102 protein-coding genes, 1 pseudogene and 1 riboswitch (2 of these 104 running past the window's edge) are annotated in these 110,985 nt (G+C 60.5%); of the genes and pseudogenes, 54 read left to right on the top strand and 49 right to left on the bottom strand.

Annotated elements, in window-relative coordinates:
• Positions 1-1,596, top strand: partial view of a cation-translocating P-type ATPase gene (locus B9Z52_RS09005; RefSeq protein ID WP_108413506.1) — the 3' portion only. The gene continues 612 nt to the left of window position 1, outside the view; only the last 1,596 of its 2,208 coding nucleotides appear in the window; its start codon lies off the left edge, out of view; the stop codon is at positions 1,594-1,596.
• A 168-nt stretch (positions 1,597-1,764) separates the two neighbouring features.
• On the opposite strand, the gene B9Z52_RS09000 is transcribed toward B9Z52_RS09005, so the two are convergent.
• Genes B9Z52_RS09000 through B9Z52_RS08990 form a run of 3 tightly spaced genes read right to left on the bottom strand, consistent with a single transcriptional unit; the run spans position 1,765 to position 7,350 of the window.
• Entirely contained in the window at positions 1,765-4,839 is a 3,075-nt protein-coding gene (locus B9Z52_RS09000) for an efflux RND transporter permease subunit (RefSeq protein WP_108413505.1), read from the bottom strand.
• Positions 4,836-5,999 carry an efflux RND transporter periplasmic adaptor subunit gene (locus B9Z52_RS08995; protein WP_233251902.1) on the bottom strand — a complete coding sequence of 388 codons (1,164 nt, stop codon included), beginning with the start codon at positions 5,997-5,999 and terminating at the stop codon, positions 4,836-4,838. Before B9Z52_RS08995 ends, B9Z52_RS09000 begins: the two co-directional genes overlap by 4 nt.
• 31 nt (positions 6,000-6,030) lie before the next feature.
• Complete coding sequence (locus B9Z52_RS08990) at positions 6,031-7,350, bottom strand: TolC family protein (protein WP_233251901.1); 1,320 nt, start codon at positions 7,348-7,350, stop codon at positions 6,031-6,033.
• Positions 7,351-7,421: 71 nt separating this feature from the next.
• Between B9Z52_RS08990 and B9Z52_RS08985 the strand changes: the two genes are divergently transcribed.
• The gene (locus B9Z52_RS08985; RefSeq protein ID WP_108413504.1) at positions 7,422-8,114 is read left to right on the top strand and encodes a response regulator transcription factor; all 693 of its coding nucleotides are present in this window, start codon (positions 7,422-7,424) and stop codon (positions 8,112-8,114) included.
• Positions 8,111-9,526 (top strand): sensor histidine kinase, encoded by a 1,416-nt coding sequence (locus B9Z52_RS08980; RefSeq protein ID WP_108413503.1) that lies wholly within the window; start codon positions 8,111-8,113, stop codon positions 9,524-9,526. The genes B9Z52_RS08985 and B9Z52_RS08980 overlap by 4 nt, the downstream gene beginning before the upstream one ends.
• Here B9Z52_RS08980 and B9Z52_RS08975 read toward each other — a convergent pair.
• The 4 genes from B9Z52_RS08975 to B9Z52_RS08960 all read right to left on the bottom strand — a co-directional run bounded on the left by B9Z52_RS08975 (position 9,508) and on the right by B9Z52_RS08960 (position 13,035).
• Positions 9,508-10,626, bottom strand: a complete 1,119-nt coding sequence (locus tag B9Z52_RS08975) for an alkene reductase (RefSeq protein WP_108413597.1) — start codon at positions 10,624-10,626, stop codon at positions 9,508-9,510. The two genes, B9Z52_RS08980 and B9Z52_RS08975, sit on opposite strands and share 19 nt — an antisense overlap.
• 96 nt (positions 10,627-10,722) lie before the next feature.
• Positions 10,723-11,508, bottom strand: a complete 786-nt coding sequence (locus tag B9Z52_RS08970) for a class II aldolase/adducin family protein (RefSeq protein WP_108413502.1) — start codon at positions 11,506-11,508, stop codon at positions 10,723-10,725.
• A gap of 92 nt (positions 11,509-11,600) precedes the next feature.
• On the bottom strand, positions 11,601-11,876 hold the full coding sequence (locus tag B9Z52_RS08965; protein WP_108413501.1) for a YkgJ family cysteine cluster protein: 276 nt from the start codon (positions 11,874-11,876) through the stop codon (positions 11,601-11,603).
• A 10-nt stretch (positions 11,877-11,886) separates the two neighbouring features.
• Entirely contained in the window at positions 11,887-13,035 is a 1,149-nt protein-coding gene (locus tag B9Z52_RS08960) for a murein transglycosylase A (RefSeq protein WP_233251900.1), read from the bottom strand.
• Here B9Z52_RS08960 and B9Z52_RS18215 point away from each other — a divergent pair.
• Positions 13,034-13,168, top strand: coding sequence for a hypothetical protein (locus B9Z52_RS18215; RefSeq protein WP_255417801.1), 135 nt, complete (start codon positions 13,034-13,036; stop codon positions 13,166-13,168). The genes B9Z52_RS08960 and B9Z52_RS18215 overlap by 2 nt on opposite strands.
• Before the next feature lie 19 nt (positions 13,169-13,187).
• On the opposite strand, the gene B9Z52_RS08955 is transcribed toward B9Z52_RS18215, so the two are convergent.
• Genes B9Z52_RS08955 through B9Z52_RS08940 form a run of 4 tightly spaced genes read right to left on the bottom strand, consistent with a single transcriptional unit; the run spans position 13,188 to position 20,560 of the window.
• Complete coding sequence (locus tag B9Z52_RS08955) at positions 13,188-13,727, bottom strand: C40 family peptidase (RefSeq protein WP_108413500.1); 540 nt, start codon at positions 13,725-13,727, stop codon at positions 13,188-13,190.
• On the bottom strand, positions 13,724-14,368 hold the full coding sequence (locus tag B9Z52_RS08950) for a response regulator transcription factor (protein WP_108413499.1): 645 nt from the start codon (positions 14,366-14,368) through the stop codon (positions 13,724-13,726). Before B9Z52_RS08950 ends, B9Z52_RS08955 begins: the two co-directional genes overlap by 4 nt.
• Before the next feature lie 9 nt (positions 14,369-14,377).
• On the bottom strand, positions 14,378-16,468 hold the full coding sequence (locus tag B9Z52_RS08945) for a nitrogen regulation protein NR(II) (protein ID WP_108413498.1): 2,091 nt from the start codon (positions 16,466-16,468) through the stop codon (positions 14,378-14,380).
• Positions 16,469-16,477: 9 nt separating this feature from the next.
• On the bottom strand, positions 16,478-20,560 hold the full coding sequence (locus B9Z52_RS08940; RefSeq protein WP_233251899.1) for a YhdP family protein: 4,083 nt from the start codon (positions 20,558-20,560) through the stop codon (positions 16,478-16,480).
• Positions 20,561-20,591: 31 nt separating this feature from the next.
• Here B9Z52_RS08940 and glnE point away from each other — a divergent pair, with 31 nt between their 5' ends.
• From glnE to B9Z52_RS08890, 10 genes are all read left to right on the top strand, one after another.
• Positions 20,592-23,342 carry a bifunctional [glutamate--ammonia ligase]-adenylyl-L-tyrosine phosphorylase/[glutamate--ammonia-ligase] adenylyltransferase gene (glnE, locus tag B9Z52_RS08935; RefSeq protein WP_108413594.1) on the top strand — a complete coding sequence of 917 codons (2,751 nt, stop codon included), beginning with the start codon at positions 20,592-20,594 and terminating at the stop codon, positions 23,340-23,342.
• Positions 23,343-23,521: 179 nt separating this feature from the next.
• On the top strand, positions 23,522-26,293 hold the full coding sequence (locus tag B9Z52_RS08930; protein ID WP_108413497.1) for a TonB-dependent receptor domain-containing protein: 2,772 nt from the start codon (positions 23,522-23,524) through the stop codon (positions 26,291-26,293).
• A 352-nt stretch (positions 26,294-26,645) separates the two neighbouring features.
• Positions 26,646-27,203, top strand: a complete 558-nt coding sequence (locus B9Z52_RS08925) for a glutathione peroxidase (protein WP_233251898.1) — start codon at positions 26,646-26,648, stop codon at positions 27,201-27,203.
• Positions 27,204-27,214: 11 nt separating this feature from the next.
• Entirely contained in the window at positions 27,215-28,510 is a 1,296-nt protein-coding gene (locus B9Z52_RS08920; RefSeq protein ID WP_108413593.1) for an NAD(P)/FAD-dependent oxidoreductase, read from the top strand.
• On the top strand, positions 28,507-29,283 hold the full coding sequence (locus B9Z52_RS08915) for a DUF1365 domain-containing protein (RefSeq protein ID WP_108413495.1): 777 nt from the start codon (positions 28,507-28,509) through the stop codon (positions 29,281-29,283). Before B9Z52_RS08920 ends, B9Z52_RS08915 begins: the two co-directional genes overlap by 4 nt.
• A complete protein-coding gene (locus B9Z52_RS08910) occupies positions 29,280-30,560 on the top strand; it encodes a class I SAM-dependent methyltransferase (protein ID WP_369907873.1) in 1,281 nt (426 codons plus the stop codon). Before B9Z52_RS08915 ends, B9Z52_RS08910 begins: the two co-directional genes overlap by 4 nt.
• Before the next feature lie 5 nt (positions 30,561-30,565).
• On the top strand, positions 30,566-31,180 hold the full coding sequence (locus B9Z52_RS08905; protein ID WP_108413591.1) for a chalcone isomerase family protein: 615 nt from the start codon (positions 30,566-30,568) through the stop codon (positions 31,178-31,180).
• Positions 31,181-31,415: 235 nt separating this feature from the next.
• Complete coding sequence (locus B9Z52_RS08900) at positions 31,416-32,009, top strand: DUF3833 domain-containing protein (RefSeq protein ID WP_108413590.1); 594 nt, start codon at positions 31,416-31,418, stop codon at positions 32,007-32,009.
• 5 nt (positions 32,010-32,014) lie between these two features.
• The gene (locus B9Z52_RS08895; RefSeq protein ID WP_108413494.1) at positions 32,015-32,785 is read left to right on the top strand and encodes an SDR family oxidoreductase; all 771 of its coding nucleotides are present in this window, start codon (positions 32,015-32,017) and stop codon (positions 32,783-32,785) included.
• Between the two features lie 2 nt (positions 32,786-32,787).
• Positions 32,788-33,222 (top strand): nuclear transport factor 2 family protein, encoded by a 435-nt coding sequence (locus B9Z52_RS08890; protein ID WP_108413493.1) that lies wholly within the window; start codon positions 32,788-32,790, stop codon positions 33,220-33,222.
• A gap of 46 nt (positions 33,223-33,268) precedes the next feature.
• Here B9Z52_RS08890 and B9Z52_RS08885 read toward each other — a convergent pair whose 3' ends face one another.
• Entirely contained in the window at positions 33,269-33,883 is a 615-nt protein-coding gene (locus B9Z52_RS08885) for a glutathione S-transferase N-terminal domain-containing protein (RefSeq protein WP_108413492.1), read from the bottom strand.
• Positions 33,884-34,003: 120 nt separating this feature from the next.
• Here B9Z52_RS08885 and purB point away from each other — a divergent pair, with 120 nt between their 5' ends.
• From purB to B9Z52_RS08870, 3 genes are all read left to right on the top strand, one after another.
• Positions 34,004-35,404, top strand: coding sequence for an adenylosuccinate lyase (gene purB / locus B9Z52_RS08880; protein ID WP_108413491.1), 1,401 nt, complete (start codon positions 34,004-34,006; stop codon positions 35,402-35,404).
• Between the two features lie 97 nt (positions 35,405-35,501).
• A complete protein-coding gene (locus B9Z52_RS08875; protein ID WP_108413490.1) occupies positions 35,502-36,668 on the top strand; it encodes an ATP-binding protein in 1,167 nt (388 codons plus the stop codon).
• A gap of 5 nt (positions 36,669-36,673) precedes the next feature.
• The gene (locus B9Z52_RS08870) at positions 36,674-37,234 is read left to right on the top strand and encodes a YaeQ family protein (RefSeq protein ID WP_108413489.1); all 561 of its coding nucleotides are present in this window, start codon (positions 36,674-36,676) and stop codon (positions 37,232-37,234) included.
• A gap of 33 nt (positions 37,235-37,267) precedes the next feature.
• Here the strand turns inward: B9Z52_RS08870 and B9Z52_RS08865 are convergent, their stop codons facing one another.
• A complete protein-coding gene (locus B9Z52_RS08865) occupies positions 37,268-37,723 on the bottom strand; it encodes a DUF3717 domain-containing protein (RefSeq protein ID WP_108413488.1) in 456 nt (151 codons plus the stop codon).
• Between the two features lie 360 nt (positions 37,724-38,083).
• Here B9Z52_RS08865 and B9Z52_RS08860 point away from each other — a divergent pair, with 360 nt between their 5' ends.
• Positions 38,084-38,773, top strand: a complete 690-nt coding sequence (locus B9Z52_RS08860) for a TerC family protein (protein ID WP_108413487.1) — start codon at positions 38,084-38,086, stop codon at positions 38,771-38,773.
• A 5-nt stretch (positions 38,774-38,778) separates the two neighbouring features.
• On the opposite strand, the gene B9Z52_RS08855 is transcribed toward B9Z52_RS08860, so the two are convergent.
• Positions 38,779-40,308, bottom strand: a complete 1,530-nt coding sequence (locus B9Z52_RS08855; RefSeq protein ID WP_233251897.1) for a M48 family metalloprotease — start codon at positions 40,306-40,308, stop codon at positions 38,779-38,781.
• An 81-nt stretch (positions 40,309-40,389) separates the two neighbouring features.
• On the opposite strand from B9Z52_RS08855, the gene moaC reads away from it, so the two are divergent.
• Positions 40,390-40,878, top strand: coding sequence for a cyclic pyranopterin monophosphate synthase MoaC (gene moaC, locus B9Z52_RS08850; protein ID WP_108413486.1), 489 nt, complete (start codon positions 40,390-40,392; stop codon positions 40,876-40,878).
• A 67-nt stretch (positions 40,879-40,945) separates the two neighbouring features.
• Here the strand turns inward: moaC and B9Z52_RS08845 are convergent, their stop codons facing one another.
• Complete coding sequence (locus tag B9Z52_RS08845; RefSeq protein ID WP_108413485.1) at positions 40,946-41,752, bottom strand: substrate-binding domain-containing protein; 807 nt, start codon at positions 41,750-41,752, stop codon at positions 40,946-40,948.
• Positions 41,753-41,913: 161 nt separating this feature from the next.
• Here B9Z52_RS08845 and B9Z52_RS08840 point away from each other — a divergent pair, with 161 nt between their 5' ends.
• From B9Z52_RS08840 to B9Z52_RS08825, 4 genes are all read left to right on the top strand, one after another.
• The gene (locus B9Z52_RS08840; protein WP_108413484.1) at positions 41,914-42,558 is read left to right on the top strand and encodes a carboxymuconolactone decarboxylase family protein; all 645 of its coding nucleotides are present in this window, start codon (positions 41,914-41,916) and stop codon (positions 42,556-42,558) included.
• A gap of 27 nt (positions 42,559-42,585) precedes the next feature.
• Positions 42,586-43,437, top strand: coding sequence for a metal-dependent hydrolase (locus B9Z52_RS08835; RefSeq protein ID WP_233251896.1), 852 nt, complete (start codon positions 42,586-42,588; stop codon positions 43,435-43,437).
• Positions 43,438-43,485: 48 nt separating this feature from the next.
• The gene (locus tag B9Z52_RS08830) at positions 43,486-44,241 is read left to right on the top strand and encodes a transporter substrate-binding domain-containing protein (protein WP_108413482.1); all 756 of its coding nucleotides are present in this window, start codon (positions 43,486-43,488) and stop codon (positions 44,239-44,241) included.
• Between the two features lie 147 nt (positions 44,242-44,388).
• Positions 44,389-44,925, top strand: coding sequence for a DUF2878 domain-containing protein (locus B9Z52_RS08825; protein ID WP_108413481.1), 537 nt, complete (start codon positions 44,389-44,391; stop codon positions 44,923-44,925).
• A 63-nt stretch (positions 44,926-44,988) separates the two neighbouring features.
• On the opposite strand, the gene B9Z52_RS08820 is transcribed toward B9Z52_RS08825, so the two are convergent.
• From B9Z52_RS08820 to sucC, 5 genes are all read right to left on the bottom strand, one after another.
• Positions 44,989-46,458 (bottom strand): PglL family O-oligosaccharyltransferase, encoded by a 1,470-nt coding sequence (locus B9Z52_RS08820; protein ID WP_108413480.1) that lies wholly within the window; start codon positions 46,456-46,458, stop codon positions 44,989-44,991.
• Between the two features lie 57 nt (positions 46,459-46,515).
• The gene (locus B9Z52_RS08815; RefSeq protein ID WP_108413479.1) at positions 46,516-46,998 is read right to left on the bottom strand and encodes a pilin; all 483 of its coding nucleotides are present in this window, start codon (positions 46,996-46,998) and stop codon (positions 46,516-46,518) included.
• Positions 46,999-47,067: 69 nt separating this feature from the next.
• Complete coding sequence (locus B9Z52_RS08810) at positions 47,068-47,742, bottom strand: TerC family protein (protein WP_108413478.1); 675 nt, start codon at positions 47,740-47,742, stop codon at positions 47,068-47,070.
• 122 nt (positions 47,743-47,864) lie between these two features.
• Positions 47,865-48,761 (bottom strand): succinate--CoA ligase subunit alpha, encoded by an 897-nt coding sequence (sucD, locus tag B9Z52_RS08805; RefSeq protein ID WP_108413477.1) that lies wholly within the window; start codon positions 48,759-48,761, stop codon positions 47,865-47,867.
• Between the two features lie 78 nt (positions 48,762-48,839).
• A complete protein-coding gene (gene sucC, locus B9Z52_RS08800) occupies positions 48,840-50,000 on the bottom strand; it encodes an ADP-forming succinate--CoA ligase subunit beta (RefSeq protein ID WP_108413476.1) in 1,161 nt (386 codons plus the stop codon).
• A gap of 189 nt (positions 50,001-50,189) precedes the next feature.
• Between sucC and argC the strand changes: the two genes are divergently transcribed.
• Positions 50,190-51,113 carry an N-acetyl-gamma-glutamyl-phosphate reductase gene (argC, locus tag B9Z52_RS08795; RefSeq protein WP_108413475.1) on the top strand — a complete coding sequence of 308 codons (924 nt, stop codon included), beginning with the start codon at positions 50,190-50,192 and terminating at the stop codon, positions 51,111-51,113.
• Between the two features lie 3 nt (positions 51,114-51,116).
• Here the strand turns inward: argC and recX are convergent, their stop codons facing one another.
• Both recX and recA read right to left on the bottom strand, forming a co-directional pair.
• Positions 51,117-51,602: a recombination regulator RecX gene (recX, locus tag B9Z52_RS08790; RefSeq protein WP_108413474.1), complete on the bottom strand. Its 486-nt coding sequence runs from the start codon at positions 51,600-51,602 to the stop codon at positions 51,117-51,119.
• Positions 51,603-51,616: 14 nt separating this feature from the next.
• Entirely contained in the window at positions 51,617-52,708 is a 1,092-nt protein-coding gene (recA, locus tag B9Z52_RS08785) for a recombinase RecA (RefSeq protein WP_233251895.1), read from the bottom strand.
• Between the two features lie 169 nt (positions 52,709-52,877).
• Between recA and B9Z52_RS08780 the strand changes: the two genes are divergently transcribed.
• The 3 genes from B9Z52_RS08780 to B9Z52_RS08770 all read left to right on the top strand — a co-directional run bounded on the left by B9Z52_RS08780 (position 52,878) and on the right by B9Z52_RS08770 (position 55,711).
• Positions 52,878-53,354 carry a MarR family winged helix-turn-helix transcriptional regulator gene (locus B9Z52_RS08780; RefSeq protein ID WP_108413588.1) on the top strand — a complete coding sequence of 159 codons (477 nt, stop codon included), beginning with the start codon at positions 52,878-52,880 and terminating at the stop codon, positions 53,352-53,354.
• A gap of 175 nt (positions 53,355-53,529) precedes the next feature.
• Complete coding sequence (locus tag B9Z52_RS08775; protein ID WP_108413473.1) at positions 53,530-54,204, top strand: response regulator transcription factor; 675 nt, start codon at positions 53,530-53,532, stop codon at positions 54,202-54,204.
• A 49-nt stretch (positions 54,205-54,253) separates the two neighbouring features.
• Positions 54,254-55,711 (top strand): sensor histidine kinase, encoded by a 1,458-nt coding sequence (locus B9Z52_RS08770; protein ID WP_108413472.1) that lies wholly within the window; start codon positions 54,254-54,256, stop codon positions 55,709-55,711.
• 93 nt (positions 55,712-55,804) lie between these two features.
• Here B9Z52_RS08770 and B9Z52_RS08765 read toward each other — a convergent pair whose 3' ends face one another.
• Genes B9Z52_RS08765 through B9Z52_RS08750 form a run of 4 tightly spaced genes read right to left on the bottom strand, consistent with a single transcriptional unit; the run spans position 55,805 to position 58,250 of the window.
• Positions 55,805-56,464, bottom strand: a complete 660-nt coding sequence (locus B9Z52_RS08765) for a glutathione S-transferase family protein (protein WP_108413471.1) — start codon at positions 56,462-56,464, stop codon at positions 55,805-55,807.
• Positions 56,465-56,482: 18 nt separating this feature from the next.
• A complete protein-coding gene (locus tag B9Z52_RS08760; protein WP_108413470.1) occupies positions 56,483-56,788 on the bottom strand; it encodes a hypothetical protein in 306 nt (101 codons plus the stop codon).
• Positions 56,785-57,558, bottom strand: coding sequence for a biotin--[acetyl-CoA-carboxylase] ligase (locus tag B9Z52_RS08755; RefSeq protein ID WP_108413469.1), 774 nt, complete (start codon positions 57,556-57,558; stop codon positions 56,785-56,787). Before B9Z52_RS08755 ends, B9Z52_RS08760 begins: the two co-directional genes overlap by 4 nt.
• A 17-nt stretch (positions 57,559-57,575) precedes the next feature.
• Entirely contained in the window at positions 57,576-58,250 is a 675-nt protein-coding gene (locus B9Z52_RS08750) for an SET domain-containing protein (protein ID WP_108413468.1), read from the bottom strand.
• Positions 58,251-58,346: 96 nt separating this feature from the next.
• Here B9Z52_RS08750 and B9Z52_RS08745 point away from each other — a divergent pair, with 96 nt between their 5' ends.
• Positions 58,347-61,268 (top strand): DNA topoisomerase III, encoded by a 2,922-nt coding sequence (locus B9Z52_RS08745; RefSeq protein ID WP_108413467.1) that lies wholly within the window; start codon positions 58,347-58,349, stop codon positions 61,266-61,268.
• A 44-nt stretch (positions 61,269-61,312) separates the two neighbouring features.
• Here the strand turns inward: B9Z52_RS08745 and B9Z52_RS08740 are convergent, their stop codons facing one another.
• Positions 61,313-62,242: an SMP-30/gluconolactonase/LRE family protein gene (locus B9Z52_RS08740; protein ID WP_108413466.1), complete on the bottom strand. Its 930-nt coding sequence runs from the start codon at positions 62,240-62,242 to the stop codon at positions 61,313-61,315.
• A gap of 99 nt (positions 62,243-62,341) precedes the next feature.
• Complete coding sequence (locus tag B9Z52_RS08735) at positions 62,342-64,237, bottom strand: acyl-CoA synthetase (RefSeq protein ID WP_108413465.1); 1,896 nt, start codon at positions 64,235-64,237, stop codon at positions 62,342-62,344.
• A gap of 157 nt (positions 64,238-64,394) precedes the next feature.
• Between B9Z52_RS08735 and B9Z52_RS08730 the strand changes: the two genes are divergently transcribed.
• Together B9Z52_RS08730 and B9Z52_RS08725 are read left to right on the top strand one after the other, a co-directional pair.
• Positions 64,395-65,297 carry an NAD(P)-dependent oxidoreductase gene (locus tag B9Z52_RS08730; protein ID WP_108413464.1) on the top strand — a complete coding sequence of 301 codons (903 nt, stop codon included), beginning with the start codon at positions 64,395-64,397 and terminating at the stop codon, positions 65,295-65,297.
• Positions 65,298-65,332: 35 nt separating this feature from the next.
• Entirely contained in the window at positions 65,333-66,283 is a 951-nt protein-coding gene (locus tag B9Z52_RS08725; protein WP_108413463.1) for a delta(1)-pyrroline-2-carboxylate reductase family protein, read from the top strand.
• Here the strand turns inward: B9Z52_RS08725 and B9Z52_RS08720 are convergent.
• Both B9Z52_RS08720 and gap read right to left on the bottom strand, forming a co-directional pair.
• On the bottom strand, positions 66,272-66,994 hold the full coding sequence (locus B9Z52_RS08720) for a bifunctional 2-polyprenyl-6-hydroxyphenol methylase/3-demethylubiquinol 3-O-methyltransferase UbiG (protein ID WP_108413462.1): 723 nt from the start codon (positions 66,992-66,994) through the stop codon (positions 66,272-66,274). The two genes, B9Z52_RS08725 and B9Z52_RS08720, sit on opposite strands and share 12 nt — an antisense overlap.
• Positions 66,995-67,072: 78 nt before the next feature.
• Complete coding sequence (gene gap / locus B9Z52_RS08715; protein ID WP_108413461.1) at positions 67,073-68,083, bottom strand: type I glyceraldehyde-3-phosphate dehydrogenase; 1,011 nt, start codon at positions 68,081-68,083, stop codon at positions 67,073-67,075.
• Between the two features lie 264 nt (positions 68,084-68,347).
• Between gap and B9Z52_RS08710 the strand changes: the two genes are divergently transcribed.
• Entirely contained in the window at positions 68,348-68,485 is a 138-nt protein-coding gene (locus B9Z52_RS08710; protein ID WP_199222063.1) for a hypothetical protein, read from the top strand.
• A gap of 110 nt (positions 68,486-68,595) precedes the next feature.
• Here the strand turns inward: B9Z52_RS08710 and B9Z52_RS08705 are convergent, their stop codons facing one another.
• Positions 68,596-69,336, bottom strand: coding sequence for a tyrosine-protein phosphatase (locus tag B9Z52_RS08705; protein ID WP_108413460.1), 741 nt, complete (start codon positions 69,334-69,336; stop codon positions 68,596-68,598).
• 145 nt (positions 69,337-69,481) lie between these two features.
• Between B9Z52_RS08705 and B9Z52_RS08700 the strand changes: the two are divergent.
• From B9Z52_RS08700 to B9Z52_RS08660, 9 genes and pseudogenes are all read left to right on the top strand, one after another.
• A pseudogene (locus B9Z52_RS08700) lies at positions 69,482-70,690 on the top strand (PAS domain S-box protein).
• Positions 70,687-71,343 (top strand): response regulator transcription factor, encoded by a 657-nt coding sequence (locus B9Z52_RS08695; RefSeq protein ID WP_108413459.1) that lies wholly within the window; start codon positions 70,687-70,689, stop codon positions 71,341-71,343. The pseudogene B9Z52_RS08700 and the gene B9Z52_RS08695 overlap by 4 nt, the downstream one beginning before the upstream one ends.
• 339 nt (positions 71,344-71,682) lie before the next feature.
• Positions 71,683-73,089: a CmpA/NrtA family ABC transporter substrate-binding protein gene (locus B9Z52_RS08690; protein ID WP_108413587.1), complete on the top strand. Its 1,407-nt coding sequence runs from the start codon at positions 71,683-71,685 to the stop codon at positions 73,087-73,089.
• Positions 73,090-73,095: 6 nt separating this feature from the next.
• Positions 73,096-73,962 (top strand): nitrate ABC transporter permease, encoded by an 867-nt coding sequence (gene ntrB / locus B9Z52_RS08685; protein WP_108413586.1) that lies wholly within the window; start codon positions 73,096-73,098, stop codon positions 73,960-73,962.
• Positions 73,952-74,827, top strand: a complete 876-nt coding sequence (locus tag B9Z52_RS08680) for an ABC transporter ATP-binding protein (protein ID WP_108413458.1) — start codon at positions 73,952-73,954, stop codon at positions 74,825-74,827. Before ntrB ends, B9Z52_RS08680 begins: the two co-directional genes overlap by 11 nt.
• Positions 74,828-74,872: 45 nt before the next feature.
• Positions 74,873-75,316, top strand: coding sequence for a cyanase (gene cynS / locus B9Z52_RS08675; protein WP_108413457.1), 444 nt, complete (start codon positions 74,873-74,875; stop codon positions 75,314-75,316).
• 95 nt (positions 75,317-75,411) lie between these two features.
• Complete coding sequence (locus tag B9Z52_RS08670) at positions 75,412-76,164, top strand: glycosyl hydrolase (protein ID WP_108413456.1); 753 nt, start codon at positions 75,412-75,414, stop codon at positions 76,162-76,164.
• A gap of 43 nt (positions 76,165-76,207) precedes the next feature.
• Positions 76,208-76,306: riboswitch (S-adenosyl-L-homocysteine riboswitch) on the top strand.
• Between the two features lie 55 nt (positions 76,307-76,361).
• Positions 76,362-79,073, top strand: a complete 2,712-nt coding sequence (gene metH, locus B9Z52_RS08665) for a methionine synthase (RefSeq protein WP_108413455.1) — start codon at positions 76,362-76,364, stop codon at positions 79,071-79,073.
• Between the two features lie 6 nt (positions 79,074-79,079).
• Complete coding sequence (locus B9Z52_RS08660; protein WP_108413454.1) at positions 79,080-80,150, top strand: DUF6352 family protein; 1,071 nt, start codon at positions 79,080-79,082, stop codon at positions 80,148-80,150.
• Between the two features lie 162 nt (positions 80,151-80,312).
• Here B9Z52_RS08660 and B9Z52_RS08655 read toward each other — a convergent pair whose 3' ends face one another.
• From B9Z52_RS08655 to B9Z52_RS08645, 3 genes are all read right to left on the bottom strand, one after another.
• Positions 80,313-80,672: a thioredoxin family protein gene (locus tag B9Z52_RS08655; RefSeq protein ID WP_108413453.1), complete on the bottom strand. Its 360-nt coding sequence runs from the start codon at positions 80,670-80,672 to the stop codon at positions 80,313-80,315.
• Between the two features lie 200 nt (positions 80,673-80,872).
• A complete protein-coding gene (locus tag B9Z52_RS08650; protein WP_108413452.1) occupies positions 80,873-82,087 on the bottom strand; it encodes an MFS transporter in 1,215 nt (404 codons plus the stop codon).
• 46 nt (positions 82,088-82,133) lie between these two features.
• Positions 82,134-83,666 (bottom strand): YifB family Mg chelatase-like AAA ATPase, encoded by a 1,533-nt coding sequence (locus B9Z52_RS08645; RefSeq protein ID WP_108413451.1) that lies wholly within the window; start codon positions 83,664-83,666, stop codon positions 82,134-82,136.
• 197 nt (positions 83,667-83,863) lie between these two features.
• Between B9Z52_RS08645 and B9Z52_RS08640 the strand changes: the two genes are divergently transcribed.
• The 6 genes from B9Z52_RS08640 to B9Z52_RS08615 all read left to right on the top strand — a co-directional run bounded on the left by B9Z52_RS08640 (position 83,864) and on the right by B9Z52_RS08615 (position 89,595).
• Entirely contained in the window at positions 83,864-84,613 is a 750-nt protein-coding gene (locus B9Z52_RS08640; protein WP_108413450.1) for a TorF family putative porin, read from the top strand.
• Positions 84,614-84,641: 28 nt separating this feature from the next.
• On the top strand, positions 84,642-84,980 hold the full coding sequence (gene glnK, locus B9Z52_RS08635) for a P-II family nitrogen regulator (protein WP_108285680.1): 339 nt from the start codon (positions 84,642-84,644) through the stop codon (positions 84,978-84,980).
• Positions 84,981-85,003: 23 nt separating this feature from the next.
• Positions 85,004-86,530, top strand: a complete 1,527-nt coding sequence (locus tag B9Z52_RS08630) for an ammonium transporter (protein WP_108413449.1) — start codon at positions 85,004-85,006, stop codon at positions 86,528-86,530.
• Positions 86,531-86,699: 169 nt separating this feature from the next.
• Entirely contained in the window at positions 86,700-87,227 is a 528-nt protein-coding gene (locus tag B9Z52_RS08625) for a TRAP transporter small permease (RefSeq protein ID WP_199222062.1), read from the top strand.
• Positions 87,224-88,522 carry a TRAP transporter large permease gene (locus B9Z52_RS08620; protein WP_108413447.1) on the top strand — a complete coding sequence of 433 codons (1,299 nt, stop codon included), beginning with the start codon at positions 87,224-87,226 and terminating at the stop codon, positions 88,520-88,522. Before B9Z52_RS08625 ends, B9Z52_RS08620 begins: the two co-directional genes overlap by 4 nt.
• A 38-nt stretch (positions 88,523-88,560) precedes the next feature.
• Positions 88,561-89,595: a DctP family TRAP transporter solute-binding subunit gene (locus B9Z52_RS08615; RefSeq protein ID WP_108413446.1), complete on the top strand. Its 1,035-nt coding sequence runs from the start codon at positions 88,561-88,563 to the stop codon at positions 89,593-89,595.
• A gap of 224 nt (positions 89,596-89,819) precedes the next feature.
• Here the strand turns inward: B9Z52_RS08615 and B9Z52_RS08610 are convergent, their stop codons facing one another.
• The 3 genes from B9Z52_RS08610 to B9Z52_RS08600 are packed head-to-tail and all read right to left on the bottom strand — an operon-like array spanning position 89,820 to position 93,485.
• The gene (locus B9Z52_RS08610) at positions 89,820-90,845 is read right to left on the bottom strand and encodes an XdhC family protein (RefSeq protein ID WP_108413445.1); all 1,026 of its coding nucleotides are present in this window, start codon (positions 90,843-90,845) and stop codon (positions 89,820-89,822) included.
• Between the two features lie 16 nt (positions 90,846-90,861).
• The gene (locus B9Z52_RS08605) at positions 90,862-93,003 is read right to left on the bottom strand and encodes a molybdopterin cofactor-binding domain-containing protein (protein WP_108413444.1); all 2,142 of its coding nucleotides are present in this window, start codon (positions 93,001-93,003) and stop codon (positions 90,862-90,864) included.
• A gap of 17 nt (positions 93,004-93,020) precedes the next feature.
• Positions 93,021-93,485, bottom strand: coding sequence for a (2Fe-2S)-binding protein (locus B9Z52_RS08600; RefSeq protein WP_108413443.1), 465 nt, complete (start codon positions 93,483-93,485; stop codon positions 93,021-93,023).
• A 276-nt stretch (positions 93,486-93,761) separates the two neighbouring features.
• On the opposite strand from B9Z52_RS08600, the gene B9Z52_RS08595 reads away from it, so the two are divergent.
• The gene (locus B9Z52_RS08595) at positions 93,762-94,712 is read left to right on the top strand and encodes an SMP-30/gluconolactonase/LRE family protein (RefSeq protein ID WP_108413442.1); all 951 of its coding nucleotides are present in this window, start codon (positions 93,762-93,764) and stop codon (positions 94,710-94,712) included.
• A 408-nt stretch (positions 94,713-95,120) separates the two neighbouring features.
• On the opposite strand, the gene B9Z52_RS08590 is transcribed toward B9Z52_RS08595, so the two are convergent.
• Both B9Z52_RS08590 and B9Z52_RS08585 read right to left on the bottom strand, forming a co-directional pair.
• Positions 95,121-95,438, bottom strand: a complete 318-nt coding sequence (locus B9Z52_RS08590) for an NIPSNAP family protein (RefSeq protein WP_108413441.1) — start codon at positions 95,436-95,438, stop codon at positions 95,121-95,123.
• A gap of 78 nt (positions 95,439-95,516) precedes the next feature.
• Positions 95,517-96,500, bottom strand: coding sequence for a tripartite tricarboxylate transporter substrate binding protein (locus tag B9Z52_RS08585; protein ID WP_108413440.1), 984 nt, complete (start codon positions 96,498-96,500; stop codon positions 95,517-95,519).
• 96 nt (positions 96,501-96,596) lie between these two features.
• Here B9Z52_RS08585 and B9Z52_RS08580 point away from each other — a divergent pair, with 96 nt between their 5' ends.
• Positions 96,597-97,019, top strand: a complete 423-nt coding sequence (locus tag B9Z52_RS08580; RefSeq protein ID WP_108413439.1) for a hypothetical protein — start codon at positions 96,597-96,599, stop codon at positions 97,017-97,019.
• A gap of 50 nt (positions 97,020-97,069) precedes the next feature.
• Here B9Z52_RS08580 and B9Z52_RS08575 read toward each other — a convergent pair whose 3' ends face one another.
• The 4 genes from B9Z52_RS08575 to B9Z52_RS08560 are packed head-to-tail and all read right to left on the bottom strand — an operon-like array spanning position 97,070 to position 99,582.
• Positions 97,070-97,642, bottom strand: coding sequence for a YceI family protein (locus B9Z52_RS08575; protein WP_199222071.1), 573 nt, complete (start codon positions 97,640-97,642; stop codon positions 97,070-97,072).
• 34 nt (positions 97,643-97,676) lie between these two features.
• The gene (locus tag B9Z52_RS08570) at positions 97,677-98,237 is read right to left on the bottom strand and encodes a YceI family protein (protein ID WP_108413437.1); all 561 of its coding nucleotides are present in this window, start codon (positions 98,235-98,237) and stop codon (positions 97,677-97,679) included.
• 7 nt (positions 98,238-98,244) lie between these two features.
• Positions 98,245-98,784: a cytochrome b gene (locus tag B9Z52_RS08565; RefSeq protein WP_108413436.1), complete on the bottom strand. Its 540-nt coding sequence runs from the start codon at positions 98,782-98,784 to the stop codon at positions 98,245-98,247.
• 12 nt (positions 98,785-98,796) lie between these two features.
• On the bottom strand, positions 98,797-99,582 hold the full coding sequence (locus B9Z52_RS08560) for a class III extradiol ring-cleavage dioxygenase (RefSeq protein WP_108413435.1): 786 nt from the start codon (positions 99,580-99,582) through the stop codon (positions 98,797-98,799).
• A 93-nt stretch (positions 99,583-99,675) separates the two neighbouring features.
• Here B9Z52_RS08560 and B9Z52_RS08555 point away from each other — a divergent pair, with 93 nt between their 5' ends.
• Positions 99,676-100,560 (top strand): LysR family transcriptional regulator, encoded by an 885-nt coding sequence (locus B9Z52_RS08555; protein WP_108413434.1) that lies wholly within the window; start codon positions 99,676-99,678, stop codon positions 100,558-100,560.
• A gap of 84 nt (positions 100,561-100,644) precedes the next feature.
• A complete protein-coding gene (locus tag B9Z52_RS08550; protein WP_108413433.1) occupies positions 100,645-102,081 on the top strand; it encodes an NAD-dependent succinate-semialdehyde dehydrogenase in 1,437 nt (478 codons plus the stop codon).
• Between the two features lie 26 nt (positions 102,082-102,107).
• Here B9Z52_RS08550 and B9Z52_RS08545 read toward each other — a convergent pair whose 3' ends face one another.
• On the bottom strand, positions 102,108-104,018 hold the full coding sequence (locus B9Z52_RS08545) for a PhoX family phosphatase (RefSeq protein WP_108413432.1): 1,911 nt from the start codon (positions 104,016-104,018) through the stop codon (positions 102,108-102,110).
• A gap of 141 nt (positions 104,019-104,159) precedes the next feature.
• Between B9Z52_RS08545 and B9Z52_RS08540 the strand changes: the two genes are divergently transcribed.
• Positions 104,160-104,582, top strand: coding sequence for a cytochrome c (locus B9Z52_RS08540; protein ID WP_108413431.1), 423 nt, complete (start codon positions 104,160-104,162; stop codon positions 104,580-104,582).
• Positions 104,583-104,587: 5 nt separating this feature from the next.
• On the opposite strand, the gene B9Z52_RS08535 is transcribed toward B9Z52_RS08540, so the two are convergent.
• From B9Z52_RS08535 to B9Z52_RS08525, 3 genes are read right to left on the bottom strand one after another with little or no spacing between them, the layout of a single operon-like run.
• The gene (locus tag B9Z52_RS08535; RefSeq protein WP_108413430.1) at positions 104,588-105,139 is read right to left on the bottom strand and encodes a lipocalin family protein; all 552 of its coding nucleotides are present in this window, start codon (positions 105,137-105,139) and stop codon (positions 104,588-104,590) included.
• Positions 105,139-105,933 carry an SDR family oxidoreductase gene (locus B9Z52_RS08530; protein WP_108413429.1) on the bottom strand — a complete coding sequence of 265 codons (795 nt, stop codon included), beginning with the start codon at positions 105,931-105,933 and terminating at the stop codon, positions 105,139-105,141. Before B9Z52_RS08530 ends, B9Z52_RS08535 begins: the two co-directional genes overlap by 1 nt.
• A 25-nt stretch (positions 105,934-105,958) precedes the next feature.
• Positions 105,959-106,738 carry a FadR/GntR family transcriptional regulator gene (locus B9Z52_RS08525; protein WP_108413428.1) on the bottom strand — a complete coding sequence of 260 codons (780 nt, stop codon included), beginning with the start codon at positions 106,736-106,738 and terminating at the stop codon, positions 105,959-105,961.
• A 191-nt stretch (positions 106,739-106,929) separates the two neighbouring features.
• On the opposite strand from B9Z52_RS08525, the gene B9Z52_RS08520 reads away from it, so the two are divergent.
• The 3 genes from B9Z52_RS08520 to B9Z52_RS08510 are packed head-to-tail and all read left to right on the top strand — an operon-like array spanning position 106,930 to position 109,389.
• Positions 106,930-108,585 carry an FAD-dependent oxidoreductase gene (locus B9Z52_RS08520; RefSeq protein ID WP_108413427.1) on the top strand — a complete coding sequence of 552 codons (1,656 nt, stop codon included), beginning with the start codon at positions 106,930-106,932 and terminating at the stop codon, positions 108,583-108,585.
• An 11-nt stretch (positions 108,586-108,596) separates the two neighbouring features.
• Entirely contained in the window at positions 108,597-108,830 is a 234-nt protein-coding gene (locus tag B9Z52_RS08515; protein WP_108413585.1) for a DUF2783 domain-containing protein, read from the top strand.
• A gap of 22 nt (positions 108,831-108,852) precedes the next feature.
• Positions 108,853-109,389 (top strand): VOC family protein, encoded by a 537-nt coding sequence (locus B9Z52_RS08510; RefSeq protein WP_108413426.1) that lies wholly within the window; start codon positions 108,853-108,855, stop codon positions 109,387-109,389.
• A gap of 35 nt (positions 109,390-109,424) precedes the next feature.
• Here B9Z52_RS08510 and metW read toward each other — a convergent pair whose 3' ends face one another.
• Together metW and B9Z52_RS08500 are read right to left on the bottom strand one after the other, a co-directional pair.
• Entirely contained in the window at positions 109,425-110,009 is a 585-nt protein-coding gene (metW, locus tag B9Z52_RS08505) for a methionine biosynthesis protein MetW (RefSeq protein ID WP_108413425.1), read from the bottom strand.
• Positions 110,006-110,985, bottom strand: the 3' portion of a protein-coding gene (locus B9Z52_RS08500) for a homoserine O-acetyltransferase (protein WP_108413424.1). 181 nt of this gene lie beyond the right edge of the window; 980 of the gene's 1,161 nt are visible here — the last part of the coding sequence; the start codon falls outside the window, past its right edge; it ends in the stop codon at positions 110,006-110,008. Before B9Z52_RS08500 ends, metW begins: the two co-directional genes overlap by 4 nt.

Raw genomic sequence — 110,985 nt, 5'->3', positions numbered from 1 at the left:
GCCAGGGCCAAGCGGCAAACCACCGAAGCCATCCGTGCGCTGCATGCTTTGCGCCCAGACAAGGCCCACTGGATCAGCGACGAAGGCGAGGTCGATGTGCCGGTGGCCGAAATTTTGGTGGCTGATCTGGTGGCGGTGCGACCGGGTGAACGCTTTCCATTGGACGGCGAGCTCATTGAGGGGCAGACCCAGGTGGATGAATCCATGCTGACGGGTGAGCCCTTGCCCGTCAGCAAAACCATGGGCGCACAGCTGACCGGCGGCTCGATCAACGGCGATGGCCGCGTCCTGATGCGGGTCACCGCCGTGGGCCATGAAACCGTGCTTTCGCGCATCATCCGCTTGGTCGAAGACGCGCAAGCGGCCAAGGCGCCCATCCAACGGCTGGTGGACAAGGTGGCCGAGATTTTTGTGCCGGTGGTGTTGGTGGTGGCCTTGTTGACTCTTGCGGTATGGATGTTCATGGGCGCCAGTTTTGAGTCCGCCCTCATCCATGCCGTGGCGGTGCTGGTCATCGCCTGCCCTTGTGCTTTGGGGCTGGCCACACCCGTGGCCATCATGGCAGGCACCGGCGTGGCGGCCAAACACGGCATCCTGATCAAGGATGCGCAGGCACTGGAAATGGCGCACCGCGTGCAGACCGTGGCTTTTGACAAAACCGGCACGCTCACCGTGGGTCAACCGCGCCTGATTGCGCATCTGCCAGCCCCCGGAATGGATGCAGCCTTGGCCCTGGGCTGGGCGGCCAGTGTGCAAAGCGGCAGCGAGCACCCCTTGGCGCATGCCGTGCTCAAAGCGGCACAAGCACATGGCTTGGTCACCACCGCGCCGCAAGAGCTGGCCGCCGTGCCCGGACGCGGTGTGCAGGCGCAAGTCGATGGCCGTCAGCTGTTGCTGGGCAGTTTGCGCTGGCTCCAGCAAGAAGGCATGGACCCGCATTTGTGGGCCGACGACGTGAAAGCGTTGTATGCGCAAGGCGCTACTTTGTCCGCATTGGCAGAGCGGGGCCCGAGCGGCGTGCAAGGCGTTTTGCTCATGGCCTTTGGTGACGAACCCAAGGTGGGCGCTCTAGAGGCTTTGGCCGCTTTGCGTGCGCGCGGCCTGAAGCTGGTGATGATCTCGGGCGACAACCAGGCCGCCGCCGAAGCCATGGCACGCCGCTTGGGCCTGCGCCCTGAAGACGGCGAAGTGTTGGCCGATGTGTTGCCTGGCGACAAAGCCGCGCAAGTGCAAAAGCTGCGCGAAGGCGGCCGCATCGTGGCCATGGTGGGCGATGGGGTGAACGACGCGCCCGCGCTGGCTGCAGCCGATGTGGGCATGGCCATGGGCAACGGCACCGATGTGGCCATGCACGCGGCAGGCATCACGCTCATGCGCGGCGATGTGGCTCTGGTCGGCGCGGCGCTCGATATCTCGGCGCGCACGGTGGCCAAGATTCGGCAGAACCTGTTTTGGGCCTTTGCCTACAACGTGGCCGGGATTCCGCTGGCCGCGATGGGTTTCCTCAACCCGGTGATCGCGGGTGGGGCGATGGCGCTCAGTTCGGTCAGCGTGATGAGCAATGCTTTGCTGCTCAAGCGTTGGAAGCCGGATTGAAGACCTGGCCTCCGGGTTTGGGCTCGGGGTGACCGATTCCATGCGTGCGGCGCACGCAGGTCAGCCGCGCACCAGCGCCGGTAGGTTTGGGCTGAACAGACAAAAAATGCCCCCTGCGCGAAAGCGTCAGGGGGCATGTTTGTCAGATCAAGTCAGACGCAATCCAGCTCAGTCTGCAGCCTTGGGTTTTTCTTTCGAGAACCAGGCCACATACAGCACCGGCAGCACCACCAGCGTCAGCAAGGTCGCGGTGATCAGGCCGCCAATGACCACGATGGCCAATGGGCGTTGCGTCTCAGAGCCGATGTCGTGGCTGAGGGCCATGGGCAAGAGGCCCAGTGCGGCCAGCATGGCCGTCATCAACACGGTTCGCAAGCGCTGCATGGCGCCTTCTTTGACCGCATCAACAACCTTCAGACCCGCGTTGCGCAGCTGCTGGAAGACCGACAGCATCACCACCCCGTTCAGCACGGCCTGCCCCGAAAGCGCAATGAAGCCGATGGCCGCTGACACCGATAAAGGGATGCTGAAAATCCACAGCGCCACAAAACCGCCAATCAGCGCCAAAGGCACGTTGAGCAAAATCAGCGCCGCGGTTTTGAAAGACCCAAAGGCGTCGAACAGCAGCACGAAAATCAAGAGCAGTGAAATGGGCACGACCACGCTCAAGCGTTGCATAGCGCGCTCTTGGTTTTCAAACTCGCCTGACCAGTTGACCGCATAGTTTTCGGGAATCTTCACGTTCTTTTCAACGCGTGCCTTCATGTCGGCCACCACCGAGCCCATGTCGCGTCCTTTGATGAAGATGCCAATGGCCATGGTCCGGCGACCGGCTTCGCGGGCGATGTTCATGGCCCCACTGGCTTGCCGAATGTCACTGACGGCACCCAGCGTGGTGTAGCCCCCATTGGGAATCGCAATGGGCGTGCTGGACAACTGCGCGATCGAGCGGCGGTCTTCGGGCAGACGCACGGCCACGGCGAACTTGCGCTCCCCTTCCCAGATCTGGGTGGACGATTTGCCGGCCAATGCCGCTTCGATCACATCCTGGATGTCGCTGACATTCAAGCCATAGCGGGCAGCGCGTTCGCGGTCGATGTCGATCACCAGTTGCGGCAACTCGCCCAGACGGTCCACCTCGGCGCGCTGGATGCCTTTGACCTGCTTGAACTCGCGCTGCATGGCTTCCACCAAGTGGCGCAGCTCGGTCAAGTCGTCGCCAGCGACCTTGACCACGATTTGCCCTTTGATCTGCGAAATCGATTCGAGCACGTTGTCACGGATGGGTTGAGAGAAGGCCGGGTCCACGCCCGGGATGACCGACAGGCTGCGGTCCATCTCTTCAATCAATTGGTCATGGGTCAAACCTTTGCGCCATTCTTCGGCAGGTTTCACGTCCACAAACACTTCGGCCATGCTCAGGGTTTTGGGGTCGGTGCCATCTTCGGGTTGACCGGATTTGGACACCACCGTGCGCACTTCCGGAATCGTCAGCAAGGCTTTGCGGGCCAACTTCAGCACGTTCTTGGCTTCGTCTTGAGACACGCTGGCGGGCAAGTCCCAATTGACCCAGAAGGTGCCTTCGTTGAGTTCGGGCAGGAATTCCGATCCCAAGCGTGAAGCAGCGCCGATCGACAGGGCAAAAGCCGACAAAGCAATCACCACCACTTTGCGGCGGTTGAGCAAAGCCCAATCCAGCGTGGGCGCATAAAAACCCTTGAGCGAAGCCACCAAGCGGTTGTCGCCGTGTGGCAAACCTTTGCGCAGCATCCAATACGCCAGCAGGGGCACCAGCGTCAACGAAAACACCAAGGCACCGATCAAGGCCGCCGTGACCGACAAGGCCATGGGCTGGAAAATTCGGCCTTCATGCCGTTGCAGCGCAAAGATCGGGATGTGCGCCGCGATGATGATGAGCATGGAGAACAAGGTGGGACGACCCACCTCGTTGGCCGCTTCGGTGATCAGGGTTTTGCGCTCCTTCTCGTTCATGCCCTCGCCCCGCTCGGCCAGTCTGTGCATGATGTTTTCAATCACGATCACCGCGCCGTCCACGATGATGCCGAAGTCCATCGCGCCCAAGCTGAGCAAGTTGGCCGGAACCCCCATGATTTTCAAGCCCATGAAGGTGGACAGCAAAGCCAGTGGAATGATCAACACCACCGCCAGCGTGCCGCGCAAATTGGACAGGAACATGTACAGGACCAGCGCCACCAGCACAGCGCCTTCCACCATGTTCTTGAACACGGTGGACAGGGTTTTGTTCATCAGCCATGTGCGGTCATAAAAAGGCATGATCTGCACGCCCGGTGGCAAACCGCGTTCGTTCAGTTGCGCCAGTTTGTCCTTGACGGCTTTGAGCACCACGCTGGGGTTTTCGCCTTTGCGCATGATGACGATGCCGATCACGGCGTCATCGTCATCGTCCTGGCCGGTGGTGCCCAGACGCGGTACAGCACCGAGCCTGATCTGCGCCACATCGCGGATCAGGATGGGGGTGCCATTGCGCGAACCCAACACAATCTGGCCAATTTCTTCGGGTGAGCGCAAGAGGCCAATGCCGCGGATTGCAAATTGCTGCGCGCCTTGCGCCACGTAACTGCCGCCCGCGTTCGAGTTACCACGGCCCAAGGCGTCCAGCAAATTCTGAAAGGTCAGTTTGTAGGCGCGCAGTTTGTCCAGATCGGGCTGGACTTCGTATTGCTTGATGAAGCCCCCCATGGCGACCACGTCAGCAATGCCGGGGACCTGACGCAAGGCACGTTCAATGGTCCAGTCTTCGATGGTGCGCAGATCGGTCGTCGACATGCCGTCGCCGCGCACGCGGTAACGCATGATTTCGCCCACTGGCGTGGCGTTGGGGGCGATGTTGACCTGAGCGCCATCGGGCAGATCGACCGCACTCAAGCGTTCATTGACTTGTTGTCTGGCCAGGTTCACCTCGGCTTTTTCGTCGAAAGTGATCACGGTGAAAGACAAGCCAAACTGCGTGTGTGAGAACACGCGGATTGAATTGGGTAAACCCGACAAGCCTGCCTCAAGAGGCAAGGTGACTTGTTTTTCAACCTCTTCGGCCGCGCGACCGGGGTACAGCGCAATCACCGTCACTTGTGTGTCGGTCACGTCCGGAAAGGCTTCCACCGACAGGTTCTTGAAGGCGATGACGCCAGCCATCACAAACAGCAGTGTGCCCAGCACAATGAACAGCGGCTGGTTCAGGGCATAGTGGATGAGCTTTTTCATGGTTTGGCAGGCTCATTGCTGTGTGCGGCGTCTTGGGCAATCCGCAGTTCCCGAGCCAGCAGCAGGCCGTTTTGCACCACAACCTGCTCGCCCGGCTTCAGGCCTTCACCCAGCAAGACGAGTTTGGCACCTTCATAAGAGACCTTCACATCGCGCGGTTCAAACACGCCGGGCTGGCTTTGCACAAACACATAGTGCTGATTGCCACGCAGGAACACCGCCGTCGCTGGCACCTGAACACTGTGGCCCACATGGCGTTCGTAGCGCACAGTGGCCAGCATCTCGCTTTTGAGCAAACGCTTGGGGTTGGCCACGGTGGCGCGAACCTTGATCGTGCGGGTGGTCGGATCGATCTGATCGGTCACTGCGCTGATGACGGCTTCCAGCTTCTGGTCGGGCAAGGTGGGCACTTGCAGCACCACACGGGCACCTGGGCGCAGGTCGAGCACATCGGCTTCGTGTGCATCGATGGAGACCCACAAGGTGCTCGGGTCAGACACCACAAACAGCGGCGAACCCGCACTGTCTGTGCGCACTTCTTGGCCTGGGTTGAGGTTGCGCTCCACCACCACGCCGGCCATGTCGCTGCGCAGGCCCAATTGTTGGTTCACGCTGGTACCACCGCCATAAAGGCTGGTGCGTGCTTGTGCGCGAGCCACTTCGGCTTGTGCACGGGCCGCCTCGGCCTCGGCTTGTTCCAGATCCTTGCGGGCCACCACGCCCGCCTCGAACAAGTCGCGTTGACGTTGCAAGGCCAGTTTCGCCAAAGTGGCCTCGGCTTGCGCGCGCGAGGTGTCGGCTTGCGCCGCACCAAACTCTGGCGAGGCCAACTCGGCCAGCACCTGACCGGCTTTGACCGACTGGCCCACATCGGCGCTGATGCGTGTCACGCGGCCGGTGAAAGCCGGAAACACGCGTTGCGTTTTCTCTTCGTTCCAGACCAGTTTGGCGGGCAATTCAATGTTGACGCTTTCGGCCTGTGCCGCAGGCACGCTCACCAGCAGTGGCAGCTGGGGGTGCCCTGCGGGGTAGCGCAACTGGTTGTTCTGGATGATGGGCATGGGCGCCGTGGCCACGGGCTCGTGCTTGTCTTGGCAGGCGGCCAGCAAAGTGAGTGCGGCGATGCTCAAGAGGGTGATCGGGGTGCGTAAAGTTTTCACAGAGGGGTCTCGCTCAGGAATTCAAAGGGGTTCAACGGGCGCCCGGTGCGGCCGAGCGCAACTGCCAGGTGCCCAGCGCCTTGGCGTGCGCGTTGCGCACGGCCAGGGCATCGAGTTGGGTGGTTTTGAGGGTGCGGCGTGCATCCAGCAAGTCGGTCAGCGTCAAACCGCCTTTGCTGTAGGCCGTTTCTGCTTGCGCGGCCACCTGGGTGGCTTGCGGCAGGATGTTGTCTTCAAAAATCTTCAGGCGCTGTGCGCTGGCTTGCCAAGCTTGTACCAGCGCGCCCAGGTCAGCACGCGCTTGCAGCAGTGTTTTTTGCAGCAGGTCCCGGCTTTGTTCTTCTTGCGCCAGTGCGCGGGCAATTTCGCCGTCAAAGCGGTCCCAGCCGTTCAAAGGCACCGAGATGCGCAAAGCCAGCAAGCGGGTGGAGGTGCCTGGGAAATGGTCAAAGCTGGTGCCCACGCTGGGGTCGGCCTGGCGCATGGCCTGGGCCGATTGCAAGGCCGCTTGGGCGGCCGCCACGCGTTCGCGGGCGGCGATCACGTCAGGGCGTTGCTCGACCAGCGTCTCCAGCAGCGCATCGGCTTGTGCGGTGTCGGCGGTGCTGGCAGGCCACTCGCCTTGCACTTGCCAGCCACCGGCCGGCACGGGCAAGCCGGTCCACTGCGACAGGCTCCAGGCCGCTTGTTGGCGGTCCAGCATGGCGCTTTGCTCGTCAGCGCGGGCGCGTTCGGCTTCAATCTGGGTGCGCGCGGCGTCTTGGGCCGACAGGTCGCCGGCCTTCAGGCGCAGTTGGGCGCTGCGGGCCAGCTGGGCGGCGCTTTGGCCGATGGCTTGTACGGCTTGCAGGCGTTGCTGCGCGGCCAGAAGGTCATAAAAAGCGGCCTGGGCCCCGATTTGCTGCATCAGCAAAGCGTCCTGGCTGTCGGCCTGGGCGGCCTTGGCGCTGCGCTCGGCGGTTTCGGTGCGCAAAGCGCGTTTGTTGCCGCGCTCCCAGGTCCAGTCCAGCCCCAGCGATTTGTCGATGCGCTTTTCCGACCAGAAAGAGCCGCTGCCGTTGCCGTTTTGCAGGTCAATCGAGGAGATGCCGGCCGACAAGGTGGGCGCGGGGGCGCGGTTGGCGCTCAGCACATCAGCCCGCGCCGCATTCAGGGCGCGTTGTGCGGCCAGCACATCGGGGCTTTGCCGGGCCGCTTGCAGCACCTGCTGCAGGCTCAGGACCGAAGATGCGGGCGCTGTCATGCTTAAAGGGGGTGCCGCCGGTGCGGTGACCGCGTCAGCCGCCATGGCCCAGGGGCTGGTGCCCCAGGCCACCAGGCCGCTCAAAAGAAACAAGTGTCGTATGCTCATCCCTCCTTTATCGGTCAACTGGCCTGACCAATACCTGACTTCAGGGGCTGTTTTTTGGAGATTTCGGGTTCATGCGTATCTTGTTGGTGGAAGACGATCCGGTGCTGCAAGCCGTCATGCTGCGCAGCCTGGCCGATGCTGGGCACCGCGTGGATGCCGCGGGCGACTTCTCGAAGGCCCAGCACCTGTGGCATGTGCAGGCCTATGACGCGGTGTTGTTGGACTTGAATTTGCCCCAGACTGCGCGCCGCGATGCCGAGATGGTCAGCGGCTTGACCTTGCTGCGCGAGCGCCGCGCCAAAGGCGACAAGACCCCTGTGCTGGTGCTGACGGCCCGCAACCGCACCGATGAACGCATTGCCGGCCTGGACGCCGGGGCAGATGACTATTTGGGCAAGCCCTTTGAGTTGGCCGAAGTCGAAGCCCGCTTGCGGGCCTTGGTGCGTCGCAGCCACGGGGCCGATGACCAGACCCAAGTAGGGCAGCTGGTGTTGGACCGCAAGGCGCGGCGCATCCTGATCGAGGGTCAGGAGTTGACCTTGCCTGCACGCGAGCTGGAGGTGTTGTGGGAGTTGATGAGCCCGCCCGGACGCACCGTGAGCAAGAAAGACCTGTCCAACAAACTCTCGGACTTTGAAGAAGCGCTGGCCGACAACGCGCTGGAAGCCTTCATTTCGCGCCTGCGCAAAAAGCTGGCGCAATCGGGTGCATCGATTCGCACCTTGCGCGGCCTGGGCTACTTGATGGAAGAAGCGCAGTCATGAAGCCTGCATTCACCACCTTGCGCGCCCGTTTGTTGCGCCACGTGATCTTGCCGTTGGCCCTGACGTGGCTGGTGGGTGCCTTGCTGGCCTTGGCGGTGGCACGCTATTTCACGCAACAGGCGTTTGACCGCGCCTTGTTGGACGACGCTTATGCGGTGGCCAGCCATGTGCGACATGCCGAAGACGGCGGCTTGACGCTGGGCCTGAGTTCGGTCGAGATGGGCAATTTGCTGTTTGACCAGAACGAGAACCTGTACTTTGCGGTTTATCTGGACGAAGGCCAGTTGCTGGCGGGCCACGCGGGCTTGCCGCTGCCGGTGGTTGCCCGTTCGGCGATGACGCCGTTTTTCACCGAAATCCCGTTTCAGAACCGCAGCTTGCGTGCGGTCGTGCTGGAGCGCAGTAAGCCCGCCAACTTCACCGTGGTGGTGGCGCAAACCACACGTGTGCAGGACCGTTTGTTTCAGCGCTTGCTGTTCATTTCGCTGGTGCCGCAGTTGTTGCTGTTGACCTGGCTGGCCTGGTGGCTGCGCCGCGCCATTCAAAAAGATGTGCAACCCCTGATGGATCTGGAGCAAGCGGTGGCCCAGCGTGATGTGCGTGATCTGACACCGCTCATGATTTCCAGCCGCACGCTGGATGTGCAAAAACTTGGCGAGTCCATCAACGCGCTGCTCACCCGCATCGAGCAAAGCGTGCGCGGGCAAAAAGAGTTTGCGGGCAATGTGGCGCACGAGCTGCGCACGCCCTTGGCGGGTATCCGGGCTTTGGCCGAATATGGCCTGACCCAATCCGACCCGCAGGTCTGGCGCGAGCAATTGCGCAGCATCGCGCAAAGCCAGGAGCGGGCCAGCCACTTGATCGACCAGTTGCTGGCCTTGGCCTTGGCGCAAGAAGCGCAGCAAGTCTTGCAGCCGCAGCCGCTGGCTTTGGACGAGGTGGTGCGCGACAGCCTGATGCGCCATTTGCACCGCGCCGATGCGCTGAGGGTGGACCTGGGCGTGGACTTTGAGGAAGGCTTGGATTTTCCGCTGTTCATCTCGGCCCAACGCGCCTTGCTGGAAGGTGTTTTGAACAACTTGATCGACAACGCCCTGCGTTACGGCGTGCCCGCCGATGGCGGTCCTCGCCATGTGACGGTGGCTATCCATCGGCCAGAGCCGGGGGCGGTGTGTTTGTCGGTCATCGACAACGGCCCGGGCATCACGGACGCGCAACGCGAACGCCTCTTGGGCCGTTGGGCCCAAGGCAGCGCGGGCGAAGCGCTCAAGCAAGGCTCCGGTCTGGGCCTGGCCATCGTGGCCGAGTACGCCCGCATCATGGGCGCGCAGCTGTCGATGGTCAGCCCCGCCAGCGCTGGCGATGGGCTGAAAGTCAGCCTGCGCTTTGCGCTTCAGCCCAGCGTCGGGTAGTCCAGGTAACCGGCATCACCGCCGCCGTACAAGGTGGCGCGGTCCAGCGTGTTGAAGGGGCCGCCTTGTTTCAGGCGCGCGCCCAAGTCGGGGTTGGCGATGAAGGGGCGACCAAAAGCGATCAGGTCCGCGCCTTCGCGCAAGGACTGTTCGGCCAGTGGCAGGTCGTAACCGTTGTTGACCATCCAGGCGCCCTGCCCGCCGCTTTGGCGGTAAGCGGTTTTCAGCGCCGCGTAGTCAAACGCCGCAGGGCCTTGCTGGTGGTCACGCGGGCCTCCGGTCGAGCCTTCGATGATGTGCACATAGGCCAGGCCCAGCGGGGCCAGTTGCCGGGCCACATGCTCAAACAATGGCTGTGGCAAGTCGTCGCTCGCGTCGTTGGCAGGGGTCACAGGTGAGAGGCGAATGCCGGTGCGGCCGCCGCCGACTTCGGCCACCACGGCGTGCATCACTTCTTGCAAAAAGCGGGCACGGTTTTCGATGGAGCCGCCATACGCGTCGCTGCGCTGGTTGCTGCCCGAACGCAGGAACTGGTCGATCAGGTAACCGTTGGCTGCATGCACCTCGACGCCATCAAAACCCGCAGCCACCGCGTTGGCGGCGGCGCGGCGGTAGTCTTCCACAATGCCCGGCAACTCGGCGGCATCGAGCGCACGGGGTGCCGATACATCCACAAACTGCGCTTGGCCGTCGACCAGCAAAACGGTTTTGCCTTTGGCGGTCACGGCCGACGGGGCCACGGGCGCTTGGCCATTGGGCTGCAAGCTGGTGTGCGAGATGCGGCCCACGTGCCACAGCTGCATCACGATCTTGCCGCCTTCGGCATGCACAGCGTCGGTCACCTGCTTCCACGAGGCGACTTGTTCGGCGCTCCAGATGCCGGGCACATCGGCGTAGCCCTGGCCTTGGTGGCTGATGCCGGTGGCCTCGGTGATGATCAGGCCCGCGCCAGTGGCGGGGTTGGCGCGTTGGCGGTAATAAGTGGCCATGCGGGCATTGGCCAAGCCGCCCGGCGCACGGTTGCGCGTGAGCGGCGCCATCACGATGCGGGTGGACAGGGCCAGGGTGCCGACTTGGCAGGGTTCAAACAGGGAGGTCATGGTGTGAGATGGTTTTGTGTAGGAGCCGTACCCCATGCGCGATGGCTCATGGGCCATCTGGATGTCATTCGCGCACGGGAGCTGCTCTCAAGGAAATCAAACGTCAAAGCCGGGATTTTCGCGGGCCAGTTTGCGCAGCAGCGAAGGCCAAACAAAAGCGCCGCCCAAACCCCCGGTTTGCACACGCATGGCGTGAGAGATGCCGTCCAAAATTTGCGGGTTCACGGCTGTCAGGTCCTTCGGGCCCGATTGCCCGGCGAGCGCATCGACCTGAATGCGGCAGGTGTTCTCAAACGTGTACATCGACAAGAAAGCATCGGCGATCGATTTGCCCACGGTGAGCAGGCCGTGGTTGCGCAGCATCAAATAATTGGCTTCCCCTAGGTCGGCTTGCAGGCGGGTCTTCTCCTCGTCGCGGATGGCCACGCCTTCGTAGCCGTGGTAGGCCAGCGAGGCCAGCACAAAAGTGCTTTGCTGGCTGATGGGCAGCACGCCGTGCGACTGAGCGCTCACGGCCACGCCCGCACGGGTGTGGGTGTGCAACACGCAACCGGCATCGTGCCGCGCCTCGTGCACCGCGCTGTGGATCACAAAGCCCGCCGGGTTGACCGGGAAGGGGCTGTCGTGCAGTTTGTTGCACTGCATGTCCACCTTGACCAAGCTCGATGCCGTGATCTCGTCGAACATCAGGCCATAGGGGTTGATCAGGAACTGTTCCTGTCCGCCGGTGACCGACTCGGGCAACTTGGCGCTGATGTGGGTGAACACCAGATCGCTCCAGCCGTACAGCGCCACCAATCGGTAGCAAGCGGCCAGATCGACACGCAACTGCCACTCGTCGGGGTGAACGCTGTCTTTCAGTGAAGGGATCTCAAACGCCATGGCTGTGCTCCTGCGGGGTTGAATCAAAACAAGGCGTTCAGCTTAACCACAAGCCTGTGCGCGGTCAGACCTCTTGGTGACTTGGCGCACCTTCAGCCGGGGCGGGTTTGTGCTTCCAGTTGCGTCAGATAAATGCGCGCATATTGCCCGCCATCGTCGGTGGGGCCGCACATCTCAAGAGACGCTTGCAGCTGACCACACACGGCAGGACGGCCGGGTTGGCCAAAGATCTTGCAGCGCAGCTGCTCGTCGAGCTGCACGCAGGGCACGCCCGCAGGTTTGCCGTGGGGCATGCCGGGGATGGCCGAGGAGATGGAGGGCGCAATGCAGCAGGCGGCGCAGCCAGCCCGGCAGGACACGGTTTTCATGAGCAGGCCCTCATTTGGGCCACAAGACCCACAGTTGCAAAGGCTGCTTCATGCGTCCGGCCAACTCGCCAGCGGCGCTGCCCGAGCCCGCGTAATAGTCGGCCCGCACCGCACCCACGATGGCGGTGCCGGTGTCTTGCGCCAGCACCAGTTTGTCCAGCGATGTCACCGGCCCTGGCGAGCGCAGCCAGACCGGCGTGCCGTAGGGGATGCTGCCCTGGTCCACCGCGATGGAGCGGCCAGCGGTCAGTGGCACGCCTTGTGCGCCTTTGGGCCCAGGCGGTGTGCTGCCCGGCGGCAAGGCTTCTTCTTTGAAGAACACCACGCGTGGGTTTTGCCACAGCAACTCGTTCACGCGTGAGGGGTTGCGTGCGATCCAGTCCTTGATGCCGGGCCAAGAGGCGTCGCGGATCAGGCCTTGGTCGAGCAGCCAGCGGCCAATGCTTTTGTAGGGTTGCTCGTTGGTGCCCGCAAAGGCCATGCGCACCAGGCGCTGTTGACCATCGGGCTCGCTCAGGTTGACGAGGCCCGAGCCCTGGATGTGCAGCACCATGGCGTCGACCGGGTCGGCCAGATACACCAGTTCCTTACCGCGCAGGGCGTTGCGGGCGGCGGATGTGGTTTCCATCTCTTGGCGGGTGTACCAGGGCTTGCGCTGGGCCAAGTTTGCAGGCGGCGCATACAAGGGCACGTTGTAGCCCGCACGCGGCATGCGCGAGGCGCTCAGCACAGGTTCGTAATACGAGGTGAGCAGTCCTTCGCTGCGTTGGTCGAGCGACTCCACGCGGTAGGGCTGCAAATTCTGGCGCATCCATTGGCGCTGTGCGGCGGCGGAGGCATTGGCCAGCTGGCTCACCTCGGGGCACAGGGTTTTCCAGGCGGGAGTGGGGCGCAGGCAGCTCTGCTGCCAAGCCGGCCAGGCTTCCTGAAGATCGTCGCTGTCCAGCCCGGTGATGTGGGACCAGGGCACGGGCACCCAGCGGCTTTGGGCTTGCGTGATTGAGGCCGGTAGCGACCCGTTTGGCGCGGTGCTTCGGGCTTCGGGCCACGAGGGCTGGCGGTTGGGGGCCACGGCGCAACCGGCCAGACTGCCTACAATCGCGGCCAATAACCATGCGGCCCGGGCCGATGGCCATCGCATCAAAAGGAACGTGTTCATGGGTTTGATTTTGCTGGAAGCTTTGTTGGCCTTGGTCGTCTTGATCGCGATCGTCTGGTGGACCATGTTTGCCGGGCGCTCCAAAGGTGAATTGTCTGCTTCCAAAGACGATGCCGACCAGGACAAACCGTGATGGACTGCGGCAAACGGCATCAGTCGAGCAGGGTCTGGCCACCTTCAAAACGCTTGGCGTAGTAGCGGTTGCTCAGGTGGTCTATGCGCACACCCGTGCGCTCGTTGCTGGCGTGCACAAAGCGGCCGTCGCCCACATACACGCCCACATGCGAGTGATGTGCGCCGAGCGTGTTGAAAAAAACCAAATCGCCTGGCTGCAAATAGGCGGTGTCCACAGGGCGCGACAGGCGGCCCAGATCGGCCGATGTGCCGCGCAGCTTCATCCCTGCAGCTTCTTTGTAAACATGCGTGACCAAGCCCGAGCAGTCAAAGCCCATGGCGGGACCTTGCCCGCCCCAGGCGTAGCGCGTGTCGAGCAAGGACATGGCATACAAGGCCAGGTTGTTGCGTTTGTCGTTGTGGGCAGACGGGCTGGGGCTGGTCGCCGCCGGTGGCGTAGAGGCCGGTGCCTTGTACGTCGCAGGGGTTGAGCACCCCGCCAGCAGCGCTGCCACGAGCCAGGCCCCTGCCCAAACCCACAAGCCCCGGTGCCTCAGGTCTGTGCGGGAAAGGGTCATGACAGCACTCGCAGCAAATTGGCCAGCTCGACCGCTGACTTGACCTGCATCTTGTCGAACACCCGGGCGCGGTGCACTTCCACCGTGCGAACGCTGATGTCCAGCTGGTCCGCGATCAGTTTGTTGGGCAAGCCTTCGACCACCAGGCGCATGACGTCGCGTTCGCGCTCGGTCAACTCGCCCAATTGCGATTGCAGCAAGCCCGCTTGGCGGCGGGCGGCCAGCCGTTCGTGAGACAAGTGCAAGGCTTGCTCAATGCGATCAACCAGCGCGTTGTCGGAAAACGGCTTCTCGCAAAAATCAAAGGCACCCCGTTTGACGCTGTCGACCGCGGTGGGCACATCGGCGTGACCGGTCAGGAAAATCACAGGCCAAGTCTGTGCAATGCCATTGGCCAGTAGCAGCTCAAACAATGCCAGCCCGCTCATGCCGGGCATGCGAACGTCCAGCAAGATGCAGCCCGATTGCTGGGTAGTGTGGGCACCTGCGTTGGTGTTTATTTCGAGCATGTCCAAGAAGGCTTCAGCACTGTCAAAAGACGTACTCAACAAACGCCGCGTGCGCAGCAGCCAGGCCATGCCTTCGCGCACGCTGATGTCGTCGTCCACGATGTAAACCGTGCTGTCTTGGGGTGAATACATGGCCGGATTTTAGGCTTTGCCCGCTGAGGTGCTGGGCTGATCAAGAGGGGCGGCAGGCAAGGTGAAGCGAAACACCGTGCCTTTGCTGGCTTGCGCTTCGAACTCCAGATGGCCGCCGTGTTGCTCGACCACAGTGCGGCACAGGCTCAAGCCCAGCCCCATGCCTTCGGCTTTGGTGGTGAAAAACGGGGTGAAGAGCTGTTCGGCCACCTCTGGGGCGATGCCGGTGCCCACATCGGTCACGCTCAGCTCCACCCAGCTTTGCTCGGGGTTGGAGGCGGCCCGTTTGGCCTGCAGCACCAGCACACGCCCGGTGCACTCAGGCCGGTCCATGGCCTGCATGCCATTGCGTGCCAGGTTCAGCAGCACTTGCTCGACCATGGTGCGGTCGCACCACACGGCAGGCAGGCGCGGCTCGATGCGGGTCACCACGTTCACCTGCAGTTTGCGGGCCTGGAGATTGACCAAAGGCAAGATGGCGTCGATCAGCGCATGTGGGGCCACCGCCTCTCGGGTTTGGTCGCGCCGCCGCACAAAGTCGTGCACGCTGTTGATCACGCGGCCCGCGCGCCCAGCCTGTTCGGCAATGCGGCGCAGCGCCATGTGCACATCGTCTTGCGATTGCGCCAAGGCATCGGGGTCTTTGAGCAAATTGAGTGAGCCGTTGGCATAACTGGCAATGGCGGCCAGCGGTTGGTTCAGCTCGTGGCTGAGCAGCGAGGCCATCTCGCCCACCGTGGCCAGACGGGCGGTGGCTTGCAAACGCTCCTGGCCGGCCCGAGAGACTTCTTCAATGCGGCGCTGCTCGCTGATGTCGATGACGGCCCCCATCCAGCCGCTTTGTTGGCCTTGGGTGTTGATCAGTGGTGCCTCGATGATCAGCACCGGAAAGCGCGAGCCGTCGGCGCGCATGAAGACCGACTCGAAACCTTCGCGTGGCGGCACATTGCCGGCCAGCCGAATGGCCTGGCGTTGTTTGTATTCGTCCACCATCTCGGGTGGCCAATACGGCATGGGGGCGTTGCGCCCGATCAGTGCGTGCGCTGGCAGCCCGACCATGTCGCAAAACGCCGGGTTCACATAGGTGATGCGCCCTTGCAGGTCGCGCGCCCGCAAGCCGGTGACCAGGGAGTCTTCCATGGCCTTGCGAAAGGCCAGCGCATCGGCCAGATCACGCTCGGCCTTGAGGCGTCTGCGCGAGTCTTTGACCAGCAGCACCATCACCGTGATCAACGCGATCGACATGGCCGTGACCAAGGCGGTGAGCACATTGGGGAACAAGTTGGGCTCGCCCCGTCGGCTGTCCATGCGCAGCACCAGGGTGTTGCCCGGCAAGTCCACCAACTGCTGTGCGGTGAACAGCCGCAGCCCACGGCGGTGGGTGCCCGCGATGGCCAGGCGTGTGCCATCGGCTTCGGTGAAAGACACCTCGTTGCGCCGGCCAAAACTGTTGCCCAGGCGCTCGGCCAGCAGTGGCTGCAGGCCATACGTCACGATGGTGTAGCCCACCAGCTCACCCTCTTGGGTTTGCGGCAAGCACAGCTCCATGACCTCCATGCCCAAGCCGTCGGTTTGCGGCAGGTAGTAGCTGGTGGAATAAGCCGGTCCATTGAAGCGGCGGGCTCGCTGGCAAGACTGGCTGGTTTCGGTGAGTGCGTCTGTGCGCGGGGTGCGCTCGAACACCGGCTTGCGCAGCGGTGAATCGACAAACGCTTTGATGTTCATTTGTGGATCGCGCCATTCCAGCCTGAGCCAGTCACGGTTGTCCCGCAACAAGCCCAGAGCCTGGGCAGACCAGGTCTTGAGGCTGGTGTGTTGGGCCTGCAAGGCTTGCAAGGTCTGGACATCCCGTGACAGGCTGATGCGGATGTCGCTGACCGCATCGGCCGTGTCGCGCTCAAGCGTCGCTTGCAGTTGGCTGATTTCGTAACGCCCGGCCAGCCACACCAGCGTGACCAGTACGGCCACCACCAAGGCCATGAGGGCGGCCCACAAGGAGCGTCTGCCAGACATCTGGATACGTTCATCTTGAGCAGCCCACCAAGCGCGCAGACGCTGCACAGCGGCTCGAAAAATGGGCGGTTTGCTCAATGTGTTCATGTCCTGCGCTTATTTGCTGGGTGCGGCTGGTTGGGCGGCATCGCGCTCCATGCGCTTGACGCGCGGCGTTGTCCAACTGCCGTCGATCAGGAACTCCTGTGTCGAGGCCCGGCTCAAGGGCGATTGCAAATACAGCTGGGCCAAAAATGTGGTCAGTCCGACCAGCGGGTTGACGGCGAGGCCGGCCACCAAAGAAGCGGTGCCGGTGTCCACCTCGGGCAGGATCAAGACGTGCAACTGTTGCGTTTCTTTGGCGATGTCGGCCGAGCCATCGAGCTGCACGATCGCATTGATGCCCTTGATTTGCAGATTGCGTGTGCTGGCGATGCCCTGCTCGATGCTCACGTGGCCTGCCACCGAATCGAAGGCGAAGCCTTCGTAAAACACATCCCGGAAATCCAGCAAAAAGCGGCGCGGCAAGGCCTGCAGGCTCAGCACGCCCAGCAGTTTGGCGGCACCCGCGTCGGCCTTGAGAAATTGACCCCGGCCCATCTTCACATCGAATTGGCCGCTCATGCTGGGGTAGTGCAGCGACAGGGGTGAGCCGTTCCAGCTGATCTGGCCATCGAGCAATCCACTGCCATCGCGCAATGCGCCGGGGGTGCCTAATCGGGTGAGCAAGTCGCCCGCATCACGGACCGAAAGGCGAAAGTTCATTTCGGTCTTGCGCAAGTTGCTGCCCGTGGCCGCCAAGAGCCAGCGACCGGTGCTGCTCAGTGTGGCCTCGGGCAAGACGATGTTGAATTTGTTGAGCCGCCATTCGCTGGCGGGCTTGCCGCCCGACATTTGCAGGGCACTGTTGACCGCTTCAATTTCAATGCGCCCGAGCTTCATGCCGCGCAGCTCCAGTTGCTCGATCACGATGTCCAGCGCGGGCAAGTGGGCCGGTGGCGTTTCCAGCAGGCTTTCAACATCGGCTGCGCTCGACGGCGGTAAATTGAGCCGTGCCAGGCGGGCATACAGCTGGCCCGGCTGAGCGCCTGCAGCTTGGCGAAACTCCAAGTGTCCGCTCAATTCACGGGCATCCACGTTGGCACGCCAGGTCAAACCGTCACGCGTGCCGCCCGCCACCACCTGGTGCAAGGTGCGGCCTTCTGCGGTGATGGTGTTGGCCTGCATGCCGATGCGTGTGGGCCAATAGCTTTGCATGGCTGCGTTGTCGCTGTCAGAGGACTCGCTGCTTGGCGCTGCGGGCCACAAGGCTTGCCACTCGTCGACCGACAACTGGTCCATCGCGACGGTGGCGGCCACCCCGGTATCGGGCATGGGCGGCAGGGTGCCGGTGGTGTTGCCCAGACTCATGCTGCCGCGCAAGACGCGTGGTGTGTGGCCTGACAGGTCGCGCACATACTGCACTGCCGCCACTTTGCCCAGATCGATCTGCAGGCGGTCTTGCAAAGTGGCCCCGGTGCCCTGCACACGGCTGCGGATGCTCAGCGGCATGGCCGCAGCGGCGGCCTTGGTCAAGGGTGCGGGCAGCTTCATGCCCAAGCCTTCGAGCTGGCTTTGGATGAACAGTTCGGGCTGGCCTTGTCGCCAGCCCAAACTGGCGGTGTAGGTGGCGGCGCCGCTCATTTGTTTGGCCAGCACATCCAGGGGGTGGAACTCATGGGCTTGGCGCAGCCCTTCGGCGCTGATCTCGCCTTGTGCGCGCAGCTGCAAGGCGGGTTCGTTGTTGCTGCTGTTGGGTCGCAAGCCGCCCTCGATGTGAATCGGGCCGCCCAGCAAGCGTGCTTGCATGCCATTCAGGCTGAAGCCCGATTCGCTGAACTGGACGGTGCCTTGCGCCTTTTCAAAAACCGGCAACCCGGGTGTGGTGCGCAAGTCGATGCCGCCCAGGATCACCGCGCCTTGCACTTTGGTGTTTTGCGCAGCCAGCAAGGGGATGTTCAGTTTGAGGCGGGTCTGCACAGACCCCGTGGCTTGCATGTCGCGCAAAGCGGAGTTCAGGTATTTGTCGATGGGTGATTTTTGGATCAGGCTGAGCACTTGTGCGGCAGGGCCTTTTTGCTCACCCGAGACTTCCAGCGTGGCTTGCTCGGCCATGTTGGCAATCTTGGCCTGGATCGCGGTCAAGGGCATGCCGGTTTTCGCTTCGCCTGCGCGGGCCGAGGCGTCGCTGAGCTTCATGCTCAAGCGGTCAAAGACCAACTGCCCTGATAAGTCGTGCAGGTGAGGCCAGGGCAGGCTGTTTCGCGGCAGCAGCGAGGCGGGCAGGTAGTCCAGCTCAACGCCACTCAAGCGCCCGGCGAAACGGAACTCGCCTTCTTTGGGGTTGGCAAACGGCAGGCGATCAAGGTCGCCTTTGATGTTGATTTGCACGCCGGTGTAGCGGCCCTTGATCACCGCATCGCGCACGTATTGACGCACGGGTGCGGGCAGTGTCACAGGCAGGTAGCGGTGCACACGTGCGGCATCGGCTTGGCTGGCCAGGCCTTGCAATTCGAGGACACCCAGGCCCTTCGCCTGGCCGTGCCACCGGCCTTGCCATTGACCTGTCATGTCCGCGTTGCTCAGCTTGAGCGACCATTGGGGCACATCCCACAAGCCATTTTTGTGCTGCCAGCGTGCTTGGGCATGCAGGCTGTTCACAGGCACCTTGGGTTCCTCCAGAATGCCGGGCAACAAAACGGCGCCGCCTTCGCCCATGTCGATCTGCACTTGGCCGCCAGCCTGCGTCATCTTCAGTTGAACCTGTGCGCCTTGCAGGCCTGGCCAGCCCGATGCATCTTTGGGCGATGTGCTGCCGGCAGGTGCTGGCAGGTCCAGGTCCTTCAGGCTCGCTTGGGCTTCGTAGCTTTGCGGTTGGTTCCACTCGCCGACCCAGCTCAGTTGCAAGGCATCGACTTGACCGTTGACATCGGTCGCTTGCAGTTGCCGATGCAAGGCCTCGGGCAGTGGCAGGCGCAAAGACAGGTCGCGCAGGGCCTGCAAGTCGATGTGGTCACCCTGCAGACGGCCCTTCGCAGGTTTGCGTGCCTGGACTTGTTCGTGTGTGTAGCTCAGGTTCAGGTTGCCGCCGGGCCAGTGCAAGCCCTCGGCGCTGACGAAAGAAAAATCCCGAAACCCCAGTGTGAACTGTTGGGGCAACACTTGTGCGAAGACGCGACCGGACAAACGCTCAAAAGCCAGCGCTTCATGCTGTGGGTCCAGGCGGATGTTCACGTCGGTCAGGTCGGTGTCGGCAGCGCCCCCTGTCCATTGGCCTTTTTCAAAATCACTCCACAGGCGCAAAGCGCCTTGGCCCGATTGGACGTCTGCGCCCAGTTGCACTTGCTTGCGCAGTTGCGCCACATCGACCTTGGGGAAATAGGCGTAGGCCTGGCCTGACCAGTCTGAAAACTGTGCTGCGTGTGTGGACAACAGGCCGCGCTTGAATTGCCCTACCGCCACGAACCGGGTGCCCCATGCCTCGGGCGGCGTGGCGTCCAGGCGCAGGTCGTGAAAGCGCGTCGAGTTGCGCAGCACCATGTCCACTTCATGCAAGTCCAGGGTTTCAGGGCTTGTCGCTTCCTGGCTCCCCATCTGCAGTTTGCCCAACGCTTTGAGTGGCCGCTGTGCACGCTCGTTGGTCCAGTGCACAGTGCCGCCGCGGATGAGCACTTCGTTTTGCGAAAACAGCCAATCGGCTGCTGCGTTGTCGCCTTGGGATGGGGCGGGCAAGTCCAGACCGGCAATCTGCCATTGACCGGCGGCGGTCAATCGGATGTCCAGCTCGGGCGTGTCCAGCACCAGTTGTTCCAGGCGCAGCCGCAAGACGGAACGCACACTGATGGCCAAAACCACGCGCGGCAGGACCAAGCCGGGGCGCCCCTGGGCATCGAGCAATTCGATGCGGCGCAGTTCGAATGAAGGGGCCCAACCCGTGGATTGGGCAGCCAGTGCACCGATGCGCACCGGCACCCCCATGGTTTGCTGGGCCAAGCGTTCCAGCGCGGGGCGGTAATCGGCGATACGCGGCACAATCCACAAATGCAGGACGCCCCAAGCCAAGCCCAGCAAAATGCCCAACACCAACAACACCCAGCTCAGGGCGTGGATGCTGTGGTTGAGCCACCTTGTCAGGCGGGGAAAATTCGGGATGGACAGCACGAATGGTTGAATCAGAAAGTTGGCAGGAATTATGACCCGCAGTGAGCCTTTGGATGTCGTTCCGACCACGAATGAGCAGGTTTCGGCGAATTTGGCTTCGTATTCACGTTTTGTGCAGCGTTTGCAGCGCCGTTATGCCGATTGGATGCACTTGCTTGCGCCTGGTGCGCCCAACCGCAGCAGCTTGACCGAGGCCTATGAAGCGCTGCAAGGCAAGGGCTTGGACACCGGCGCAGCCTTGCGGGTATTGCGTCAACTCACCATGGAGCGGCTGGTGCAGCTCGATTGCACCGAGCAGGCGCCTTTGCAGGTCATCACCCACGGCGTGACCTGGCTGGCCGAAGTCACCCTGGATATCGCTTGCCGGCAGGCTCAGGCCGATCTGGACAGCATCCACGGGGCACCCATGACGGCCAATGGTCAGCGGGCCGAGTTGTGGATCGTCGGCATGGGCAAGTTTGGCGCGCGCGAGCTCAATGTGTCCAGCGACATCGACCTGATTTACGTCTATGACGAAGACGGCGAGACGGTAGGCAATGCCGATGGCCGCAGCAAGGTTTCCAACCAAGAGTACTTCAGCCGGCTTGTCAAACGTGTTTATGCTCTGATTGGCGAGACCACCGAGCATGGTTTTGTCTTTCGGGTGGACTTGGCCTTGCGACCCAACGGCAACTCGGGCCCGAGCGTGGTATCTCTGGGGGCGCTGGAAGAGTATTTGCTGGTGCAAGGCCGAGAGTGGGAGCGCTTTGCCTGGATGAAAAGCCGTGTGGTCGCTCCGCGCAGCGCGGTGGTGGGCGGCTCGGCCCAGAATCTGCGCAGCGTGGTGTTGCCCTTCGTTTTCCGCCGTTACCTCGACTACAACGTGTTCGAGTCGCTGCGCACGCTGCACCAGCAAATCCGTGAGCACGCGGCCAAGCGCAGCGCAGGCCACCCGGAGCGTGCCAACGATGTGAAGCTCTCGCGTGGCGGCATCCGCGAGATCGAGTTCACCGTGCAACTGTTGCAGGTGGTGCGCGGCGGGCAGTTTCCGGAGCTGCGCACACGCCCCACGCTGGACGCCCTGCAGCGCGTGGCCAAAGCGGGCCTCATGCCGCAAGCCACGGCCGATGCCCTGAGCGCCGCCTATGTGTTTTTGCGCCAGGTGGAGCACCGCATCCAGTACCTGGACGACCAGCAAACCCATGTCTTGCCCACCCGAGATGACGACCTGGCTTGGATCGCCCAGACCATGGGGCATGCCGATACCTGCAGCTTTTTGAGCGCGCTCGACGCGCATCGTGAGGTGGTGGCGCAAGAGTTCGACATCTTGCTGGGCGGTGACCGCGAGTGCAAAGGCTGCAACGGCAAAAACGGGCAACGAACCCCTGCCGAGCTCGATGGCATCGCCAGCGTGTTCAGTGGCCGCATCGGTGAGCGCCTGGCCCAATGGCCGGGCAATCCGCGCGTGCAAGCTTTGCGTGACGATGCCCGCGGACGCCTGATGCGCTTGCTGCAACGCACGGCCCAGTGGCTGCAAGAAGGCCGTGTCAGCGAAGAAGCCGTGCTGCGCATGGTGGACTGGATCGAGCCTTTGCTGCGCCGCGAAAGTTATTTGGCGCTCATGCTGGAGCGCCCTTCGGTGCACGAACGCCTGCTGCGTCTGCTGGGCGCCGCCAAGTGGCCAGCCCGCTACCTCTTGCAACACCCGGGCGTGATCGACGAACTGGCAGGCGGCAACCTGTTTGACAGCCGCTTTGATGCCGCCGAGTTTGAAGCCGAACTGCAGTCGCGTTTGGTGGCCTTGCAGCGCACCGGCGAAGACGATGAAGAAAGCCTGCTCAACTTGCTGCGCCGCGCCCACCATGCCGAACAGTTCCGCACACTGGCGCGGGACGTCGAAGGCGTGCTCACGGTGGAGCAAGTGGCCGATGACCTGAGCGCCCTGGCCGATGCCGTGCTGCGCGTGACGGCCCGTTGGTGCTGGCATCGCCTCAAGCAAAAGCACCGCGAGGAACCGGCCATTGCCATCATCGCCTACGGCAAATTGGGCGGCAAAGAGTTGGGTTACGGCAGCGATCTGGACATCGTGTTTGTGTACGACGACAAGGACGAAAACGAGAGCGAGCGTGCCCAGGAAATCTACGCTGCCTTCGTGCGCAAGCTGATCAATTGGATGACCGTCAAGACCGCTGACGGCGATCTGTACGAAATCGACACTGCCTTGCGCCCCAATGGCAACGCAGGCCTTTTGGTCACGCGTTTTGAGGCCTATGCCGACTACCAAGCGCAGCGCGGCAGCAACGCCGCCTGGACCTGGGAACACCAGGCCATGACGCGAGCCCGTTTTGTGATGGGCCTGCCCTCTTTGGCGCCGCGCTTTGACGCGGTGCGCCATGCCGTCATCAGCGCCCCGCGCGATGCGGCCAGCCTCAAGGCCGAAATCGTGGCCATGCGCGAACGCGTGCGCCAAGGCCACCCGGTCAAAGCCGACCGCTTTGATGTGAAACACAGCCCCGGTGGCATGGTCGATGCCGAGTTTGCCGTGCAATACCTGGTGCTGCTGCACACGGCCCGTCACCCGGAGTTGGCGGACAACGTGGGCAACATCGCCCTGCTACAACGCGCAGAAAAAGTTGGATTGTTGCCTGCGGGCGTGGGCGAGGCGGCGGCCAATGCCTACCGTGAAATGCGCCGTATTCAACACCGAGCCCGCTTGAACGAAGAGCCGACCGATGTGGTACCCCCCGTACTCGCTCAGGAACGCGATGCGGTGTTGACGTTGTGGCGGCTGGTGATGGGCTGATTTCTCAGCTCAAAGCAAGCCCATTTGGCTGTCGATAGGCGCTTTGTCGTGATGTGTTCGGTATGGCGTTTTCCATGAGGTTAAAAACCATCGCTGAATCATGGTCATTAGAAAGTTGATTCAAAACACCTTTTTGAATGAGAAAATGAAAACAATTTAATTCTTATTCGGCGGGTGTCATGAGGGAGCTGCACATTGGGTATTTCAAAAAGGCAGTCTTGAATGCAGGTGCTTTACTTGCAATTGTCGGCGCTACAGCTACATCTACGCGGGCTCAGGTGCAGCCGGGTGTCGAGCAGACGTATCCCTCTGTGAATGTGGAAAGTTCAATCCTGGAATACCGGCAATTTGAAAAGGTGGAGATCACGGGGTCGTCCATTGTTCGCAAAGAGCAGACGCAAGCATTGCCGGTGTTGTCGGTGACGCGAGAAGACATCCGGCGCAGCGGAAAACACAGCGTGACCGAGGTGATTCAGAGTCTTCCGTCCATGAGTAATTTTGTAGAGGCGGCGCAGTTCAGCACCACAGGCGGGGGTTACTCAGCAGGGGCAATTCATGGCCTGACCAATGGCACATTGATTCTGGTCAATGGTCGGCGCCTGGCACCGTTTGGTTTGCAAACCATTGCCGGCCCGGAACGGTCGGCGGTCAGTTTGAACACGATACCACTGGCGGATGTCGAACGCATTGAAGTGTTGAGCGATGGCGCATCGTCTCTTTATGGAACAGACGCGATCGCAGGCGTGATCAACATCATCTTGCGCACTGAACGCCAGGGTTTTGAGATCAGCGCGCAAAGCCGCACGCCCTATCAAAATAAGGGCACGGGCTGGATGACGCAAATGGGTTGGGGCCATGGAAAACTGGACCGCGATGGATTCAGCGTTTTGTTGAGCGCTGAGGTCGCGCACCAAGATGACTTGCTAGGGAAAGATCGTCCTTACGCAAGTCAGGGGGTGATTCCATTCAGTCATGATGGAAAAAATTACCTTGCAAAAGGATCTTCACAATACATCAGCCTTTCAACATCGCCTGCCAGTTATTACCAAGCCACACCCGTGACGAAGTATTCCAATGCTTTTTACCAAAATGGTGAATGTGCAGAAGGTACGGCTTATTTCATACCTGCAGCTGGAAATAATCATTGTCGCAGCAATGGTTATTTGGGTTTGGGTATTTATCCGAAACAAGACACTCAAAAACTGCATGCCAATACACAAGTCATCCTGGATTCGGGGCACAAATGGTTTGCGGACACCATTTATGGAGAAACGCAAGAGGCTAGGGCAACAAATTTATGGCCATATTTCGCAACCAGTGTCAGTTCAGTGAAAACTTCACCTGATTATCAACAGGCATTGGTTGCTGGCTTGACACCATCGCGAACAACTCTGTATTGGCGTCCTGATCTTCCTTCTTTGGAGATGGTCAGGAGTGAAAAAAACTGGCAATTTTCAACCGGATTTTCAGGGGAGTTTGCAGGATGGGATTACCGCTCAGTTCTTTATCAGGCACAAGCTAAAGCCCGTCGTGGTGGGCAAAGCATACAGGCTGCTGATTATTTAAAATTACCCGCATTCACGAGGGCGAATATCACACAACCGTTGAATGATGCCAATCCGTTGACGGCGCAATTGCAAGGCATGGTCGGTGAGCCCATCATCCAAGAAGAAGGAAAAACAGAGCTTACCGCATTGGAGTTGAGGGGCTCACGCGCCATTTATGAGCGGGATGGCAAAGATGTGATGCTCGGCGCAGGGCTGGATTGGCGATCAGAAGCCACTTCGTATGAAAAGTTGGTCAATATAGATGCCCCAGCCAGCTTCCAAGGAAAACGACGAATTGTCGCTGCTTACACGGAATTGATGATCCCCGTGACCTTTGACTGGGATGTCAATCTGGCGTTGCGCCATGATGCGTACAACGATGTCGGCTCGACGACCAATGGAAAAATCTCCAGCCGTTGGGCCATCAACCCAAAGTGGGCTTTGCGAGGCGCATGGGGCACAGGTTTCAGAGCCCCTACGGTAGGACAGTTACAGCAATTGGACAGCAATTTCCGTTGGGGGGTCACGAGCTATACCAATCCTTGTACGGCGGACTTGGTGGCGATCGCGGCCAGTCTGAAAAACGCGCAAGGACAAGCAGGTCGATGTTACCCAACAAGCGGAATGGATATTTTTGGAAATGGCAATCCTGATTTGAAACCTGAAAAATCAACACAAGAATCTTTGGGTTTTTCTTTCACACCAGATTCAAACTTGCGCTTGAGCATGGATTATTGGCGAGTCAACATCAGCAATGCCATCATGCCTTTGTCTGATTTGGCGGTTATTCAAAACCCCAATGCATATAGATCAAATTATGTTCTGAATGGATCGAACTATCTATCCATGTATATTCCACTGCAGAACATCGGAGAAACGCTGAAGTCAGGCATTGATCTGGAAGCACAATGGCGTGTCCCAACAGATTGGGGTCGATTGAGCGTGACGGCTCAAGGTACTTACATGTTGAATTCCAAACAGAAGAAATCAACCGAAAAAGAATACAGCAGTGATTTGGGTCGTTACAGCGCGGAAACGATGACTGTCATTCCTCGTTTTAAAAGTCGTGTCATAACGAGCTTGTCAACCATGGACTGGACCGGGTCGGTGGTGATGAATTATGTCGCTGCTTATACCGACAGTGATGTCACAGCATTGAATTTGGAGACGATGAAAGATGAAACGATTTCAGGGAGAAAGGTGTCGTCTTACATCACCTGGGATCTGATATCTACGTACGCCATAAATAAGAAGATGGAGGTGCATCTCGCGGTTTTTAATTTGCTTAATCAGAATGCGCCATTGTCATTTTCACAGACAAGCACGCAGGTTTGGGGGGCCAATACGATCAACAGTCAACTTTGGGGGCGAACCGTACAGGTGGGCGCAACCTTGCGGTTTTGACGAGCGGTCATCGTCACCATGCCAACAGATACCTGTGGATGCTGCCTTGGCAGGTCCACCAACAAGAGCTTTTGATCGTCGATGTACTTTGCGCTGGCGTAATCAGTTCAGTCGGCGTTTGATGGACTGCATCCGGCGGTCGGACTTGTGGGTCCAGGACCGCCGACTAATCAAGCAGGCAGGCTGTCCATGAAGCTCTGGCGCTGTGACAGCTTGTCGCAAAGCTTGTGCAACCCATGACAGCTTAAAGCATTGGCTCGGCAAGGGTCACAAAAGCACATTAAACTGGTTCTTTGGTTAAAGACGCCCGGAAGTTCACATGAAGCACAGCGGTAATTCAACAAGATGCGCCATGGGCGCCGCCCTGCTGGTATGCGCTGCGCATGCCGTGGCGGCTGAACCGGTGCCTGCCGCATCGACAGCAGCCTGCCCAGCCTTGTTGAACCACACGGTAGAGCGCTTGCAGGATGAAAAGCCCCTGTCTTTGTGCCAGTACAGCGGTAAGGTCTTGCTGGTGGTGAACACCGCCAGTTTTTGCGGCTTCACCCCCCAGTACAAAGGTCTGGAGGCCTTGCACGCCAAATACAAAGACCAAGGCTTTGCAGTGCTGGGCTTTCCCTCCAATGACTTTTCGCAAGAGACCGGCAGCAACAAGCAAATTGCCGACTTTTGCGAGAACACCTTTGGCGTCAAGTTTCCCATGTTCACCAAGACACAGGTCACAGGCGATGGCGCATCGCCGCTGTACAAACAGCTGATCGCCCAGTCGGGCCAAAAGCCCCGCTGGAATTTCTACAAATACCTGATCGGTCGCGACGGCAAATTGGTGGACAGCTACGGCAGCATCACCGGACCCGACAGCAAAACGCTGGTTTCGGCGATCGAGAAATCATTGAAAACTGCACCATGAATGCTCCCCGCATGAAGCTGGCCATTGTGGGCTCAGGCATCTCTGGCCTGGCTGTGGCGCACACGCTCAGGGGGCAAGCCGACATCACGGTGTTCGAAGCGGGTGATTATTTCGGTGGTCACACCCACACGGTGGATGTGACCTTGCCCACGCCCAAGGGCCTGGTCACGCATGGCGTGGACACGGGCTTTCTGGTCTTCAACGAGTGCACCTACCCGAACCTGATCCAGTTGTTTTCAGAGCTGCAGGTCGAGACCGCACCTTCAGACATGTCGTTTTCGGTCAAAGTGCCTGGCGCCAGAAATGGCCGGGCGCTGGAGTGGAGCGGCACCAGCCTGAACACGGTCTTTGCCCAACGCGGCAACCTGGTGAACCCTCGCTTTTGGCGCATGCTGGCCGATGTGGTGCGTTTCAACGCGCTGTGCACACGCATCGCACAAGAGCAAAGCGAGCAAGCCTTGCAGCAGCCGCTGAAAGACTTTCTGACCACGCACCGGTTCAGCGAACAGTTCCGTGACTGGTATTTTTTGCCCATGCTGGGTTGCATCTGGAGTTGCCCGACGGATCAGATGCTGCAGTTTCCGGTGGCCACCATGATCCGTTTTTGCCACAACCATGGCTTGATCCAGGTGATCAACCGCCCGCAATGGTTCAGCGTGGTGGGCGGTGCGCGCCAGTACGTTGAGAAGATCCTGGCCCATGTGCCCGACAAGCGGCTGAACACACCGGTGCGCTTGATCGAGCGCGATGAGCAAGGCGTGCGCATCGTCACCGATGGGCGCACCGAGCATTTTGACGAGGTGGTGATCGCCACGCACACCGACCAGGCCCTGGCCATGCTGCGCGAAGCCACACCCAATGAACAACATGTCCTGGGCAGCATCCGCTACCAGGCCAACCGCGCGGTCTTGCACACCGATGCCTCGGTGCTGCCAGCCAACCCCAAGACTTGGGCCGCTTGGAATTACGAGCGCGCAGCCAGCGATGCCCGTGAATCTTCGCGCGTGTGTTTGCATTACCTGCTCAACCGCTTGCAGCGCATCCCGTTCGAACAGCCCGTGGTGGTCTCACTCAACCCACTGCAGCCGATTGACCCGGCCACCATCGTGGGCGAGTACGACTACGCTCACCCGGTGTTTGACTTGAGCGCCATCAAGGCCCAGCAGATGCTGCCTTTGATTCAGGGTTTGCAACACACTTGGTTTGCAGGCGCGTGGGCCGGCTACGGCTTCCATGAAGATGGCCTCAAATCGGGCCTGCAGGTGGGCCGCATGCTGCAGGCCAAAATGAAGGCCAGCGCGACATGAGTGCAGCGGTCGCCAGCATTGGCTGGGGTCAGGTGCGGCACACCCGCATGCGCCCTGCCCGGCATGCCTTTGTGTACCCGACCGCTTTCCTGATGCTGCCCATGCGCAGCTTGCGCCAAAGCGCAGATGCCACCGCCTTGGCGATCAACCGCCCAGCCTGGTTTGCTTTTCATGACGCTGACCATGGCGATGGCCGCTGCGCAGCGCAAGGCGGCGCCTTGGCTTGGCTCGATGAATTGCTTCGCCAAGAGGGCATCACCGAGGCGCAAGGGGAGGTTTGGCTGCAGACCTTTCCGCGCGTGCTGGGGCATGCGTTCAAGCCGGTGAGCTTTTGGTACGCGCAGCGCACCGACGGCAGCTTGGCCGCCATCGTGGCCGAGGTCAACAACACCTTTGGCGAGCGCCATTGTTATTTGTTGCCCGAGCCGCAATACGGCCAGACCCTCAAGGCCGACAAGGTGTTTCACGTGTCGCCCTTTTGCGCGGTGCAGGGTGAATACCGGTTTCGCTTCATGCGTGTGGAGCGCGCAGGGCACGAGCACATCGTGGCGCGCGTTGAGCATGCCGATGCCGATGGTCCCTTGATCGACACCAGCTGGAGCGGCGTGCTGGAGCCCGTCACCCAGGCCGCCTTGCGCCGTGTGCTGTGGCGTTTTCCACTGCTGACTTTGGGTGTGGTCGTCCGCATCCATTGGCATGCGCTTTTGCTGTGGCTCAAAAAAGTACCGTTTTGGCGCAAGCCCGAACCCCCCCGTGATTTTGTGACCCGATGAACCCTGGACACCACCAGATGCCGCCCTCCATCAAGACCCTCGACAGCGCCCAAGTTTCGGGCCATCGCGCCAGCGCCGCCAGCATTTCGCACGCCAGCTTGCCCAAAGCCGCTTCGCGTTTGCTGAGCCTTTTGACCCGCTTGAAAATTGGCACACTCACCGTGCACGCGCCCGACGGCAACAACCAAGTCTTTGGCACGCACCAAGCGCCCTTTGCGGCAATGCACATCCACCGCTGGGACATGTGTGCCGATGTGCTCAAGTCAGGCGACATTGGTTTTGCCGAAGGCTACATGGCCGGCGACTGGACCACGCCTGACCTGGCGGCCTTGTTGCGCCTGGCCATTGCCAACCGCGACCACCTTGAAAGTGCGATCTATGGGCATTGGTTGGGGCGCTTGGCCTACCGCATCAAGCACTTGCTCAACCGCAACAACCGCAGCAACAGCCGCAAGAACATCCACGCCCATTACGACTTGGGCAATGCGTTCTACGAACTGTGGCTCGATGGCACGATGAACTATTCCTCGGCCTGGTTCGAAGGTGACCATGCCAAAGACATGGCCGAGGCCCAAAAAGCCAAGGTGCGCCGCGCGCTGCGCATGGTCAATGCCAAACCGGGCGACCGCGTGCTGGAGATCGGCTGCGGCTGGGGCGCATTGGCCGAGGCGGCCACCACCGAGTTTGGGGCGCACATCACGGGCGTGACCTTGTCCACCGAGCAGCTGGCTTTTGCCAAAGCCCGCATGCAATCGCATGGCGTGCAGCAACGTGCGGATTTGCGCCTGCAAGACTACCGCGACATCGACGATGGGCCGTATGATGCGGTCTGCTCGATCGAGATGATCGAGGCCGTGGGGCAGGCATATTGGCCGACCTACTTTCAGACCATCCACCGCATGCTCAAGCCCGGGGGGCGTGCCTGTGTGCAGAGCATCACGATCAACGACCGCTTTTTTGAGCGCTACCTGCAATCGACCGACTTCATCCAGCAGTACATCTTTCCCGGTGGCTGCTTGCCCAGCCCCAGCGAGTTTCGAAAACAGGCACAAGCCGCTGGCTTACAGGTGGTCGACGAGTTGAACTTCGGGCTGGACTATGCCGAGACCCTGCGCCGCTGGCGCGAGCGTTTCATGGCGCAACTGGACACCGTGCGCACGCTGAAATTTGACGACCGTTTCATTCGCCTGTGGTCCTTTTACCTGGCGTATTGCGAAGCCGCGTTTGACGAGGCCAACATCGACGTGGTCCAGTTCACCTTGGCCAAACCGGCTTGATGCGCATGCACGCCGCACTGAAAACGGACACCGCACTTGGGTTGCGCCGTCAAGTGCTGAGGGGCGTGTGCGGTGCCGTTCTTTTCGGTGTTTTGTTGGGCGGTGCACAAGCGCAAGGCACCAGCGCAGTCAACCCCAGCACGCTGACCAACCGCCCTGAAGTTGCAGCCTTAGGTGCTGTGTTGCCCACCTCCCCGGTGCGTTTGCGGGTCTGGGGTTTTGAGGTGTACGACGCCCGTTTGTGGACACCGGCGGGTTTTCGCCATGGCCAATATGCACAGCACGCGTTTGCCTTGGAGTTGCAGTATTTGCGCAAGCTCGATGGCGCAGCCATTGCCAGCCGATCGATTGACGAGATGCGGCGCGTGGGCAGTTTCAGCGATGCCCAAGCACAAAGCTGGCTTGCCGCCATGCGCAGCTTGTTCCCCAATGTGGGCCCCGGTGAACGCATCACCGGTGTGAACTTACCGGGCGAAGGTGCCGAGTTTTGGGTCAATGGCCAGCGCGTGGGCGTGGTCAAAGACGTGACTTTTGCGCGCTTGTTTTTTGGCATCTGGCTCGATGAACGCACGTCTGAGCCCAAGATGCGCGCACAGCTGTTGCAAGGCCTGCAGCCATGAATGTGCTGACTCCGCCGTTGTTTTTTGCGCGCGTGAACGCACAGACGGTGCTTTCTTGGGCTGATGGAATCTGTTCACCCAATCCATCTGGCTTGCTCACTTGTGGGCTCAAGGGCTTGGCCAGATTGGCTTTGTACCGGTGCTTGATGCGCCAGCCCGAATTGTTTTCAAGGCCTGCAAAGGCCCACCCTTCTTCGGCGTAAAGCCGCTTCGCATGCAAACCACGGGAGCCCCCATGAGTCCAAAAACCGTCACGATCCACCGCCGCACCGTTCTGACCCGCTTGGTCGCTTTGCCCATGGTGGTGGCCACACCTTTTCTGGCCAGCTGTGCCGGGCCTCAGGTGCAAAACTATGCCCAAGAAAAACCGCAACTGGATTTGCGCACCTACTTCACCGGCACCATTGATGCTTGGGGGGTGTTCACTGACCGCAGCGGCCAAGTGGTCAAGCGTTTCACGGTGGTCATGGACTGCAGCTGGCAAGGCGACGAAGGTGTGCTGGACGAAGCCTTTGTGTACTCCGACGGCACCCAACAGCGCCGCATCTGGAAGCTCAAAGCCGGGCCCAACGGCACTTACACCGGCCGCGCCGACGATGTGGTGGGCACAGCCTCGGGCCAAGTCAGTGGCAATGCATTTCGCTGGGGCTACACACTGGCGCTGCCGGTCGATGGCCGCGTGTGGCACGTCGACTTTGACGATTGGATGTACCTCATGGACGAGCGCGTCATGCTCAACAAAGCCACCATGAGCAAGTGGGGTGTGAAGCTGGGTGAGGTCACTTTGTCGTTCACGCGCCGCACGCCTTTGGCGGTCAAGGCGGGCTGAACAGCATGGGTCTGAATCCACAAATCGCCAATTGGCAAGGCCGCCGTGTTTGGCTGGTGGGGGCATCGACCGGTATTGGCCTGGCCTGCGCGCAGGCCTTGCGTGCTGCCGGTGCGCAAGTGGTGGTGTCGGCCCGCAAGCCCCAAGCCGTGCTGGATTGGGCCGCACAGGATTTGGGTGTGCAGTGGCGCGCGCTCGATGTGTGCGATCCGGCCCAGGTGCAGGCCACCGCCCACGCCCTGCTGGCTGAAGGCCCGCTGGACATGGTGGTTTATGCCGCCGGTTATTACCAGGCGCAACGCGCCACCGCCATGGACTTGGAGAACATGCTTCAGCACGACAAGGTCAATTACCAAGGCGCTTTGCATGTGCTCGATGCGGTGCTGCCCGGCATGCTGGCGCAGCGCAGCGGCCACATCAGCTTGCTCAGTAGCGTGGCAGGGTGGCGCGGTTTGCCCAATGGCTTGGCCTATGGACCCACCAAGGCGGCATTGATCCACTTGGCTGAGACCTTGTACCTGGACTTGCAAGATGCAGGCATTGGCGTGAGCGTGGTCAATCCGGGGTTTGTGGACACGCCTTTGACGGCGCAAAACAAGTTCACCATGCCCGCCCTGATCAGCCCCGAAGAGGCCGCCCGCGAGATGCTCAAGGGTTGGGGGAAAGGTCAGTTTGACATCCACTTTCCCAAGCGCTTCACCCTGTGGCTCAAGCTTTTGCGGGTTCTGCCTTACTGTTGGTATTTCCCGCTGGTGCGGCGCTTCACAGGACTTTGAGCATGGACACACGCCTTGCCACGGCCCGACTGGCCGAGTATTTTGAAAAGCTCACGCCGGACAGCGTGGCGCAGTTGCCCGATCTTTATGACGGCCAAGCCCGATTCAAAGACCCCTTCAACGAGGTGCAAGGTTTGCCTGAGATTGAGCGCATTTTTCGGCACATGTATGTGGCGCTCGATGGCCCGCATTTCGTCATCACGGGCCAGTTGGTCGATGGGTCGCAGGCCTTTTTGACGTGGGAATTCCGTTTCCGCTTCAAGCGGTTTGACACGCACAGCCTTCAGACTGTGCGCGGCGGCAGCCACATCCTGTTTAACGATCATGGACTGGTCATTTTGCACCGCGATTATTGGGATGCCGCAGAAGAGCTCTATGAAAAACTGCCGGTAGTGGGCGGTATCATGCGTTGGCTCAAAAAACGCGCCAACACTTGAAACGATCTGTTGCAGGTCGGAGCCTTAGCGCTGGCCTGCGGTCTCATCAAGCGGGTAGGCTGTCGATGAAACTCTGACGTTGTGACAGTTTCTCGTACAGCTTGTGCAAGTTCGGATAGGGCGTGCGCCAGTCGATTTGCGGAAATCGGAAGTCCAGATAGCCTACCGCGCAGCCCACCGCGATGTCGGACAGGCTCATGTGGATACCTGAGCAAAAGGCTTTGTCACCCAATCCAAGACTCATGGCTCTGAGTGCATGCTGAATTTTGTCCAGTTGGCGGTCGATCCAGGCTTGGCTGCGTTGACCATCGGTACGACCTGTCCATACGGACTCCATGCGTGCCAGCAAGGCGGCGTCAAGCAAGCCGTCCGCCAAGGCTTCCCATGTTTTGACTTCGGCGCGCTCACGGCCCGCAGAAGGAAGGAGCTTGCCCACGGGAGACAAAGTGTCCAAGTACTCCACAATCACGCGGGAATCGAAAACAGCTTCACCACCTTCCATGATCAGGCAGGGTACCTTGCCCAAAGGGTTGGATTCATGGATGCGGGTTTGGGCAGACCACACGTCCTCGCTGATGAACTGGTAATCCAGTTTTTTTTCGGCCATGACAATGCGCACTTTGCGCACGTAAGGACTGGTGATGGAGCCGATGAGTTTCATATGACCATTGAGCGTTAGAGGTTGACGGTTAATTCTAGGTGAACGTTCGTGCCGTAGCGCTGACAAATGTCCACAAGCCCCCCTTTGGGCCATGGATGCCTCGCCAACTACAATCAGAGGATGAATTTCTCTCCCATTTCCGCCCTTTCGCCGCTGGATGGCCGTTACGCCAGCAAACTCAATGCCCTGCGTCCGCTGATGAGCGAGCAGGGCTATATGCACCGCCGTGTTCAGGTAGAGATCGCCTGGTTCATCGCCTTGTCCGATGCGGGCTTTGCCGAGTTCAAACCTTTGACCCCCGGTGCCCGCAGTTACCTGACGGCGTTGGTCAAAAACTTTTCCGAGGCCGACGCTGTCGCGATCAAGGCATTCGAGAAGGTCACCAACCACGATGTGAAGGCCGTGGAGTACTGGATCAAGTCCAAGTTCAAGGACCGTCCCGAGTTGGAGCATGTGGGCGAGTTTGTGCACTTTGCATGCACCAGCGAAGACATCAACAACACCAGCCACGCTTTGCAAATCAAGGGCGCACGTGCCCAAGTGATTTTGCCGGGCCTGGATGGCTTGATCGCCAAGCTGCGCGACATGGCACACGCTTTTGCTGACGTGCCCATGCTCAGCCGCACACATGGCCAGACCGCCAGCCCCACCACCGTGGGCAAGGAAATCGCCAATGTGGTCATGCGCTTGAACGGCTGCCGGGAGAAGATCGCTGCCATCAAGCTCATGGGCAAGATGAATGGCGCGGTGGGCAACTACAACGCCCACCTGTCGGCCTGGCCCGACTTCGATTGGGAAGCCTTTGCCAAGCGGGTGGTCGAAACCCCCGAACTGAGCGAAACGCAAGACAGCCACTGGGGCCTGGGCCTGACCTTCCAGCCCTACAGCATTCAGATCGAGCCGCACGACTACATGGCCGAGCTGTTCGACGCTGTGGCGCGCACCAACACCATCTTGATCGACCTCTCCCGCGACATCTGGGGTTATGTGAGCCTGGGCTACTTCAAGCAGCGCTTGAAGGCGGGCGAGATCGGCTCGTCCACCATGCCGCACAAAGTCAACCCGATCGACTTTGAAAACGCCGAAGGCAACCTGGGCCTGGCCAACGCTGTGCTCAAGCACCTGAGCGAAAAGCTGCCGATCAGCCGCTGGCAGCGTGACCTGACCGACTCGACCGTGCTGCGCAACATGGGCGTGGGCTTGGGCTACACGGCGCTGGCCTATGCCTCCTTGATGACGGGTCTGAGCAAGCTCGAACTCAACGAAGAAGCGCTCGCCGCTGATCTGGACGCCGCTTGGGAAGTGCTCGCCGAGCCAATCCAGACCGTGATGCGCCGCTATGGCGTGCAGGGTGCTTACGAAAAGCTCAAGGAAGTCACCCGGGGCAAGACGGTGAGCGCTGCTGACTTGCATGGCTTGATCCAAGGCCTGGAGATCCCCCAAGCCGACAAAGACCGCCTGCTGGCCATGACGCCTGGCAGCTATGTCGGCAAGGCCGCAGAGTTGGCCCGCCGGGTTTGAGTCATATTGACCACCACCGCAGGGCATTGCGGGGCCGTGGTTTGGGGTGGTTTATACAAATTGAAGATCCTTTCTTCAATTTGTATAAAATTGTCGCATGATCGAACGACAAATTGCCCCCACGCTTCAGCGGCTGGCTGGGTCGTTTCCTGTGCTGGCCATCACTGGCCCGAGACAGTCTGGCAAAACCACGTTGGCCAGGTACTTGTTTCCCGAAAAGCCGTACATCTCTCTTGAAGACCCCACAGAGCGCGCATTCGCTGAGGAAGACCCGAGGGGATTTTTAGCGCGGTTTTCAAAGGGTGCCATTTTTGATGAGGCGCAACGCTGGCCAGATCTCTTTTCACATTTGCAGGGGCTGGTGGATGAGGACCGGACACCGGGACGGTTCATCCTGACGGGGTCGCAGCAGTTCGGCTTGATGGCCGGGGTGACGCAGTCCTTGGCCGGGCGTGTGGCCATGAGCCGCTTGCTGCCTTTTTCTGCCGCAGAAATTGCCGGTGTTGGGAACGGGGAGACGACACTGGACCAAGCGCTTTGGCGTGGTGGTTACCCTGCTTTGAACACGGGCGCATCGAGCGAGCCTGTGGACTGGTTTGCGAGCTACATCACCACCTATTTGGAGCGGGATGTCAGGCAAGTGCTGCAGGTGCAGGATCTGGCCACGTTCCAGCGATTTGTGCGCTTGTGCGCCGGGCGAACCGGACAATTGCTGAACCTGAGTGCATTGGCCAGTGAGGCGGGCATCAGCCACACCACGGCACGAGCTTGGTTGTCGGTGCTGGAGTCCAGTGATGTCTTGTTTGTGCTGACCCCGTACCACCGCAACTTTGGCAAGCGCTTGGTCAAATCACCCAAACTCTACTTTGTGGACACGGGCTTGGCGTGCTGGTTGCTGGGGATTCGCCAGCCAGAGCAATTGAGCCTGCATCCAGCACGAGGCGCCTTGTTTGAAAACTGGGTGGTCAGCGAATTTTTCAAGCATCGAACCAATCAAGGCCAACCCTCTGACTTGCATTTCTGGCGAGACAACAACGGACTGGAAGCCGATTTGCTGTATGAAACTGGCACAGGCCTTTTGCAGACGGTAGAGATCAAATCCGGTCAAACACCCACGGGTGACTACGTACGCGCGGGCCAGCGATCTGCCAGCATGGCAGCTGCAGAGGCCTGCACTCCTTTACTGATTTACGGCGGCGAAACGTCCGTCCTTCGCAACGGCGTTCAGCTGTTGGGTTGGCGCATGTTGGCCCGCAAAGACTAAAAACCATGGCCCTCAAATCCACCATCTACAAAGCCAACCTGTCGATCGCTGACATCGATCACAGCTATTACGAAGACCACCAGCTCACGCTGGCGCGTCACCCGAGCGAGACGGACGAGCGCATGATGATCCGCCTTCTTGCGCTGGCCATCAACGCCTACAAGCTGCAGGCCGTGTGCAAGGGCGACGGCAAGTTGGCATTTGGCGCGGGCCTGTCGGACCCGGACGACCCGGACGTGAGCTTGCGCGACTTCACTGGCCAGACCCGCATGTGGATCGAAGTCGGCCAGCCCGAGGACAAGCCCATCATGAAGGCTTGCCAGAAGTCCGATGAGGTGTTGCTGTACTGCTTCAACCATGCGGCCGAAGTCTGGTGGAAGGGCATCGAGACCAAGCTCACCCGGCTGGACAAACTGCAAGTCTGGCGTGTGCCCACGGAGCGTTCACAGGAGTTGGCCCAATTGGCCGAGCGCAGCATGCAGCTGCAAGCCACGGTGCAAGAAGGTGAAGTCACCTTCAGCAGCGACAAGGGCAGCGTGCACATCGAGTTGACGCGCTGGAAATAAAGCCAACCGGGGCGTCAGAGCTGGAGCTTCGACCTACAAATCCAGCTTGGTTTGAGCGTCTGCCGCCGCCTTGGCCCATTGGCGGTCTTCGGCGGCACGTTCTGCGTATTTGTTGAAGCGCCAGGAGGTGCCTTCCATGCTGATGCGATGCCACACGGCGCGCTTTTCACCCGGCGTCATCTCGGTCCACAACTGCACTTCTTCAAACGTGCGACCGCAGCCTTTGCACATGTCATCACCCTGGCTGGTTGAGCAAATCGCGATGCATGGCGTGTCGGGTGTGCTGGCATACCAGTCTTGCCAGGCCTGTGCAGCGGCCAAGGGCAGGCTGAATTCATCTGCAAGGTCCTGCTTAAAGTACACCATCTGGCCATAAACATCGCCTAAGGCGCGCAATTCGCGTGGCAAAGCAACCCCGTCTGGTGAGGGGTTCTTGATCCGCCAGTGGTTGATGGCAGCTTCGATGTCGGTGATGTGGATGCCTGCCATGTGGATTTCAATGTGAGCCGGCAATCATAGCCGCAGGGCCGGTACAGCAGGGGATCCACGATTGAGCTTTTTTCGAGGCTGGTCAGCTTGAGAATTTCCCTCGGTTTTGAGGGGACAAGCCGACTTCAGGTGTAATCTGACTCTGAAGGGGAGTAGCTCCCTCGCGTCACACGGTGCAATGCCATGTGACCCATGATGAGCCGTCATTACGAAGCTATGGCTTCCGGTTCATCAGGCGCCAGACTTTGGCGTCGAGCAAGACCTTCGATCATCTGTACAGGTGCATCGAGGTTTGTGGCGTAAACGCCTGCACATTCACGATACCCGGTACAGCTTTAAATCTGAAATGGGAGTCTCGTCATGGAATTTTTATCTGCACCTTGGTGGTCGGCTTTGTTGGCGATCATTCTGATTGACCTGGTTTTGGCGGGCGACAACGCCATCGTGATCGCTCTGGCCGCCCGTAGGCTGCCGCCTGACTTGCAAAAGAAAGCGATTGTCTGGGGCACTGTTGGCGCGATCGCTGTGCGCTCGGTCATGACCCTGGGCGTGGTCTGGCTCTTGCAAATCCCCGGCTTGATGCTGGTGGGTGGTTTGGGTCTGCTGTGGATCGCCTACAAACTCATCGCCGATGCCGGTGACCACGATCAGCACGGGCCTGCTGCCACCACGTTCTGGGGTGCCATGAAGACGATCATCGTGGCCGATGCGCTGATGGGGGTGGACAATGTGTTGGGTGTGGCAGGTGCGGCCCATGGTTCGTGGGACCTGGTCATTTTGGGTTTGCTCATCAGCGTGCCGATTGTGGTGTTTGGCAGCTCGGTTGTGCTCAAGTTGGTCGAGCGTTTTCCGGTGATCATCCATTTGGGCGCTGCCGTGCTGGCGTTCACAGCGGCCAAGATGATCGTGGACGAGCCCTTGCTGGACAGCGTGTTCGATGCACCATCCCAAGCGATCTGGCGTTGGACCACTTACCTGCTGGCCATCGTCTTGGTCTTGGGGGCCGGCTGGTGGACCGCCAAAACGGCCAGCACCGCCACCAATGTCTGAGTGGGTTAGCGCTCGGTTTGCATCTCGCGCACCAGCGCTTGGGCTTGCCGCAAGCGGGTGTCTACGATCGACGCTTCGATGTGATCGCTCGCCTGCAGAGCATGCGTTTTAGCCCAATCTTGCGCGGCGCGGAAGCGGTCAATTGCGCCTTGCCAGTCCATGCGGGCCATCTGTGCTTCCCCCTCGGCCCGCAGTGAGGGCAATTGCAACCCTTGCACGGCCAGCATGCTGGCCAATGTGTTCCATGCTTGCGCGTCCAATGGGAAGGCTTGCACTTGTTCGCGCAGTTGGCGCAGCACTTCTGTGCGTGTGGGCGTGGGTGGCAGGTGCAGCAGGGCTTGCGCTGTGGCGATCAGTTCAGGCCGGTCCAGTTTGGATGGTTGACCCTGAGGGGCCAGCAATGGCACCACCGCATCCCAGCGGTTTTGGGCTGCTGCCCACTCGGCGCGCAGCAATTTGGCCAGGCGAGCCGGGGCGTTTTGGCCGTTCACCACACGCTCCAGGTTTTGCAAACTGCGATCGGCCGCCGCAAAGTCCTTGAGCTGCATGTGGGCCAAGGTTGCGCCATACCAAGCGCCTGCTTTGGTGGTCGCCGTGGCTTGGGGCAAGTTGATCTGGCTTGTCTGTGTGGACGCACGCCAGGCATCGACATTGCCCTGCGACAACACGCGTGCGCGAGCCGACAACATGGCTTGTTCCACATCGACCACCTTTTGCACCGGCGCTGTACTCAATTGCAAACGGGCTTGCATGTCGGCGATGCGCTCGGTTGTTAGTGGGTGGCTGCGCAGATAGGGGTATGCGCCGTTGTCGTTGATTCCAGCGGCTTGCTGGAGCTTGCCGAACATGCCGACAAAGCCTTGGGGGTCATAGCCCGCTTCGCTCATGACGCCAAATCCCACACGGTCGGCCTCGCGTTCCATATCGCGTGAATAGCTCAGCTGCGACTGGATGGCGGCCGCCTGTCCGCCAACGATGAGGGCTTGTGCGCCCTGAGCGCTTTTGCTAGCGGCCAGCATGCCCAGAATCAGGGAGCCGATGACCCAAGGCGTCATCTTGCCTTGCTCGCCCATCGAGCGCGCAATGTGGCGCTGGGTGACGTGGCTCAATTCATGGGCCAGCACAGAGGCCAGTTCGTCGTGCGTGCTCACCACCGCAATCAAGCCCAGGTGCACGCCCAAATAGCCACCGGGCAAAGCGAAGGCGTTGACGCTGCGGTCGCGTCCCAGCAGGATGCGCCAGGCAAAACGTTCTTGCAGCTCGGGTGACAGCTCGCCACGTGCGGCAGCAGACTTGACCAAGGGTGCCCACAGGCGCTGAATGTACTCATCCAATACCGGGTCTTCTAAATAGTCCGGGTCGCGGTACAACTCGCGGGCGATGCGGTCGCCCAGTTTGCGTTCAGCCGCCAGAGAGATGCCATCGCCATCGCCCAAAGACGGAAGGGCTGCACTTTGTGGCCACGCTGGCTGAAAACACAGGCTGGCGGAAAGCAGTCCGATGAGCAGTTTCGTGCGTTGGAATTTGTTTTTCACAACAAGGAGTGTCCCATTCAATAGCCGTATGATGACCCATACCCGTGAATTTCTTGTAAACGATTTGGACCCTCACTTGCCATGACGACCTCTGATGTTTTGACCCATTTTGACGCCCAAGGGCAGGCCCACATGGTGGACGTGGGAGCCAAAGTGACCACCAAGCGCGTGGCTCTAGCTATCGGCCGCATCACCATGCTACCCACTACGTTGGCGTTGATTGAATCGGGCACCGCCAAAAAAGGCGATGTGCTGGGTATTGCTCGCATCGCTGGCATCATGGGGGCCAAAAAGACCAGTGAGTTGATCCCGCTGTGCCACCCGATCGGTTTGACCCGCGTGGCGGTTGACTTTGAAGTGTTCACTGCTGAATCGACCGTGGTCTGCAAAGCCACTGCCGAGACCGTGGGCCAGACCGGTGTGGAGATGGAAGCCTTGACCGCCGTGCAAGTGGCTCTGCTCACCATTTATGACATGTGCAAAGCAGTCGACAGGGGCATGACCATCAACGGCGTGACCTTGCTGGAAAAGCATGGGGGCAAGTCGGGGAGTTTCGTGGCGGGCAGTTGATCGCTCACAAATCAACAGCGCAAAGTTTCAACACAACTTGCCGAGATGAGCGCTTGCAGGGGGTATTTCAGTATTCCACGATGAAGCCTTTGAGCTTGAACACCGCTTGGGCTGCAGGTAACTGCAAGAACCGACGGAACTTGACGACTGATGCAGAGTCAGCGGCCTTGACCGTTGGCATGATCGAATAAGTGGTGATTTTTTGGAGAGGTGGTGGCAAAGGGCCCACCAGCACGGCACCCTTGACGGGCAAAATTTCGGTGATTTGTTGAATTCCCAGCGCGATCTCGCCACGCGCTACGGGCTCCAATACGTAACCAATATCGCCTAATGTTGTTTTGGCGCGCATTTGATCGGCGATGCCTAATTGATCAAGCACGTTGGCAAAATGCTTCCCACTGGTGCCTTTTTGGGGGTCCATGTAAGTGACACTTGGTGCAGCTAAAAGTGCATTGCGCAAAGCCTCAGGCGTCGAAATGTCGGGTATTGGCTGGCCTTGTTTGACGGCAATTCCCACGCCCACACTGCCCAATGGCACAGCTGAGCCCATAGGAGCCCATCCCCTGTTTTCGGTTTCTTTCACCACTTCGGCGGAAAGAATCAGCACATCCGGCATATTGCCTTGCGCCAATCGACGCATCAAAACCCCCACGGGCGCATATTCAACTTGCAGCTGTATGCCCGTGGCCTTTTGGAATTCGGGCGCTAAATCTTCCAGGGGCGGCTTGACGGCTCCCGCACTCCAAACGACCAGCTCAGATGAGTGGCAGGACCACGTGGTGGCCAGAAAGATCGTGAGCACTGCAATGGTTTTTTGCAAGGCTCCATGAATGGACATGTTCATGACGCAACTCCGTGGGTGGTTTTTCAACATTATTCGACGATGAAAACGTCATAGCCTCTGAGCCGCTTGCGACAAAAGGCCCGTGATGTCTTGCAGGCGACTGAAATCATCAACTTGGATGAAGTTAATCGGGTTATCCCTAGCACCGCGGGCATTCAAAAAGCGCAACCTAGCGGCGCTAGGAGAACTTCATGAAAAAATGCATACAACATGCCATCACCCTCGCACTGTGTGCTGTGGGCATTGCGGCGCTGGCCCAAACCCCACCCACAGCTGGGCAAGCCAAGCGGTTTCCTCAAATCACTCTGGAGCAAATCGCACCCGAAGGACAGGCCCTTGCCAAAGAAATCATCCAGATTTCCAGTGTTGGACTTGGCGGTCCTTACAACATCATGTTTCGCAGTCCCGTCTATGCGGACCGCATGAAGAAGTTGCTCGACTATTTACGCTTCAACACATCTTTGCCAACGCGACTCAATGAATTTGCCATCTTGATTCAAGGCTATGAATGGAAATCTCAAGTTGAGTGGTATGCGCACTATCCTTTGGCACTTAAAGCCGGATTGCCGCAATCTGTTGCCGACGACCTCAAGCAGGGTATTCGCCCACGGAACATGGCGGCTGACGAAGAAGTGGTTTATGAGCTTTGTATGACGCTCATGAAATCGCATGAAGTTTCGGATGCACTTTTCAACAAAGCCAAAAAAGTGCTTTCTGACCAACAAATTGTTGATTTGGTTGCGGTCAGTGGAACGTATGTCACCGTTGCCATGCTGCTGGCCATCGGTCAGGAAATGCCGCCCGAAGGCAAACCACTGCCCTTTCCACCTCACTGACGTGCAATTGAATTTCTGGAGAAAAATATGAATGGATATCGTTCAATGCGCATTGGTGCATTTGTTATTGCCAGCTTGGTCGCGTTCACGCTACAAAGCGCAACAGCGCAAACTGACCCTGCATCAGCGGGCGCTAAAACGGAACTTTTGTGGCTGGGCCAAGCGGGTTTTCGCATCAAGTCACCCGGAGGCAAAACCATCGTGATCGATCCGTGGTTGACCGGTGGCCCCAAAACCCCTGCCCCTTACAAAACCGATATTTCAGCCTTGGGCAAAGTGGACTTGCTGCTCGTCACGCACGCGCACGTCGATCACCTCGGTGATGCCCCGGCCTTGGCCAAACTGCACAAAACGGTACTCTACGGTCCCGCTGACATGATCACGCCTTTGGTCACGTTGGGTGTCATGCCGGCTGAATTGACCCATCGTTTCAATAAGTCGGGAAGCATCAAACCGCTTCCGGGCATCAAGGTCACGGCTGTGCAAGCGGAGCACTCCTCGCTGTTGGTTTGGAAGAATCCTGCAACCGAAAAGCTGGAGTCCCATCCCGCAGGCGAAGCCGTTGGATACATCATCGAAATGGAAAACGGTTTCAAGATTTGGCACATGGGCGATACCGGCTTGTTTGGGGATATGAAATTCATCACGGAACGTTATAAGCCCGATCTGGTCTTGATGCCCATTGGCGGCAACTTCACCATGGACCCTGAAGATGCCGCTTTTGCAGCACGCAACTGGATCAACCCCAAAATGGTGATCCCGATCCACTACAACTCCAACCCCCTAGCGACTGGCACTTTGGACGAGTTTCAAAAGGCCATGAAGGGCAGCAGTGTTCGAGTGGTGCCCATGTCCGAAGGGCAAACTCTGGCGTTCTAAGCGTTGCGTCTATTCGCTTTGAAAAGGCTGCTGGCGTGGTTTTGTTGCATGGTCTTGCCAGGCCATGTGGCGCTTGCTCAAACCACGCATGACATCGCACAGCAAATGGCACCCACTGGAACTTTGCGAGCCGTGATCAATTTGGGCAACCCTATCTTGGCACGCCTGGTTTCTAACGGCCTGGAACCGGAGGGTGTTTCTGTAGATTTGGCCCGTGCACTGGCCGAGACTTTGCAAGTCCCTTTGCAATTGGTGCCAGTCAACGCTGCCGCCCAATCGGTCCAGGCGGTCCGACAAGGCCAGGCTGACATTGGTTTTTTTGCGATAGATCCCGTCCGAGGACAAGGCATTGCATTCACGCCGCCCTATGTCCTGATCGAGGGCAGTTACTTGGTTAAAAAGGATTCGCCATTGATCGACAACGCACAAGTTGATCAGCGCAGCCACCGCGTGGTGGTGGGTCGAGGCAGTGCCTATGATTTGTTTTTGACACGAGAACTCAAAAGCGCTCAATTGGTCAGGGCCCCGACTTCACCGCAGGTGGTCCCCTTTTTCTTGAATGGCCCCTTCGATGTGGCCGCTGGCGTCAAGCAGCAATTGGAATCAGACGCCCAAAAGTTTGCCGATCTGCGCTTGTTGCCTGGCCACTTCATGGTGATCGAACAAGCGATGGGACAAGCTTCAGACACAACACCGGCAGCCAAAGAATTCCTGAACCAGTTTGTTGTTCGCATGAAATTGAGTGGGTTTGTCCGCCAAAGTTTGCTGCGTCACCAAATTGAGGGCGCGATCATCGCGCCCTGACCGGGAACTGCCCCAGCGCCTTTGTATTTCCAAAATCCTCAATTGTTCTAGGGATGTGCGCCAGCCCATCGTCCACTGTGTGGTCTCCTGCTCCAGGATAACGGCGACAGGCCTTTCGCTCAAGACTTCAAGCGCCGGGCCCATAGAATGGGCACCATGAACCGCATTCTCAACGCAGTCGGCTTTCAATCCGCTTGGTGGGTCCTCGTCGTGAGCGCAGGCCTTGGGCTCGACCGGGCGGCACTGGTCTATGCTGTGGCCTTGGCCTGCGCGCATGTGTACTGGAGTCAAAATCGCAGGCGGGAATGCAAGATCGCTGCGCTGGTCATGTTCATCGGCACCGTATTGGACTCGACGCTTCAAGCTTCAGGCGTGATCCGTTTTAATGGTTGGGCGGTGGGACCATTGAGTCCCATGTGGCTTTGGATGCTCTGGCTTTTGTTTGGCATGACCTTGAATTCTTCACTGGCCTTTTTGAAAACCAGGCCGCTTGTCCTGTCGGCTGCATTGGGGGCGCTGCTGGGGCCCATGAATTACATAGCAGGTGCTCAACTGGGCGCAGCTTCACTGGTGGTCACGCATGCGCATATTGCCCAGTTGGGCTTGTGCTGGCTGATAGCGTTACCGGTCATGGTCTGGCTGGCCCAGAAAATGGCCACCGGCCACACCCTCAATGAACCATGAGCTTCGAGTCAAACAGCCCATTCATCAAAAAATCGGGCACGGTGCTGGGTAAGTCAGGGCCCTTCATGGACCCACTTTGAGTGATCCCGGTGCTGCCGGGAACGCCTTGTCCATGAGCATTTGATGCCGCTGGGCCGTTTCGTTATCTCCGGTCAGTATTGCCGCTGTGATCACTTTGCGTATCACTTGGGGTTCGGGTGAGTAGTGCAGCAGGGCCTCACCGCTTTTGAGCATGTGTGCAGCGTTTTCGGGAGTCACTGGGGTCAGCGAAAATTCACCAAATTCAGCAGTGGTCTGAAACAACATGCTCTGCTTGGCCGAGGCCATCGCATCGCCAGGCCATATGCTCCAGCGTTGGCTGGCCGGGATGAAGATGGGCCGCACACGCGAATAGTCCACTGCAATAAAAGCTGCTACAGCCAAGATGATGGAGCCCGCGATGCGCATGTATTGACGGTTCAAAGCCAACGCTTGCAGCCCGTGCGGTACGAGCAGCACGATGCTCAGCAGGGTGGCCATTTGAAACGGGCCATACCAAAGCGGAAATTCCAGCAAGCTGTGCAAGGCGATCACGGCTAAAACGGCCCATGCCATTTGGTGATGCAATGGACGAGATTTCCAGGGTCGCAGGGCCCATGTGAGTGTGGCCAATCCAAGCGTGATAGAACCCGCAATGGGCACGCCAAGCACAAAAGCCATTTGTAAAAGACCGTTGTGAGCGTTTCCCAGAATGTCGCAAAACCGCTCGCCTGGGTAGGTGGCGCTGTAATGTGCATATTTGAGTTCATTCACACCCCAACCCCACCAGGGCTTTTGGGCAATGAGCTCTAGCACGTTGTGCCAGAGTACTTTGCGGCTACTGCAGCCGTCGTTGTTCCCCAGCCTTGTCACGGCGTTCAGGCTGTCCAATCCAGCAGTCATCGACAGCCATTGAGGCAACGCCCAGATGGCCATCGCATAGAGGCCGCAGCCAGCAAGCGCCAGTCGCCAAGACAGCCGATCTTGTTCTGGACGGCCCAGTCGCGACCACACCATGACCAAACTGGTCACTACCAACATGTGCAGCAAGCCGGTGCGGGAGTTGGTGGCGGCATTGCCCATCGTCAGCAGCGCCAGCATCCACCAGGCATGGGTGCGTTTGAGGCCGTTTTGATCCCACCACAGCACCGCTGCGATGCCAATCGCCGTCAGCGTGGCCAGTTGGTTGCGTTGGCGCAGATTGGCCATGGCTTCACCCAAGTGATCGGGGACGTGAACCCATGGGCTGAGCCAATCAGCTTGTCCGAAATATTGCAAGAGGCCAATGATGCTGCTGACCCCTGCTGCGATGGCCCAGGCTCTGGCCATGTCCAATGGGCGCAGTGTGTGCCCAAGCACCATGAGCAGTCCGATACAAGCCCAGCTGACCAAAAGCGGCACCACATTGGGCAAAGGCGCTGGTGCCCAAGGCTCAACCCACGGCAAGATGAGCAAGAGGGCGCAGACAAGATCAAGCCAGTTTCGGTTGGCTCTTCGGTGATCAAGCTCAACCATGATGTTTCCATGAAAAACGCCCTGCGGTTGGCAGGGCGTTGGTGTCGATATGGCAAATCAAGAGGCTTTGCACGAAGCAGGAAGATATTTGACTGGCAAACCATTGCTGGTGGATGGACCACAGCGCCAACCGGCAATGGGTTTTCCACCGTCAGTGCTGCCATTGACGGCGGTGTCACCGGTTTGCAGCGGGGTCAATGCGATGGTGTTGGCAGAAGCACTTGTGCTGCCGCGCAATGTCACATGGTTACCCACCACGGTGATCACACCATTGCCATCGACGGCCATGCTGCTGACGTATTTGCTGGTTTGGGTGTCACACGCTTTGGGCAGCACGGCCGAGACATTTGCATCCGATGAAGAACTCACTGCTTCATTCACAGCCGTTTTGCAACCATTGGCCGCCAGCAGCAATTCAGATACTTTGGCGCGGATGGTGTAGTCCTGATACGCCGGCAGCGCTAAAGCGCCCAGAATGCCGATGACCGCAATCACGATCATCAGCTCAATCAATGTCAAACCTTGTTGCCTGTTTATCATGGCACCTGCTCCCTGTTGAATGGAATTCGATGGTAATTCAATCACCACCGAAACTCCACCCATTTGGCCTCATTCGGTCTTGGCTTTGTGGCCCATTTTGCCAATGGTCAGGACCAAAGCAGCGCCAGCAGCGGGTGCCACGTAGTGCAGCCATGTGTTGGCCTCGACCACGGATTTGAGCGCAACGTCGCTGACGATGGTTTCGCCGCCAACCCAACCGATCAAGGCTGCACCCAGTGTCACGATCACGGGGAAACGTTCCATCAGGGCGATCATCAGCTTGCTGCCGAAAATCACCAAGGGGATGCTGATGGCCAAGCCCAAAATCAACAAAGTCATGTTGCCTTTGGCGGCAGCGGCAACGCCGATCACGTTGTCCAGGCTCATCACCAAGTCGGCAATCAGGATGGTGCGAATGGCAACCCACAAACCGTGGTTCTGGTCATGGCCTTCGTCGCTTTCGTCTTCACCACCCAGCAGTTGTGTGCCAATCCACAGCAACAATATGCCACCGATGATTTGCAGGTACGACAAGGCCAGCAACTTGGCTGCCACCACCGTCAGCGCAATGCGCAGGAAAACGGCCGCCCCGGAGCCAAACATGATGGCTTTTTGTTGCTGGTGAGGGGGCAGGCCGCGAGCGGCCAAAGCGATCACGACCGCGTTGTCGCCCGACAGGATGATGTTGATCCAGATGATTTTCAGCAAGCCGATCCAGAAATCAGCGGTTTGCAGCATGTCCATGTTGTTCTCCGTAGGTATAAAAGACAAAGCGCTGACAACCTGCGTTGACAGCGCTTAGAGTTGCAGGTGCCCGAGTTTAACGGGCCATACCTGCAAAGGCGTGCGTAATTGCCCTAATGGGATTACTTCAGCTGAGCTTTGAGCAGCTTGCCCAGTTCAGACGGGTTGCGTGTGACGATGAAGCCGCACTCTTCCATGATGGCCAGCTTGGCATCGGCCGTGTCGGCACCGCCAGAGATCAAGGCACCAGCGTGGCCCATGCGCTTGCCGGGAGGGGCCGTCACACCGGCGATGAAGCCAACCACGGGCTTTTTCATGTTGGCCTTGCACCACATGGCGGCTTCGGCTTCGTCTGGACCGCCAATTTCACCAATCATGATGACGGCGTCGGTGTCTGGATCGTCGTTGAAAGCCTGCATCACTTCGATGTGCTTCAAACCGTTGATCGGGTCGCCACCGATACCGACGGCGCTGGATTGACCCAAGCCCACTTCGGTCAGCATCGCCACGGCTTCATAGGTCAAAGTGCCCGAACGGGACACCACGCCAATGCGGCCTTTGCGGTGGATGTGACCGGGCATGATGCCGATCTTGATTTCGTCAGGGGTGATCAGGCCTGGGCAGTTGGGGCCCAGCAGCAGCGTGCGCTTGCCGCCAGCGGCTTCCTTGGCCTTCATCTTGTTGCGCACTTCGAGCATGTCACGCACTGGAATGCCTTCGGTGATGCAAATCGCCATGTCCAGGTCGGCTTCTACGGCTTCCCAAATGGCAGCAGCTGCGCCTGCTGGGGGCACGTAGATCACGGACACGGTCGCGCCAGTTTGTGTGGCGGCTTCCTTGACGGAAGCATAAATTGGGATGTTGAAGATGGACTCGCCAGCCTTCTTGGGGTTCACGCCCGCGACGAAGCAGTTCTTGCCGTTCGCGTATTCCTGGCACTTTTCAGTGTGGAACTGACCGGTCTTGCCGGTGATGCCTTGGGTGATGACTTTGGTGTCTTTGTTGATGTAGATGGACATGTAGGTTCCTTGGTTGAGCGTTGGGCGTTCTGCGTTGGGCGTGAAATCACACTCTGCGCTGAACGCTCAACCTTGAATTCACTTGACGGCGGCGACGATGGCTGTCGCGGCTTCGGCCATGGTGTCGGCGGAGATGATGGGCAGACCGGATTCGGCCAGCATCTTCTTGCCCAGCTCGTCGTTGGTGCCCTTCATGCGCACGACCAGTGGCACGGACAGGTTCACGGCCTTGCAAGCGGTGATCACGCCGGTGGCGATGGTGTCGCACTTCATGATGCCGCCGAAGATGTTGACCAGAATGCCTTTGACATTCTTGTTGGACAACATGATCTTGAAAGCTTCAGTGACCTTCTCGGCTGTTGCGCCGCCGCCCACGTCCAGGAAGTTGGCGGGCTCGCCGCCGAACAACTTGATGGTGTCCATGGTGGCCATGGCCAAGCCAGCGCCGTTGACCAAGCAACCGATGTTGCCGTCCAAGCTGATGTAGGCCAAGTCGAACTTGGAAGCTTCCACTTCGGCCGGATCTTCTTCGTCCAGATCGCGGTAAGCCACGATTTCGGGGTGACGGAACAAAGCGTTGGCGTCGAAGTTGAACTTCGCGTCCAAAGCCATGACGTTGCCTTTGCTGTCGCGGTTCAGGGGGTTGATTTCCACCAAGGAAGCGTCGGTTTCCATGTAGCACTGGTACAGCTTCTTGAAGATGTCCACAGCTTGAGCGGTGGAGTCTGCAGGCATGCCGATGGCGTCAGAGATCTTCTTGGCTTGTTCGTCGCCCAGACCGGTCAGCGGATCGATGAACTCGGTGATGATTTTCTCGGGGGTGGCGTGGGCCACTTCCTCGATGTCCATGCCACCTTCGCTGGAAGCGATGAAAGCGATCTTCTGTGTGGCGCGGTCGGTGACCACGGACACGTAATATTCTTTGTTGATGTCAGCGCCGTCTTCGATGTACAGGCGACGGACTTTTTGACCTTCGGGGCCGGTCTGGTGGGTCTTGAGCTGCATGCCCAGGATTTCGCCGGAGATGCGCTTGACGTCTTCAATGGTTTTGGCCACTTTGACGCCGCCACCCTTGCCACGGCCACCAGCATGGATCTGGGCCTTGACCACCCAAACCGGGCCGCCCAGTTTTTGAGCGGCTTCAACAGCCTCTTGAACGGTGAATGCCGGAATGCCACGGGGAACGGGCACACCGAATTGACGCAAGATTTCCTTGCCTTGGTACTCGTGAATCTTCATGAGGTCTTCTCTCAGAGGGGTGGAAGTTAGACCGGTCCGCCGGGGTGCCCTGGGTAAGGGTCAGATCCGCCAGCAGGCGCTGGACACTGCAGCCTTCGACTGTATCATGCTGCAACGCACCAATACTGAGCTCCGCGTCTTACAGCGACATGACGCAGAGCGCTTGATTTAACGAGGAAGCACACAGAAATGGCCAAAATCTTCATCGACGGCGAAGCCGGCACCACGGGCTTGCAGATTCGTGAGCGTCTGGCGCTGATGCCGCAAGTTCAAGTGTTGAGCATTGATCCGGCTCGCCGCAAGGACCCTGAGGCCAAGCGTGAACTCATGGCCGAGGCCGATCTGGTGGTGCTGTGCCTGCACGACGATGCCGCCATCGAGTCGGTCGCCATGATCGACAGTTTGCCCGGCCAAAAGCCCCGTATCGTGGACGCGTCGACCGCGCACCGCTGCAACCCCGAATGGGTTTATGGTTTTCCTGAACTGGCCGCAGGCCAACGCGCGGCCGTGATCGCCGCAGACCGTGTGGCCAACCCCGGTTGTTACGCCACGGGTGCAATTGCTTTGCTGCGCCCCTTGGTGCAAGCCGGTTTGGTGCCCGCCACCTACCCGGTCTGCTTGCCTTCTGTCAGCGGTTATTCGGGCGGTGGCCGCGCGATGATTGAAGACTACGAGGCGGGCAAAGCGCCGTTGCACGAAGCCTATGCTTTGGGCCTTCAGCACAAGCACGTCCCGGAAATCATGCGTTTTACAGGCTTGACCTGCCGTCCGTTGTTTGTGCCAGCGGTGGGCAACTTCCGCCAGGGTATGTTGGTGCAACTGCCCTTGCATCTGGACGCCCTGCCCGGCCAACCCAAAGCCGCTGATTTGGAAGACGCCTTGCGTGCCCACTATGCGGCCAGTCGCACGGCAGGCGGCTGGGTCAGCGTGGAGCCCGCTACGGAGAACGGCAAGCTCGATGCGCTGGCGCTCAACGACACCAACAAGCTAGAGCTGCGCGTTTTTGCCAACGAAGAAGCCCGCCATGCGGTGCTGATCGCCCGTTTGGACAACTTGGGCAAGGGGGCCAGCGGTGCCGCGGTGCAAAACATCGAGCTGATGCTGGGGCTGTAAAGCCTACAAATCGTCGTCGCCTTGGATGACCCGGCGCACCACCTCTGCGGCAAAGCCTCGGGTGATCAAAAAGCGCATTTGCCTGGCCCGCTCATGGGCATCGGTAGGCGGTTGACCGAATTTCTTGCGCCAGACTTCTTGTGCGCGGCTCAATTCGGTTTCGCGCAAAGCGTCCATCGCTTCGGTCACTGCTTCGCCAGACAGACCTTTGGCGGCCAGTTCTTGTCGCACACGGGCCGCGCCCAGCTTGCCGGCACGGCGGTTGACCACCGATTCGATGGCACGCCCGTCGTTGATGAAGTCCCGTGCCTGCAGCTCGTCCAGCGCTTTGGCCAACTCGCCGGGCGTCTCCTCGTGGGTGGCCAGCTTGCGTTCCAGCTCTGCCCGTGAGTGTTCGCGCTGGCTCAAAAGCCGCAAGGCGCGGCCTTTGAGGGAGGGCTGAAACCCCAAACCCTTGTGGGCTTGGGTTGGCTGCTGCTCTTCGCTCATGCTGCTGCGCGCTTTCAAGCAGCGGGGTCTTTGGTTTCTTTGGGCTCTTTCGGCGCTTTGCCAGATTTCGTGGCGTTAGGCGCCGATGCTTCAGGTACGGCCAACAAAGGAATGCCCAAGGACTCGCGCACTTTGTTCTCGATTTCAACGGCCAGGTTGGCGTTTTCGCGCAAGAACTCGCGGGCATTGTCTCGGCCTTGGCCGATTTTTTCGCCTTGGTAGGCATACCAGGCACCGGATTTTTCGATGACCTTGGCTTCCACACCCATGTCGATCACTTCGCCCTCGCGGCTGATGCCCTCGCCAAACAGGATGTCGAACTCGGCCGTCTTGAAAGGGGGCGCGACTTTGTTTTTGACCACTTTGACCTTGGTCTCGTTGCCGATCGCGTCGTCACCTTTCTTGATGGTGCCGGTGCGGCGGATGTCCAAACGCACCGAGGCATAGAACTTGAGTGCGTTGCCGCCGGTGGTGGTTTCGGGGCTGCCGAACATGACGCCGATCTTCATGCGGATTTGGTTGATGAAGATGACGGTGCAGTTGGTCTTTTTGATGGTGGCGGTCAGCTTGCGCAGCGCCTGGCTCATCAAACGTGCTTGCAGGCCGGGCAGGCTGTCGCCCATGTCGCCTTCAAGTTCGGCTTTGGGCGTCAACGCGGCCACCGAGTCGATGACGACCAGGTCCACTGCACCGGAGCGGACCAAGCTGTCCACGATCTCCAGGGCTTGCTCGCCGGTGTCGGGTTGGCTGATCAACAAGTCTTGCAGATTGACACCCAGGTTTTGCGCGTACTGGATATCCAGGGCGTGTTCGGCATCCACAAACGCACATTGGCCACCGATTTTTTGCATTTCGGCAATCACTTGCAAAGTCAATGTGGTTTTGCCGGATGACTCAGGGCCGTAGATCTCGATCACGCGGCCACGGGGCAAGCCGCCCACGCCCAAGGCGATGTCCAGACCCAATGAGCCAGTGGAGACCACTTGGATGTCTTCGATCACTTCGCCCTCGCCCAGGCGCATGATGGTGCCTTTGCCGAATTGTTTTTCAATCTGGGCCAGTGCGGCTTGCAGGGCTTTGGCTTTTTCGGTGTTCACTTCGCTCATGGAAATCTCCTTGAATATCAATGGTTTGGGGCATCCGCTCCCTGAAAAGCCCGCGCTTTACTGGATGCGTGAACAGTACTGTAAACGAACTGTATAAACGAGTAAACAGTATTTTTGGTCAGTTTTCCTTACCATTAGAGGCATGGAAAATCCGCCACTTTCTGCTGCCATGGACAAGTCCAAACCTCAGGACGAGCGCTGGCGTCACACCCATTTGGGACGCTTGCTGGGCCACGCCATGCGGCGTTTTGACGAGCGGGTATTGCACCTGATGGCCCACAACGACGGCGCGCCACTGGCCTTGGCCAACCTGGCCGCTCGGGACCAAATCAGCGCAGCGCACGTGCACATCACGCGGCACTTGGCGCTTGAGGGGTCGCGGCTGACGGATTTGGCGCAAGCCGCGGGCATGAGCAAACAGGCCATGGGTGATTTGGTGGACCAGTGCACCGCCTGGGGCTTGGTGCAAAGGCAATCGGACTTGAAAGATGCCCGCGCCAAGCGTGTGGTGTTCACAGCCGATGGGCTGGCGTGGCTGCAAGCCTTCAAGGATGCGGTATCGCAGGCCGAGGCAGAGTTTCAACAAGCAGTGGGGACAGAAGTGGCGACCGTGGTGGCTTTGGGTTTGGAAGCTTATGCGCATTGAAGCAATGCCCTCACAAAGCTTACGGCACAGCATTCCCGCTTGCCACATGCCAGCGAAGGCGACTTCAGCACTGACGTTTATACGAATGGAACCGCCCCCTGCCTGACACTAAAATAAAACCCAGCGACAGCATAAACGGCCCCAAAAAAGCCAGCACCCACAACAGGAGACAGCCATGCGAATTCTCATTGCCGAAGACGATCAGGTGCTTGCCGATGGCTTGTTGCGTACCCTGCGCAATGCCGGTGCGGCGGTGGACCATGTGGCCAGTGGCAGCGAGGCCGATGCGGCCCTGATGACCAACAACGAATTCGATTTGTTGATTTTGGACCTGGGCTTGCCTCGCATGCATGGTTTGGAAGTGCTCAAGCGCATGCGCTCACGTGGTTCTGTCTTGCCGGTGTTGATCCTGACGGCAGCCGACAGCGTGGAAGAGCGCGTCAAAGGTTTGGACTACGGTGCGGACGATTACATGGCCAAGCCTTTCAGCCTGCAGGAACTGGAAGCCCGGGTACGCGCCCTGACCCGTCGCGGCATGGGGGGTGCCACCTCGCAGATCAAGCACGGTCCTTTGATTTACGACCAATCTGGCCGCGTGGCCACGATCGAAGGCAAGATGGTCGAGCTGTCGGCCCGTGAGTTGGGATTGCTGGAAGTCTTGTTGCAGCGCGCTGGTCGGCTGGTCAGCAAAGACCAATTGGTTGAACGCCTGTGCGAGTGGGGCGAAGAGGTCAGCAACAACGCGATCGAGGTGTACATCCACCGCTTGCGCAAGAAAATCGAAAAAGGCCCGATCCGCATCGCCACCGTGCGCGGTCTGGGTTATTGCCTCGAAAAGATTCCAGGATAAGCACGCCGGGTATGGGCATTGACACCACAGCCAGCGTGCTCACTGCGCCATGAAATCCCAGGGCTGGAACGTCAAATTTTTCAAACGTGAGCAGCGCTCGCTTTTCGGGGAAATCCTCGACTGGATGCTGACCCCGCTGCTGCTCTTGTGGCCCATCAGCCTGGCCCTGACCTGGCTGGTGGCGCAAGGCTTGGCCAATAAGCCGTTTGACCGCGCCATGGTCTACAACGTGCAGGCCTTGGCCCAACAGGTCAAGCTGGGTTCCGACAAGAAGGTGCAATTCAACCTGCCCCAACCCGCCAGTGAATTGCTGCGTGCCGACGAAACCGATTTGGTCTATTACCAAGTGCGCGGCGCCAACAACGAGCACCTGAGCGGTGATCGCGATGTGCCCATGCCGCCCGATGAAGAGGACAAAGGCAGCAGTTACGAAGTGCACATCCGCGACGACGAAATGCGCGGTCTGGAAGTGCGCGTGGCCTACACCTGGATCCGCTTGGACGCCGATGGCAAGCGCCCTGCGCTGGTGCAAGTGGCCGAGACCCGCGAAAAACGTTCCGTGCTGGCCGCAGAGATCATCAAGGGGGTGATGCTGCCCCAGTTTGCCTTGCTGCCTCTGGCAGTGCTGCTGGTGTGGCTGGCGCTGGTGCGTGGGATCAAGCCTTTGTCTGAGCTGGAAGAGCGCATCCGTGCGCGCAAACCCGATGACCTCAGCCCCTTGGACGACAAGGCCGTGCCCATGGAGGTGGCACCCTTGGTGCTGTCTGTCAACGATTTGCTGGAGCGCTTGAAAGAATCCATCGTCACGCAAAAGCGTTTTCTCGCCGATGCTGCGCACCAGCTCAAGACACCACTGGCAGGTTTGCGCATGCAGGCCGACCTGGCGCAGCGCTCAGGCTCCAGCGAAGAAGACCTTAAAAAGTCGCTGCAGCAAATTGGCCGCGCCAGCGTGCAGGCCACCCACACCGTGAACCAGTTGCTGTCCTTGGCGCGGGCCGAGGGTGGCGGGACCAGCGTGCAGCAGCAAGCCTGTGACATGGTGCGATTGGTCAGCGATGTACTGCAAGACAGCTTGCCGCGCGCCATGGACAAAGGCCTGGACTTGGGCTACGAAGGCGTGAACGCCGACACCCCTGGCGTGAAAGTGACTGGCAACCCCATCTTGCTCAAGGAGATGGTGCGCAACCTGGTAGAAAACGCCATCCACTACACCCCTTCCACGGACCAGAGGCCAGGCGTGATCACGGTGCGCGTGTTGGTCGACCCCTACAGCAAGGCCTTGGTTTTGCAGGTCGAAGACAACGGGCCCGGCATACCGCAGGCCGAACGCGATCTGGTGTTTCAGCCGTTTTACAGGGCCTTGGGCACCAACGTGGATGGCTCGGGCCTGGGCCTGCCCATCGTCAGGGAAATTGCGCAGCAGCACGGTGCCACGGTCAGCATCACCCCGACGTTTGAGAACCAGACGCCGCCTGGTGCGTGCTTCACGCTGCGCTTCAAGGGCTGAGCTCAGGGGCTGAGCGATCGCGCACAAGGAGCGGCTCCCACACCTGATTGGCAGAGCTTTTGCAGGAGCAGCACCCCGTGCGCGATGGCTTGATCAGGCAGGCTTGCCCATGTTGAGCTGCAGGCGTTCGCGTTCCATCACGCGGGCTACGGCAGGCACAGCCGCCACCTTTTGCACAAAGGCCCACAGCTCGGGGTGCTCTTCGGGCGTGATCCCGGCAATCGTGCCCCAGCGGGTCAGGGTCAGGCTGTAGGCATCGAGCACGCCGAACTGTTCTCCGCTCAACCAGGGCTGCCCTTTGGCGGCAGCTGCTTGCACCAAAGCTTGCAATTCGCCCAACATGCCCCGGAACAACTGCGTGTTGTAAGGCTTGAGCGCTGCCTGCACTTCGGGCAAATCCGAAAACTTTTGCGGCATGAAGATGTGTGTGAAGGTCGGGTGCACCGTGTTGTTCATCCAGGCCAGTGTGGAGATGGCTTGTGCGCGGGCAATGGGCTCGGTGGGCAAGAAACCCGCCTGCGGGAAGAGCTGGTCCAGGTGCAGCACGATCGCCACGATCTGGGTGACGACCTGACCGTTGTTCACCAGCACAGGCACTTGGCCGCGTGGGTTGATGGCTTTGTACTCCTCGCTGTTTTGCTCGCCTTTGTGCAGTTTGACCATGTGCGGTTCAAACTCGGCACCGCTCATCTCGAGCAGCACATGGGGCACAAAGGAACATGCGCCAGGGGCGAAATACAGTGTCAGGCTCATGGGGTCTCCGATACGGGGTTAATTGGATGCGGCTTTGGCCGGCATGGGATTGGTGGGCAAGGCCTCGGACGCTTTGCCAGTAGGCGCGGCAGCAGCTTCAGACGCTGGTGTAACGGGCGAAGGTGAAGGCGCAGGTGTGAGTGCAGAGGCCGCCTGCCCTGGCAGCGTGAACTGCAAGGCCTCGGGCTTGATTTGTTGCTGCAAGCGCTCTGGCTCGCGTTGTACATTGGGGCCCCAGCCCCAGCGCGCAAAGGCGTCCCACTGCCAGGCCATCGTGATGACATTGAGCAGCAGCAACAGGGCTATCCACCAGCGGATTTTCATGGTTGGTCCTCGGCAAAGGGGCGCACGCTGACTTCGGAACTGTGGATGTCCACCACGCCAGCATCGGTCTGCAATCGCAGTGCACCGCTGGCGCTGACGCCCAGGGATGTGCCCTGCACACCGTCGCTGGTGTGCACGCGTCTGCCCTTGAGCACGTCACGCACTTCAAAGCGTGCTTGAAGGGGGGAAAAGCCAGTGCTCTCAAAAGCCAGAATGGTCTGGATCAAGGGTGCCGCGATGCGCGCCAGTGCCGCAGCAGAGGTCACGCCAGGCCAGCATTCGGTCAAGGCCGCAGGCGCGGTGTTCAGGCCATCGGCCAGGTGCGGGCGGATGTTCAGGCCCACGCCGATCACGACCTGGCTGCGGCCGCCCATGCTGGCCGCTTCCACCAAAATGCCGCCGAGCTTGCGCTCTTGCACCCACAAATCGTTGGGCCACTTCAGGCCCACTTGCGGGTGCAGGCTTTCGGCCAGGCTCAGCCCCACCGCCAATGACAGACCCGACCAGTCTTTGGGGGCAATGGGCAGGCTCAGCGAGAAGGTCAGTGAATCTCCCGGCTGGCTTTGCCACACGCGGCCCATGCGGCCACGGCCTGCAGTCTGCCGCTCGGCCACCAACAGCGTGGGCTCAAGCAGGCCTGCACGGGCGCGGCGCATGAGTTCGCTGTTGCTGGAGTCGACCTGGGGCAGGATCTCGACGGTGAAGTCGGGCAGCCAGGGAAAGACTTGCTCCCAGATGGCTTCAGCGGGCCAGGCGGTGTGCTTGATCATCTGCTGGCACTTGTCACTCAGCGCTTTGTCGAGGTCTTCTTGACCTTTTCGGTCGATGGCTTCTTGGCCTTGACCTTCGGCTTGACATCGTCCTTGTGTTTGGCGGCTGCCTTGGTCTGGGCCTTCACTTTGGACTTGGCCTTGTCTTTGGATTTGCTTTTGGCTTTTTTCTGGCCTGGAATTTTGGGTGTGTCGGCGCGGTCTTTGGGCGAGAGCAGTGTCCCACGGCAGTTCTTGGCACCGCACCAGCAGGGGTACTCGGCCAAAAGCTTCTTGGTGTAAGGCTCGTCGATGATCAGGCCGTAGTCGTAGTTCAGCTCTTCCCCGGCCTTGATGTTGCGCAGCGCCTTGATGAAGATGCGTTCATTCTCTTCGTCGGCCTCGCAGTTGGGGTCGCAGCTGTGGTTGATCCAGCGCGAAGAGTTGCCGCCGTGCAGCGCATCGATCACCTTGTCCTCGTTCACATGGAAGTAGAAGGTGTGGTTCGGGTCATTGGGGTCGTGCGGGTGGCGGTCTTGCGCCTCGTCCCAGCTGATGATCTCGCCCACGTATTCAATCAGCGTCTCGCCCTCGGCGAGGTCTTGCAGCGCAAAAACGCCTTTGCCGTGCACGCCGGAGCGGCGCACCTGAATGCGCTTGCCGGAGGCGCTGGGGGTTGAGCGGCTGGGTGCGGAAGCGGTTGATTTGGCCACGGTGTCAAAAATTTGTTATGGTGAATTCATGTGGGCGTGCGCGTGAGCGCGTGCCCGGGCGCGTACGCACACGCGAGACAACGGGATTGTAATGACATGAAGACCTTGGTAATTGCAGAGAAGCCTTCAGTGGCTCAAGACATCGTCAAAGCCTTGACCCCCACCTCGGGCAAGTTCGAGAAACACGACGATCACTTTGAGAACGACACCTTTGTGGTGACGAGCGCCGTGGGCCACTTGGTGGAGATCCAGGCCCCCGAGCAATACGACGTGAAACGCGGCAAGTGGAGCTTTGCCAACTTGCCGGTGATTCCGCCGCACTTTGACCTCAAGCCCGTGGACAAAACCAAGAGCCGCTTGACGGCCGTGGTCAGGCAAGCCAAGCGCAAGGACGTGACGGCCATCATCAACGCCTGTGACGCGGGGCGCGAAGGGGAGTTGATCTTCCGTTTGATTGAGCAGTACGCAGGTGGCGCCAAGCCGCTGAACAAACCCGTCAAGCGCCTGTGGTTGCAGTCCATGACGCCGCAAGCCATTCGCGACGGCTTTGACAGCCTGCGCAGCGAACAGCAGATGCAGGGCCTGGCCGACGCCGCCCGCAGCCGCTCTGAAGCCGACTGGCTGGTGGGCATCAACGGCACCCGCGCCATGACCGCTTTCAACTCGCGTGACGGCGGCTTCTTCTTGACCACCGTGGGTCGGGTGCAAACGCCCACACTGGCCGTGGTGGTCGAGCGCGAAGAGCAGATCCGCAAGTTCGTGAGCCGCGACTATTGGGAAATCCATGCCGAGTTTGGGGCTGCAGCGGGCACCTACCCCGGCAAGTGGTTCGACCCCAAGTGGCGAAAAGAAGAAGACGCCGAAAAGAAAGCCGACCGCAAGTGGACGGCTCCTGAGGCGCAAGCCATCGTCGACGCGGTGCGCGGCCAAACGGCCAGCGTGACCGAAGAGGCCACACCCACCACGCAAGCCAGCCCCGGCCTGTTTGACCTGACCAGCCTGCAGCGCGAGGCCAACGGCAAGTTCGGCTTCTCGGCCAAGACCACGCTGGCGCTGGCGCAAAGCCTGTACGAGCGCCACAAGGCCCTGACCTACCCGCGTACCGACTCGCGCCACCTGCCCGAAGACTATGTGCCCGTGGCCAAGCAAACCTTCGAGATGCTGGCCGACAGCGGCATGCGCCACCTGGCCCCGCATGCGCTCACGGCACTGAACAACAACTACGTGCGCAAGATCCCGCGCGTGTTCGACAACAAAAAGGTCTCGGACCACTTCGCCATCATCCCCACGCTGCAAGCGCCCAGCGGCCTGTCCGAGGCCGAGCAAAAGTTGTATGACTTGGTCGTGCGCCGCTTCATGGCGGTGTTCTTCCCCAGCGCCGAATACCAGGTGACCACCCGCATCAGCGTGGCCGCCGGCCACAGCTTCAAGACCGTCGGCAAGGTGTTGGTCAAGCCAGGTTGGTTGGCCATTTACGGCAAAGAAGCCGCAGATGAGGTGGAGGACGCCAAAGACGGTGACAAGGGCCAGAACCTGGTGCCCGTGCAGCCGGGCGAGCAGGTCGGCGTGGAATCGGTCGAGGCCAAGGGCCTGAAGACCCGCCCGCCAGCGCGCTATTCAGAAGCCACGCTGCTGGGCGCCATGGAAGGCGCGGGCAAGATGGTCGACGACGACGAGCTGCGCGAAGCCATGCAGGAAAAAGGCCTGGGCACGCCAGCCACCCGCGCCGCCATCATCGAAGGCCTGATCAACGAAAAGTACATGCTGCGCGAAGGCCGCGAGATGATCCCCACGGCCAAGGCCTTCCAGCTCATGACGCTCTTGCGCGGCTTGCAGGTCGAAGAATTGTCAAAGCCCGAGCTGACCGGCGAGTGGGAATACAAACTCGCCCAGATGGAGCAAGGCAAACTGAGCCGTGCCACCTTCATGGCCGAGATTGCGGCCATGACCGAGCACATCGTCAAGAAAGCCAAAGAGTACGACCGCGACACCGTGCCCGGTGACTACGCCACTGTGACCACGCCCTGCCCCAACTGCGGTGGTGTGGTCAAAGAGAACTACCGCAGGTACACCTGCACTGGTGCCGATGGTGTCAGCGACGGGTGTGGCTTCTCGTTTGGCAAGTCGCCCGCAGGCCGCACCTTCGAGCCCGCTGAAGTCGAGCAGTTCATGCGCGACAAGAAAATTGGCCCGCTGGACGGCTTCCGCTCCAAGGCCGGTTGGCCGTTTGTGGCCGAGATGGCGCTCAAGTACAACGAAGAAGAAAAGAACTGGAAGCTCGAATTCGACTTCGGTGACGACAAGAAAAACGAAGAGAGCGGCGAGATCGTCGAGTTCACCGACGAGTCGCTGGGGGCCTGCCCCAAGTGCGGCAGCGCTGTGCACGAGCACGGCAGCAACTATGTGTGCAGCAAAGCCGTGCCGACCAACGAACAACCCACGCCCAGCTGCGACTTCAAGAGCGGCAAGATCATCTTGCAACAACCAGTGGAACGCGAGCAGGTCATCAAGCTGCTGAGCACCGGCAAGACCGACCTGCTCGACAAGTTCGTCAGCAACCGCACGCGCCGCAGCTTCAAGGCCATGCTGGCCTGGAATCCCGAAGAAGGCAAAGTGACGTTTGAGTTTGAGCAACGCGAAGGTGGCAAGAAATACCCACCGCGCAAGACCGCAGCCAAAACACCTTTCGGCAAAGCTGCAGCCAAAAAGACCGCCGCCAAAACGGCCAAAGCGCCCGCTGCCAAAAAAGCCGCCAAGCCTGCTGCCGAAAAAGCGCCCCGCAAAGCGGCCGTGGGCACCTTGAAGCCCAGCGCCTCATTGGCCGCCGTGATCGGTGACGGTACCTATGCCCGCACCGAGGTGGTCAAAAAAATCTGGGACTACATCAAAGCCAACAACTTGCAGGACCCGGCAGACAAGCGCTCCATCAAAGCCGATGGCAAGCTGCAAGCCGTTTTCGGCAAAGACCAAGCCACCATGTTCGAGTTGGCGGGGATCATTGGCAAGCATTTGAGCTGAAGGCGCACCGGCTTGTGTCGCCCTCCTAGAGGGTCGACAGGGCCTTAGGCATTGAAGTTCAACCCCAGTCCAGCCACCGGCCAGTCGTCTACCGCGATCAGTCGCCCTGTCGCAGACAGGGTGATGTAGGCGGTGCGGTGGCCGGGGCCACCGAAGCAGATGTTGGTGGTGTAGGGGTCGGGCAGGGGCACGTGTTGGACTTGCTGGCCGTTGGGGTTGACGATGGAGATGCCGCCGTGCAACAAGGTGGCTACGCAAATGTTGCCTTGTGCATCCACCGCCATCGAGTCAAAGCGTTGGTAGTGTCCGCCCGGTGATGCCGTGACCATGCGGGCGCCCTGGGGCGATGGCCAGGGGTCTTTGCGCACCTGGCCGGGGGCGGTGACATCAAAGGCCCACACGCGTGCGCCTTCGGTCTCGGCGTAGTAAAGCGTTTGCCCGTCGGGCGACAGCGCAATGCCGTTGGGGGTCATCACCGGCTTGGCCACGGCGTGTACGCCCGATCCGTTGGGCTGCGCATAGAACAGGCCGCCCCGGTCCATCTCGTGGTGGCGCACTTTGCCCAGGTCGGTGAAATAAAAGCCGCCATGCGCGTCAAACACCAGGTCGTTGGGGCCGCGCAGCCCGATGCCTTCCACTTGCTCGTACAGGCGCTCAAATTTGCCGGTGTTCAGGTTCACGCGCTCGATGCGCCCGCCCGAGTAGTCGTGAGCCTGGCCGATGGGGCGCAGGTAATTGCCCGGGTCGCGCGTCCATTCAAAGCCGCCGTTGTTGCAGATGTAGACCGCGCCATCGGGGCCGATGGCGGCGCCATTGGGGCCAGCGCCCAGGTCGGCCACCACCTGCACGCGCCCGTCGGCCGTCACGCGGGTGAGCGTGCCGCGTGCAATCTCGACCAGCAGCACCGAGCCATCGTCCATGGCCACGGGCCCCTCGGGGAATTGAAGTCCTGTCGCCAGTTCGCGAATTTTCATGGGGCACCTAGGTATGTTGGAACCCCCAATGTAGTGTCACCCCCATCTGTATCAAGCGGGGATTCCCTAAGCGCTGGTGCGCACGCCCGGTGCGGGCGTTCAGTTTGCGCTGATCACCTGCACCTTCACGGGCAGCGCCGCGATCAGGGCTTGCAGTTCGCGGTCCAAGTCGGCATGGCCACTGCGCTGCAGGCTCACGCTCACAGGCAAGTCGCCTTGTGCGGTCACGCGGGGGCGCGTCTCGTTGGCGCTCGCTCCATACACTTGATCGACCAAGGCCTGCACCACCGCGCCCGTGGCCAAGGTGCGCAGCTCGGGCTTGTAGATCTTGCCCACATTGGTCACCGGCATGCGCTCCAAAATGGTGATGCGCTTGGGCTTGGCGGGCGCTTCGTCCACGCGCTCGGCCGTGAAGGCCAGCAGCTCTTGCTCGCTCACCTGGGTGCCGGGCTTGAGCGAGGCAAAAGCCACGGGCAGCTCGCCCGCATAGGCATCGGGCGCGCCCACAGCGGCGCACAGCTCCACGGCGGGGTGTGCGCCCAGCGCGTCTTCGATCACTTTGGGGTCGATGTTGTGGCCGCCCCGAATGATCAGGTCTTTGGCGCGACCGGTCAGGTGCAGCCGGCCTTGCGCGTCCACAAAGCCCACGTCGCCGGTGATGAGCCAACCATCGGGCGTGAAGCTGCGGGCGGTCTCGGCCGCGTCCAGATAGCCCGAGAACAAATTGGGCCCTTGGTAGAGCACCATGCCTTTCTCGCCTACGGGCAGGGTTTGGGGAGTGGCTTGTCCATCGCTGTTCAGGCCCACGATGCGCACACGGGCGTGCGGGAGCGGCCAGCCCACGCAGCCCGCAGGCGCGCTCAGGCCCGGTGGGGCCACGGTGCTCAGGCCTGCGGTTTCGGTCATGCCCAGGCTTTCGTTGATCTGCAGGCCAAAGGCTTGTTCAAAGCGCAAGGCCAGCTCGGGCGGCAGCGGCGCGGCCCCCGTACGCACAGCGCGCAGGCGTGAAATGTCAGCCCCGGCCAGCGGCACCGCCGCCAGCGCGGCCAGCACCGTGGGCACGCCCGACATGAGCGTGCAGCCGTGGTGCGCCACCAGCCGCCAGTAGTTGGCGATCACCTCGCGGTTGCGAAACAGGCTGGGTGTGGGGATCAGGATGTGCATGCCCACCGCCAGCGAGCACAAGGCACCGGGCAACACACCGGCCACATGGAACAGCGGGTAGCCATTGATGGTCACGTCGCTGGCCTGAAAGCCTTGCATCTGCGCATTGGCCCAGGCCGTGAAGACCTGCGCCCCATGGCTGTGCCGCGCCAGCTTGGGCGCACCGGTGGTGCCACCGGTGTGAAAGTAGGCCGCGATGTCGGTGGCCTGAAACACCCGCCCGCTGAGCAGTCGGTCGCTCACTTGCAAAGCACGTGTGGCATGGAAGTCCTGTACGCCTGCGGGCAGCGCATCGCCTTGCGGCAGCGGGCCACCTTCGGGGTTGACCAGCAAAATGGTTTGCAGGGTGGGGCATTGGCTTTGCAGGCGCAGCGCTTTGGCGCGCATCTGGCTGTCGTCGTCCACGCCATGGGCGATCAGCACCTGCGCACCACTGGCCCGCAGCAAGGACACGAGCTTGTCCTCGCTCAGCAGTGGGTTCAGCGGCTGCACAATGCCTGCCGCCTCGCCACCCCACAGCGCCAGGTGGTAGGCCAGCCCGCCGGGCAGCATGGCGGCCACCACATCGGTGGACTGCAAGCCCAGCGAATGCAACAGGTTGGCCGTTTGGTGAATGCCTTGCAGCAGCTGGCCATAGGTCCAGGTGGTGGAGGCGCCGCCGACTTGTCCGGTTGCCAAGAAGGTGAGCGCGGGTCGGTCGGCGTGCACTTGCGCGCTGGCGCGGATCAGGTCGTAGGTGCTGGCCCAAGGCATGGCCTCGGCCAAGGGGGTGGCGGCCACGCGCTGCAGGTCAGCCAAGGATTGAACGGGGGAGGAGACGGTCAGGTGCATGCGTGATGGTAGCCACCGCCAGCGGGGCGCTTTGTCACGCAGGCGGCAAAGGTGGCAAAGGCTTGTGGGGCTTTGCAGCGCGTGTGCACAGGTGACAGGGGGCTGTGGCGCATGCTCACAGAATGGGCGTGCTTTTCCACTGCACACAAGAGGCCATATGCAACACATCGGATTTGTCGGCGCTTCGGGATTGATGGGCCATGGCATGGCCAAAAACATCCGGGCCAAGGGTTTTGATTTGTCGATTTCGGTTCACCAACGCACGGCGCCGGTTCAAGACCTGTTGGCCGCTGGGGCCCAGCAAGTGGGCAGTTATGCCGACTTGGCCGCTTGTGACGTGGTGCTGGTGTGCGTGACCGGCTCACCCCAGGTCGAGGCCGTGGTGGCTGGGCCCGGCGGTCTTTTGTCAAAGGCGCGTGCAGGCTTGGTCATCATCGACACCTCCACCAGCGAGCCTGAGTCCACCCGCCGTTTGGCTGCCCTGTGCGCCGAAAAAGGCGTGGTGTATGTCGATGCGCCGCTGACCCGCACGCCGATTGAAGCCGAGGCGGGCAAGCTCAACTCCATGGTGGGCGCATCGCCCGAGGTGTTTGCGCAAATCGAGCCGGTCATTCGCGCGTACAGCGAAAACGTGTTCCATGTGGGCGAGATGGGCTCGGGCCATGTCATCAAGCTGCTGAACAACTTCGTGGCGCAAGCCATTTGCACCGCCACCGCCGAGGCCTTTGCCGTGGGCGCCAAGGCGGGCGTCAACCTTGAGAAACTCGTGGAAGTCATCTCGGCAGGCGGCGTGAATTCGGGCCTCTTCCAGTTGATGTCCAAGACCTTGCAAGGCGACTATGCCGCCATGAAGTTCGAGCTGAACAACGCGACCAAGGACTTGCGCTACTACGCCCACCTGAGCGAGAGCATGAAAGTGCCCTCCATCATTGGCGCCAGCGTGCACCAGGCGCTGAGCACGGCGGTTGCCTTGGGCTACGGCAGCGAGATGGTGCCATCGCTGGTCAAGGCGCAGGCCCAGCTCAACCAGGTCACGATTGGCAAGGCCAGCGGGGCATGAACTCGGGGCTTTTGCCTGCCCACCAGGGGCGTCACATGCCTGAAGTCCATGCCGACATTTTGAGCCCCGAGCAAACCGCCAGGGCTTTGCCTTACAGCGCCTTGGTCCAAGAGATCGAGGCTTTGCTGAAAGACACCCGCGTTGCTGTGCCGCCGCGCATCGTGCAGCCTTTGCACGGTGGCGGCAGCTTGTTCGTCATGCCTGCGGCCGATGCGCAGGTGGCCATCACCAAACTCATCAGCTTCATCCCGAGCAACGCACAGCGGGGGTTGCCCACCATCCAGGGCGACATTGTCGTGTTCGACGTGCAGACCGGGCAACGCCTGGCGGTGCTCGATGGCCCCACGGTCACCGCACGGCGCACGGCCGCCGTGTCTTTGTTGGCGGCTCAAAAATTGACGCCGCCCCGCGATGGCCCTTTGCTCATTGTGGGGGCGGGGGTGCAGGGGCGTGCGCACTTGGAAGCCTTTCGCGAAGGCTTGGGGATTGAAGACGTTTTCATCGCCTCGCGCAGTGCGGCCAGCGCTGACGCCTTGGTCGCGCATGCACAAGGCTTGGGGCTGCGGGCAAAGCGTGTGGACGATCCGAATGCGGCTTTGGCCCACTGCCCCTGGGTGGTGAGCACCACGCCCGCGCAAGCGGTGGTGTTGACGGGCATGCCGCGCAGCGATGCGTTTGTGGCCGCTGTGGGCGCCTTCACGCCGCGCATGGTGGAGTGGTCGCCCGAGGTGTGCCGCCAGTTGGCTCAGACCGGCACGCTGGTGGTGGACACGCGCGATGCCGACCACGAAGCGGGCGATTTGCTGCAGGCGAATGTGGATGTGCGGGCCTTGCCCACCTTGGCCGATGTGGTCAATGCTTCGCCTTTGTGGCGGCATGCCCCAAGGCCCGACCATGGCCCCGTCTTTTTCAAGAGCTGTGGCTGGGCGGGTTGGGACCTGGCGGCAGCCCGGTGCATGGCCCGTGCGCTTGCATCACAAGGGTGATGCGCTGGGGTTTGGGGGTTTGCGCCCCACCAGTACGTATTGCAAAGCTTGGCTGTGCTGCATGAACTGTTGCGGGTCTACCCCCAGCAATTGAGCCGCTGGCTGCAGGGCTTGCAGCAGGGCTTGCCCGTTTTCAGGCTTGAACACACGGGGAATGATCTTTTCGACGACCAAACCTGTTTGTTGCAACAAGCGCCGCATGTCGCTCAGTGCAAACCAGCGGATGTGGGTGCGGTCAAACAAGCCCGCATCCTGTTGGGGCCAGTGGCCACGGATCAGTTGGGCCATCACGCTCCAGTGCTGCACATTGGGGATACACACCAAGGCACTGCCCCCTGGGCGCAAACACCTTACAGCTTGTGCAAGCACACGCTGGGGCTCGTACAGGTGCTCCAGCACATCGCCAAAAATCACATGGTCAAAGCTGTCAGGCACCAATGCCGCGGTCAATTCGGGGTCGTTTGACCAGTTGGGGATTTGGTCCAGGTTGCGCACCAAGGCCACATCGAGGGTATCGTGGGCTTTGGTCAATTCATCGGCCATCAATTCGATGCCCACATAGTGCACAAGCCCCGCGCAGCGCTGACGCACCGCCCGTGCGAAAGCCCCGGCACCGCACCCAAACTCGGCAATGTGTTGTGCAGATGGGTTGACCACCTCCAGCAAAGTGGGGTTGACGTTACCGTAATAGTGGTTTGGCGTGGCGTGCATAAGATCCGATGGAATACGGAAGTATCTTATACACAGACGCTCGCTGCACGCCGAGGCTCAAGGCCGTCGCATGGGGCCTCAGCCCACCACCACCCGCGTGACCACGCGTGCCATCTCCAAGCACTTGTTGGCGTAACCCCACTCGTTGTCGTACCAGGCCACCACTTTGATGAAGGTGCTGTCCAGCGCAATGCCCGCATCGGCATCAAACACGCTGGTGCAGACTTCGCCACGGAAATCGGTCGAGACCACTTTGTCGGAGGTGTAACCCAGCACGCCCTTCAAAGCGCCTTCGCTTTGCGCTTTCATCTCGGTGCAAATTTCGGCATAGGTGGCTGGTGTTTCCAGCTCGGCTGTCAGGTCCACCACCGACACGTCCGAGGTGGGCACACGAAACGCCATGCCCGTGAGCTTGCCTTTGATGGCCGGGATCACCACACCCACCGCCTTGGCCGCGCCCGTGCTGCTGGGGATGATGTTTTCCAGAATGCCGCGCCCGCCGCGCCAGTCTTTGTTGCTGGGGCTGTCCACGGTTTTTTGCGTGGCGGTGGCCGCGTGCACCGTGGTCATCAGGCCGCGCTTGATGCCCCACTTGTCGTTGAGCACCTTGGTGATGGGGGCCAGCGCGTTGGTGGTGCAGCTGGCGTTGCTGATGATGGCCTGGCCTGCGTAGGTGTCGTGGTTCACCCCATACACAAACATGGGCGTGTCGTCTTTCGACGGCGCCGATATCACCACCTTTTTCGCACCCGCTGTCAGGTGTTTGCCTGCGCTGTCCTTGTCCAGAAACAGGCCCGTGGCTTCGATCACCACATCGGCTCCCACTTCGTTCCACTTCAGGTTGGCCGGGTCGCGCTCTTGCGTCAGGCGAATGCGCTGGCCGTTGACCACCAGGCTGTTGCCGTCCACGGCCACCGTGCCCTTGAAGTGGCCATGCACGCTGTCGTATTGCAGCATGTAGGCCAGGTAATCGGGTTCGAGCAGATCGTTGATACCGACGATTTCGACGTCATTGAAATTTTGCACCGCTGCGCGCAGCACCATGCGGCCGATGCGGCCAAATCCATTGATGCCAATTTTGGTGGTCATGTCGGTGTCTCTTTCCTTGTTGGGTGACAGCAGTGGGCTTGATGGCCAGCAGCAGAGCCAACTGCAATGTAACCATCTTATTTGAAAACATGAAACTTTGTTACATTGCGGGCGCTTGTGAAGGTTTGTTCTGGTTTAGTAACTGATGCTTCATGAGTGGCAAGACCCCAGCAAACAAGGGGCTGCAAACGACATGCGCACACAAGGTGGATACAGGGCGGGACCCATGACCTTTCTGTCCCTTGGCCTGTGCACTGTGCCCGCATGAACGTGTCGTTTCTGCGCATTGGCCTCGCAGCTTGCGACATGGGCGTGCGCTATTTCCTGCGGTGTATGCCGGGCAGCTCGGTGGCCGTCATGGCCATGGACCCATGCTCAACACCCACGGGCCGGATTTTGTAGGAGCCCACCCTGTGGGCGATGGGTGCGGGACAAGCGCTGTGTCAGCGCTGTTGTCGCCGACGGGCTGAGTGAATTTATAGGTCGGCGGCTTCAGCCGAGACATGCAGCGCTCAATCTTCCAGCAACATGCGCTGCAACGCCATTAACTCTTGCGGGCTGAGCCCGATCGCGCCGTGCAAATACTCGCGCATGCCGCCGTGCTGCTGGTCTACCGCCTCAAACGCGGCTTGTAAAAACTCCGGCTGCACTTGCCAGAGCACCTTCATCACATGCGGGTGGCCTTTGCCTTCCAGACTGGCGTCGCGCCGGTACAGCTGGTTGGTGAGCAAGTAGTCGTGCTCGATGGTGTCACGTTCAACGCCCAGCGCTGACAGCAGCAGCGCCGCCGCAAAGCCTGTGCGGTCTTTGCCTGCGGTGCAGTGAAACACCTGCGGGGTGGGTTGCTCCAGCAAATGCTTCAAGAAGCGCCCAAAGGTGTTGGCGTTGCGGTTGACAAAATCGCGGTAGGTCTCGCGCATCAGCTCGACGGTCTCTTCGGTGGTGGGCACGATGCCTTGGGCCACCAAGGCCTGCATGCGGGCAATCACGGTGGGCTCGATGGTCAGGGCCACACGCTGCACCCCCGGGATGTCGTAAGGTGTGGCGGTGTACTCGGCCACCCCACGGAAGTCCAGGCTGTGCCCCACGCCCATCGCCTGTAAACGGGCCACATCGGCATCGCTCAAACCGGCCAGATGGTCTGAGCGGAACACCCGACCACGGCGCACGCGCTGCCCGTGGGACGTCAGGTAGCCGCCGACATCACGGAAGTTGGAAGCGCCTTGCAGCAGCGCGGGGGTTACCGGGGTCATGGTCAGAAAATCCTGGATAAACGATGCATGCATTGTCGTTGCCACGCAGGGGCGAGCTTGTTGCTGCAGGCGACAAAGCCTCATCCGGCCAAGGTGAACGTGTGGGCCATGCCCTGGTTTGGCACACCGCTTGCTAGTCTTAAAAATGCACCTCGATTTGAACCCGCTCCAACCCGTCGGCCCGGGTGTCTCCAGCGCCTGGCGTGACCCCTTGGGGCTCATGCTGGCATCCACAGGCGAGGGCGTGTTCGGGGTGGATCTGGAGGGGCTGTGTGTGTTCATCAACCCGGCCGGGGCCCGCATGATCGGCTTTGAGCCCGAGCAGGTGCTGGGCCAAAACATGCATGTGCTGACACACCATTCGCATGGCGATGGGGCGCATTACCCCATGGACGACTGCCCCATTTACAACGCCTTTCGGCGCGGGGAGCCCTGTCGCATCGACAGCGAAGTGTTCTGGCGCGCAGACGGCAGCAGCTTCCCGGTGGAGTATTCGAGTTACCCGGTCTTTGACTAGGGGCAGGTGCGTGGTGCTGTGGTCACGTTTGTGGACATCACCGAGCGCAAGCGGGCCGAAGACGCTTTGCACCGGGCCAAGGACGAGCTTGAAGTGCGCGTGGCCGAACGCACCCATGCCCTGGAAACCGCTTTGCAACAGCTGCGCGAACTGGCCGCCTGGTCTGACGCTGTGCGCGAAGAAGAGCGCACCCGCATTGCCCGCGAGGTGCATGACGAGTTGGGCAGCTTGCTGGTGGCCCTCAAGATGGATGTGGGTTGGCTGGACAAGCGTTTGTCTGAGCAAGAGCAGCGCGCCGCAGAAGAGGCGCAAGCCATGCGCGAGAAGATGCGAGGCAAGTGTCAAAACATGAGCCGCTTGATCGAAAACGCGGTGGTCAACGTGGGCCGCATCATCACCGATTTGCGCCCCAGCATCCTGGACCACCAGGGCCTGTGGGGTGCGCTGGAGTGGCAGGCGCAGGAGTTTGTGCAGTCGGCTGAGCAAGAACTCAAGTGGTGCATGGAAGTGAACGAGCAACGCGTCTTGCCCGAGCCCATGGCCATGGCCGTGTTCCGCATCTTTCAGGAAATGCTGAGCAACGTGGGCCGCCACGCCCAGGCACGCACGGTGGATGTGGACATGGTGGAGCGCGAGGGCTGGTTGCACCTGTCGGTGGAAGACGATGGCTGCGGCGCCTTGCCGCAGGTGTTTGAGTCGCCGCAGGCCTACGGCATCCTGGGCATGCGCGAGCGGGCGCGTCACTTTGGCGGCGTGATCGACATTGACAGTGCGCCTGGCCGGGGTACCCGCATGCGCTTGTCCATGCCTTTGCCGGTCGGTGAGGTGCTCTCATGAACGCCACGGTGCGTGTACTGCTGGGCGACGACCACAAGATCGTGCGCGAAGGCCTGAAGATGGTCCTGGCCGATGACCCCTTGCTGCAGGTGGTGGCCGAAGCAGAGACCGGCCCCGGCGTGCTGGACGCGGTGCAAACCCTGCAAGGGCCGCAGGGCATCGATGTGGTGCTGCTGGACATCGCCATGCCGGGCATGGACGGTCTGGATGTGTTGCAGATCCTGCGTCGGGACTGGCCCGGCTTGCCGGTGTTGATGCTCAGCACCTACCCCGAAAAACAATACGCCGTGCGCTGCATCCAGTTGGGGGCCTCGGGTTACCTGAACAAAAGCACAGACCCCGATGACTTGATGGCGGCGCTGCGGCGCGTGGCGGCAGGCGGCATGCACGTCACGCCCGCCACGGCAGAGGCGCTGGCCAACCTGGTGAGCCAGGGTCGCACCAAAAGCGGGATCGAACTGCTCTCGCACCGCGAGCATCAGGTTTACCTTTTGTTGACTCAAGGCCACACCGTGACCGAAATTGGTGCACAGCTGAGCCTGGCCCCCAACACCGTGAGCACTTACCGTGCACGCATCTTGGAAAAGACCGGCACAAAGAACGATGTGGAGCTGGCTTTGTACGCGCAAAGCCAGAGCGGGGGCAATTATTGATACGGCCCAATGAAGTTTGAATGGGCGATGGTCTTTTGTCTGTGTAGGAGCCCACCCCGTGGGCGATGGTTTGCAGGGCAAAGGTGAGGGCGTGTGCCACGCCCATCGCCCACAGGGGTGGGCTCCTACAAAATGCCATCCCTTGATCGTTGGCAGAGGCTGCTTTTCTGAGAGATGCAAATCCTACAGAGCATAAACATCGCATTTGTAGGGCCAGCCCTACAAGGCATCGACAAGCCCCTCACGAAATGAAGCCGTGCCCCACAGATGGCACGCATTCAAGGATTTCTGGCCCACAGCTTGCATGGACATGTGCATCTTCAACAAAGCGAGGCCGCCATGTCTGAATTCTTTGACCCGTACAACGCCGACCGTCCCCTGATGCTCAAATGCAGCTGCGGCCGTGACCATTCGCCCGCCGACCACCACGCCGAAGTGGCCGCCGATGCAGCCGCCGCTCAGTTGCGTGCCCGTTCGGAAACCGCCGAGTTCGAAGCCTACAGCCAGGAGTTCATCGAGGCCACCTTGGTCAAGTCGCTGTTCCCGCACGATGAAGAGCGCCGCATGTTCTTGCGCGCTGTGGGCAAAAAGACCGCCATGGCCGCCATCGCCAGCGTGTTGCCCATGGCCAGCTTGCAAGCCATGGCCCAAGAAAAAGGCCCACTGGAAAAAACCAAGCTCAAGATCGGCTTCATTCCAATCACCTGCGCCACCCCGCTCATCATGGCGCATCCCTTGGGCTTTTACAGCAAGCAAGGCTTGGAAGTCGAAGTCACCAAAACCGCAGGCTGGGCCTTGGTGCGCGACAAGATGATCAACAAGGAATACGACGCTTCGCATTTCCTCTCGCCCATGCCCTTGGCCATCAGCATGGGGCTGGGGGCCAATGCCACGCCCATGAATGTGGCCACAGTGCAAAACGTCAATGGTCAGGCCATCACGTTGGCCATGAAGCACAAGGACAACCGCGACCCCAAAAACTGGAAGGGTTTCAAGTTCGGCGTGCCTTTTGACTATTCGATGCACAACTTTTTGCTGCGCTATTACCTGGCCGAAAGTGGCCTGAACCCCGACACCGATGTGCAGATCCGCGTGATCCCGCCCGCCGAGATGGTGGCCAACTTGCGTGCGGGCAACATCGACGGCTTCCTGGGCCCCGATCCGTTCAACCAGCGTGCGGTGTTCGACGAAGTCGGTTTCATCCATGTGTTGACCAAGGATTTGTGGAACGGCCACCCTTGCTGTGCCTTTGGCACCAGCACCGAGTTCATCCAGAAGAACCCCAACACCTTTGCCGCGCTGTACCGCGCTGTGCTCACGGCCGCCGCCATGGCGCGTCAGCCGGGCAACCGCGAGTTGATCGCCAAGGTGATCTCGCCTGCGCAGTACCTGAACCAGCCCGAAGCCGTGCTCAATCAAGTGCTGACGGGCAAGTTTGCCGACGGCCTGGGCAAGGTCATGAACGTGCCTGACCGCGCCGACTTTGACCCCATGCCTTGGCAGAGCATGGCGGTGTGGATGCTCACGCAAATGAAACGTTGGGGCTACATCAAAGGCGAGGTGAACTACAAACAGATCGCCGAAAAAGTGTTCTTGATCACCGATGCGCGCAAGCACATGAAAGACCTGGGTCAGCCCTTCACGCCGGGTTCGGCCTATGCCAAGCACACCATCATGGGCAAAACCTTTGATGCCGCCAAGCCCGAGGAATACCTCAAGAGCTTTGCCATCAGCAAGATGGGTTGATTGGCCATGAAAACCACACACCTCAATTTGCGAGCGGCCATGGTCTCGCTGCTCATGTTCTTGGTCTTTCTGGGGGCGTGGCAGCTGTCGGCCACCGCGCCGTCGGTGGCAGGCGCTGCCAAGGCGGGCATGACGGCCGATGAGATCGAGTACCAGAAGATGATGGGCAAGGACCCCGGTGCCGTCAAAAGCACAGGTTTTCCGCCACCGCTGGAGGTGGGCAAAGCCATCGTGGGCCATTTGGCCGATCCGTTTTATGACAAAGGCCCCAACGACAAGGGCATTGGCATTCAGCTGGCGCATTCGCTGGGCCGAGTGGGTCTGGGCTTTTTCTTGGCCGTGCTGGTGGCCTTGCCTGTGGGTTTCATGATCGGCATGTCGCCCCTCATGCGCAAGGCGTTTGACCCCTTCATCCAGGTGCTCAAGCCCATCAGCCCGCTGGCCTGGATGCCCTTGGCGCTGTACACGCTGAAAGACTCGGATGTCAGCGGCATCTTTGTGATCTTCATCTGCTCGGTCTGGCCCATGTTGATCAACACCGCCTTTGGTGTGGCGGCGGTCAAACGTGACTGGCTCAACGTGGCCAGCACGCTGGAAGTGCAGCCTCTGCGCAAAGCCTTCTTGGTCATCTTGCCGGCCGCAGCGCCCACCATCGTCACCGGCATGCGCATCAGCATGGGCATTGCCTGGCTGGTGATCGTGGCCGCCGAGATGCTGGTGGGCGGCACAGGCGTGGGCTACTTTGTGTGGAACGAGTGGAACAACCTGTCGCTGGTGAATGTGATCTTTGCGGTGCTGGTGATCGGCGTGGTCGGCATGTTGCTGGACTTGGCGTTTGCCCAGGTGCAAAAGGCGGTGACTTATGTGGAGTGACACCAGCGACCGCGAGTTGATCGCACCTTTGCCCACCGACATGTTTGCACCCCAACCCAAGGCCAAAGCCATGAACGCTTTCCTCAAAATTGAAAAACTGGGCAAGGCCTACCAAAGCGACAAGCCGGTGTTTTCGGACGTGTCCTTCAACATCGACAAGGGCGAGTTCGTCTGCATCATCGGCCACTCGGGCTGCGGCAAGACCACCATCCTGAACGTTCTCGCAGGCTTGGACACGGCCACTGAAGGCCATGCTTTCATGGACGGCCGCGAGATCGCAGGCCCCAGCCTGGAACGCGGTGTGGTGTTCCAAAGCCATGCGCTCATGCCCTGGCTCACGGTGCGGCAAAACATCGCGTTTGCCGTCAAGTCCAAGTGGCCAGAATGGAAGACGCCGCAGGTCAATGTGCATGTGGAAAAGCACGTCGGCATGGTGGGTTTGTTGCACGCCATCGACAAAAAACCCAGCCAGCTGTCGGGCGGCATGAAGCAGCGCGTGGGCATTGCCCGGGCCTTTGCCATCCAGCCCAAGATGCTGCTGCTTGACGAGCCTTTTGGCGCGCTCGATGCCCTCACGCGCGGCACGATTCAGGACGAGCTGATGACCATCGTGCGCCAGACGCAGCAGACGGTCTTCATGATCACGCACGACGTGGACGAAGCGATTTTGCTGTCCGACCGCATCTTGCTCATGAGCAACGGCAACGAATCGGGCGGCAGCTATGTGCCCGGTGGCCTGGCCGAAGTGGTGGTCAACCCGCTGCCACGCGAACGCACCCGCGCCCAGCTGCACCACCTGCCGGGCTACTACGACATGCGCAACCACATCGTCGACTTTTTGGTGTCACGCGCCAAAGCCCATTGAATTGTTTCAACCCGAATTTTCATCAACCCCCTCAAGAGGTCTTTCATGAACCGTTTAGAAGTCACCGAAAAAATCATCTCCACCAAAGTGGCCAAAGGCATCAAGTGGAGCGACGTCGCCGAGAAAGTCGGCTTGTCCAAAGAATGGGTCACTGCCGGGTGCCTGGGCCAAATGACCTTTGACGCCAAGCAAGCCAAGGTCATCGGCAAGATCTTTGGCCTCACCGCCGACGAGATCAAATGGCTGCAAGTGGTGCCCTACAAAGGCTCCTTGCCCAGCCAGGTGCCCACCGACCCGCTGATCTACCGCTGGTACGAAATCGTGAGCGTCTACGGCACCACCATCAAAGAGCTGATCCACGAAGAGTTCGGCGACGGCATCATGAGCGCCATCGACTTCAGCATGGACATCGTGCGCCAGCCCGACCCCAAGGGCGACCGCGTGAACGTGGTGCTTTCGGGCAAGTTCTTGCCTTACAAACAGTATTGAGCTGTTTCGGCTGCGCCCCTGGCTTTGTGCAAGGGGCGTGTGTATCGTTAGAACTCCCCCGTTAGGCCACAATGCGCTGATGGGAGGGGTTCAAAATGGTTCAATTTTTCAAGCTGGTTTTATGGAGTGTGTTGGGCGCGTGGGGTGCCACGAACACACTGGCGCAGGGCCTGGACAAGAAAGGCGTGGGCCTGGCCGAGTCTGTGGGTCTGGGGGCGCAGCAGTTGCAAAACTTGCAAGTGGCCTGGTACTACAGTTGGGGCCCCCAAAGCGCGGTTCACAGCAGCGCGCAGTTTGTGCCCATGGTGTTCTCGGTCCGCTCGATCAAGGCGAACATCCATGGCCCTGTCGTGCTGGGCTTCAACGAACCCGACAACGCCAAGCAGTCCAACATGACGGTCCCCGAGGCTTTGCGCTTGTGGCCGCAAGTGGTCGGCAAAGCCCCGCGCGTGGGCTCACCCGCCATGGCGGGCAACCCCGTCAGGGGCGACTGGTTGCCCGCTTTCATGCAGGGGCAGCCCAAGGTCGATTTCATGACCTTGCACTGGTACAAAGGCGCGGATGCTGCCAAGTTCATCCGCGATGTGCAGGCACTGTGCGAGGCCTATCAAAAACCGGTGTGGGTGACCGAATACGCTCCGCAAACAGCAGCGCAAGGCAAAGCTTCACCTGACAAATACAGCCAAGCGCAAGTGAACCAGTTCATCCGCGAGACCGTGGCCTGGATGAACGCCAGCCCCTGCGTAGAACGCTTTGCCTGGCACGACGCCAAGCGCGGCACATCGGCCCTGTTTGACGAGCAGGGGCAGCTCACAGACACCGGACTGGCTTATGCGCAGGCGCGCTGACTAGGCCTGAAAGGCGCTGTCGGGTCAGCGGTTAAAATCTTTCTTTCCCAAGGAGCGTTGCAGCCCGCCGCCTTTCAGGCGCAGCAGGTCAGGCTTGGGGCCTTCAATTCCTGATTGTTTTGCACAACGACGCTCACCTGTTATCCCAAGGTGAGCCTGTGTCTGTTGTCGCGTCTGAAATCGTTTCTGTTCCCCCCATGAAGTTGTCCGGTCTGGAGCCTGTCTCCATCGGCACCGGCTCGCTGTTCGTCAACGTGGGTGAGCGCACCAATGTGACCGGCTCCAAAGCCTTTGCCCGCATGATCCTGAACGGCGAGTACGAGCAGGCCTTGGCCGTGGCGCGTCAGCAGGTCGAAAACGGTGCGCAGGTGATCGACGTGAACATGGACGAAGCCATGCTCGACAGCCAGGCGGCCATGGTGCGGTTTTTGAATTTGATGGCCGGTGAGCCCGACATCGCCCGCGTGCCGGTGATGGTGGATTCGAGCAAATGGACCGTGATCGAAGCCGGTCTGCGCTGCATCCAGGGCAAGGGCATCGTCAACTCGATCAGCATGAAAGAGGGCTTGGACGAATTCAAGCGCCAGGCCAAGCTGGTCAAGCGCTATGGCGCAGCTGCTGTGGTGATGGCGTTTGATGAAAAAGGCCAAGCCGACACTTACGAACGCAAGATCGAAATTTGCGAACGCGCTTACCGCGTGTTGGTCGACGAGGTGGACTTCCCGCCCGAAGACATCATTTTTGACCCGAACATTTTTGCGATTGCCACCGGCATCGAAGAGCACAACAACTACGCGGTGGACTTCATCGAAGCCACGCGCTGGATCAAGCAGAACCTGCCGGGTGCCAAGGTGTCGGGCGGTGTGTCCAACGTGTCCTTCAGTTTCCGGGGCAACGACCCGGTGCGCGAAGCCATCCACACCGTGTTCCTGTACCACGCGATCCAGGCGGGCATGGACATGGGCATCGTCAACGCGGGCATGGTCGGCGTGTACGACGACCTGGAGCCCACGCTGCGCGAGCGTGTCGAAGACGTGGTGCTGAACCGCCGCCCTGATGCGGGCGAGCGCTTGGTCGAAGTGGCCGACAGTGCCAAGGGCGCGGCCAAAGACGAGAGCACCAAGCTGGCCTGGCGCGGCACGCCCGATGCGCCCGTGAACGTGGCGCAGCGCCTGAGCCATTCGCTGGTGCACGGCATCACCGATTTCATCAGCGACGACACCGAAGAGGCCTACCAAGAGATTCTGGCCAAAGGCGGTCGCCCGCTGCATGTGATCGAAGGCCCGCTCATGGACGGCATGAACGTGGTCGGTGACCTGTTCGGCCAGGGCAAGATGTTCTTGCCGCAAGTGGTCAAGAGCGCCCGCGTCATGAAGCAGGCCGTGGCGCATTTGCTGCCCTACATCGAGGCCGAAAAGCTGGCGCAAGAAGCCGCAGGCGAAGACGTGAAAGCCAAAGGCAAGATCGTGATCGCCACCGTCAAGGGCGATGTGCACGACATCGGCAAAAACATCGTCACGGTGGTCTTGCAGTGCAACAACTTTGAGGTGGTCAACATGGGCGTGATGGTGCCCTGCCACGAAATCTTGGCCAAGGCCAAAGAAGAAAACGCCGACATCATTGGCCTGTCGGGCCTGATCACGCCCAGCCTCGAAGAGATGCAGTACGTGGCGGCCGAGATGGAAAAAGATCCGTACTTCCGCGAACGCCAAATGCCGCTGCTGATTGGTGGCGCCACCTGCAGCCGCGTGCACACCGCTGTCAAGATCGCACCCAACTACTCAGGCCCAGTCGTCTATGTGCCCGATGCGTCGCGCAGCGTGGGTGTGGCGCAAGGTCTGTTGTCCGAACAAGCGGCCAAATTCATCGACGATCTGAACAGCGACTACGACAAGGTGCGCGAGCAGCACGCCAACAAAAAACAAACCCCCATGTGGACGCTGGCGCAGGCCCGCGCCAACAAGACACCGATCGATTGGTCACAGGGCGTGCCTGCCGCGCCCAAGTTCATCGGCCGCCGTGTTTTCAAAAACTACGACCTGGCCGAGATCGCGCAATACATCGACTGGGGTCCCTTCTTCCAGACTTGGGACTTGGCCGGGCCTTTTCCCGCGATCCTCGACGATGAGATCGTGGGCGAGCAGGCCCGCAAGGTCTATGCCGACGGCCAAGCCATGCTGCAAAAAATCATCGACGGGCGCTGGGTCACGGCCAACGCGGTGCTGGGCCTGTACCCCGCCAACAGCGTGAATGACGACGACATCGCGCTGTACACCGACGAGTCCCGCACCCAAGTCGCCATGACCTGGCGCGGCTTGCGTCAGCAGACCGAGAAGCAGCGTATTGAAGGCGTGATGCGCCCCAGCCGTTGCCTCGCCGACTTCGTGGCGCCGCAAGGCACAGCGCCAGACCATGTCGGCGTCTTCGCCGTCACCGCAGGCATTGGCGCCGACAAACGCGCCGCCGCTTTTGAAGCCGCGCACGACGACTACAGCGCCATCATGCTCAAGTCACTGGCCGACCGCCTGGCCGAAGCGCTGGCCGAGTGCCTGCACAAAAAAGTGCGCACCGACCTGTGGGGCTATGCCGCAACCGAGGCGCTGAGCAATGAAGAACTCATTGCCGAAAAATACCAAGGCATCCGTCCCGCGCCCGGCTACCCGGCCTGCCCTGACCACAGCGCCAAACAAGCCATGTTTGACTTGCTGCAATGCCAAGACATCGGCATGGGCCTGACTGAGAGTCTGGCCATGACGCCTGCGGCCAGCGTGAGCGGTTTTTACATCGCGCACCCCGAAGCGCAGTATTTCAACGTGGGCAAAGTCGGTGACGACCAGGTGCAAGACCTCGCGCAGCGCAGCGGCGTGCAAGTCAAAGACCTGCAGCGTTTGCTGGCCCCCAACTTATAAAACACCATGCGCAACTTCTGGACGGCTTGTGGCCACCAACACCTGACGCGCAACGAGCGGGGTTGGCTGGTAGCCAGCCCAGACTATTGGCGGCTGTGGCTGCAGCGCCCCGAAATGGCGCTGGTGCCCGAATCGTGCAAGGCCGAAAAGCGCTTGCATGCCGCCCTGGCCGAGTCACCCAACAAGCAGGTCACGCTAGCCGACTACAAACATTTCAAGGACGACGATGTCCGCGAAAACTACAAACTGTTTCTGCGTTTTCGCGATGATGTGGAAAGCGCGGGTTCTCTGGAAGCGGCCTACATGGGCTGGATTCAGAGCGGCAACATCCAGCTGCCGCCCTTGTTCATCGATCTGGTGGTGCAGGCCATCGTGTGCAATGTGTTGACCGGCGTGGACGATGCCTGGGTCTGGCGTGCCGCAGAGCTGCTGTTCAGACGCCAACGCATCACCGTGCAAGAGGGGCGCGTGCTGTCAGGCGACAGCGACACCCTCGACACCTTGCAAGCCACCGGTGGCTTGGGTGAGATGGGCCGCTTGTTGATGGAAGGCGGCGCGCCGCTCAAGGCGGTCGATGTGAAGGTGCTGCACCAGGACAACGAAGACCGTTACCTGTCGCAGCGCGAGGGCTTGGGGCGCTACGCCTTTTTGCTCGACATGACGCACGAAATCCAGAACGAATTACCGCACGGGCTGATCCTGAAAATGGTCAACTCACGCTCAGGGCTCAAGGCCTTGTCGGCGGTGCTCGCCCGCTGGGTACAGCATTTTCTGGGTGTGGCGGTGCAGATCGAGCCGGTGCAAAAAGTGGACGACCCCGCTTGGCGCTGGCATGTGGGTCTGGACGTCACGGCCACCGCTTTGCTCAATGATTTGTACCAAGGCACTGAGCTGACAGCTCAGCGCCAACAACAACTCATCAGCCTCTTCAAGCTGCGCTTTGACAACCCGCAAGACATGCGCGCCGATGTGCAGGGCAAGCCGGTTTATCTGGGCTTGGCGATGAACGAGCAGGGCTTGCTCAAACTCAAACCGCAAAATTTGTTGCTGAATTTGCCACTGGCCCGTGCGGCCTGAACCATGAAACTCATGGGCTCTGTTACAGAGCTTGGCCTTGACGCCTGCGCCCAGCGTGAGCGGTTTCTAAATCGCCCACCCCAAGGCTCAGTATTGCAACGTGGTCAAGGTGGGTGACGGCCAAGTGCAGGACCTCTCCCAGAGAAGACCGGACCTGCGTGATCAGCCCAGTCCCAATAACGCTTTGACAGGCGTCCAAGGCGCAGCATCGCGGGCGGACAGTTGCAGGTGGCCGGTGTGGGCAGATTGGACCAGGCGTTTCAACATGTCAGGCCGAGGTTCGACGGTGCCGGCAAAGCAAAATTCGCCCTCATGGTTGAGGATCACGATTGTCGGAAAGGTTTCGATATCGATGCCAGGCAAAGCGTCTTCGTGGTCCTCAATGTCGATCCAGTGCCAAGCATGCACAGGCTCTTCTGTGGCCATTTGCTGGAACAAGGATTCATAGCTGCGGCAAATGACGCACCACTGTGCGCACAGGCAGGCAATGTGCAAAGGACCAGAGGTAGGGAAAGAAGTCATGAAGAGAGTTTGTCACAGTTTCAAAATCACGGACCCAGCGGTGGTGCTTTGTGCACTGACTTGTCCAATGATGACGATTTGCGCATAACCGGTCGCGTGTAGCGCCACGTGCGCGTGCATCCAGCAGTGTGCCACTGCCGATGGGATGGGGCAGTACCAAAAGTTCACCTGGCGGCACCCCGCGTGTGCGCAGATACGCATCAAGACCGAGCGGTTCGCAGCGCCAGATGCTGAGCCATCCACAAGGCAGCGGTCCCCATGATGCTGGCCAGCAGCAGCCAGCCTAAAGCCAGACCATAGCCTTTGGCGGGTGACCACAGCAGCCCCACGGTCAACGGGGCAAGGGCGCGGGCCAGAGCGATGGGCACACCCATCAAACCATTGAGCTGGCCCACATGCTGGCGGCTGACGTATTGCGCCATGGCTGTGCCTTTGACGATGGTGTTCATGCCATTACCCAGACCGTAAAGCACAACAAACACCGAGGCAGCCAAAGGGTTCAGGCCCCCCGTCAACAGGACCAGAAGGCCCAGTGGGATCAAGGTGGGGATCCAGCGGTTGGCGGTGTGCACATCCCAATGGCGCTCAAAAACAAAGAGCAAGAGGCGGCCCACCACTTGGATCACGCCAATGGCGGCCGGTATGGCGATCACCCAGGCTGGTGGCAGCTGTGCCTCTTGCAGCAAAGCGATCATGTGTGCTGGCAACGCTGAAGTGACGGCCATCATGAACAATGAAAATACCGCCAACAGCCAAAAAGGAGCGTGTCGCAAATGCTCGCGCACCGGTGATTTCGCTGGTGGCTGATCGTCACCCCGGTGCGTCTGGGGCGCTGCATCCTGCAGCAGCCAAGCATGCAGCGGCGCACACACCAACAACTGCAAAGCCGCCAAAGCCCACAGCGCGTAACGCCAACCCCACAGTGCGATCCACCAGCTGGACAGCGGGATGAAAACGGTACTGGCCAGCCCCCCCAGAAATGTGAGGGTGATGATGGCGCGGCGAAAGTCTTGCGCAAAGCGCCGGGTAACCACGGCAAATGCAGGCGAGTAAAGCGTGGCCGCCAAGCCCAAGCCCAGCCATACCCAGACGGCATAAAACGCAGTGACCGATGTGACCCAACTGTGGGCCATCAGGCCCAAGCCTACCCAGATCGAACCGAGTGTCATGACCAGGCGCTCGTGCCCCGCGTCGATCCAGCGGCCCACCGCATAGGCCATCAGGCCTTCGGCCAGCAAGGCCAGGCTGAAGGCCAGCGACGATTGCGCGCGGCTCATGCCCAGCTCGGCTTCGAGCGGGGTCATGAGCAAAGAGAAGGTGTAGAACACGCTGCCCCAGGTGATGAGTTGGGGCAAGGACAGCCAGAAACTGAAGGGCCCTAAAGCCCGAGGGGCAGGGCGGCGAACAAAAAGCATGCTCGCATTATGGTGAGCCTTCTGGCTCCGAAAGGGTCACCTGTGTTCATTGCTCCTTGAGCACGCGCCGGTATTGCACCGCTTCGGCCACATGCGCGGCTTCTACCGTGTCGCTGCCCGCTAGGTCGGCAATGGTGCGGGCCACTTTCAGACTGCGGTGGGTGCTGCGGCCGCTCCAGCCCAGTTGGGTGGCGGCTTTTTGCAGCAAGGCGGTGGCCCGGTCGCTCAGGCTGGCGTGCGCGTCGATGGCCTGTCCTTGCAGGGCCGCGTTGGCGCAGCTTTGTCGGGTCAAGGCGCGTTGGCGAGCGGCCAGGGCGCGGGCCGCGATCGCTTCGGTGCTTTCGCCGGGCGGGGCGTTCAGCAGGTCTTGTGCAGGCAGGCTGGGCACTTCGATGTGCAGGTCAATCCGGTCCAGCAGCGGGCCGCTGAGCTTGCCTTGGTAGCGGCTGACCTGGTCGGGTGAGCAGCGGCAGCTGCGGGTGAGGCTGCCCAGATAACCGCAGGGGCAGGGGTTCATGGCCGCGATCAGCTGAAAGCGCGCCGGGAACTCGGCCCGCCGCGCAGCCCGTGCGATGGTGATGGTGCCGGTTTCCAGCGGTTCGCGCAGGGCTTCGAGTGCGGCACGGGGGAATTCAGGCAATTCGTCCAGAAACAGCACGCCGTGGTGCGCCAGTGAAATCTCGCCTGGCCGGGGTGGCGAGCCGCCGCCCACCAGCGCCACCGCACTGGCCGAGTGGTGGGGCTGGCCGGTGGGCCTTTGGGCCCAGCGCGCCAAATCAAAACGCCCAGCCAGGCTGGCCAAAGCCGCGGCCTCCAGTGCGTCTTCGACCGACATGGGCGGCAACAAACCCGCAAAACGTTGCGCCAGCATCGACTTGCCCGAGCCGGGCGGGCCGACCATGAGCAGCGAATGACCGCCAGCTGCTGCGATCTCCAGCACGCGTTTGACACCCGCCTGGCCTTTCACATCGGCCAGGTCGGCATACTGCGGTGCCTCGGACGGCGCCTGTGCGCTCAGGCGCGTCCAGCCCTCGCCGGGCTCGGGTGGGGGTTCGGCAGAGGGCGGCAGGAACTGCTGAACCACATCGAGCAGGTGCTGGGCGCGAAAGACCTCGGCATCGGGCACCAAGGCGGCTTCTTCGGCGCTGCCCGGGGGCAGCACCAAGCGGGTGCGCACTTGCTGCTGGCGCAGCGCCAGGCTCATGGCCAGCGCCCCACGGATGGGCCTGAGCTCGCCCGACAAAGACAGCTCGCCTGCGAATTCGTGGCCAGCCAGTTTGTGGGCATCGATCTGCCCGCTGGCCGCCAGGATGCCCAGCGCGATAGGTAAATCCAGCCTTCCCGAGTCCTTGGGCAGGTCGGCCGGGGCCAAGTTGACGGTGATGCGTTTGTTGTGCGGGAACTCCAGCCCACTGTTTTGCAAGGCCGAACGCACGCGTTCGCGGGCCTCTTTAACTTCGACATCGGCCAGACCCACCAAAGTGAAACTGGGCAGGCCATTGGCCAGATGCACCTCGACGGTGACTGCGGGCGCTTGCAGGCCGACCAATGCACGGCTGTGCACCAAAGAAAGACTCATATCCCCTCCCTGCCCCATGTTGGTGCATGGTTTGTGTGCGTGCACGCTGTCGTGGCGTGCACATCTTGTTGGAATGGGATTGAACCACGCACAGAGGGGCGGCGCACTGGTGAATGCCCCAGTTTCAAGCGCACCAGGTGTTGGCACGGTCTGTGCTTGGTGTAGATGTCCTCAACAACTTTTCAACGGAGTCCAATATGAAAAAGATCCTCGTTCCTTCCCTGATTGCACTGGCTGTTAGCTCTTTGGCTTCGGTGGCACACGCTGCAGAACCTGAAAGCACCTTGTCTTACAACGCCGGTGTGGTGAGCGATTACCGTTACCGCGGTATTTCGCAGACGCGTCTGGACCCCGCACTGCAAGGCGGCGTGGACTATGCCGACAAGAGCGGTTTCTATGTCGGCGCTTGGGGCTCCACCATCAAGTGGATCAAGGACACACAAGGCGTGACTTCCGGCTCGACCGAACTCGACTTGTACGGTGGCTACAAATTCGCAGTTGGCGACTTCGCCTATGACTTGGGCTTCCTGCGTTACCAGTACGCAGGCAACAACTACGACAAAGCCACAGCCGGCGGCGTGAACGCCAACACCAATGAAGTCTATGGCGCTGTGACCTATGGTTTGTTCACGGCCAAGTACTCGCATGCTGTGTCCGATTTGTTCGGCAACGTCAACAGCAAGAACAGCTATTACCTCGACCTGAGCGCCAATTTGGACCTGGGCGATGGTTTGAGCTTGGTGCCGCACGTGGGCCGCCAGTCGATCAAGAACTCCCCTGGCCTGAGCTACAACGATGCCTCATTGACTTTGGCCAAGGACTTGGGCAATGGCGTGGCTGTTTCCGGCGCGATCGTGGGCACCAACACTTCTGCTTACACCGTCTACAACAGCGACAAGATCCTGAGCAAAACCGGCGTCGTCCTGGGTCTGAAGTACAGCTTCTGATTCCCTTCAATATTTCAAAGGAGCCATCATGAAACTGGTGACCGCCATCATCAAACCCTTCAAGCTGGACGAAGTGCGTGAAGCACTTTCGGGCATCGGCGTGCAGGGCATCACCGTGACCGAAGTCAAAGGCTTCGGTCGTCAAAAAGGCCACACCGAGCTGTACCGCGGCGCGGAATACGTTGTCGACTTCTTGCCCAAAGTCAAGATCGAAGCGGCGGTGTCCGACGAGCTGGTTGAGCGCGTGATCGAAGCCATCGAGTCCGGTGCCCGCACCGGCAAGATCGGCGACGGCAAGATCTTCGTGTACGACCTCGAACAAGTGGTTCGCATCCGCACCGGTGAAACCGGCGGCGAAGCCCTTTGATAGACCAGAAAGAGAGTCGAAAAATGAAAAAGCTACTCGCTTCGTTGGCCCTGGGCTTGTCCCTTGGCTTTGGCTTGTTGGGCGCTGGCTCTGTGGCCATGGCCCAGACCGCACCTGCGGCAGTCACTGCACCCGCAGCAGATGCCAAAGCGGCCGCACCCGCACCGGCTGCTGCCGCTGAGGCCGCCGCACCTGCAGAAGCCGCACCCGCACCTGTGCCCAACAAGGGCGACACCGGCTGGATGATGTTGTCCACTTTGCTGGTATTGATGATGGCTGTGCCTGGCCTGGCTTTGTTCTACGGCGGCCTGGTCCGCAGCAAGAACATGTTGTCCGTCCTCATGCAAGTCATGGTCACCTTCTCGCTGATCTTGGTGCTGTGGTTCATCTATGGCTACAGCCTGGCGTTCACCGAAGGCAATGCCTACATCGGCGGGTTTGATCGCCTGTTCATGAAGGGCATCTGGGACAACGCCGCAGGCACTTTCGCGAATGCCGCCACCTTCTCGAAGGGCGTCTACATTCCTGAAGTCGTGTTCGCTGCCTTCCAGGCCACGTTTGCAGGCATCACTTGCGCCTTGATCGTGGGTGCCTTTGCCGAGCGTGTGAAGTTCACCGCTGTGCTGGCTTTCATGGTGCTGTGGTTCACCTTCAGCTACCTGCCGATCGCTCACATGGTCTGGTTCTGGATGGGTCCTGACGCTTACGCTTCCAAAGAAGTTGTGGACGAAATGACTTCCAAAGCTGGCTTGCTGTGGCAGTGGGGCGCGCTGGACTTCGCCGGCGGTACCGTGGTGCACATCAACGCCGCTGTGGCTGGCTTGGTCGGTGCCTTCATGATCGGCAAACGCGTGGGTTACGGCCGTGAAGCCATGGCGCCTCACAGCCTGACATTGACCATGGTCGGTGCCGCATTGCTGTGGGTGGGCTGGTTCGGTTTCAACGCAGGCTCTGCGCTGGAAGCCAACGGTTTCGCTGCCTTGGCCTTCATCAACACCATGCTGGCCACTGCAGCTGCCGTGATCGCTTGGTGCCTGGGTGAAGCCCTGATGCGTGGCAAAGCTTCTATGCTGGGCGCCGCTTCTGGTGCCGTGGCTGGCTTGGTGGCCATCACACCCGCAGCCGGCAACGTCGGTATCGGTGGTGGCGTGATCATCGGTTTCATCGCTGGTTTCGCCTGCCTGTGGGGTGTCAACGGCCTGAAGAAACTGCTGGGCGCTGACGACTCGCTGGACGTGTTCGGTGTGCATGGCGTTGGCGGTATCCTGGGTGCCTTGCTGACTGGCGTGTTCAACTCGCCAGCCTTGGGCGGCCCCAGCGCCGTGGGCGACTGGGTCACGGTGAGCATGGTGACTGCGGATGCCTACTCCATCGCTGCACAAGTGTGGATCCAGGCCAAGGCCGTGCTCGTGACCATTGTCTGGTCTGGTGTGGTGTCGGTCGCTGCTTACAAGATCGTTGACTTGACCATCGGTCTGCGTGTCTCGGAAGAAGAAGAGCGCGAAGGTCTGGACATCTCCTCGCACGGTGAGTCCGCTTACCACGGTTGATCCCGAGGCCTCTCAAGCGGTGACACCCGTCACCGCCCCAAAGCCCGCAGCGCTTGCGCCCTGCGGGCTTTTTTCATGGGTGCACAAGGTCCGCACATGCCGACATGGGCGAGACAGAAGGCCGCAAATGACGGTGGTAAAGTGCCCCGTCATATTTCGCATTCCTCCCATGTCAAAAACCCAAGAAGTCGACAACGCTGCAGCAGCGGATGTCCTGTCCGAGGACGCGGACGAAAAAACGCTCGTTCCTCTCCAAATTGAAGATTGGCTCACCGTGATCGTGATGGGCTTGCTGTCCCTGATCACCTTTGCCAACGTGCTGGTCCGCTATTTCACTGACCAGTCCTTTGCCTGGACCGAAGAGTTCTCGGTTTTCCTCATGATCGTGCTGGCGCTGGTGGCGGGCTCCGCATCGGTGGCACGCAATCGACAGATCCGCATCGAGTACTTTGCCGACAGCGGCTCTGAAAAACGCCAACGTGCCTTGGCCCGTTTTGGCGCGATCATGGTGTTCGCCCTGTTTGCCCTGATCGCCGTGCTCAGCGCCCGTGTGGTGTGGGACGACTTCCGCTTTGGCGAGACCTCGCCGGGCATTGGCATTCCGCAGTGGTGGTACACCATTTGGCTGCCCGTCTTGTCGACGGCGATTGCGGGTCGCGCGCTGGGCCTGTTCATCCGACGGGGGCGCCAGTCATGATCCCAACGCTCCTGTTCACCGCCTTCGTGGTGATGATGCTGATGGGCGTGCCGATTGGTGCGGCCTTGGGTCTGGCCGGTGCCGCCTGCATTGCCTTGGCCAATGGCGATGCGCAGTGGTATGGCCTCTTGGCTGTGCCGCAAAACTTCTACGCCGGTTTGGGCAAATACCCGCTGCTGGCCATCCCCATGTTCGTGTTGGTCGGCTCGATCTTTGACCGCTCAGGTGTCGCTTTGCGCTTGGTCAACTTTGCAGTCGCCATCGTGGGCCGTGGCCCCGGCATGTTGCCCTTGGTGGCGATTGTGGTGGCCATGTTTCTGGGCGGCATTTCAGGCTCAGGTCCCGCCAATGCGGCAGCGGTGGGTGCGGTCATGATCGCGGCCATGTCGCGGGCCGGTTACCCTGCGGCGTTTTCGGCCAGCGTGGTCGGCGCGGCGGCCGCCACCGACATTCTGATTCCGCCTTCGGTGGCCTTCATCGTGTACTCGGTGCTGGTGCCCGGCGCCTCGGTGCCGGCCTTGTTTGCAGCCGGCATGATCCCCGGCGTGCTGGCGGGCATTGCCTTGATCGTGCCCACTGTGTGGATGGCCCGCAAACACAAGATGGGTGCGCACGAAGCCAGCTTGCCGCGTCCCGAATTGTGGAAAAGCTTTGTCGAAGCCACCTGGGGCCTCGCTGCGCCCATTTTGATTTTGGGCGGCATGCGCGCCGGTTGGTTCACGCCCACCGAAGCCGCGGTGGTGGCCGTGTTCTATGGTTTGTTTGTCGGCATGGTGATTTACCGCACCATCAAGCCGCGCGACTTGTTCATCATCTTGCGCGAATCGGGTGAGCTGTCGGCGGTCATCTTGTTGGTGGTCTCGCTGGCGGGCATCTTTGCCTTCTCACTGTCCACGCTGGGCGTGATCGATCCGGTCACCAACGCCATCGTCAACTCAGGTCTGGGTGAATATGGCGTTCTGGCTTTGCTCATCCTCATGCTCATCACCGTCGGTATGTTCCTCGACGGCGTGTCCATCTTCCTGATCTTTGTGCCGCTCTTGTGGCCCATCGTGCAGTTCTACAAATGGGACCCGGTCTGGTTTGGCGTGATCCTCACGCTCAAAGTGGCGCTGGGTCAATTCACCCCGCCGCTGGCCGTGAACCTGATGGTGTCTTGCCGCATCGCGGGTGTGCGCATGGAAGAAACCGTGCGCTGGGTTGGCTGGATGCTGTTCTCGATGTTCCTGGTCATGCTGGCCGTGATCGCCTGGCCCGAGCTGGCCCTGTGGTTGCCGCGCCAGATGGGCTATTAAGATTGCCGCTGTACTTTTTCAAAACAAGGAGACTTTTCATGAAACTTCGCCGTCACCTGCTCAGCCTGCTGGCTGCTGCCACCGCTTTGGGTGCATTCTCGGCCCCTGCTGTTGCGGCCGATTACAAAGCCGAATACCGCCTGTCCATCGTGCTGGGTCCACCCACGCCCTGGGGCCAAGCCGCCAAGCTCTGGTCTGACATGGTCAAAGAACGCACCCAGGGCCGCATCAACATCAAGCTGTACCCCGGCGTCTCGCTCATCCAGGGTGACCAAACCCGTGAATTCAGCGCCCTGCGCCAAGGCGTGATCGACATGGCCGTGGGCTCGACCATCAACTGGTCGCCCCAGGTGAAAGAACTGAACTTGTTCTCGCTGCCTTTCTTGATGCCCGACTACGCCGCCATCGACGCGTTGACCCAAGGCTCGGTGGGCAAGAAGATTTTCCAGACGCTGGACAAATCCGGCGTTGTGCCACTGGCCTGGGGTGAGAACGGTTACCGCGAAGTGACCAACTCCAAGCGTGCGATCAAGTCGCCAGCCGACCTCAAGGGCATGAAAATTCGTGTGGTGGGCTCGCCCATTTACTCCGACATGTTCAGCGCCATGGGGGCCAACCCCACACAAATGAGCTGGGCCGATGCACAGCCCGCGCTGTCCAGCGGCGCGGTGGACGGTCAAGAGAACCCGCTGTTCCTGTTCAACGTTTTGAAGATGCAAAACGTCGGTCAGAAATTCGTGACCTCGTGGGGCTATGTGGCTGACCCCTTGATCTTCGTGGTCAACAAGGACATCTGGGCTTCGTGGACACCGGCTGACCAAGCCATCGTGCGCCAGGCTGCCATCGACGCAGGCAAGCAGGAAATCGTCATCGCCCGCAAAGGCCTGACCGAAGCCGACAAGCCCGCCTTCAAAGACATCGCCGCCATGGGCGTGACGGTCACGCACCTCACACCTGCTGAGCGCGAGGCCTTTGTGCAAGTGACCCGTCCTGTGTACGAGAAGTGGAAAAACACCGTGGGCGTGGCCCTGGTGAAAGAAGCCGAAGACGCGATCGCCGCACGCAAGAAGTGATGCCTGACGTGGCCAGCATCAACGTTGCTGGCCACGCGGTTTCTTGTCGGGTTCTTTGATCACCGACCTGCGAAGAGGCTCAGTTGTAGTGCTTCGTCGGAGCTTCAGCTCCGACAATGTTTGCTTCAGCGCAGACATTGTGTCCGGGCTCAAGCCTGCAAGCTGCGAAGAAGCTCCTCTGCGAGTCGGCACTCGCAGAGTCCGACTTATCATGACCCAAGCAATCAGCCGATCGCGCAGGCGGTGATGCGTGAGTTGCCGATGTCCAGGCTGCTCAGGGCGACGGCTTCGCCGCTACTTTGCATGGCGCTGTTTTTGACCAGCACGATTTCGGCCACGATGGAGATGGCGATTTCGGCCGGTGTTTTGGCACCCAGGCTCAGCCCCACGGGGCCATGCAAGCGCGCCAAGGCTTCTTCGCTCAGGCCAAAGTGCTCGGCCAAGCGTACTTTGCGGGTGGCCTGGTTGCGTCGTGAGCCCAAGGCGCCGACGTAAAACGCTTGGGAATTGAGGGCTTCGAGCAAAGCCATGTCATCGAGTTTGGGGTCGTGCGTGAGGGCAATGACGGCGGTGTGGGCATCGGGCTCAATGGCCACCACCACGTCGTCGGGCATGCCCATCACGCGGGTCACATGGTTCATTTGCAATGTGGCCGCATATTCTTCGCGTGGGTCACACACCAATACCTCAAAATCGAGCGACTGGGCCATCTGCGCCACGGCCTGGCTCAGTTGCCCTGCGCCAATGAGCAGCAGACGCCATCGCGGGCCAAACAAGGTGGTCAATGTGATGCCGTCAAACGCCAGGGCGTCGCTGCGGCGGGCATCGCTCAGCGTCACCAAGCCGTCCTTCAAGGACAGCGTGCGAGCGACCAGCTGATGGGCGCTGGTGCGCTTCAAAATCTCTTCAATCCAGCCTGTGTCTTGCACAGGTTCCTGCACCAGGCGCAAGGTGCCGCCACACGGCAGGCCAAAGCGCGAGGCTTCTTCTTTGGTCACGCCATAGGCGACCATGGACGGGTGCTTCAGATGTTCGTACTCACCGGCCTTGATGCGGGCGATCAGATCGTCCTCCACACAACCGCCAGAGACCGAGCCGCTGACCACACCGTCGTCACGCACAGCCAGCAGGGCACCGGGGGGCCTGGGGGCGCTGCCCCAGGTTTCCACCACGGTGACCAGGGTCACACGGTGGCTGGCCTGTCTCCAGGCCAGCACGTCGGACAAAACACGTAAATCCAGACTTTCCATCCGACGCTCCGTGGGCTCAGGCGGTGCGCAATGCGTCGGCCGTGATGGGCAGACTGCGAACCCGCTTACCTGTCAACGCGGCCACTGCGTTGGCAATGGCAGGCGCAGCCACGGCCGTGCCGGGCTCGCCGATGCCGCCAGGCTTTTCAGTGCTCTTGACCAACACGATGTCGATCTGGGGCGACTCGTACATGCGCACAGGCTCGTAGCTGTTGTAGTTGGTCTCTTGCACGCGCCCATTGACCATGGTGATCTGGTGCTTGAGCACCGCACCCACGCCGAAGGCAATGCTGGACTGCAACTGGGCTTCCACCGTATCGGGGTTGACCATGTGGCCCACGTCGGCGGCCACGGTGACTTTGTGCACGCGAACGCTGCCGTCCTTGTTCAGGCTGACTTCGGCGACTTCGGCCAAGTAGCTGTCGTAGCCTTCCATCAAGGCAATGCCGTGGGCATGGCCCTTGGGCAGTGGCTTGCCCCAGCCCGCTTTTTCGGCGGCCAGTTTCAGCACGTTGGCATAACGCGTTTTGCCAGCCAGCATTTTCATGCGGTAGGCATAAGGGTCTTGACCTGCGGTTTTGGCCAACTCGTCAATGAAGCTTTCGTTGGCGAAGGCGTTCATGCTGTGGCTCACGGCGCGCCAGTAACCGACGCGAACACCGGTGTCGTGGATGATCAAGTCGTGCTGAGTGTTGGGGATGTTGTAGCCCGTGACAGCGGCTTCAGCCATGAAGGGGTCCAGCGTGTCTTTGGGCAGACCAAAAGCACGTTGCGTGACCGACTGCGAAGCCACCTTGAAGTGCATGGCGACAGGCATGCCGTTGGCGTCCAGACCGGCCTTGAGCTGGTTGACACCGGCAGGACGGTAGTAGTCATGCATCATGTCTTCTTCGCGTGTCCACAAGAGCTTGACGGGCTTGCCCACGGCCTTGGAGATTTCCGCAGCTTGCACCACGAAGTCCAGCTCCAGACGACGACCGAAGCCGCCACCGAGGTAGGTGGTTTTCAGGGTGATGTCTTCAGGCTTGGCCTTCAGGGCGGCAGCCACAGCGCCTTGTGCGCCTTGCTGGAACTGGGTTGGGCCAATCAGCAGAATCTTGTCGCCTTGCACATGGGCCGTGAAGTTCATTGGCTCCAGGGGGGAGTGCGATTGCATGGGCGAGACGTATTCGGCTTCGACCACTTTGGCTGCGCCCTTGAGGGCGGCGGCCACATCACCTTGGGGCTTGGTGATCGCGATGACTTTGCCAGACTTGGCCGCCTGGCGCGTGCCGTCGATGACGGAGGCTGTGCTCAATGCGGCACCTGCACCTTCGTCCCACTGTACCTTGACGGTTTCCATGGCTTTTTTGGCGCGCCACCAGGAGTCAGCCACCACGGCCACACCGTCGCTGATTTGCACCACGGCCTGCACGCCGGGCATGCCCTTGGCTTGTGCGCCGTCAAAACTCTTGACCTTGCCGCCAATCACTGGGCATTGCTGCACGGTGGCGTAAACCATACCCGGCAACTTGACGTCGATACCGAATTCGGCCGTGCCGTTGGTCTTGGCTGGGGTGTCTACGCGCTTTGTGCGCTTACCCACGATGCGGAAATCTTTGGGGTCCTTGAGGGCGGGCTTCTCGGGCACGGGCAACTTGGACGCGGCACCGGCCAAAGAGCCGTAAGTGGCTTTCTTGCCGTTGGGGCCCAGCACCATGCCTTTGTCGGCCTTGAGTTGGCTGCGGTCTACGTTCCATTCGGCAGCGGCGGCCGAGATCAGCATTTCGCGCACTTGCGCACCGGCGATGCGGAGTTTTTCCCAGCTGCCGCGTACCGAGGTGGAGCCCCCGGTGATCTGTGCGCCGAGCAAAGCGTTCACATAAACCGCACCAGGAGGAGCGTCGGTGACCTTGATTTGGCTCATGTCCACGTTCAGCTCTTCAGCCACCAGCATGGGCATGGAGGTGTAGACGCCTTGACCCATTTCGGAGTGGGCGCTCAGGATCGTGATGGTGTTGTCATCAGCAATGTGCACCCAAGCGTTGGGCGTGTGCAAAGTGCCTGCGGCCATGGCCTGGCCCAATGTGCCTGGCAGGGTGACGGCCATCAGCAAGCCGCCGGAGCTTGCTGCACCGGCTTTCAGAAATGAGCGACGAGAGGTTGATGTATTGATCATGTGAAGTCTCCGGCGGTTCAGGCTTTGCGCATCGTGGCGGCAGCATCTTTGATGGCGGCGCGGATACGGGGATATGTGCCACAGCGGCAAATGTTGCCGCTCATTGCGTTGTCGATGTCGGCATCGCTGGGGTTTTTGTTTTTGGCCAGCAAGGCGGCTGCACTCATGAGTTGGCCGGACTGGCAGTAACCGCACTGGGGCACATCGTGCTTGATCCAAGCCACTTGCAGAGGGTGCGTGTTGTTCTTGGACAGACCTTCCACGGTGGCCACTTTTTTGCCAGAGACGGTGCTCAAAGGCGTCTGGCAAGAGCGCACGGCCTCACCATTGACATGCACGGTGCAGGCACCGCAAAGGGCTGCACCACAACCAAATTTGGTGCCCGTCATGCCCAATTCGTCGCGCAATACCCACAACAACGGGGTATCGGTTTCGGCATTGGCCTGGGCGGGCTTGCCATTGACTTGGAAATTCACGCTCATCAAAGTCTCCTCAAAGCGGTGTTGTTTACAGACCCTCTCACAATGACTCAAAGTTGGGCGAATTCCATTCCACGTAAACCCTTGCTTTCAGGGCTCGATGCTTCATATTTGCAAAATGCGACAGTTTTCACGCTTTTCCCCGTATGAGATTTTTTGCATAGCGGTGCGCAACCGGTTGGCAGACAAAGGGTTCTTTTGAGTTACAGCCCCCCCGGCACAAGGCTGCAAGTTCTACTTGAGGGGCAAAATCAACAACATGCTTCACAGACTTCATTCATGACCCCACAACCCCCCCCCCACTGGCAAGCGGTCACCACCGTACCGGACGGCTTGGGCGAATCGCCGTTTTGGCATCCACAAGAAAGCCGACTGTACTGGGTGGATATTCCCGGTCGCAGGCTGGCGCGCCTGACGATCAAGGGGCAGATGCAAGCGCATGGCGCTGTTGAATACTGGCCCATGGCCGAAGAGCCTGGCTGCATCGCGCCCGTGCAGGGCGGTGGTTTGATCGTCGCTCGGCGTGACGGCATTTATTTGGCCCGTGAGTGGGGGGGAGCGCTGCAACAAGTGACCGCAGCGCCTTATGACAGCACCAAACAGCGCTTCAACGACGGCAAGTGCGACGCCCAAGGGCGCTTTTGGGCAGGCAGTCTGTACGAGCCCAAAGGCCAAGCGCTGGGCGTGCTTTACATGCTGGACGGCCAAGGCCTGCACACCATGATGGGCGGCGCGCAGGATGGCGTGATCACAGCCAACGGGCTGGCTTGGTCACCCGATGGCCGCACCACCTATTGGGCCGATACGGCCGCCCACCAGGTAAGGGCGTTTGACTTTGATGCGACCACTGGCCAATTGAGCGCCGGGCGCGTGTTCCATCAAATGAGCCCCAAACCCGCTGACTGGGCCTGGGGTGATGAGGCGCCCTACGCAGGCCGCCCTGACGGCGCCGTTGTAGACAGCGAAGGCTGTTATTGGAGCGCCCAATACGAAGGCCAACGTCTCCTTCGCTTGTCGCCTCAAGGCAAAGTGTTGACCGTAGTCAAAACCCCGGTGCCCTGCCCCACCATGCCTTGCTTTGGCGGCCCGGACCTCAAGACCCTGTTTATCACCACATCCCGCCAAGGTCGCAGCCCGCAAGAGTTGCTGCAGCACCCCTATGCGGGCTGCCTGTTTGCGATGCGGATGGATGTGGCGGGGTTGGGGGTCAACAGCTTTGTCGCGAAGTGACGAGTATGGTCATTGACCAGTGATGTTCATGCTGAGGGTTTTGGCATGAGGGGTGAAAATTTGAGCGTGGAGATTTTTGCATTTCAGCAAGTGCACCATTCTTGCTCTTTGGAACACTTTTCGACTTGATTGCAGAGAGAAAATTCGCTCGAATGTCGCATCCGAGATGCGTCATGCCGTCGCGTTCATCACCAGACTGTTGTTTTACAGCTGTACAGCACCGTCTTTGCGACCTAAGAATGGTCTTAATAATTTGCAAAAGCGAATGCCAAATGACCGCACAGTGGGCTTCTTTTTTGTCCTCAGCGGGTACTTCGGTGGTGAACTGAAGGCAGTGTCCGGGTGGGGCCGACAAGATGGGTCGGCCCCACGCCATCGCTCACGTGTACTGGCACCTTCAGCTGCGCATCAGGGCTTAGGCCCCCAGGGTGCAGACAGCATCAGTTTGTTGTTTTGTTCGCGGATCAGCGGGCGGATCTTGGCGGCAAAGGCCATGAATTCAGGGTCGCTGAACACACCTGCCCAAAATGCGCGGCGGTCGGCGTCGTCGTCAAACTTCCAGATGTGGATCAGTTCGTTGAGGGCGCCGATGTCGCCCGTGAAATAGCCCACCAGTTTTTGCGGGTGCTTGGCCAGTGCCGGCCAGCCTTCGTTGGTGTAAAGGGCGGTCAGCTCGCCCATCTTGCCAACGATGGCCGAGTAGGTGCGCAGTTCATAAATGGCCATAGGGGCTTTCTATAAGGGTGGATCAAAGCCTATGGTTGTAGACAAGTTTTCATGAAATGCGACTTGGGACAAACCCTTTCAGGCCCCTTCCGGCACGATCTTCGCCCGTGCAATCACGGGTTTCCAGCGGGCCTGTTCCTGCTTGATAAAGGCTTCAAATTCTGCGCGGGTGTTGCCCACGGCCAGGGCGGTGTCCTGGCTGAGTTTGTCGCTGACGGCCTTGCTGCGTGCGGCCTTGACGGCTTCTTGTTCTAGCCGGTCGATGTGCGCCTTGGGCCATTTGCTGGGGGCCAGCAGGCCGTACCACTGCGTCATCTCGAAGCCCTTGTAGCCTTGCTCGGCCACGGTGGGCACATCGGGCAGTTGTGGCAGGCGTGTGCTGGTGCCGGTGGCAATGCACCGCAGCTTGCCCGCCTTGATGAACTGCAGCAGCGCGGGTGCGCCCACAGCGGCCGCTTGCAAACGGCCGGCCATCAGGTCGGTCAGCATGGGGCCGGTGCCGCGGTAAGGCACATGCAACATGAAGGTGTCGGTGGCCATCTTCAGGTATTCAAAAGCCAGGTGCCCTGCGCTGCCGTTGCCCGCCGAGCCGTAGTTCAGCTGGCCGGGTTTGGACTTGGCATAGGCCACGAATTCCTTGAGGTTCTTGACCGGCAGGTCGGGGTGCACCACATACAGGCTGGGCACTTTGGAGATCAGCGTGATCGGCACAAAGTCCTTGTTGGCGTCATAGGGCAGCTTGGGGAAGATGTAGGGGTTCACCGCCAGCGTGCCGATGTGGCCCAACACCAGGGTGTGCTCGTCGGTGCTGCCCGCCACTTCCTGCATGGCGATGTTGCCCGCTGCACCGGGCTTGTTGTCCACGAACACGTTCTGGCCCAGACCCTTGGCCATTTCACCGGCCACGGCGCGGGCCACGATCTCGGAGCTGCCACCGGGGGCAAAGGGCACAACCAGACGCATGGGCTTGTTGGGCCATGTATCGGCCTGGGCCAACCAGGGCGTTGCCGACAGCGCGGCGGTTTGTGTCAGCCATTGGCGGCGGGTGGTCGAAGCGTACATGCAGATCCTTGGTCAGGTCTGCACATACTAACTGGCACCGCAGTGGGTCCAGCTCGCGGGCGTTCACAATGGCGGCAAACCACCGAGCTTTGACCCATGAGCACAGATCAAGTCCCCTTGCAGGCCGCACAATTGAAAGCACTGGCCCAAAAGCCGTCCCGGGACTGCACCTGCGGCATGGGCGCTTGCGCCGCGTGGGAGAGCGTGCCCGGCCAGCGCTGGCCTGCAAAGCACGTGACGCTGTTGGGCAGTTTGTGGTCGGCCGACCGCTTTGGCCCCGAGCCGACCTACGAGGAGTTCCACCCAAACAAGACCCGCTACGACTCGGCCGATGCGCCGATTGCGCCGGCGTTTTTTCCGTACAACCGCTGCGATGTGTTTGGCTGTGGAGCCTGCGGCCGGGTGCTGCTCAAGTACACCGAGTACGGCGGCTACTACGTCGATGACCGCGTGCGGGCGGTGCAGGCCGACTTGGTCGTTGCCCACAACAAAGCCCCTGAGAACGATCGCGCATCCTGAGGGGCTTGGTCTGTGTATGACCCGGTGTGCCGGGTCTGTGGCTCAGTGGATCACTGGGCTGCCACGGCTTCAATCGAAATGTCGATGCGCACTTCGTCACCGACGTAAGGGGCGTATTTGCCCGCATTGAACTCGGTGCGCTTGATGGTGGTGAAAGCGTTGGCGCCCAGAGCAGGCTTTTTCATCATGGGGTGTGGCATGGCTTGGAAGCCGGTCACGGTCAAAGTGACGGCCTTGGTCACGCCCTTGATGGTCAGGTTGCCTTCGATAGACTTGGGCTTGTCGCCTTCAAACACCACTTTGCTGGACTTGAAGGTGGCCTTGGGGAATTTGGCGGTGTCCAGGAAGTCTTCGCCCTGGATGTGACCGTTGAAGTCCACCGAGCCGGTGTTGACCGAGGTCATGTCGATCTCGATGTCCACCGAGCCCGTTTTGGCTTCGGCGTCAAACACCACTTTGCCGCTGGTTTTGCTGAAGCTGCTCAACTGGGTCGAGTAGCCAAAGTGCACATACGAAAAACGCGGGAAGGTGTGGTTCGCGTCCACGTTGTAAGTCACCGGTGCGGCCAGTGCCGAGCCAGTGGCGACCGATGCGAAGGCCAATGCGGCGGCGAGTTTTTTCAAAGATGTCATGGGTTGTACTCCGTTGGGTTGAAATTCATTTGCCCGGTTGGGCGGTGAGGGAAAAATTGACTTGGATGTCATTGGCCACCACATCGAACTTGGCCCACATGCCTTCGCCGATGTTGAAGTCGCCGCGCTTGAGCGTGAAGCTGCCACTGAGCACACCGTCTTTGCCTTGCGCGGTGTGCTTCATGGGGAACTTCACCTCGCGGGTCTGGCCCTTGATGGTCAGGCTGCCGGTGACTTCGTATTGGTTGAGCGCGGTGGGCTTGAACTGCTTGGCCACAAAGCTGGCTTTGGGGAATGCGGCAGCGTTGAACCAGGACTTGGTGACGACTTCGTCATCGGCCTCGCTCGATCCAGCATCCACGCTGGCCAGTTCCACGTCAAAGCTGGCTTTGGCGGCATCGGCTTTGGCGGGGTCAAAGTTGACTTGTGCGGCGAATTTCTTGAAGCGCCCGTCGATGCTCACGCCCATTTGTTTGTAGCTGAACGTGACACTGCTTTTGGCGGGCACGATGGTCTGGTAAGGGGCGGCTTGTACCTGCAGGGACAAGGCGGTGGCGGCGAGCGCCAGGGTTTTGAAAATGTTCATGGTGTTCTCAGTGCTTGGTGCTGCGGGGCAACATGCGGCGCAGTGTGTCATCTTTGTGGACAAAGTGGTGGAAGGCTGCGGCCAGCGCATGACCGATGATCAAGAGCAACAAGCCGATGTTCAAGGCCTCGTGCAGTTCAGTGAGCGATTTGCCCAGCGCTTTGTCTTTGCCGATCAGGTCCGGAATGGGCAGCACGCCGAACCAGACGGTTTGAAAGCCCTTGGCCGAACTCATCAACCAGCCGCTCAAAGGGATGGCGATCATCAGCGCATACAGCATGAAGTGCCCTGCATGCGCGCCCCATTGCATGAGGGGCGACATGCTGCTTGGCAAGGCCGGTGGACGGTGCGTGATGCGCCAAGCCAAACGCACCCAGACCAGCACAAAGACGGTGACGCCAGCCCATTTGTGCCAAGAATACAGCTGCAATTTGTCGGGCGACAAGGGCAGGTCGCTCATGTAAAAGCCCAAGGCCAGCAGGCCAAAGACCATGAGCGCCATCAGCCAGTGCAGGCTTTTGGCAAGAGGGGTGTAGTGGGTGTTCATCGTGTGTCCTGTTCAGTGGAAAGTGTAGCCATCCATGGCGATCACATGGTCACTGATACCGCGAAAAAAAGCCTCTGGCTGTGCGCCATCGCCCGCAGCGCCTAAAGCGGTGAACAAAGGCAGCAAGTGCTCGTCGGTGGGGTGGGCGCGTTGGCCAGATGCTTGTTGGCGGTAGTTCAGCAAAGCGGACACATCGCGCTGCACCATGTGGGTGTGGACCCAGTCGGCAAACGCCTGCACATAGGCGGGCGTGGCGCCGCCTTGCATGCTCACCGTCATGAAGTCGCGCAGGTTGTGCGTCACATTGCCCGAGGCCACGATCAGGATGTTCTGCTCGGCCAGTGTTGCCAGCGCCTGGCCCACGCGCAAGGCGTGTGCCGGGCCCAGATGGCTTTGAACCGACAGGGGGACGATGGGTATGTCGGCATCCGGAAACATTTGGCGCAAGGGCGTCCAAGCGCCGTGGTCCAGGCCGCGCTGGGCGTCTTGCGCGGCAGGCAAGCCTGCGGCCTGCAAGGCGGCGACCACCTGCTCAGCGGCTTCGGGGCAGCCGGTGGCGGGGTATTGCATTTGGTACAGGCGTGGGTCAAAGCCACCAAAGTCGTGGAGGGTCTCGGGCCGGGTGGCAAAGCCCACGGTGGGCTCGGCGGTTTCCCAGTGCGGGCTGACCACCACGATGGCGCGGGGCGTGCCCAGCTGAGGCACCAACTGGCTCATGGCCGCACCCGCAGCACCGGGGTTCAGGGCAAACATGGGCGAGCCGTGGGGCACAAAAAGGACAGATCGGGGGGTGGACATGGGTGCTTTCGCTTTCGATGGGGTGACTGTAGGTCTTGCCCATGATTAGAAAAAGTAGTCAATGCGCAAATACTTGTTGCAAAATTAGCAACAATGGACAAACTCGATGCAATGCAAACCTTCGTGCGCGTGGCCGAAGCGGGCAGCTTCACCGCCGTGGCCGACCAGCTGCAGGTGGCGCGCTCGGTCATCACGCGCCAGATCGCAGCACTTGAAAAGCAACTGCGCGTCAAGCTCATCACGCGCAGCACCCGCAGCCTGACGCTGACCGCTGCCGGGGCGGCCTACCTCGAAAAGTGCCGCGTCATCCTCAACATGGTGGATGCTGCCGAGGCCAGCTTGGACGAAGAAAAAGCCGTGCCGCGCGGGCGCATCCGGCTGGGCTTGCCGCTGAGCTTTGGCTTGCAGCGGCTCATGCCCTCGCTGCTTCAGTTCGCCAAGTTGCAGCCGCACATCGAGCTGATGATGGATTTCTCGGACCAGCGCGCCAACCTGATTGAAGAAGGCATCGACCTGTCGATCCGCATCACCGCCGATTTGCAGCCGGGCGACATCGTGCGGCACCTGGGCGATTGCCGCTTGCTCACGCTGGCCTCGCCCGGCTATTTGTCAGAGCATGGTCAGCCGCTGCACCCCGACCAATTGCGGCACCACGAATGCCTGATCTATTCCATGACCATGAACGCCGCTACCTGGGCCTATGCCGATGCGGGGCAGGTCAGCGCTTTTGCGGTGCGTGGCCGCATCCGGTCTAACAATGGTGTGGCGCTCACGCAAGCGGCCGCACAGGGTCTGGGCATCACGCGCCAGCCGGACTTCATTGCCGAGCCCTTTTTGGCGCGCGGCGAGGTGCAAGAGCTCTTGCAAGACTTTGCCCCGCCCCCGTTGGGCATCTATGCGGTGTTGCCCAGCAACCGCTACATCCCGCACCGGGTGAACGTGCTGATCGAGCACTTGGCCAAGTCCTTGCGGCCTTGAGCGTGTCCCGTGCTTGACGCACGCCAGACCCATTTCGGACACAATGCGCCCACTGCCGATGCAGGCATTCATTAGGACAAGACCATGACATACCCCAACACCCAGCTTTTCATCAATGGCCAATGGTGCGACGCCGAAAGCGGCCGCACCCTGCCCGTCTTCAACCCCGCCAACGGCACCGAGATTGGCCGCTTGGCCCACGCCGGTGTGGCCGATCTGGAGCGTGCCGCCCAAGCCGCGCAAAAGGGCTTTGAGATCTGGCGCGACACGCCCGCCAACGAGCGCAGTGCCATCATGCGCAAAGCCGCCGCCCTGATGCGCGAACGCGCACCGAAAATTGCCGAGCTGCTCACACAAGAGCAAGGCAAACCCCTGGGCGAAGCCAAGGTCGAAGTGATGTCGGCGGCCGACATCATCGAATGGTTTGCCGAAGAAGGCCGCCGTGTGTACGGCCGCATCGTGTCGCCGCGCAACATCAACGTGCAGCAAAACGTGCTCAAGCAGCCCGTGGGCCCTGTGGCCGCTTTCACACCTTGGAACTTCCCGGTCAACCAGGTGGTGCGCAAGATGTCCGCCGCCTTGGCCACCGGTTGCTCGATCATCGTCAAAGCGCCCGAAGAAACCCCTGCATCGCCCGCCGAGCTGATCCGCGCCTTCCAAGACGCCGGCGTGCCCGAAGGCGTGATTGGCTTGGTCTACGGCACACCGTCCGAGATTTCCAACTACCTGATCGCGCACCCCGTCATCCGCAAAATCACTTTCACCGGCTCCACGCCTGTGGGCAAGCAGCTGGCGGCCTTGGCCGGTCAGCACATGAAGCGCGCCACCATGGAGCTGGGCGGTCATGCCCCGGTGATCGTGGCCGAAGACGGCGACATCGCTTTGGCGGTCAAGACGGCGGGCGCGGCCAAGTTCCGCAATGCCGGTCAGGTGTGCATCTCGCCCACGCGCTTTTTGGTGCACCACAAAGTCGCTGAAGAGTTCTCGCAACTGATGGCGGCGCATGCCCAGTCGCTCAAGGTGGGTGATGGCTTGGTGGCCGGCACGCAAATGGGCCCCTTGGCCAACGAGCGCCGTTTGGTGGCCATGCAAGCGATCGTGCAAGACGCCCGCGCCAAAGGCGCCAAGGTGCTGGCCGGTGGTGAACGCATCGGCACCGAAGGTCTGTTCTTTGCGCCCACGGTCTTGTCGCATGTGCCGCTGGACGCCGATGTGGTGAACAACGAGCCCTTTGGCCCCATTGCCGCGATCCGCACATTTGAAAAGATCGAAGACGCCATCGCCGAAGCCAACCGCCTGCCTTTCGGTCTGTCGGGTTATGCCTTCACCAACTCGCTCAAGACCTCGCACCTGCTGAGCCAGCGCCTGGAAGTGGGCATGCTCTGGGTCAACCAGCCCGCCGCCCCTTGGCCCGAGTTGCCTTTTGGCGGCATCAAAGATTCGGGCTACGGCTCCGAAGGCGGCCCCGAAGCGCTGGACGCGTACCTCAACACCAAAACGGTCTCGATCTTCAACGCTTGAGCGAAGTCCGACCAACGGGTCGGGCTTTAAGTGCCAATCACGCCGCCGTCGATCTTGCGGATCACCACGTTCGCAGAGCGGGGGCGGCCATCGGGCTGGTGGTCGGGCCAGCTGGAGTATTTTTGTGGCTGCTTGGGGTCGCTGCGGTCGGTGGGCGTTTCACCCGGGTGCTGCACGCTGATGAACAGGTTGCGGCCGTCGGGCGTGAAGCTCACGCCGGTGATCTCGCAGTTGGTCGGGCCGGTCAAAAAGCGGCGAACTTCTCCGGTGGCCGTGTCGCAGGCCAGCATCTGGTTGTTGCCGATGCGGGCGAACTCGCCCTTGTACATCTGCGTGGCGTGGGCATCGGTCTGGATCCACAGCAGGCCGTTGGGGCTGAAGCCCAAGCCGTCCGGGCAGCCCAAGATGTCGCCCTTCACATTGCCCTTGGCTTCGGCCCGTTCGTTGGCCGGGTCACCGGCCAGCAGCAGGTGGTTCCATTCAAAGTTCATGCCGTCAAAGTCCCCGGCTTCACGCCAGCGGATGATCTGGCCCATGCTGTTGTTGGCCCTGGGGTTGGCCGCGTCCACACCGGGCTTGCCCGGTGCGCCGCGTTGGCTGTTGTTCGTCAGCGTGCAATAGACCCAGCGTGAAGCCTTGTCGATGGCCAGCCATTCGGGACGGTCCATCTTGGTGGCGCCCAGCAAGTCACTGGCTTGGCGGGCTTTGATGAGCACCTCGCCCTGATCGGCAAAACCGTTGGCCGCCGTCAAGGGGCCTTGGCCGTGCACCAGCGGCAGCCACTGGCCCTGGCCGTTGGCATCAAAACGGGCCACATGCAGCGTGCCTTCGTCCAGCAGATGGCGGTTGGCTTTGGCGCCGCCGGGCTGCATGCGGCCAGAGCTCACGAATTTGTAGATGTATTCAAATCGGGCGTCTTCGCCCGAATAGACCACGGCGCGTTGGTCTTGCGTGAGGGCCACCCAAGCGCCCTCGTGCGCGGCGCGGCCGAGAGCCGTGCGCTTGACGGGGGTGCTGGTCGGGTCCATCGGGTCCACCTCGACCACCCAACCAAAACGGTTGGCTTCGTTGGGGTTTTGGGTGGCATCAAAGCGCGGGTCGAAACGTTCCCAGCCGTACAGGCCTTTTTCGTTCATGCCCCAGCGCTTGTGGTGGGCGCTGATGTCTTTGCCGCCGCCGAAATAGAACATCCAGTTTTCTTCGCCCGACAAATACGTGCCCCAAGGCGTGGCGCTGCTGGCGCAGTTGTTGAGCGTGCCCAGTGTGGTGCGGCCTTGCGGGTCGGCGGCGGTGCGCAGCAGGTAGTGGCCTGCGGCGGGGCCTGACATGTCAAACGGGGTGTCCATGGTGAATCGGCGCGCGTAGGCGGATGGGCGCACCATCTCCCAAGCTTGGCCATTGAACTTGACTTCATAGACCGACAGGCCGTGCGCGTTTTGCGACTTTTTGACCTTGGCCGCGTTCATCGGTTCAAAGCCGTCGGGGTGCAGCAAGCCGTCATCGGTGTACTCGTGGTTGAGCGCGATCAGGCCGTGGGTGGACGAACCGTTGATCGGGAAGAACGCCAGGCCGTCGTGGTGCATGCCCAGTTGCACCGCCTGGTCGGCCGCGCTGTTGCTGCCGTCAGTGCGAAAGGCCGGCATGTTGCCTGCGATGCCCACCGGCTCACCCCAGCGGGCAATCACCTGCGCCACGTAGCCGGGCGGCACCACCAGCGCATCGGTCTGGCCCGGCGGGATGGCGGTGAAGCCCAAGCGCGCTTGGCCTGCGCCTAAGTTGGCGCAGCCCGCCAAAGGATGCAACAAGCCCAGCAAACTGGCCAGGCCCGCACTTTTCATCACGGTGCGGCGGTTCAGTGGCAAGGCCGCGATCTGGTCGTGGATGGAGGCGTTGCCAGAACGGTTGCTGTCTTCCATGGTGGAGAAGTCTTTGGACATGCGGGGCTCCTGCTTTTTCAAATCAAGCCGAAAAGATAACCCAGGTCAGTGACCGTTGCGTGAATGCACGCGACTTGGGGCGTTGGCGTACCGACGAGACGCGGTGGCTATCGGACCATGGGGCCCTGAAAGGATCCACCCATGCACCCCTCACTTCATTGGCTGAGCGCCGTCATGCTGGCGATCCCGCTGGCCGCTGCAGGGCAAACATCGGCGGCGCTGGGCCGGGCCGATTTTCGGGACAACTGCGCCAGTTGCCACGGCAAGGCGGGCCAAGGCGATGGGCCGCTGAGTTCTTGGCTGGTCAAGCCGCCGACCGACTTGCGCACCATCGCCCAGCGCAATGGTGGGCGATTCGAGGAAGACCGACTGGCCGAGCTGATCGATGGCCGTTGGTCGGGTGACGGTGGGCCGCACGGCTGGCGCGACATGCCGGTGTGGGGGCAGGTGTTCAAACAACGCGCCATGACGCAGCCGGGCGATTCGCCCCAAACGGCGGAGTGGTCGGCCCAAGACCGGATCCAATCTTTGCTGATGTTCCTCAAAACCCTTCAACTGCCCTGAATGACTCAAGGGCTGCTGGTCTGGATGCGCTGAAGGTCAAAGCCGTTGGCGGCCAGTTTGTCGAGCAGGCTTTGGTAAGTCGCTGCGGGCAACTCGGGCGTGCGCGAGAGGATCCACAAATACTCACGGCTGGGCTCGCTGACCACCACCCATTGGTATTGCGGGTCCAGGTCGATGATCCAGTAATTGCCCCACACCAAGGGAATGAAGGACAGCCACGAGGGCGCAAAGCGCACCTGCAGGCGGGGCGAGTTGGCGCGGCCGATTTGGCGCGCCTGGCCCAGGGCCTCGCTCCACTCGCCTTTGGCGGTTTTGCAGCGGTTGAGCACCTGCACCTGGCCATCGGCTTGCAGGCTGTAGGTGGCGCTGGTGCTGCTGACGCATTTCTTTTGGAACCAGTTGGGGTACTTGGCGATCTCGTACCAGGTGCCCATGTAGCGGGGCACGTCCACCGAAGGCACCGTCGCCAAAGGCGCGGGTTGCGCCCAGGCGGCTGCGGCCATCAGTCCCAGGCAAGCGGCCAGGGCCAAGCGCTTGGCGCTTGTCAGGCGGGCCATCACACCACGATCGGGTTCAGCGCCCCGTCCATGCTCATGCAAATGCCGGTGATGTAACTGGCCTTGGACGAGGCCAAAAAGACGACCGCGTTGGCGATCTCTTCGGGCTCGGCCATGCGGCCCATCGGGATGCGGGCCACCGCTTGGGCCATGGCTTGCTCGGTGCTGATGCCTTGGTTGCGGGCATCGGCCACCATGCCTTCTTGCAGGCGGTCGGTGCGCGTCAGGCCGGGGTTGATGGCGTTCACACGGATGCCTTGGGGGCCATAGGCGGCAGCCAGTCCGACACTGGCCAGCATCAAGGCCGCATTGGCTGCGCCACCGGGCAGGTGGATCGGGCTGGCCACTTTGCCGCCGTTGCCCACCACGTTGACCACATTGCCGGTGCCCCGTGCGGCCATGCGCTGGATGGCGGGGTTCATCATGTGGATGTAGGTGAAGTACTTGGCTTGCATGGCGTCCTGCCACGCCTCGGGGGTCAGCTCGGGTGCGGGGGTGCGTTTGGCAGCGCCTGCCGAGTTGACCAGCACATCCACCGGACCCAAGGCGGCTTCGGCCGAGTCGAGCGCCATCAGGGCCGCCTGCGCGTCGCGCAGGTCGGCGGCCACGGTGTGGATGCGGTCCGATGCAAATTGGGTTTGCAAGCTTTGACGGGCCTTTTCCAGGTTGGCGGTGTCACGCGAGACAAGAGACACCTTGGCGCCTTCTTGCAAGAAGGCCTGCGCGCAGGCCAAGCCAATGCCTTTGCTGCCGCCGGTGATCAGGATGTGTTGGTTGTGAAGCTGGAGATCCATGGGGTACCTTTTGCAGTGAATGGGGTTAAGTGGTGCTGCGCAAACCTTTGATCAGGGGCTGCGCCAAACGCTCGCCTACTTGTTGCCAGAAGGCCGGGTCTGCTCGGCGAATGCGCACAATGGCATTGCCCATGTGCGCAGCGGCGGCTTGGCGCGCTTGGTCGGCATCGCCCGCTTCCACCGCTGTCACGATGGCCAGGTGTTCGGTTTGCACGTCGTTGGCAAAGTCCACGTGGCGTGCTTCGTTGGCACGGGTGACTTCGGTCACGCCATGCAAAAACTGCCCCAGGTACTCCAGCGTTTGCAGCAAAAAAGGATTGCGGGCTGCATCCGCGATGGCGCGGTGGAACCTCACATCTTCGGTCACCCCGTTGCGACCGGCTTGCACCGCATCGTCCAGGGCTTTGACGGCTTGGCGAATGGCGCGCACATCGGCGTTGGTGCGCCTTTGCGCGGCCAAGGCGGCCACTTCGGCTTCCAGCGCACGCCGCACTTCGACCATCTGGATGACGGCCTCTTGTGAGGCGGCCAGCTGGGCCTCGAAGTTCAAAGGCGCAAACGGCAGGTGCTGGTTGACAAACACCCCGCTGCCCTGGCGCGAGTCCACCAGCCCCAGCGATTTGAGGCGCGAGACCGCTTCGCGCACCACCGTGCGGCTGACCTGAAACTGCTCGACCAGGCGCGCTTCGGTGGGCAGCTTGTCGCCGGGCTGCAGGCGGCCTTGCTTGATTTCGGCGGCCAATTGCTCGGCCACCTGATCGGACAGGCGTGCACCGCTGGAGACGGGGGTGAAGTGTTGACTCATGGGGTTGTCATACAAAGAAACAAGTCAAAGCATAGCCGCAGTGGTTTTTCTTTGCTGAGCGTCAGGCGACAGCGCTGAAGTTGGGATCGATTTTTTGGTTTTTAAAATTACGGATAGGTAAATTGATTTATCAATGGTAAATTACGGGTTTTGCACCCAGGGGTGCTTTTTCACACTGCCGGAGACCACGCATGGGTGCTTACGTCAACCCGATTTATCCGTACAAATCGTCCACCGAATGGATGACGACGCCACCGCAGCGCAAGCCTTTGATCGTGATTGGCGCTGGGCCTGTCGGACTGGCTGCGGCCATCGATGCCCGCTTGCAAGGTCTCGAGGTGCTGGTGCTGGACGACGACAAAACCGTCTCGGTCGGCTCGCGGGCGGTGTGCTACGCCAAGCGTTCGCTCGAAATTTTGGACCGCTTGGGCATTGCCGACGAGGCTTGCGGCTTGGGCGTGAGCTGGAACATTGGCCGTACCTTTTTGGAAGAAGACGAGGTGTACCAGTTCAACCTGGTGCCCGATGCCGGTCACAAGCGCCCGGGCATGATCAACCTGCAGCAGTACCACGTCGAGGAAATGCTGATTGCCCGTGCACTGGAGTTGGGTGCCGACATCCGCTGGCAGCACAAGGTGACCGCCGTCACGCGCCACGATGACCACGCCACGCTGACGGTGGAAACCCCCGAAGGCACGTTTGACATTGAGGCCGATTGGCTGGTGGTGGCCGACGGCGCGCGCAGCCCGATCCGCCGCCATTTGGGTTTGGACATCGAAGGCCGCGTGTTCCAGGACCGCTTTTTGATCGCCGACGTGATCATGAAAGCCGACTACCCGGCCGAGCGCTGGTTCTGGTTTGACCCACCGTTTCACCCCAACCAAAGCGTGCTGCTGCACAAGCAAAGCAACAACGTCTGGCGCATCGACTTTCAGCTGGGCTGGGACGCCGACCCCGAGGAAGAAAAGAAGCCCGAAAAAGTCATCCCGCGCCTGAAGGCCATGCTGGGTGACGAGCGGCCGTTTGAGCTGGAGTGGGTCAGCATCTACACCTTCCAGTGCCGCCGCATGACCGACTTTCGCCACGGCCGCGTGCTGTTTGTGGGCGACGCGGCGCACCAGGTCTCGCCTTTTGGCGCACGCGGGGCCAATTCGGGCTTTCAGGATGTGGACGATTTGATGTGGAAGCTGGCACTGGTCATGAAGGGCCAGGCCGGTGACAAGTTGCTCGACACCTATGCACACGATCGCCAGTTTGCGGCCGACGAAAACATCATGAACTCGACGCGCTCGACCGACTTCATCACGCCCAAGAGCCGCACCAGCAAGACCTTTCGCAACCAGGTGCTGGCGCTGGCCAAGCACCACCCCTTTGCGCGCAAGCTGGTCAACTCGGGTCGTTTGTCCATGCCGTCTTTCTTGACCGACTCGGTGCTCAACACCCCCGATACCGACGCCTTTGAAGGCCAGATGGTGCCCGGTGCACCGATGGACGACGCACCCGTGCAAGTGAACGGACAAGATGCCTGGCTGCTCGATCAGGTGGGCAAAGGCTTCCAGTGTCTGCTGTTTGTCGATGCCGCTCCCACCGCCGAGACCTTGGCCACCTTGCAAGCCTTCCAGCAAAGCGCCGTGCCAGTGAACACCTTGATCGTGTCACCTGTCGCGCTGAGTGTGCCGGGCTGGACGGTGGTGCTTGATGTGCAGGGCTGGATGGCCAAGCGCTACGACGCCCAAGTCGGCACGGCGTATTTGCTGCGCCCTGATCAGCACGTGCTTGCCCGCTGGCGCCAACTCAATCCAGCGGCCTTGCAAGCGGCTGTGGCCCGCGCCATTTGCAAAGCCTGAGGAGGATGGACATGAACACGTCTGCACTGAAAACCGATCCCAACTTTCACGAGGCGGGCCGCCGCTTCTTCCGTGACTTTTCGCCGGGTGATGAGTTTTACGAACACCTGATCGACGCCCACAACGGCTTGAGTGACGAGCAAAGCGAAGCACTCAATGCCCGCTTGATCCTGTTGTTGGCCAATCACATTGGCGATTTGAAAGTTTTGCGCGAGGCTTTGCAACAAGCCCGCGCAGCTGGCTGAAACCCTGAGCAAGGAGACCCCTATGAAAATCAACCGCATGCACCACGTGGCATACCGCTGCAAAGACGCCAAGACCACGGTCGATTGGTACGTCAAAAACCTGAACATGGATTTTGTGCTGGCGATCGCCGAAGATCTTGTGCCTTCGACCAAGGCACCCGATCCCTACATGCACGTCTTTCTGGATGCGGGGGGAGGCAACGTGCTGGCATTTTTTGAGTTGCCCAATGCACCCGAGATGGGGCGTGACACCAACACGCCCGAGTGGGTGCAACACATCGCCTTCCAGGTCGACAGCCTGCAGGCGCTCGAAGAAGCCAAGGCGCAATTGCAAGCCAACGGCGTGGAGGTGCTGGGCCCGACCAACCACACCATTTTCAAGAGCATTTACTTTTTTGACCCCAATGGCCACCGCCTGGAGTTGGCCACCGATGTGGGCACACCCGAGATGTACCAAAAGCTCGACGAATGCAAATGGGACATGCTCGAAGAGTGGAGCAAAACCAAGCGCGCGCCCAAGCACGCCGCGTGGATGCACGATCAGGAATTCACCGCTTGAGTTGGGTGGCGGGTGCGGCTTGCGCCCGCCGCATTTCAGCTGCGCTGCAATTTGAAGACCGCCGTGCCCGCCATCAGGTTGGGCAAGACGCGCACTTCCTGGCCATGTTGCAGGCCGAATGAATCGAGCACTTGCAGCTGGTTCTTGCGGGCCAGGTCGGCAAAGTCGGCATAAGTGCCTACGCGGATGTTGGGCGTGTCGTACCACTGGTAAGGCAAGCGCTTGGTGACCGGCATGCGCCCGCGCAACACGCTCAGGCGGTTGAACCAGTGCCCGAAGTTGGGGAAGGCCACGATGCCGATCTTGCCCACTCGGGCGGTCTCGCGCAGCATCACCTCGGCGTTGCGCAGGTGTTGCAGCGTGTCGATCTGCAGCACCACGTCAAACGACTGGTCGGCAAAGACCTTCAGGCCTTGGTCCAGGTTGAGTTGAAGTACGTTCACGCCGCGTTTGGCGCAAGCCAGCACGTTGGCGTCGTCCAGCTCCACACCGTAGCCGGTGCAACCGTTGTGCTCTTGCAAATGGGCCAACAGGGTGCCGTCGCCACAGCCCAAGTCCAGCACGCGTGCGCCGTGCGGCACCAGGCGTGCAATGGCTTGCATGATCAAGGGGTCGCTCATGCGGCACCTCCGCTGTTGGGCGTCAGGGTTTGGGCGATTTGTTCAAAGTAGGCGCGCACGAGGTTCATGTACCTTGCATCGTCGAGCAAGAAGGCGTCGTGGCCGTGCGGTGCGTCGATCTCGGCGTAGCTCACGTCGCGGCGGTTGTCGATCAGGCCTTTGACCATTTCGCGGCTGCGCGCGGGCGAGAAGCGCCAATCGGTGGTGAAGCTCACCAGCAAGAATTTGCAGATGGCGCGCTCCAGGGCTTGCGACAGGTCACCGCCAAAGGCGCGCGCCGGGTCGAAGTAGTCGAGCGCCCGAGTGATCAGCAAATAGGTGTTGGCGTCGAAGTACTCGCTGAATTTGTCGCCTTGGTAGCGCAGGTAGCTTTCGATCTGGAACTCCACGTCTTGTGTGGAGTATTTGTAGCCGGTGGCGCTGTTCACGGCATTGCGCAGCTCGCGTCCGAACTTCTCGTTCATCACATCGTCGCTCAGGTAAGTGATGTGGCCGATCATGCGGGCGATGCGCAGGCCGCGCTTGGGCACCACGCCGTGCTCGTAAAAGTGGCCGTTGTGAAAGTCCGGGTCGGTCACGATGGCGCGGCGCGCCACCTCGTTGAAGGCGATGTTCTCGGCGTTCAGGTTGGGGGCGCTGGCCACCACCACCGCGTGTTTCATGCGCTCGGGGTACTGCAGCGTCCAGCTCAAGGCCTGCATGCCGCCCAAGCTGCCGCCCATCACGGCAGCCAGTTGTTCAATGCCCAAGGCGTCGAGCAAGCGGGCCTGAGCGTTGACCCAGTCTTCCACCGTGACCACCGGGAAGTCGGCGCCGTACACACGGCCCGTGTCGGGGTTGACGTGCATGGGACCGGTGGAGCCAAAGCAGGAGCCCAGGTTGTTCACGCCAATCACGAAGAATTTGTCGGTGTCCAGCGACTTGCCCGGGCCAATCATGTTGTCCCACCAGCCCACGTTGTTCGGCTGGTCGGCAT

Origin of the sequence: Limnohabitans sp. Jir72, from assembly GCF_003063575.1 — a bacterium.
Lineage (GTDB): Bacteria > Pseudomonadota > Gammaproteobacteria > Burkholderiales > Burkholderiaceae_C > Limnohabitans_A.
This window is presented reverse-complemented; position numbering and strand designations above follow the sequence as displayed.

Bases quoted from the DNA above. Each gene is read 5' to 3' on its own strand.
- metW (WP_108413425.1), bottom strand. From the start codon at position 110,009: ATGAGCGACCCCTTGATCATGCAAGCCATTGCACGCCTGGTGCCGCAC.
- B9Z52_RS08965 (WP_108413501.1), bottom strand. From the start codon at position 11,876: ATGAAAACCGTGTCCTGCCGGGCTGGCTGCGCCGCCTGCTGCATTGCG.
- B9Z52_RS08890 (WP_108413493.1), top strand. From the start codon at position 32,788: ATGGACACACGCCTTGCCACGGCCCGACTGGCCGAGTATTTTGAAAAG.
- B9Z52_RS08980 (WP_108413503.1), top strand. From the start codon at position 8,111: ATGAAGCCTGCATTCACCACCTTGCGCGCCCGTTTGTTGCGCCACGTG.
- B9Z52_RS08645 (WP_108413451.1), bottom strand. From the start codon at position 83,666: ATGAGTCTTTCTTTGGTGCACAGCCGTGCATTGGTCGGCCTGCAAGCG.
- B9Z52_RS08975 (WP_108413597.1), bottom strand. From the start codon at position 10,626: ATGACCTCCCTGTTTGAACCCTGCCAAGTCGGCACCCTGGCCCTGTCC.
- B9Z52_RS08615 (WP_108413446.1), top strand. From the start codon at position 88,561: ATGAAACTTCGCCGTCACCTGCTCAGCCTGCTGGCTGCTGCCACCGCT.
- moaC (WP_108413486.1), top strand. From the start codon at position 40,390: ATGACGACCTCTGATGTTTTGACCCATTTTGACGCCCAAGGGCAGGCC.
- B9Z52_RS08690 (WP_108413587.1), top strand. From the start codon at position 71,683: ATGTCTGAATTCTTTGACCCGTACAACGCCGACCGTCCCCTGATGCTC.
- B9Z52_RS08770 (WP_108413472.1), top strand. From the start codon at position 54,254: ATGAAATCCCAGGGCTGGAACGTCAAATTTTTCAAACGTGAGCAGCGC.
- B9Z52_RS08570 (WP_108413437.1), bottom strand. From the start codon at position 98,237: ATGAACATTTTCAAAACCCTGGCGCTCGCCGCCACCGCCTTGTCCCTG.
- metH (WP_108413455.1), top strand. From the start codon at position 76,362: ATGAAGTTGTCCGGTCTGGAGCCTGTCTCCATCGGCACCGGCTCGCTG.
- B9Z52_RS08845 (WP_108413485.1), bottom strand. From the start codon at position 41,752: ATGTTGAAAAACCACCCACGGAGTTGCGTCATGAACATGTCCATTCAT.
- B9Z52_RS08775 (WP_108413473.1), top strand. From the start codon at position 53,530: ATGCGAATTCTCATTGCCGAAGACGATCAGGTGCTTGCCGATGGCTTG.
- B9Z52_RS08945 (WP_108413498.1), bottom strand. From the start codon at position 16,468: ATGAACACATTGAGCAAACCGCCCATTTTTCGAGCCGCTGTGCAGCGT.
- glnE (WP_108413594.1), top strand. From the start codon at position 20,592: ATGACCCGCAGTGAGCCTTTGGATGTCGTTCCGACCACGAATGAGCAG.
- B9Z52_RS08620 (WP_108413447.1), top strand. From the start codon at position 87,224: ATGATCCCAACGCTCCTGTTCACCGCCTTCGTGGTGATGATGCTGATG.
- B9Z52_RS08740 (WP_108413466.1), bottom strand. From the start codon at position 62,242: ATGAAAATTCGCGAACTGGCGACAGGACTTCAATTCCCCGAGGGGCCC.
- B9Z52_RS08655 (WP_108413453.1), bottom strand. From the start codon at position 80,672: ATGACTTCTTTCCCTACCTCTGGTCCTTTGCACATTGCCTGCCTGTGC.
- B9Z52_RS08885 (WP_108413492.1), bottom strand. From the start codon at position 33,883: ATGAAACTCATCGGCTCCATCACCAGTCCTTACGTGCGCAAAGTGCGC.
- B9Z52_RS08565 (WP_108413436.1), bottom strand. From the start codon at position 98,784: ATGAACACCCACTACACCCCTCTTGCCAAAAGCCTGCACTGGCTGATG.
- B9Z52_RS08660 (WP_108413454.1), top strand. From the start codon at position 79,080: ATGCGCAACTTCTGGACGGCTTGTGGCCACCAACACCTGACGCGCAAC.
- B9Z52_RS08960 (WP_233251900.1), bottom strand. From the start codon at position 13,035: ATGAACACGTTCCTTTTGATGCGATGGCCATCGGCCCGGGCCGCATGG.
- B9Z52_RS08680 (WP_108413458.1), top strand. From the start codon at position 73,952: ATGTGGAGTGACACCAGCGACCGCGAGTTGATCGCACCTTTGCCCACC.
- B9Z52_RS08590 (WP_108413441.1), bottom strand. From the start codon at position 95,438: ATGGCCATTTATGAACTGCGCACCTACTCGGCCATCGTTGGCAAGATG.
- B9Z52_RS08735 (WP_108413465.1), bottom strand. From the start codon at position 64,237: ATGCACCTGACCGTCTCCTCCCCCGTTCAATCCTTGGCTGACCTGCAG.
- B9Z52_RS08600 (WP_108413443.1), bottom strand. From the start codon at position 93,485: ATGAGCGTGAATTTCCAAGTCAATGGCAAGCCCGCCCAGGCCAATGCC.
- B9Z52_RS08755 (WP_108413469.1), bottom strand. From the start codon at position 57,558: ATGATCAAGCACACCGCCTGGCCCGCTGAAGCCATCTGGGAGCAAGTC.
- B9Z52_RS08905 (WP_108413591.1), top strand. From the start codon at position 30,566: ATGCACGCCGCACTGAAAACGGACACCGCACTTGGGTTGCGCCGTCAA.
- sucD (WP_108413477.1), bottom strand. From the start codon at position 48,761: ATGTCCATCTACATCAACAAAGACACCAAAGTCATCACCCAAGGCATC.
- B9Z52_RS08520 (WP_108413427.1), top strand. From the start codon at position 106,930: ATGGGTGCTTACGTCAACCCGATTTATCCGTACAAATCGTCCACCGAA.
- B9Z52_RS08870 (WP_108413489.1), top strand. From the start codon at position 36,674: ATGGCCCTCAAATCCACCATCTACAAAGCCAACCTGTCGATCGCTGAC.
- B9Z52_RS08720 (WP_108413462.1), bottom strand. From the start codon at position 66,994: ATGCACGCCACGCCAAACCACTATTACGGTAACGTCAACCCCACTTTG.
- B9Z52_RS08915 (WP_108413495.1), top strand. From the start codon at position 28,507: ATGAGTGCAGCGGTCGCCAGCATTGGCTGGGGTCAGGTGCGGCACACC.
- B9Z52_RS08625 (WP_199222062.1), top strand. From the start codon at position 86,700: ATGTCAAAAACCCAAGAAGTCGACAACGCTGCAGCAGCGGATGTCCTG.
- B9Z52_RS08895 (WP_108413494.1), top strand. From the start codon at position 32,015: ATGGGTCTGAATCCACAAATCGCCAATTGGCAAGGCCGCCGTGTTTGG.
- B9Z52_RS08930 (WP_108413497.1), top strand. From the start codon at position 23,522: ATGAGGGAGCTGCACATTGGGTATTTCAAAAAGGCAGTCTTGAATGCA.
- B9Z52_RS08760 (WP_108413470.1), bottom strand. From the start codon at position 56,788: ATGAAAATCCGCTGGTGGATAGCCCTGTTGCTGCTGCTCAATGTCATC.
- B9Z52_RS08865 (WP_108413488.1), bottom strand. From the start codon at position 37,723: ATGGCAGGCATCCACATCACCGACATCGAAGCTGCCATCAACCACTGG.
- ntrB (WP_108413586.1), top strand. From the start codon at position 73,096: ATGAAAACCACACACCTCAATTTGCGAGCGGCCATGGTCTCGCTGCTC.
- recX (WP_108413474.1), bottom strand. From the start codon at position 51,602: ATGAGCGAAGAGCAGCAGCCAACCCAAGCCCACAAGGGTTTGGGGTTT.
- B9Z52_RS08950 (WP_108413499.1), bottom strand. From the start codon at position 14,368: ATGTATTCACCCCAAGACAGCACGGTTTACATCGTGGACGACGACATC.
- B9Z52_RS08765 (WP_108413471.1), bottom strand. From the start codon at position 56,464: ATGAGCCTGACACTGTATTTCGCCCCTGGCGCATGTTCCTTTGTGCCC.
- cynS (WP_108413457.1), top strand. From the start codon at position 74,873: ATGAACCGTTTAGAAGTCACCGAAAAAATCATCTCCACCAAAGTGGCC.
- B9Z52_RS08545 (WP_108413432.1), bottom strand. From the start codon at position 104,018: ATGTCCAAAGACTTCTCCACCATGGAAGACAGCAACCGTTCTGGCAAC.
- B9Z52_RS08535 (WP_108413430.1), bottom strand. From the start codon at position 105,139: ATGGCCCGCCTGACAAGCGCCAAGCGCTTGGCCCTGGCCGCTTGCCTG.
- B9Z52_RS08705 (WP_108413460.1), bottom strand. From the start codon at position 69,336: ATGACCCCGGTAACCCCCGCGCTGCTGCAAGGCGCTTCCAACTTCCGT.
- B9Z52_RS08670 (WP_108413456.1), top strand. From the start codon at position 75,412: ATGGTTCAATTTTTCAAGCTGGTTTTATGGAGTGTGTTGGGCGCGTGG.
- B9Z52_RS08610 (WP_108413445.1), bottom strand. From the start codon at position 90,845: ATGGAAAGTCTGGATTTACGTGTTTTGTCCGACGTGCTGGCCTGGAGA.
- B9Z52_RS08985 (WP_108413504.1), top strand. From the start codon at position 7,422: ATGCGTATCTTGTTGGTGGAAGACGATCCGGTGCTGCAAGCCGTCATG.
- B9Z52_RS08640 (WP_108413450.1), top strand. From the start codon at position 83,864: ATGAAAAAGATCCTCGTTCCTTCCCTGATTGCACTGGCTGTTAGCTCT.
- B9Z52_RS08555 (WP_108413434.1), top strand. From the start codon at position 99,676: ATGGACAAACTCGATGCAATGCAAACCTTCGTGCGCGTGGCCGAAGCG.
- B9Z52_RS08560 (WP_108413435.1), bottom strand. From the start codon at position 99,582: ATGTCCACCCCCCGATCTGTCCTTTTTGTGCCCCACGGCTCGCCCATG.
- B9Z52_RS08725 (WP_108413463.1), top strand. From the start codon at position 65,333: ATGCCTGAAGTCCATGCCGACATTTTGAGCCCCGAGCAAACCGCCAGG.
- B9Z52_RS08875 (WP_108413490.1), top strand. From the start codon at position 35,502: ATGATCGAACGACAAATTGCCCCCACGCTTCAGCGGCTGGCTGGGTCG.
- B9Z52_RS08825 (WP_108413481.1), top strand. From the start codon at position 44,389: ATGGGCACCATGAACCGCATTCTCAACGCAGTCGGCTTTCAATCCGCT.
- sucC (WP_108413476.1), bottom strand. From the start codon at position 50,000: ATGAAGATTCACGAGTACCAAGGCAAGGAAATCTTGCGTCAATTCGGT.
- B9Z52_RS08910 (WP_369907873.1), top strand. From the start codon at position 29,280: ATGAACCCTGGACACCACCAGATGCCGCCCTCCATCAAGACCCTCGAC.
- B9Z52_RS08580 (WP_108413439.1), top strand. From the start codon at position 96,597: ATGAGCACAGATCAAGTCCCCTTGCAGGCCGCACAATTGAAAGCACTG.
- B9Z52_RS08550 (WP_108413433.1), top strand. From the start codon at position 100,645: ATGACATACCCCAACACCCAGCTTTTCATCAATGGCCAATGGTGCGAC.
- gap (WP_108413461.1), bottom strand. From the start codon at position 68,083: ATGACCACCAAAATTGGCATCAATGGATTTGGCCGCATCGGCCGCATG.
- B9Z52_RS08780 (WP_108413588.1), top strand. From the start codon at position 52,878: ATGGACAAGTCCAAACCTCAGGACGAGCGCTGGCGTCACACCCATTTG.
- argC (WP_108413475.1), top strand. From the start codon at position 50,190: ATGGCCAAAATCTTCATCGACGGCGAAGCCGGCACCACGGGCTTGCAG.
- B9Z52_RS08605 (WP_108413444.1), bottom strand. From the start codon at position 93,003: ATGATCAATACATCAACCTCTCGTCGCTCATTTCTGAAAGCCGGTGCA.
- B9Z52_RS08745 (WP_108413467.1), top strand. From the start codon at position 58,347: ATGAAGACCTTGGTAATTGCAGAGAAGCCTTCAGTGGCTCAAGACATC.
- B9Z52_RS08515 (WP_108413585.1), top strand. From the start codon at position 108,597: ATGAACACGTCTGCACTGAAAACCGATCCCAACTTTCACGAGGCGGGC.
- glnK (WP_108285680.1), top strand. From the start codon at position 84,642: ATGAAACTGGTGACCGCCATCATCAAACCCTTCAAGCTGGACGAAGTG.
- B9Z52_RS08650 (WP_108413452.1), bottom strand. From the start codon at position 82,087: ATGCTTTTTGTTCGCCGCCCTGCCCCTCGGGCTTTAGGGCCCTTCAGT.
- B9Z52_RS08920 (WP_108413593.1), top strand. From the start codon at position 27,215: ATGAAGCTGGCCATTGTGGGCTCAGGCATCTCTGGCCTGGCTGTGGCG.
- B9Z52_RS08540 (WP_108413431.1), top strand. From the start codon at position 104,160: ATGCACCCCTCACTTCATTGGCTGAGCGCCGTCATGCTGGCGATCCCG.
- B9Z52_RS08630 (WP_108413449.1), top strand. From the start codon at position 85,004: ATGAAAAAGCTACTCGCTTCGTTGGCCCTGGGCTTGTCCCTTGGCTTT.
- B9Z52_RS18215 (WP_255417801.1), top strand. From the start codon at position 13,034: ATGGGTTTGATTTTGCTGGAAGCTTTGTTGGCCTTGGTCGTCTTGATC.
- B9Z52_RS08730 (WP_108413464.1), top strand. From the start codon at position 64,395: ATGCAACACATCGGATTTGTCGGCGCTTCGGGATTGATGGGCCATGGC.
- B9Z52_RS08695 (WP_108413459.1), top strand. From the start codon at position 70,687: ATGAACGCCACGGTGCGTGTACTGCTGGGCGACGACCACAAGATCGTG.
- B9Z52_RS08585 (WP_108413440.1), bottom strand. From the start codon at position 96,500: ATGTACGCTTCGACCACCCGCCGCCAATGGCTGACACAAACCGCCGCG.
- B9Z52_RS08810 (WP_108413478.1), bottom strand. From the start codon at position 47,742: ATGGACATGCTGCAAACCGCTGATTTCTGGATCGGCTTGCTGAAAATC.
- B9Z52_RS08860 (WP_108413487.1), top strand. From the start codon at position 38,084: ATGGAATTTTTATCTGCACCTTGGTGGTCGGCTTTGTTGGCGATCATT.
- B9Z52_RS08970 (WP_108413502.1), bottom strand. From the start codon at position 11,508: ATGGCGTTTGAGATCCCTTCACTGAAAGACAGCGTTCACCCCGACGAG.
- purB (WP_108413491.1), top strand. From the start codon at position 34,004: ATGAATTTCTCTCCCATTTCCGCCCTTTCGCCGCTGGATGGCCGTTAC.
- B9Z52_RS08820 (WP_108413480.1), bottom strand. From the start codon at position 46,458: ATGGTTGAGCTTGATCACCGAAGAGCCAACCGAAACTGGCTTGATCTT.
- B9Z52_RS08925 (WP_233251898.1), top strand. From the start codon at position 26,646: ATGGGCGCCGCCCTGCTGGTATGCGCTGCGCATGCCGTGGCGGCTGAA.
- B9Z52_RS09000 (WP_108413505.1), bottom strand. From the start codon at position 4,839: ATGAAAAAGCTCATCCACTATGCCCTGAACCAGCCGCTGTTCATTGTG.
- B9Z52_RS08900 (WP_108413590.1), top strand. From the start codon at position 31,416: ATGAGTCCAAAAACCGTCACGATCCACCGCCGCACCGTTCTGACCCGC.
- B9Z52_RS08840 (WP_108413484.1), top strand. From the start codon at position 41,914: ATGAAAAAATGCATACAACATGCCATCACCCTCGCACTGTGTGCTGTG.
- B9Z52_RS08595 (WP_108413442.1), top strand. From the start codon at position 93,762: ATGACCCCACAACCCCCCCCCCACTGGCAAGCGGTCACCACCGTACCG.
- B9Z52_RS08955 (WP_108413500.1), bottom strand. From the start codon at position 13,727: ATGACCCTTTCCCGCACAGACCTGAGGCACCGGGGCTTGTGGGTTTGG.
- B9Z52_RS08525 (WP_108413428.1), bottom strand. From the start codon at position 106,738: ATGAGTCAACACTTCACCCCCGTCTCCAGCGGTGCACGCCTGTCCGAT.
- recA (WP_233251895.1), bottom strand. From the start codon at position 52,708: ATGAGCGAAGTGAACACCGAAAAAGCCAAAGCCCTGCAAGCCGCACTG.
- B9Z52_RS08835 (WP_233251896.1), top strand. From the start codon at position 42,586: ATGAATGGATATCGTTCAATGCGCATTGGTGCATTTGTTATTGCCAGC.
- B9Z52_RS08510 (WP_108413426.1), top strand. From the start codon at position 108,853: ATGAAAATCAACCGCATGCACCACGTGGCATACCGCTGCAAAGACGCC.
- B9Z52_RS08815 (WP_108413479.1), bottom strand. From the start codon at position 46,998: ATGATAAACAGGCAACAAGGTTTGACATTGATTGAGCTGATGATCGTG.
- B9Z52_RS08990 (WP_233251901.1), bottom strand. From the start codon at position 7,350: ATGAGCATACGACACTTGTTTCTTTTGAGCGGCCTGGTGGCCTGGGGC.
- B9Z52_RS08530 (WP_108413429.1), bottom strand. From the start codon at position 105,933: ATGGATCTCCAGCTTCACAACCAACACATCCTGATCACCGGCGGCAGC.
- B9Z52_RS08710 (WP_199222063.1), top strand. From the start codon at position 68,348: ATGAACGTGTCGTTTCTGCGCATTGGCCTCGCAGCTTGCGACATGGGC.
- B9Z52_RS08830 (WP_108413482.1), top strand. From the start codon at position 43,486: ATGGTCTTGCCAGGCCATGTGGCGCTTGCTCAAACCACGCATGACATC.